Genomic DNA, 115343 nt, shown 5'->3' on the forward strand with positions numbered 1-115343 from the left:
AACTGCCAGGCATCAATTAAAGAAACCCCGTACCGCAAGGTACGGGGTTTTTTGCCGTATGCGCGAAAAAGCCGGGTGGCGGCTCCGCCTTACCCGGCCTACGATCTACCTTCCTTGAAACTTTCTCACCTTTCGTCTGCGTACTCGACATTTGCCTGATTCCTGGTTATTGTCAGCTATCTGGATGTCTAAACGTTTATACGTATGCTGTGAGGATATAAGGTTATGCCGATTCGGGTGCAGGACGAGCTACCAGCCGTCAATTTCTTGCGTGAAGAAAATGTCTTTGTCATGACGGCTTCGCGCGCTACAGGTCAGGAAATTCGTCCTCTGAAGGTGCTTATCCTTAACCTGATGCCAAAGAAGATCGAGACGGAAAATCAGTTCCTCCGCTTGCTGTCGAACTCTCCATTGCAGGTCGATATACAGCTGCTGCGTATTGATGCGCGCGAGTCCCGCAATACGCCCTCAGAGCATCTCAATAACTTCTACTGTAATTTTGACGACATCCGTAACGAGAACTTCGATGGACTGATCGTGACCGGCGCACCGCTTGGCCTGGTGGAATTCAATGACGTTGCCTACTGGCCGCAGATTAAGCAAGTGCTGGAGTGGGCTAAAGATCATGTCACCTCTACGCTGTTCGTCTGTTGGGCGGTCCAGGCGGCACTCAACATTCTGTACGGCATCCCTAAGCAAACCCGCACCGAAAAGCTCTCTGGCGTCTACGAGCACCATATTCTGCATCCTCATGCGCTGCTGACCCGGGGTTTTGATGACTCCTTCCTCGCGCCTCACTCGCGCTATGCCGATTTCCCGGCGGCATTGATTCGTGACTACACCGATCTGGAGATCCTGGCGGAAAGCGAGGAGGGCGACGCCTATCTGTTTGCCAGCAAAGACAAGCGCATTGCCTTCGTCACCGGCCATCCGGAATACGATCCTGATACCCTGGCGAGCGAATATTTCCGTGATGAAGAGGCGGGTTTAAATCCGGACATACCGTACAACTATTTCCCGCAAAACGATCCGCAGAACAAACCGCGTGCGACCTGGCGCAGCCATGGCAACCTGCTGTTTACTAACTGGCTCAACTACTACGTCTACCAGATCACACCATACGATCTGCGCCACATGAATCCAACGCTGGATTAATCCTCTGACGATCTTCGTCCTGTAGCGTTTCAGCTCTCCAGTTAAGGCACCTTCGGGTGCCTTTTTTATTTCCGAAATTCACTCCGTCTCAATAAATATTTTTAATTTCATTTATATCAATAGGTTAATTGCTATTTAAATTAAAAATGGAAATAGTTTTTGATTTTGACGCAAAGCAAGATAGTCTTAATTTTGCTGAACGAAAACTACACAACGATCTTTCGTTCGCGTGGGGGAAATGAATTCGGATCAACGACGAGGAGCAGTGCAATGAATCAACAGGCAACCATTATCGATGAACTGGCCTTTACTCAACCTCATGGCGAGCAGGAAAAGCAGATCCTGACCGCCGAAGCCGTTGAGTTCCTTACCGAGCTGGTGACCCGCTTCACGCCAAAACGTAATAAATTACTGGCGGCACGTATCCAGCAGCAGCAAGACATTGATAACGGAAAGCTGCCTGATTTTATTTCGGAAACCGCTTCCATTCGTGATGGTGACTGGACGATCCGTGGTATTCCGCAGGATCTGCAGGACCGACGCGTCGAGATCACCGGCCCGGTAGAGCGCAAAATGGTGATCAACGCCCTGAATGCCAATGTGAAGGTCTTTATGGCGGACTTTGAGGATTCACTGGCGCCAGACTGGAACAAAGTGATTGAAGGCCAGATCAACCTGCGTGATGCGGTTGACGGCACCATCAGCCACACCAATGAAGCCGGGAAAATCTATCAGCTTAAGCCCAACCCGGCGGTACTGGTTTGCCGCGTGCGTGGCCTGCATTTACCGGAAAAACATGTCACCTGGAACGGTGAAGCGATCCCCGGCAGCCTGTTCGACTTTGCGTTGTACTTCTTCCATAACCACAAAAACCTGCTGGCAAAAGGCAGCGGGCCTTACTTCTATCTGCCCAAAACGCAGTCCTGGCAGGAAGCGGCCTGGTGGAGTGAGGTGTTCAGTTATACCGAGGATCGTTTTGAACTGCCGCGCGGCACCATCAAGGCCACGCTGCTGATTGAAACCCTGCCGGCGGTTTTCCAGATGGACGAAATTCTGCATGCCCTGCGTGACCATATTGTGGGCCTGAACTGTGGTCGCTGGGATTACATTTTCAGCTATATCAAGACCCTGAAGAATCACCCGGATCGCGTTCTGCCGGATCGTCAGGTGGTAACGATGGACAAATCCTTCCTGAATGCCTACTCGCGTCTGCTGATTAAAACCTGCCACAAACGCGGCGCTTTTGCGATGGGGGGAATGGCGGCGTTTATTCCCAGCAAAGACAGCGAACGTAACGCCCAGGTGCTGAATAAAGTGAAGGCCGATAAAGAGCTGGAGGCCAATAACGGCCATGACGGTACCTGGGTGGCACACCCCGGGCTGGCAGATACCGCCATGGAGGTGTTCAACCGCATCCTGGGCGATAACAAAAACCAGCTCCACGTGACCCGCGAAGAGGACGCCCCCGTCACCGCAGCACAGCTCCTGGAGCCCTGCCAGGGCGAGCGCACCGAAGAGGGGATGCGCGCCAATATCCGCGTGGCCGTGCAGTACATCGAAGCGTGGATCTCCGGTAACGGCTGTGTGCCGATTTACGGTCTGATGGAAGATGCCGCTACCGCCGAGATTTCCCGTACCTCTATCTGGCAGTGGATCCATCATCAGAAAACGCTCAGCAACGGCAAGCCCGTTACCAAAGCCCTGTTCCGCCAGATGCTTTCGGAAGAGATGCTGAACATTCAGGAGGAGCTGGGCGAGCACCGCTTCAGCAGTGGTCGCTTCGACGCCGCCGCGCGCCTGATGGAACAGATAACCACTTCAGATGACTTAATCGACTTCCTGACGCTGCCTGGCTACCGCCTGCTGGCCTGATTTCACCACATAACAATATGGAGCATCTGCACATGAAAACCCGTACCCAACAAATCGAAGCATTACAAAACGAGTGGACTCAACCGCGCTGGGAGGGCATTGAACGTCCTTATAGCGCCGAGGACGTGGTGAAATTACGCGGTTCGGTTAATCCGGAATGCACCCTGGCCCAGCTGGGTGCCGCCAAAATGTGGCGTCTGCTGCACGGTGAGTCGAAGAAAGGCTACATCAACAGCCTCGGCGCGCTGACGGGCGGCCAGGCGCTGCAGCAGGCGAAAGCGGGGATTGAGGCGGTCTATCTGTCTGGCTGGCAGGTAGCGGCCGACGCTAACCTGGCTTCCAGCATGTACCCGGATCAGTCGCTCTATCCGGCAAATTCGGTCCCGGCAGTGGTGGAGCGGATCAACAACACCTTCCGCCGAGCGGATCAGATCCAGTGGGCATCCGGCATCGAGCCGCAGGATCCGCGCTTTGTGGACTACTTCCTGCCGATTGTGGCCGACGCCGAGGCGGGCTTTGGTGGGGTGCTGAATGCCTTTGAGCTGATGAAATCGATGATTGAAGCCGGTGCAGCGGCCGTACACTTCGAAGATCAGCTGGCATCTGTGAAGAAGTGCGGGCATATGGGCGGCAAAGTGCTGGTCCCGACGCAGGAAGCGATCCAGAAACTGGTGGCTGCGCGCCTGGCTGCTGACGTGATGGGTGTCCCGACGCTGGTGATTGCGCGTACCGACGCCGATGCCGCAGACCTGATCACCTCCGATTGCGATCCCTACGACAGCCAGTTCATTACCGGCGAACGCACCAGCGAAGGGTTCTATCGTACCCATGCCGGCATTGAGCAGGCGATCAGCCGCGGCCTCGCCTACGCTCCGTATGCTGATCTGGTGTGGTGTGAAACCTCCACCCCGGACCTGGCGCTGGCGAAACGCTTTGCTGATGCCATCCATGCCAAATACCCTGGCAAACTGCTGGCCTACAACTGCTCGCCATCCTTCAACTGGCAGAAAAATCTGGACGATAAAACCATCGCCAGCTTCCAGCAGGAGCTGTCGGACATGGGCTACAAGTATCAGTTCATCACCCTCGCGGGCATTCACAGCATGTGGTTCAACATGTTCGACCTGGCGCACGCCTACGCCCAGGGCGAGGGCATGAAGCACTACGTCGAGAAAGTCCAGCAGCCGGAGTTCTCGGCCAGCCAGAAGGGCTATACCTTCGCCTCACACCAGCAGGAAGTGGGAACGGGCTACTTTGATAAAGTGACCACCATCATCCAGGGCGGCGCTTCCTCTGTGACCGCCCTGACCGGGTCGACCGAAGAAGCGCAGTTTTAATCTTTTTCCCCTCTCCCCCAGGGGAGAGGGTCAGGGTGAGGGGAATCTATGTCGCGTGGTCTGGAATTACTGATTGCCCAAACCATCCTGCAGGGCTTCGACGCGCAGTATGGCCGTTTTCTGGAAGTGACGGGCGGGGCGCAGCAGCGCTTCGAGCAGGCGGACTGGCACGCCGTGCAGCAGGCCATGAAACAGCGTATTCACCTCTACGATCACCATGTGGGCCTCGTGGTGGAACAACTGCGCTGCATTACAGGCAGCATCACTATTGATGCTGCTTTTTTGCTGCGGGTGAAAACCCATTACACCCAGTTGCTGCCGGATTACCCGCGTTATGAGATTGCGGAAAGCTTTTTCAATTCCGTTTACTGTCGGCTGTTTGATCACCGCTCGCTGTCACCGGAGCGGCTCTTTATTTTCAGCTCTCAGCCCGGACAACGTTTTCGTACCCTGCCGCGTCCGCTGGCGAAAGACTTCTTTCCCGATCAGGGCTGGGAGGCGTTGTTAACCAAAGTGTTGGCCGATCTGCCCTTGCGTCTACCGTGGCAAAACCGTCCGCGTGATGTCGGGTATATCATCGCCCATCTGTCTGAAACGCTCGGTGCGGATAAGCTGCAAAATTGCCATCTGCAGGTCGCGAACGAGCTGTTTTACCGCAACAAAGCCGCCTGGCTGGTCGGGAAACTGATCACCCCGGACGCCACGCTGCCATTTTTACTGCCCATTCACCGCAGCGATGAAGGGGAACTGGCGTTAGATACCTGCCTGACCACCAGCGCCGAGGCCAGCATTGTTTTCGGCTTCGCCCGCTCCTATTTTATGGTTTATGCCCCGCTGCCGGGCGCGCTGGTGGAGTGGCTTCGGGAGATCCTGCCCGGTAAAACCACCGCCGAGTTGTATATGGCGATAGGGTGTCAGAAGCACGCCAAAACTGAGAGCTATCGGGAATACCTGCACTATATCGCCTATGCGGATGAGCAGTTTATCGAGGCACCAGGCATTCGCGGCATGGTGATGCTGGTCTTTACCCTGCCGGGTTTTGACCGGGTCTTTAAGGTGATTAAGGATAAATTCGCCCCGCAGAAAGAGATGTCTGCCGCCCACGTGCGCGCCTGCTATCAGCTGGTTAAGGAGCACGATCGCGTCGGGCGCATGGCGGATACCCAGGAGTTTGAAAACTTCGTTCTCGATAAGCGGCAGATCGCGCCAGAACTGATGGCGCTGCTGCTCCAGGAAGCGCCAGAAAAAATCAGCGATCTGGGGGACAAAATCGTCATCAGCCATCTCTACATTGAACGACGGATGGTGCCGCTCAACATCTGGCTGGAGCAGTCGGAAGGGCAGGCGCTGCACGATGCGATAGAAGAGTACGGCAACGCTATCCGTCAGCTGGCGGCAGCCAATATCTTCCCGGGGGACATGCTGTTCAAGAACTTCGGCGTCACCCGGCACGGGCGGGTCGTGTTCTACGATTACGACGAAATCTGCTACATGACGGAAGTGAATTTCCGCGAGATCCCGCCGCCGCGTTATCCCGAAGATGAACTCGCCAGCGAGCCGTGGTACAGCGTCTCGCCGGGGGATGTCTTTCCGGAGGAGTTTCGCCACTGGCTATGCGCTGACCCGCGCATTGGAAGGCTGTTTGAAGAGATGCACGCCGATCTGTTTCGCGCCGATTACTGGCGTGGCCTGCAGACGCGGATCAAGAACGGCCATGTGGAAGATGTCTACGCTTACCGGCGTAAGCAGCGGTTTAGCATCAGATTTGGCATTTAACGCCCGGTGGCGCTGCGCTTACCGGGCCTACGGTTCGAATGTAGTTGTAGGCCCGTGCAAGCTCAGCGCCGCCGGGCATTAAAGACTTAACGCAACCCACCATACGCCAGCGTCACCTCTTTCGCCGCCTTAATCACCAGCGCCCCCAGCTCTGTCACCCGGTCATCGGTCATCCGCGAGATGGGGCCGGAGATGGAGATAGCGGCAAACGGCTCGCGGTGCTCGTCAAAAATGCAGGCGGCAAGACAGCGCAGACCGAGCGCATGCTCTTCGTCATCAAAGGAGTAGCCGCGCTTACGCGTCAGGGCCAAATCCTCTTTCAGATGGACCGGGGAAACCAGCGTCGCGTGGGTGTAGGCGTGTAAACCTTTGCGGTGCAGCAGACCCGTGACCTGCTCTTCGCTGAGCTGGGACAGGAACGCTTTCCCCGCCCCGGAGGCGTGCATCGGCAGTTTGCCGCCAATCGGGGCAGACATGCGCATCAGCTGCGTGCACTGGACCTGGTCGATAATAATCGCCTGATGATCGCTCTGGTCGAGCACCGCCAGGTTAACCGTCTCGCCGGAGTCTTCCATCAGCTTACGCAGGATCGGGTGGACGATAGCGAGCAGATTTCGGCTCTGTAAAAAGCTGCTGCCGACGATAAATGCATGGGCACCTACGGACCAGTGGCCCAACTCGCCCACCTGACGGACAAAGCCCAACTGCTGCATGGTGGTCAGCAGGCGGTGGGTGGTGGAGTTCGGCAGGCCTGCCTGCTGGGCCAGCTCGGTCAGCGCCACGCTGCTGTGCGACTCGGCTATCCATTCAAGGAGCTTTAATCCCCGGGTCAGGGACTGAACTTGACCGCCCGCCTGGGCGGTCGCGGCGGCGGGTTTTCTGCCGCGTTTAGCGGGAACGGTGGCGACCATGGCGGGCTCCTTTTTTCTGTATCGTGGAAATCATTTTCGTTTTATTTGGCTGTTTTGCAACCGCTATCCGCACTGATCGGAGGAGTTATGGTGAACATGTCTCATGTTACCCTGGTGTGACTTTTCCCCTTTGCAAGATTATGCCAGTATGGTCTGCTGGCCTTTTGGCCTGGTTGAGCGTTGTCGGGAGCAAGTGTGAGCAGCAAAGTAGATCAACTGCGTGCGCAGTTAAATGAACGCATTCTGGTGCTGGATGGCGGTATGGGCACCATGATCCAGAGCTATCGTCTGAGTGAAGACGACTTTCGCGGCGACCGCTTCGCCGACTGGCCCTGCGATCTGAAAGGTAACAATGACCTGCTGGTGCTCAGCAAGCCAGAGATTATCGCCGCCATTCACTACGCCTACTTCGAGGCGGGGGCGGATATCGTTGAGACCAACACCTTTAACTCGACAACCATCGCCATGGCGGATTACGAGATGGAATCCCTCTCGGCGGAGATCAACTACGAGGCGGCCAGACTGGCGCGTGCCTGTGCCGATGAGTGGACGGCCCGCACGCCAGAGAAACCACGTTACGTGGCGGGCGTGCTCGGCCCGACCAACCGTACCGCCTCTATCTCACCGGACGTAAACGATCCGGCTTTTCGAAATATCACCTTTGACCAGCTGGTGGCCGCGTACCGCGAATCCACCAAAGCGCTGGTGGAAGGCGGTGCCGATCTGATCATGATTGAAACGGTCTTCGATACCCTCAATGCCAAAGCCGCCATCTATGCGGTGAAGGAAGAGTTCGAAGCCCTGGGTGTCGATCTGCCGATCATGATCTCCGGCACCATCACCGATGCCTCTGGCCGTACGCTATCCGGCCAGACGACCGAAGCGTTTTATAACTCCCTGCGCCACGCCGATGCCCTGACCTTTGGCCTGAACTGTGCCCTGGGGCCGGATGAACTGCGCCAGTACGTGCAGGAGCTGTCGCGCATTGCGGAGTGCTACGTCACCGCTCACCCGAACGCCGGCCTGCCGAACGCCTTTGGTGAGTACGATCTCGACGCCGCGACCATGGCGGCGCAGATCCGCGAGTGGGCCGAATCCGGCTTCCTGAATATCGTTGGCGGCTGCTGCGGCACCACGCCGGAGCACATCGCTGCCATGAGCAACGCGGTAGCGGGCCTGGCGCCACGCAAGCTGCCTGAGCTGCCGGTAGCCTGTCGACTGGCCGGTCTTGAGCCGCTGAACATCGGCGATGACAGCCTGTTTGTGAACGTCGGTGAACGTACCAACGTCACCGGCTCCGCGAAGTTCAAGCGCCTGATCAAAGAAGAGAAGTACAGCGAAGCGCTGGACGTTGCCCGCCAGCAGGTGGAGAGCGGCGCGCAGATCATTGATATCAACATGGACGAGGGGATGCTCGACGCCGAAGCGGCGATGGTGCGTTTCCTCAACCTGATTGCCGGTGAGCCGGACATTGCCCGCGTGCCGATTATGATCGACTCCTCGAAATGGGAAGTGATCGAAAAAGGGCTGAAGTGCATTCAGGGCAAGGGCATCGTTAACTCCATCTCGATGAAAGAGGGGGTTGAGCCTTTCATCCATCACGCGAAGATGGTGCGCCGCTACGGTGCCGCCGTGGTGGTAATGGCCTTTGACGAAGTCGGGCAGGCGGATACCCGCGAGCGCAAAATAGAGATTTGCCGCCGCGCGTACCAGATTCTGACCGAAGAGGTCGGCTTCCCGCCGGAAGACATTATCTTTGACCCGAACATCTTTGCTGTCGCCACCGGTATCGAGGAGCACAACAACTACGCCCAGGACTTTATCGGCGCCTGTGAAGACATCAAACGCGAACTGCCGCACGCGCTGATCTCCGGCGGGGTTTCCAACGTCTCGTTCTCGTTCCGCGGCAACGACCCGGTGCGTGAGGCGATCCACGCGGTGTTCCTCTATTACGCCATTCGTAACGGGATGGACATGGGGATCGTTAACGCCGGTCAGCTGGCGATTTATGACGACCTGCCGGCGGAGCTGCGCGACGCGGTGGAGGATGTGATCCTGAACCGCCGCGATGATGCTACCGAGCGCATGCTGGAGCTGGCCGAAAAATATCGCGGCAGCAAATCCGATGACAGTGCCAACGTGCAGCAGGCGGAGTGGCGCTCCTGGGACGTGAAAAAACGCCTCGAATACTCGCTGGTAAAAGGCATCACCGAGTTTATCGAACTGGATACCGAAGAGGCACGCCAGCAGGCCGCGCGTCCGATTGAAGTGATCGAAGGGCCGCTGATGGATGGCATGAACGTGGTCGGCGACCTGTTTGGCGAAGGCAAAATGTTCCTGCCGCAGGTGGTGAAATCCGCCCGCGTGATGAAGCAGGCGGTGGCCTATCTGGAACCCTATATTGAAGCCAGCAAAGAAAAAGGCTCCAGTAACGGCAAGATGGTGATCGCCACCGTGAAGGGCGACGTGCACGACATCGGTAAAAACATCGTCGGCGTGGTGCTGCAGTGTAATAACTACGAGATTATCGATCTTGGCGTGATGGTGCCGGCGGAGAAAATCCTCAAAACCGCGCGCGAAGTGAATGCCGACCTGATTGGCCTCTCGGGGCTCATCACCCCGTCGCTGGATGAGATGGTTAACGTGGCGAAAGAGATGGAGCGTCAGGGCTTTACCCTGCCGCTGCTGATTGGCGGCGCAACCACCTCGAAAGCGCATACGGCGGTGAAGATCGAGCAGAACTACAGCGGGCCGACGGTGTACGTGCAGAACGCCTCGCGCACGGTTGGCGTGGTCTCGGCGCTGCTGTCAGCGACCCAGCGCGACGACTTTGTCGCCAGAACCCGCAAAGAGTATGAAACGGTGCGCATTCAGCACGGGCGCAAAAAGCCGCGCACGCCACCGGTGACGCTGGCGGCGGCGCGGGATAACGATCTGGCCTTTGACTGGTCGAGCTATACGCCGCCGGTCGCCCATCGTCTGGGCGTTCAGGCGGTGACGGCCAGCATCGAAACCCTGCGTAACTACATCGACTGGACGCCGTTCTTTATGACCTGGTCGCTGGCCGGGAAATACCCGCGCATTCTGGAAGATGAAGTGGTAGGTGAAGAGGCGCAGCGCCTGTTCAAGGATGCCAACGATCTGCTCGACAAGCTCAGCGAGGAGAAGACCCTCAACCCGCGCGGCGTGGTGGGGCTGTTCCCGGCGAACCGGGTGGGCGATGACATCGAAATCTACCGGGATGAAACCCGCACCCACGTGCTGGCGGTCAGCCATCACTTGCGTCAGCAGACGGAAAAGATTGGTTTTGCTAACTACTGTCTGGCGGATTTCGTCGCGCCGAAGCTGAGCGGTAAAGCCGACTACATCGGCGCGTTTGCCGTGACCGGCGGGCTGGAGGAGGACGCGCTGGCGGACGCCTTCGAAGCGCAGCATGATGATTACAACAAAATCATGATCAAGGCGATTGCCGACCGTCTGGCAGAAGCCTTTGCTGAATACCTGCATGAGCGGGTGCGTAAGGTGCACTGGGGCTACGCGGCCAATGAGAACCTCAGCAATGAGGAGCTGATCCGCGAGAACTACCAGGGCATTCGCCCGGCACCAGGCTACCCGGCCTGCCCGGAGCATACCGAGAAAGGTACCATCTGGCAGCTTCTGGATGTCGAGGCCCATACCGGCATGAAGCTCACCGAGTCCTTCGCCATGTGGCCGGGCGCCTCGGTTTCCGGATGGTATTTCAGCCATCCAGACAGCAAGTACTACGCTGTGGCGCAGATCCAGCGCGATCAGGTGGAAGATTATGCCCTGCGTAAAGGGATGAGCGTGGCAGAAGTGGAGCGCTGGCTGGCGCCAAACCTCGGCTACGACGCAGACTGACCTGGCTTACTTGCCAGCTTGCATCAGGGCTGTCCTCACTCGGGTCACGTACTTTGTGTACGCTCCCCTCACTGCGGGCAGTCCGTGTGCAACCTGACTGCGCCGCCGACGGTCAGTATTTCGCTCACGTCACGTTTCCTTACAACAAACAGGGCACCCAATGGGTGCCCTGTCTCTTTATTACATTTAAGCCCTTATACTGGAAGAAGGTTCAGCAATCTGCGCTACAACCCAGGCCGGATAAGGCGTAGCCGCCATCCGGCAATACCGTGCGCAACGAACCTCAGGAAAACGTATGACGAAAAGGAGAACCTGTATCCGTGCTGACTCTGCTACATCTGCTTTCTGCCGTGGCGTTGCTGGTCTGGGGCACTCACATTGTCCGTACCGGCGTGATGCGCGTTTTTGGCGCCCGCTTACGTACCGTTCTCAGCCGCAGCGTTGAGAAAAAACCGCTCGCGTTCTGTTCCGGCATTGGCGTAACCGCGCTGGTTCAAAGCAGCAACGCCACGACTATGCTGGTCACCTCGTTTGTGGCCCAGGATCTGGTGGCGCTGACGCCTGCGCTGGTGATTGTTCTCGGTGCCGATGTAGGGACCGCGCTGATGGCGCGGGTGTTAACCTTCGATCTCTCCTGGCTGTCGCCGCTGCTAATCTTCATCGGCGTGATATTTTTCCTTGGCCGGAAACAGACCCGGGCCGGACAGCTCGGGCGCGTCGGGATCGGCCTGGGACTGATTCTGCTGGCGCTGGAGCTGATCGTCCAGGCCGTCACCCCCATTACGCAGGCGAGCGGTGTGCAGGTGATTTTCGCCTCGCTGACCGGCGACATCATGCTGGATGCGTTGATTGGTGCGGTGTTTGCGCTTATCAGCTACTCCAGCCTGGCGGCGGTGCTGTTAACCGCAACGCTGACCGCGGCGGGGATTATCTCCTTCCCGGTCGCCCTCTGTCTGGTGATTGGCGCGAACCTCGGCTCCGGCCTGCTGGCGATGCTCAATAACAGCGCCGCCAACGCCGCAGCCCGTCGCGTGGCGCTCGGCAGCCTGCTGTTTAAGCTGGTGGGGAGCCTGATCATTCTGCCGTTCGTTAACCCGCTGGCGAATCTGATGGATAACCTGTCGCTGCCGGAATCGGAGATGGTGATCTACTTCCACGTCTTCTACAACCTGGTGCGCTGCGTGGCGATGGTGCCTTTTGCCGGGCCGATGGCGCGCTTTTGTGAACGTATTATCCGCGACCAGCCTGAGCTGGATATGCGACTCAAGCCAAAACATCTGGACTCATCCGCCCTTGATACGCCGGCGCTGGCGCTGGCCAATGCCGCCCGCGAAACGCTGCGCATGGGCGATGCGATGGAGCTGATGCTGGAAGGGCTGAAAAAGGTGATGCATGGCGAGCCGCGGGAAGAGAAAGATCTGCGTAAGCTCGCCGACGATATCAACGTGCTTTATACCGCCATCAAACTCTATCTGGCGCGGATGCCGAAAGACGAGCTGGCGGAAGAGGAGTCCCGCCGCTGGGCGGAGATCATCGAGATGTCGCTCAACCTTGAGCAGGCCTCCGATATCGTCGAGCGCATGGGAAGTGAAATCGCCGACAAATCGCTGGCGGCCCGCCGGGCGTTCTCCCTTGAGGGCGTCAAAGAGCTGGATGCACTGCACGATCAGCTGCTTGCTAACCTGAAGCTGGCGATGTCGGTCTTTTTCTCCGGGGATGTGCCCAGCGCCCGCCGTCTGCGCCGCAACAAACACCGGTTCCGTATCCTCAACCGCCGCTATTCCCACGCGCACGTTGACCGACTGCACCAACAGAACGTGCAGAGCATCGAGACCAGTTCCCTGCACCTGGGGCTGCTGGGCGACATGAAACGCCTCAACTCCCTGTTCTGCGCGGTGGCGTACAGCGTGATGGAGCAGCCGGATGAGGACGACGATCGGGATGAGTATTAACTGTTCACATGTTTGATGGTTAAGCCAAGGCCCAGCGCTTTCATCACGGCGAGCGTGGTTTTAAGCGTTGGGTTGCCTTTTTCACTGAACGAGCGGTAGAGCTGCTCTCGTGATAATCCCGTTTGTTCTGCAATGGTCGACATGCCTTTAGCGCGAGCAACCACTCCCAGTGCCTCAGCGATAAAGGCAGGATCGCCAGTTTCGAGCGCGTCAGTTATAAAGATGGCGATCTGCTCATCGTCTATCAGAGCATTCGCGGGATCGTAGGAGGTTAATTTATTCATGGAGGATTACTCCTGCAGTTTTAAGGTTCTGGCAAGCACCCTGGCCAGAAGGATATCTTTGTCCTGACTACTTTTGTCGCCGCCGCATAACAGCAGAATGATGCGCTTGCCATGCTGTTTGAAGTAGATCCTGTAACCAGGACCGACGTGGATCCTAAGCTCGCTTACGCCTTCACCTACAGGTTTCACGTCACCCGGTAATCCGTTTGCCAGCCGGAACAGGCGGGCTGCTATCACTGTTTTCGCACGTCGGTCTTTTAAATTTTGCTCCCAGCAGCGAAAGGGTTCTGTCTGAACGAGCTCTTTCATACTACTCCCTGTTGTTTATAAACTACAAAACTATATGCACAGGGAATGAAAATAAAAGTGATAGGGTGAACCCGTAAAGCCTCAAACTTCAAATGCTGAAAGCGCTTCGCAAACAACTCAACCTCGCTTTTTCGCCAGCGGCTGATCTTTTTACCAGCCCAAACCTAAGGTATATTTCGCCTCTACAGGAGAAATTATGCTGCCAACTCAATCCACCCGATTAAACAAATATATTAGCGAGAGCGGGATCTGCTCGCGTCGCGAGGCTGACCGTTACATCGAACAGGGCAACGTGTTTATCAACGGTAAACGCGCCACCATTGGCGATCAGGTCGCCCCTGGCGACGTGGTTAAAGTGAATGGTCAGGCGATCGAGCCGCGTAACGCAGAAGACCTGGTATTTATCGCGCTGAATAAACCGGTTGGGATTGTCAGTACCACGGAAGATGGCGAGCGCGACAACATCGTTGATTTCGTTAACCACAGCAGCCGTATCTTCCCGATTGGCCGCCTGGACAAAGACTCTCAGGGGCTGATTTTCCTCACCAACCACGGCGATCTGGTGAACAAAATCCTGCGTGCCGGTAACGACCACGAGAAAGAGTACATCGTCACGGTCAACAAACCGGTAACTGACGAATTCATTCGCGGGATGGGGGCGGGCGTACCGATCCTCGGCACGGTCACGAAAAAGTGCAAGGTGAAGAAAGAGGCGCCGTTCGCGTTCCGCATCACCCTGGTTCAGGGGTTAAACCGCCAGATCCGCCGCATGTGCGAGCATTTCGGTTTTGAAGTGACGAAGCTGGAACGCACGCGCATCATGAACGTTAGTCTCACCGGCATCCCGCTGGGCGAGTGGCGCGATCTGACCGATGACGAACTGATTGAGCTGTTTAAGCTGATTGAGAACTCATCCTCGGAAGCGAAGCCAAAAGCCAAAGCGAAACCGAAAACCCAGGGCATCAAACGCCCGGTGGTTAAAGCGCCGCAATCAGAAGAGAAAAGCCGGGCGAAGCCTGCCGGAAACGGGAAGCGCTTTACTTCGCCAGGGCGCAAAAAGAAAGGGCGCTGATCAGCGCCTTCCACGGGTTGGAGTATTGGCCGACCAGGAAAACGTCGCCTCTTTATCCACCTTATAAGCCTGCTCTTTGCGAAGTTTGCGGGCTTTTTTAGCGTCCAGCTCACGCTGCGCCATCAGTTTGTCGATGTACTCTTTTTTGAGGTGATTGGTTTCGGCGTTGGTCAGCAGACGGCCATGGGCGATACGCGCGCGATCGAGCAGGGTTTTCAGTTCGCGCTGCTCGCTTTCCGTCATCTCTTTCTGGGTCAATCTTGGTGTGGACATACCTGAAGCCTCCTGTGAAAGAGGCTTCAGTGTAAAGCATGCCTTCGCTGCGGCGAAGCTGAATTAACCTTCCTTCACCACATCGCTTTTCTTTTGTTCATCGAGGGATTTACCCGACCAGTAACCCGCCAGCAGGGAGCCGGAAAGGTTATGCCATACCGAGAACAGCGCGCCAGGCAGAGCTGCCAGTGGTGAGAAGTAAATTTTGCCGAGCGCAGCGGCCAGACCCGAGTTCTGCATCCCGACCTCAATCGCCAGCGTGCGGCAGGTGGATTCGTCAAAGCCGAACAGCTTCCCGCCCCAGTAACCGCCCAGCAGACCGATTGTGTTATGCAGCACCACGGCGATAATCACCACGAAGCCCACAGAGGCGATATGCGCCGCAGAACCGGCCACCACCGCGCTGATGATTGCCAGAATACAGATCATGGAAAACGCTGGCAGGTACGGCTCAACGGCTTTCACTACCCGCGGGAACAGGTGATGGATAACCAGCCCCAGCGCAATCGGGATCACCACGATTTGCAGAATGCTCAGCAGCATCCCCATCACGTCCACCTGAATGTGGGCATCCACATACAGACGCGTCAGCAGCGGGGTGGCAACCACGCCCACCAGGGTGGAGACGGAGGAGATGGTCACCGACAGCGCCACATCCCCTTTTGCCAGATAGATCATCACGTTGGACGCCGTGCCGCTGGCCACGCTGCCCACCAGCACCATGCCTGCGGAAAGGTCCGGCGGCATCTTAAAGGCGATAGCCAGCGCCCATGCCGCCAGCGGCATCACCAGATAGTGCAGGAAAATACCTGCCGCCACCGGGGCCGGACGCGACAGCACGCGTTTGAAGTCGTCGATCTTGAGGTGCACGCCCATGCCGAACATGATCAGCATCAGCAGCGTGGTGACCCACGGACCGATAGCGGTAAAGGTGGTTGGGGTGTAATAGGCTAAAACAGAGAGCAGCAGCGCCCATAACGGGAACAGCCGGGTGATGGCGGATAACATACGGATTCCTTGCGATTTGTTGTGTCATGTAGTTATAAAAAAGCCGGGATCGAGCCCGGCTTAGAGATAGTGTTTATCCTGCTAATGAATTTTGTTCAACCAAATTTTCTTCATGATCCCGGATGGAGGCCTTCCCAGCTCAGGCCAAAACGGGTGAGATATTTGCGCAGCCTGTCGGCGTCGTTAGGCACGGCCTTTTTCATTCGGGAGACGGCGAAGAGTTCGCGTCCGGCCTCGGATAATGAGGCGCTACGGCGACACACCTCCAGCACGGTTTCCAGCTGTCGCTGGTCAAAGAGATCCAGCGCCATCGCCGCTAACGGTCTGGCGGTTTGCCAGCTCTCCTGCAGCCTGAGGATCTCTTCCTCAACAAGCGCTAAGGTGATGCGCCCCTGTTCGGCAAGCGTGGCCATTCGCGCCACGGAGGAACCCAGTTCACGAAAGTTACCGCGCCATAACGCCTGAGGCGAGTCAGCAAAACGCAGATAGCGCTCTCGTGCCTCTTTATCGAAGCGAACCTGAGATTGCGCTTCGGCCGCAAAGCGCTGCAGTTCGTACTCCACGTTCGGGGCGATATCTTCCCGGCGCTGCGCCAGGCCGGGCAGGGCAAAACTCCACATATTGATCCGGGCGTAGAGATCTTCGCGGAAGCGACCTTCCGCCACCCACTGGCGCATATCCCGGTGCGTGCCGGCAATTAGCTGAAAATCGCTCCTGACCTCTTTATCGGAGCCAAACGGAAAGAAGGTTTTTTCTTCGATAGCTTTCAACAGCATGGCTTGTTCGTCGAGGCCAAGCTCGGCTATTTCATCTAAAAATAGCACGCCGCCGTCCGCCTCGCGCAGCAGCCCGGCGCGGGCCGTGGCTGCCCCGGTAAATGCCCCTTTGACATGGCCGAAAAGTGTCGACATGGCGTTATCACCCCGCAGCGTGGCGCAGTTTACCGCGACCAGCCTGCCAGCCAGCTGATGGCGAGACTGCTTCAGCTGATAGATGCGGTTTGCGAGAAAGGATTTTCCGGCCCCCGTTGGGCCAGTCAGCAGAACCGGGGCGGTCGAGCGCAGCGCCACACGCTCAATCTGATCGATCAGGGCGTTGAAGGTGGCATTGCGGGTATCAATTCCGGCTTTCAGGAACGAAACGGATTCCTGCTGTTCGCGCTGAAAGCGGCTGGTCAATGTGGCGTAGCGGCTTAAATCCAGGTCGATGATTGAGTAACGTCCGACGGGGACGGCCTCTTCGGGCGCATCCCTGCTGGCGGGACCGGTCTGGATCAGGCTGGCGGGGAGATACCGCGCTTCGGTTAACAAAAACCAGCAGATCTGCGCCACGTGGGTGCCGGTGGTGATATGCACCAGGTACTCTTCATGTTCGGTGTCAAACTTGTAGTGTGTGGCGAAGTCGAGAAACGCGGCGTAGACCTCTTCAAAATCCCAGGGATCGGCAATAGTAACGGGATACGGGCGCACAGTGGTGTGGGGTGAAAGCAGCCTGATATCTTCCGTTATCTGTTCCGCCATTCCCCGATCCTGGGGCTGGTGGAGCAGCTCAAGCCGGTCGACAGGGAGATCGGGCTGCTGGCAAAGCCCGACTGTCGGGCGCCATTTGCGCAGGCGGTTGGCCCGCTTCCCGCGTTTGTCCATTACCGTGCCCAGTACCCCAATCACTACCCGCCGCTTTTTCATGTTTATCCTGCAAGATAAAGTTCGATACTAAAAGATAAAAATAATCTGTGGGTTAAGCAATCTCCGGCGAAAGAGATAAAATAAAGAGCAATATAATCATACGGATAGATTTTTTTTATGCAGTATGAAGATTCTGGCACGCTTCTGGCAATACTTACCGGTAACAGACTGCCCTGAGGATGAGCAAATGAAACCGAACGATTTTGACGTTTTAACGGCGCAGCACAGCGCACCGGTAAAAATGTGGACGCACGGGGTGCCCGTTGAGCCAGAGGCGCGTGAGCAACTGCTGAATACCGCAAAGATGCCCTTTATTTTTAAACATCTGGCGGTGATGCCGGATGTGCATCTCGGCAAAGGCTCCACCATTGGCAGCGTGATCCCCACCAAAGGGGCCATCATTCCCGCGGCGGTGGGTGTAGATATCGGTTGCGGGATGATCGCCGTGCGGACATCGCTAATGGCAGGCGATCTGCCGGACAACCTCCACGGATTGCGCAGCGCCATTGAACAGGCGGTGCCGCATGGGCGTACCAGTACCCGCTCCCGTCGCGATAAAGGGGCGTGGGAAAAGACGCCGGATGTTGTGGATAGCCACTGGGCGCAGCTGGCCCCGCGCTTTAAACGGCTGACGGATAAATATCCGCAGCTGCTGAAAACCAATAACCATCAGCATCTGGGAACGCTGGGGACCGGTAACCACTTTATTGAAATCTGTCTGGACGAAGCGGATCGCGTCTGGGTCATGTTGCACAGCGGCTCGCGTGGTGTGGGCAATGCGATCGGCAATGTATTTATTACCCTGGCGCAGCAGGATATGCAGCAGCACATCGCCAACCTGCCTGACAGAAATCTGGCCTATTTCCAGGAGGGAAGCCGGCACTACAACGACTACATCGAAGCCGTGGAGTGGGCGCAGGATTTTGCCCGCCATAACCGCGAGGTGATGATGTCCCGCGTGCTGGCCGCGCTTTCGCGCAGTGTGCCAAAGCCTTTCCTGACCCAGCAGGAGGCGGTGAATTGCCATCACAACTATGTGCAGAAAGAGCGTCATTTTGGTGAGGACGTGCTCGTCACGCGCAAAGGGGCGGTGTCGGCGCAGAAGGGCGAGATGGGGATCATCCCCGGCTCGATGGGGGCTAAGAGCTTTATCGTTCGCGGCCTGGGCAATGAAGAGAGCTTCTGCTCCTGCAGCCACGGCGCAGGGCGGGTGATGAGCCGCACGGCGGCCAAAAAACGCTTCACCGTTGCGGATCAGATCCGCGCCACGGCGCACGTCGAGTGCAGAAAAGACAGCGAGGTCATCGATGAGATCCCGATGGCCTATAAAGACATCGATGCCGTCATGGCGGCGCAAGCCTCACTGGTCGAAATCGTCCATACCTTGCGCCAGGTGGTCTGTGTAAAAGGATAAAAAGATGGCTAACAACGGTGTAGATGCCGCCATGCGCGAGCGCGTGCGGCAGCAGCTCAATGAAATAGAGCAACGATTCAATGTGACCGTGCTGTATGCCTGTGAATCGGGCAGCCGGGGCTGGGGCTTTGCGTCGCCGGACAGCGATTATGACGTGCGATTCCTGTATGTGCATAAACCGGACTGGTACTTGCGCGTGGAGCCGCAGCGGGACGTCATCGAACTGCCCATCGATGACGAACTGGACGTGAGCGGCTGGGAGTGGCGTAAGGCGCTTGGCTTGCTGAAAGCGGCCAACCCCACGCTTATCGAGTGGCTGGATTCGCCGGTTGTCTATCAGCAGAACGAAACGGTGGTAACGCAGTTACGCGCGCAGGTGCCCGCCTGGTTTTCCCCGGTGCGCGCGCGCTGGCACTACTACTCTATGGCGCGCAAAAACTTCCGTGGATACTTACAGGGGGAAGAGGTGAGGCTGAAGAAGTACTTTTACGTCTTACGTCCACTGTTAGCGGTGCGATGGGTCGAAGCCGGGAAAGGTGTGCCGCCGATGCGCTTTGCCGAACTGCTGGCGGGAAGTGGGCTTGATGCGCCGTTACGTCAGGAAATCGATGACTTAGTGGCGATAAAGCAGCGTGCCGGAGAAGCGCAATACGGCTCCAGACGCCCTTTGTTGCATGCTTTCATCACCCGGGAGCTGGCGCGAGGCGAAAACCCGCCGACGCTGCCTGACAGCCGCGACGGTGATATCAAATCGCTGGATTCGCTCCTGATGAGAACGGTTCTGGCAGAATAAAAAAATGGCCCGGATATCCGGGCCATTTTTCTGTTATTCAAACAGATTATGATGCAGTTTTTGCACAACCTGCTCCGCTTCGGCGCCCGGCACCAGGAAGCACAGGTTGTAGCTGGATGCGCCGTAGCAAATCATGCGGATGTTGAACGGCTCCAGCACGCCAAACACCTCTTTGCCCACGCCGCTGGCGCGGGACAGTTCGTTACCGATGATTGCCACCAGGGCGAGATCTTCTTCCACCTCAACGCGGCACAGCTCAGAGAGCTCCATCAGCAAGGACTGCGTAAGTAGGGTGTCGCCGGTGGAGGTTGAGCCGGTGGTATCCAGCGTCAGGGCGATATTCACCTCTGAGGTGGTCACCAGGTCCACGGAGATGCTGTGGCGCGCCAGAATGCTGAACACTTCGGCCAGGAAGCCGCGGGAGTGGAGCATGCTCAGGCTATGCAGGGTGAGCAGGGTCTGCTTGCGGCGCAGCGCCAGGGCGCGGAACAGCGGTGGGTTTTCGGTGGTATTGCACACCATGGTGCCGCCCGCTTTTGGATCTTTACTGGAGCCGACGAACACCGGAATGTCGCTGCGCACTGCCGGCAGCAACGTCGCCGGGTGGAGCACTTTCGCGCCAAAGGTCGCCATCTCGGCGGCTTCTTCAAAGGCGATCACGTCAATACGTTTTGCGGTAGGCACCACGCGCGGATCGGTGGTGTAGATGCCCGGCACGTCCGTCCAGATATCAACCCGGGAAGCCTGCAGCGCTTCGCCCAGCAGGGCGGCGGTGTAGTCGCTGCCGCCACGGCCCAGGGTGGTGGTACGGCCTTTCGCTTCGCTACCGATAAAGCCCTGGGTGATGACAATCCCTTCCGCCAGACGCGGTGCCAGCTGTTGGGTGGTCAGTTCGGCGATGGCGGCAACGTCCGGCTCGGCGCGACCAAAACGGTCGCTGGTGCGCAGCACTTTACGCGCGTCGAACCACAGCGACTGCACGTTACGCTCGCGCAGCACTTCAACAAACAGCAGGGTGGACATCAGCTCACCGTGGCTGACCAGCTCGTCGGTCAGGGCGGTGGAGGTGGCCAGAGAGGCGGCTTCGGCCAGGGTGATGATATTTTCCAGCAGGCGCTCAATCTCTTCGCTGATCACGCTCGGATCGCGCAGACGGCCAAGGATGTCGAACTGAATTTTGTGCAGGGCAGCCAGCTTCTCCTGGCGCTCGCTCGCTTCCAGCCCTTCTGCCAGGGCAACCAGCAGATTAGTGACGCCAGCCGAAGCGGACAACACCACCAGCCGGGTATCAGGATCGGCCAGCACCACATCGGCGCTGCGGTTCATGGCATCAAAATCGGCCACGCTGGTACCGCCAAATTTGGCGACAACAAAACTCGTCATAACAACCTCGTGTCAGGGAAGGAAAAGAGCGACCATGGCACAAGGACAAAATAGTTTTATCGGTGCAGGCGCAAATACCGTGTGTATAAATAAAATGTGTGAAGGATCCTGTCAACGCCGGGATTATGCGGATTTTTCATGCTGCATTCCATATGAGAAACAGGACTTATAACAGCTATACTTTTGGAGCTTTTGCGCTGCACTTGATGCAGGCCAGGCCAATGGCATAAAAACCATCACAATTTTTAGCGACAGAGGCTACAATCGACCGAGGTCACAATTCTCAATTCAGAAGAGTATTGCTATGAAAAATATCAATCCAACGCAGACTGCAGCCTGGCAGGCATTACAGAAACACTTTGATGAGATGAAAGACGTCACCATCGCGGAGCTGTTCGCGAAAGACGGCGATCGTTTCAATAAGTTCTCCGCGACCTTCGACGATCGGATGCTGGTGGATTTTTCCAAAAACCGCATCACCGAAGAGACGCTGGCAAAACTGCAGGATCTGGCGAAAGAGACCGATCTGAGCGGTGCCATCAAGTCCATGTTCTCCGGCGAGAAGATCAACCGCACCGAAGATCGTGCCGTGCTGCATGTGGCACTGCGTAACCGTAGCAATACTCCGATTATCGTTGACGGCAAAGACGTGATGCCGGAAGTCAACGCCGTGCTGGAAAAGATGAAAACCTTCTCTGAAGCAATCATCTCAGGCCAGTGGAAAGGCTACACCGGCAAACCGATCACCGACGTGGTGAATATCGGTATCGGCGGCTCCGACCTCGGCCCGTTCATGGTGACCGAAGCGCTGCGTCCTTACAAAAACCACCTCAACATGCACTTTGTCTCTAACGTCGATGGTACCCACATCGCCGAAGTGCTGAAAAAAGTGAACCCGGAAAGCACCCTGTTCCTGGTGGCGTCCAAAACCTTCACCACCCAGGAAACCATGACTAACGCCCACAGCGCGCGCGACTGGTTCCTGAAAACGGCCGGTGACGAGCAGCACGTGGCGAAACACTTCGCGGCGCTCTCCACCAACGCTAAAGCCGTAGGCGAGTTCGGGATCGACACCGCCAACATGTTTGAATTCTGGGACTGGGTTGGCGGTCGCTACTCCCTGTGGTCCGCAATCGGCCTGTCCATCATCCTCTCCGTGGGCTACGACAACTTTGTTGAGCTGCTCTCCGGCGCGCATGCGATGGATAAGCACTTCTCCACCACTGCCCCTGAGAAAAACCTGCCGGTGCTGCTGGCGCTGATCGGGATCTGGTACAACAACTTCTTTGGCGCGGAAACCGAAGCGATCCTGCCGTACGACCAGTACATGCACCGTTTCGCAGCCTACTTCCAGCAGGGCAACATGGAATCCAACGGCAAATACGTTGACCGTAACGGCAACGCCGTGGATTACCAGACTGGCCCAATCATCTGGGGTGAGCCGGGCACCAACGGCCAGCACGCGTTTTACCAGCTGATCCACCAGGGCACCAAAATGGTACCTTGCGATTTCATCGCGCCGGCCATCACCCATAACGCGCTGTCTGACCACCATCCGAAGCTGCTGTCGAACTTCTTCGCGCAAACTGAAGCGCTGGCGTTCGGGAAAGCGCGTGATGTGGTTGAGCAGGAGTATCGCGATCAGGGTAAAGATCCGGCAACCCTGGATCACGTGGTGCCGTTCAAAGTGTTCGAAGGCAACCGTCCGACCAACTCCATCCTGCTGCGTGAGATCACCCCGTTCAGCCTGGGCGCGCTGATTGCCCTGTATGAGCACAAAATCTTCACTCAGGGCGCAATCCTGAATATCTTCACCTTTGACCAGTGGGGCGTAGAGCTCGGCAAACAGCTGGCGAACCGCATTCTGCCGGAGCTGGGTGACGATAAGGACATCAATAGCCATGACAGCTCTACTAACGGCCTGATTAACCGTTATAAAGCCTGGCGCGCATAATTTTGCGGTTGTGAACAACGCCGGGCGGCACTCCGTTTGCCCGGCCTACAGGTCTTGTAGGCCCGGTAAGCGCAGCGCCACCGGGCTTTTTTGCACAAAATATAAACAAAAAATATAGATCCCCGTCACATTTTTGCGTTATACAGGAACCTCGCCCCGGAGAATGAGGTGCTGTATGACATCCCTGACTCGCCCGCGTGTTGAGTTCATCTCAACCATTCTGCAGACCGTGCTGAACCTGGGTCTGCTGAGCCTTGGCCTGATCCTGGTCGTCTTCCTCGGTAAAGAGACGGTGCATCTGGCTGATGTGCTTTTTGCCCCTGAGCAAACCAGCAAATACGAGCTGGTTGAAGGGCTGGTGGTCTACTTCCTCTACTTTGAATTTATCGCCTTGATCGTGAAGTACTTTCAGTCTGGCTTTCACTTCCCGCTGCGTTACTTTGTCTACATTGGCATTACCGCGATTGTGCGACTGATTATCGTCGATCATAAATCGCCCCTCGACGTGTTGCTCTATTCGGCGGCGATCCTGCTGCTGGTGATGACACTCTGGCTGTGCAACTCGAAGCGACTGAAACGGGAATAAAAAAGGGCGGCCCGAGGGCCGCCGAAAACAGTCACAAGTTTTGGATTAATACATCAAGGCAAAGTTGAGGGTTGCAGTGGAATAACAATGAAGCTTAACCTTTCACGCCCCCCGCGGTCAGGCCGTTCACCAGCCAGCGCTGGGCCAGCAGGAACACGACGGTGATCGGGATGGCAGAGAGCACGGCGGCTGCGGCAAAGTCGCCCCACAGGTAGTTTTGCGGGTTGAGGTATTGCTGCATCCCTACCGCCAGCGTGTAGCTGTTCACATCACGCAGCAGCAGCGAGGCCACCGGCACTTCGGTGATGGCGGCGATAAACGACAGAATAAACACCACCGCCAGAATCGGGACCGACAGCGGCAGCAGCACCAGGCGGAACGCCTGCCACGGCGTCGCGCCATCCAGCGAGGCCGCTTCTTCCAGCGAGTTGTCGATGGTTTCGAAATAGCCTTTGATGGTCCAGACGTGCAGTGCAATCCCGCCGAGATAGGCGAAGATCACCCCGCCGTGGGTGTTCAGACCGATAAACGGCACGTACTGGCCGAGGCGGTCAAACAACGCGTACAGGGCCACCAGCGACAGCACCGCAGGGAACATCTGGAAAATCAGCATCCCTTTCAGCAGCGTCGCTTTACCCGGGAAGCGCATACGGGCAAAGGCGTAGGCGCAGGTGGTGGAGAGCGTCACAATACCGATCGCGGTGATAGTGGCGACTTTCACCGAGTTCCACAGCCACAGCAGCACCGGGAACGGCGGCGGCGTGACGCGGCCGTCGGCGTGCTCAACGCTGAAGCCCAGCGCCAGCTTCCAGTGCTCCCAGGAGATTTCGTCCGGGATCAGGCTGCCGGTGGCGAAGTTCCCCGAACGCAGGGAGATGGCGATAACCATCAGCAGCGGGAACATGATCGCCGCGATAAAAATCAGCAGCCCTAAGTGCGTCACGAGGAGGCGCAGTTTCTGAGATTTGGGTTGTACCATAGCCATAATATGTGCCCTCCTTAGTCGAATTTCATGCGGGTGGCTTTCAGGTTCACGATAGCCAGCGCGCCTACCAGCAGGAAGATCAGGGTGGCGATGGCCGCCGCCAGACCGAAGTCCTGACCACCGCCGCCTTCGAAGGCGATACGGTAGGTGTAGCTGACGAGCAGGTCGGTGTAGCCTGCTGGCGTGGTGGTGCCGAGACGGTCCGGGCCACCGTTGGTCAACAGCTGAATCAGCACGAAGTTGTTAAAGTTAAAGGCGAAGCTGGCGATCATCAGCGGCGTCAGCGGCTTGATCAGCAGCGGAAGCGTAATCTTGAAGAAGTTCTGGAACGGGGTCGCACCGTCCATGGCCGAGGCCTCGTACAGGTCATCCGGGATCGCCTTCAGCAGCCCCATGCACAGGATCATCATGTACGGATAGCCGAGCCAGGTGTTAACGATGACGATCATGCTGCGGGCGGTGGTCGGGTCGCTGAACCACGCCGGTTTGATGCCAAACAGGCTGCTCAGCATCATGTTGATCTCACCAAAGCTCTGGTTGAACAGCCCTTTGAAAATCAGAATCGAGATGAACGACGGTACGGCGTACGGCAGAATCAGCAGGACGCGATAGATCGCTTTGCCTTTCAGGGATTCCCACTGCACCAGGCAGGCCAGCACCATGCCCACGGCCACGGTCAGGATCACGGTGAGCACCGAGAAGACCACGGTCCAGACAAAGATAGCGAAGAACGGTTTCTGGATGCCTTCGTCGGTAAAGACGCGGGTGAAGTTGTCCCAGCCGATGGTCACGGTGTAGCCCGGGCTGAGCTTATCGTCACCCCAGTTGCCGTCGGCATTCACGGACTGGTAGAAGCCGACGTCGTTATTCGGGCGGTACTTCACGCCGGTCTGGTTGTTGGTGAGCGTGCTGTCATCGCCCAGCGTATACAGCGGGCGGGTGCCGGAGAACTGGCGCAGCGAGCTCATAATGACTTTGCTTTCGTCCGGCAGCTCAGCGGTCAGCTGGGTCAGGGCCTGACGATTCTGGGTGATGATACGCAGGTTGGCGCGTTCGCCTTCCGGCAGCGCGTCGGCTTCTTTCAGCGCCAGTTTCTGCTCGCCGCCAAATTTAAAGGCGTCGGAGACGTAGTATTTGCCCGCGGCATCGTCGGTCAGCGCCAGCTTCCACTCGTCGCCAGCAGGGTAGAGACCAAAGTTAAAGGTCTTACCGGCCTGATAGGAGCGATCCATCAGCACCTGCTGGGCGCGCTCCTGAGCGAGCTGGTTGGTGCTGCTGTAGTTAGTGAAGGCGATGGCGATGGTGCAAATGAGGGGGAACAGGACAAACAGCCCCATCCCGGCCACACCCGGATAAACATAGCGCCAGGCATAGGCTTTGCGGTTAGCAAAAATATAGAGGCCGATTGAGCTTAAAATCAGCGTCATCGCGGCAAACAGGTACTCCCCCTGGGCGTACATCAAAACAACAAGGTAACCCACCAGCAAACCCAGCAGACCAATCACTGACCATTTCAGCGTGTCGCTTTGCCACCAGTGTTTCTTTTTAACGACATCCATGGGGTTCTTCCTCTACAACAAATTCTGTTCTCCCTCTCCCCTCAGGGGAGAGGGCCGGGGTGAGGGGGCTCATGCGACCCTCACCCTAACCCTCTCCCTAAAAGGGAGAGGGGATAACGGCATTACTTGGTAATACGGCCCTGTGCATCTTTCAGCGCGGCATCCACGGTCTGACGACCGCTTGCTGCGTTGATGACCGCAGTACGGGTGGCATACCAGAAGGCAGCCATCTGCGGGATGTTCGGCATGATTTCGCCTTTCTCGGCGTTGCTCATGGTTGCCGCGATACGTGGATCTTTCGCCAGGGTTTCCTGGAAGGATTTCAGCGCGACAGCGCCCAGCGGTTTGTCCTTGTTAACTTCTTCCAGACCCTGATCGGTCAGCAGGTAGTTTTCGAGGAACTCTTTCGCCAGCTCTTTGTTCGGGCTGGCGGCATTGATACCGGCACTCAGCACGCCAACGAACGGTTTAGACGGCTTGCCTTTGAAGGTTGGCAGCACCGCGACGCCGTAGTTGATTTTGCTCTTGTCGATGTTGGACCACGCCCACGGACCGTTGATGGTCATCGCGGTTTCGCCCTTGTTGAAGGCCGCTTCGGCGATGGAGTAGTCGGTATCCGCGTTCATCTGTTTGTTCTTGATCAGGTCAACCAGGAAGGTCAGACCCGCTTTCGCGCCTGCGCTGTCCACGCCGACGTCTTTCACGTCGTATTTGCCGTTTTCAAACTTGAACGCATAACCGCCGTCGGCAGCAATCAGCGGCCAGGTGAAGTACGGCTCTTGCAGGTTGAACATCAGCGCGCTCTTACCTTTCGCCTTCAGCTCTTTATCCAGCGCCGGGATCTCTTCCCAGGTTTTTGGCGGGTTCGGTACCAGGTCTTTGTTGTAGATCAGGGAGAGCGATTCAACCGCAACCGGGTAAGCAATCAGCTTGCCGTTGTAACGCACGGCGTCCCAGGTGAACGGGAACAGCTTGTCCTGGAAGGCTTTATCCGGAGACACTTCCGCCAGCAGGCCAGACTGTGCGTAGCCGCCGAAACGGTCATGCGCCCAGAAGATAATGTCCGGGCCGTCGCCGGTGGCCGCAACCTGCGGGAATTTCTCTTCCAGCTTGTCCGGGTGCTCAACGGTGACTTTGATGCCGGTATCTTTCTCGAATTTTTTACCCACTTCGGCCAGGCCGTTGTAGCCTTTGTCGCCGTTAATCCAGATTACCAGCTTACCTTCTTCAATTTTGGCGAGCGCCGGAGCGGAAATCATCATTGCTGCCAGGGCGGACAATGCGAAAACGCGTGCGCCAGTCTTGATATTCATATCTGCCATCCTTTTTGGTGATGTGCTGTGGATACATTAAGGTGGTTCAACGTCGCTCAGTCTCCTTATTTGACATCCTCTTTCCATCCTCCTGTCCCCTACGCCCCACCCCCTCTTTATGTGATCTGCGTTGCATAACTTTCAGTTATGTGTCCCAGCGCACATAAAACCGCGGTCAATTTTGCCAGTGACATCACGAATTTAGCCTCAGCCCCCTGGGCGCGCTGTCTGAGTCCACTCTCTCATCCTCCCGCCTCCTCCCCCATAAAAAAGGCTGGGGGTGGAGGATTCGCGAGGCGGCCCGATACCGCATAGTCAGCCCATATTGAATGTTTCTGTTGATGACAGGCTGTAACAAGGGAGTAGGGCATGGCGAGCGTAGAACTGCGTAACGTAACGAAAGCCTGGGGCGATGTGGTGGTATCGAAAGATATCAATCTCGATATCCAGGAAGGTGAATTCGTGGTTTTTGTTGGCCCGTCAGGCTGTGGTAAATCCACGCTGCTGCGCATGATTGCCGGTCTGGAGACCATCACCAGCGGCGATCTGATGATTGGCGATACCCGGATGAACGATATCCCGCCTGCGGAACGCGGCGTCGGGATGGTATTCCAGTCTTACGCACTTTATCCCCATCTCTCCGTTGCCGAGAACATGTCGTTCGGCCTCAAGCTGGCTGGCGCAAAAAAAGAGACCATTAACCAGCGCGTGACCCAGGTTGCCGAAGTGCTGCAGCTGGCGCACCTGCTGGAGCGTAAGCCGAAGGCGCTCTCCGGTGGTCAGCGTCAGCGTGTGGCGATTGGCCGTACGCTGGTGGCAGAGCCGCGCGTGTTCCTGCTCGATGAGCCGCTGTCGAACCTCGACGCCGCGCTGCGCGTGCAGATGCGTATTGAGATCTCCCGTCTGCACAAACGCCTTGGCCGCACCATGATTTACGTCACCCACGATCAGGTCGAAGCGATGACCCTGGCCGACAAGATTGTGGTGCTGGATGCCGGTCGCGTGGCGCAGGTCGGTAAACCGCTGGAGCTCTATCACTACCCGGCAGACCGCTTTGTTGCGGGCTTTATTGGCTCGCCAAAGATGAACTTCCTGCCGGTGAAAGTCACCGCGACCGCCATTGATCAGGTTCAGGTCGAGCTGCCTAACCGCCAGCAGGTGTGGTTACCGGTAGACAGCGCGAACGTCAACGTAGGGGCCAACATGTCCCTTGGTATCCGCCCTGAGCATCTGCTGCCAAGCCACATCGCCGATGTGACTCTTGAAGGCGAGGTTCAGGTGGTTGAGCAGTTAGGTCATGAAACACAGATTCATATCCAGATCCCCGCCATTCGTCAGAACCTGGTCTACCGCCAGAACGACGTGGTGTTGGTAAAAGAGGGTGCCACATTCGCTATCGGCTTGCCGCCAGAGCGCTGCCATCTGTTCCGTGAGGATGGCACCGCATGTCGTCGGCTGCATCAGGAGCCCGGCGTTTAAGCAATCCCAATAATAAGCACGAAACCATCAGGTGAAGTGTTCAAAGAAAAGCAATGATCTCAGGAGATAGAATAATGATTACTCTGCGCAAAGTCCCTCTGGCACTCGCCATTGCGGCAGGCATCATGTCTGCCCAGGCCGGCGCTGTAGACTTTAAAGGTTATGCTCGTTCCGGCATTGGCTGGACCGGGAGTGGTGGCGAACAGCAGTGTTTCCAGGCAACAGGTGCACAAAGTAAATACCGTCTCGGTAACGAATGTGAAACCTATGCTGAGATTAAACTGGGCCAGGAAGTGTGGAAAGAGGGCGACAAGAGCTTCTACTTCGACACCAACGTAGCCTACTCCGTTGCACAGCAGAATGACTGGGAAGCGACCAGCCCGGCATTCCGTGAAGCAAACGTGCAGGGTAAAAACCTGATCGAATGGCTGCCAGGCTCCACTATCTGGGCCGGTAAGCGCTTCTATCAGCGTCATGACGTTCACATGATCGACTTCTACTACTGGGATATCTCCGGTCCTGGTGCAGGTATCGAAAACATCGATCTGGGCTTCGGTAAACTGTCTCTGGCAGCGACCCGTTCTTCTGAGTCCGGCGGCTCTTCCGCGTTCTCAGACTTCGATACTGATGGCAACCGCGTTTACGACAATATCGTGCCAAACGACGTCTTTGACGTTCGTTTAGCGGGCATGGAAATCAACCCGGGCGGTACCCTGGAGCTGGGCGTTGACTACGGTCACACCAACATTCCTGACGACTACTACCTGCAGCCTGGCGCCTCTAAAGATGGCTGGATGTTCACCGCTGAACACACCCAGAGCATGCTGAAAGGCTTTAACAAGTTTGTGGTTCAGTACGCAACGGACTCTATGACCTCCAACGGTAAAGGTATCCCGCAGGGTGCGAGCCTGAACAACGACGGTTCTCTGATCCGCGTTCTCGACCACGGTGCGATCACCCTGGCTGACCAGTGGGATCTGATGTACGTCGGTATGTACCAGAACATCGACCGCGACAATAACAACGGTACCGAATGGTGGACCGTGGGTGTTCGTCCGATGTTCAAATGGACACCAATCATGTCCACCCTGCTGGAAGTTGGCTACGACAACGTCAAGTCTCAGAAAACTGACGACACCAACAGCCAGTACAAAATCACCCTGGCGCAACAGTGGCAGGCAGGCGACAGCATCTGGTCCCGTCCGGCTATCCGCGTCTTCGCAACCTACGCCAAGTGGGATGAGAAATGGGGTTACGCAGACAACGGTGACACTGGCTACACCTCTGGCGTAGCGTATAACGACACCTCTGCGAAAACCTTCAGCCGTGGCGACAACGATGAGTGGACCTTCGGTGCCCAGATGGAAATCTGGTGGTAATACGTAACTGACCTAAAAGAGGGGCGCAAGCCCCTCTCTTCTTAGGGTACTGCGCGCTATTGCCTGGCCAACGCAGTGCTAACGCAATCTGAGGTAATAACAATGAAAATGAAAAAAAGTCTCGTCGCGCTGTGCCTCTCTGCAGGGCTGCTGGCAAGCGTTCCAGCCGTTACCCTCGCCAGCGTCAATTTCGTACCGCAAAACACCAGCGCCGCGCCTGCTATTCCGGGAGCCGCGCTCCAGCAGCTGGTCTGGACGCCTGTTGATCAGTCCAAAGCCCAGACAACCCAACTTTCTACCGGTGGCCAGACCTTAAACGTGGCGGGGATCGCCGGTCCGGTGGCAGCCTACAGCGTGCCGGCTAACATCGGCGAAATCACCCTGACGCTGACAAGCGTTGTGGATAAACAGACCAGCGTATTTGCACCGAACGTGCTGATTCTGGACCAGAACCTGACGCCATCGGCCTACTTCCCGAGCGAATATTTCACCTATCAGGAGCCGGGCGTGATGAGCGCCGATCGCCTGGAAGGGGTGATGCGCCTGACGCCAGCGCTGGGCCAGCAGAAATTGTATGTGCTGGTGTTCACCACCGATAAAGATCTGCAGCAAACCACCAAACTTCTCGATCCGGCTAAAGCCTATGCCAAAGGCACCGGCAACGCCGTACCGGATATCCCGGACCCGATTGCCCGTCACGTGACGGATGGCCAGCTGAAGCTGAAAGTGTCTACCAATAACGCCTCCAGCGTGCTGGTTGGCCCACTGTTTGGCTCTTCCGGCCCGGGCCCGGTCACGGTAGGTAATACCGCCGCACCTGCACCTGTGTATGCCGCACCGGCCCCAGCGCAAGCCGCCGCCCCGGTTGCCGCGCCAGCCGTTGCCCCGACTCCGGCTCCGGCGAAGAAGAGCGAGCCGGTACTGAACGATACCGAAACCTACTTCAATCAGGCCATTAAACAGGCAGTCGCAAAAGGTGACGTCGATAAAGCGCTGAAACTGCTTGATGAAGCAGAGCGTTTAGGCTCAACCACTGCCCGTTCCACCTTTATCAGCAGTGTAAAAGGCAAGGGGTGACCGTCTCCCCACAGTGCTGATTTTGTCAGTAGTTTGGTGCGCCCTTCCGGGCGCACTTTTTTTGCGCGGGATGCTGCTGTTGCATCTCTGTTGCGATAATGATCGCTAACTTGCGTTTGCCCGCCCTCATTGCCCGTTTCTGCGATACAATAGCTTTACGTTATGTATCGGAGAGTCTGGCATGTCACACCCCGCGCTTTTGCTCCTGCGTGCGCTGCGCTATTTCGACGAAATCCCCGCGCTGGAACCGGAGCAGCTCGACTGGCTGCTGCTGGAAGATTCCATGACCAAACGTTTTGAGCAGCAGGGCAAGAAAGTCACCGTCACCCTCATTCAGGAGGGGTTCGTCACGCCTGACGCGGTTGCGGATGAACTGCCGTTACTGCCGAAAGAGGCGCGCTACTGGCTGCGGGAGATCCTGCTCTGTGCCGACGGCGAGCCGTGGCTGGCCGGGCGCACCGTGGTGCCAGAGTCCACCCTCACCGGGCCGGAGATGGCGCTGCAGCAGATGGGCAAAACCCCGCTGGGGCGTTATCTGTTCACCTCCTCCGAGCTGACCCGTGATTTTATTGAAATTGGGCGCGATGCCGGGCTGTGGGGACGCCGTTCCCGCCTGCGCTTAAGTGGTAAACCCTTGATGCTGACCGAGCTGTTTTTACCGGCGTCACCGTTGTATTAAGAGGAAGAGAAAATGGAGTGGAGTCTGAAGCAGAACAAGCTGCTGGCGTACCACCGCCTGATGCGAACGGATAAGCCGATCGGTGCCTTATTGCTGCTGTGGCCGACCCTGTGGGCGCTGTGGGTGGCTACCCCCGGGCTGCCGCCGCTGTGGATCCTGGCGGTATTCGTGGCGGGCGTCTGGCTGATGCGTGCCGCAGGCTGTGTGGTTAACGACTATGCCGATCGCAAATTTGACGGCCACGTGAAACGCACGGCCAACCGCCCGCTACCGAGCGGCGATGTCACCGAGAAAGAGGCGCGCACGCTGTTTGTGGTGCTGGTCCTGCTCTCGTTCCTGCTGGTGTTAACCCTGAACACCATGACTATTCTGCTCTCCGTGGCAGCGCTGGCTCTGGCCTGGGTCTATCCGTTTATGAAGCGCTACACCCACCTGCCGCAGGTGGTGCTGGGTGCCGCCTTTGGCTGGTCGATTCCGATGGCGTTTGCCGCCGTCAGCGAAAGCGTGCCGCTGAGCTGCTGGCTGATGTTCCTGGCTAACATCCTCTGGGCGGTGGCTTACGACACCCAGTACGCGATGGTGGACCGCGACGACGACCTGAAGATTGGCATCAAATCGACCGCCATTCTGTTCGGTCGTCAGGACAAACTGATTATCGGGATTTTGCAGGTGGCGGTGCTGGCGCTGATGGTGGCGATTGGCTACCTGAACCAGCTTGGCGGAGCGTTCTACGCGGCGGTTGCGGCGGCGGGCGTGCTGTTTATCTACCAGCAAAAGCTGATTGCCAACCGCGAGCGCGAAGCCTGTTTTAAAGCGTTTTTGAATAACAACTATGTGGGGCTGGTGTTATTCCTGGGCCTGGCGGCGAGTTACCTCGCCTGAAAAAATGCCCGGTGGCGCTAGCGCTTACCGGGCCTACAGGTTCTGTATCGTAGGCCGGGTAAGGCGAAGCCGCCACCCGGCATTTTTTATGCACTACTCGCCCTGCGTCGCGCTCTCAATCGTTAAGCGCACATCGGAGGTAATCAGGTCCGCCAGCATCTGGTAAACCTTCATTGTCTCTTCCGGCTCGGCATCGCCGCTGTCACTGATATAACCCTCGTCACGCAGCGTCAACACCAGTGAACTGAAGACCGCTTTGTCGAAGAACTCCGGCGCGTTGATGCCGTGCAGCATCGACAGGCGCTGTGCCAGCGTGCGGCTCTCTTTCTCCAGCGTCCCGCGGTTGATCGACGGGTTGGCGCTCAGCAGCCAGAAGGTAATGGCGTAGCGCTGGACGGTTTCGCGTGCACCCGCTGCCAGCAGCTGCAGCGTACGTGAATGGGCCGTATTGATCACCAGCACGTCATCTTTCAGCGTTATCAGCCCCTGGCGAACCAGCTCTTCGATATGCTTATCCAGCACCTCTGCCAGCTCGTCGCTGTTCCAGCGCAGGAACAGTTCGGCTTTCAGCATCGGGTAGAGCGTCGTGACATTATCCAGCAGCGCCTGACGGGTGATCTGGCGATGCTGGGTTACGATGGCCGCCATCAGCGATGGCACCATCAGCATATGGGCGATGTTATTGCGGTAGTAGGTCATCAGTACCGCCTGCTCGCGCGGCAGAATGATGATATCGCCGATGGTGTCTTTCTCAACCTCGAACTTGTTCATCTGCAGGGCGTGATCGATGAGCTCGCTGGCGCTGGCGGTCGGTACCGTGGCGTCTGAGGCATAGGGCACGTTGCGCATCAGGTTCAGGTAGCAGTCGATCTGCTCGGTCAGCTGCTCGCGGGTGAGCGAACGCTGGCGCGAGGCAAGCAGGGCGGTACAGCACAGGTTCATGGCGTTGGCCGCCCCGGCGTTGTTAATCCGCACCATCAGATCGGCAGCAATGGCGTTAACCGTCGGTGTCAGCCAGGCCGGGCGCACCGCTTCGATGGGATCGATAGACTCGCGCCACTCCGGTACCCGGTTGTTAAGGTAGGTCATCAGCGGCATCGGTTCGCCGAAGTTTACATATCCCTGGCCGAGGTTACGCAGCTTGCTTAAGCCGCGCAGCATCTGCAGCAGGCTCTCTTTCTCTTTGGTAGCACCGCGCAGCTCTTTGGCGTAAGTGCCCACTTCCATCACGTGCTCGTAACCGATGTAAATCGGCACCAGGGTGATAGGGCGCGTGCCGCCGCGCAGCATCGCCTGAATGGTCATCGACAGGGTGCCGGTCTTCGGATCGAGCAGACGCCCGGTACGGGAACGGCCGCCCTCCACGAAGTACTCGACGGAATAGCCGCGGCTGAACAGCTCACCAAGGTATTCACGGAACACGGTGGAGTAGAGCTTGTTGCCTTTGAAGGTACGACGAATAAAGAACGCACCCAGACGACGGAAGATCGGGCCTGCTGGCCAGAAGTTGAGGTTAATGCCCGCCGCAATGTGCGGTGGCACCAGCCCCTGATGGTAGAGCACGTACGAGAGCAGCAGATAGTCCATGTGGCTGCGGTGGCAGGGCACGTAGACGATCTCATGGCCGTCGTGGGCCAGCTGGCGCACGCGCTCGGCGTTGTGCACGTTGATGCCCTGATAGAGACGGTTCCAGGTGAAGCTCAGGATACGGTCGCTCAGGCGGATCATCTCGTAGGAGAAGTTGGCGGCAATCTCTTCCATCAGGGCGATGGCGTTTTGCTGCGCCTTCTCATGGGAGATCTTTTTGCTGCGCGCTTCGTCTTCGACGGCACGGGCGATGGCTTTTGACGCCAGCAGTTTGTTAAACAGATCCTGGCGAGCAGGCAGGCGCGGGCCTACCGCGGCAAGACGCTGACGGGCAAAGTGCATACGCGCCACGCGGGCCAGCTTCTGGGCGATGGTTTTATCCGTACCGTGCTCATCGGCCATGCGGCGCAGTGAAACCGACGGTGAAAAACGGACAAAGCTGTCGCGGCCCAGCCAGTTGACGGCGAAAAACTTCTGTACCCCGTTAAGCATGCGCAACGGCGGGTTCTCTTCGCCTTTGTCGCGCCCCGGGCGACGGCCAAACATCACCGATACCGGCACCATCTGCACGTCCAGCAGCGGATTGCTGCGGTGCAGGTCGAGGTAGTCATGGAACAGCTTGATCGACTCTTCTTTCGGCGTGTACCAGGTGAAAACGCGAGGACCGCCGTGGATAAAGATGTAGCGTGGCAGCAGGGTGCCGTCGATCTCCAGCGGCTCCAGCGGATCCGGGAGATCGTGCGCCAGGCACTGGGCGCGCAGCGTCAGCAAGTCGGCCTTCGAGTTGTAAGGCAAAACGTACATAATAGGACGCGAGGTATCGAGTCCTAATTCCAGGGTTGGAACCGCCGGAATAGACTTGCTTTTTACCAGGACGCTTAATGGTAAATTAAGTAATTTGTAGTAAATTCGTGGCCAGCCAGACATAAACGATGTAAAGCCTCTGGTTAAAAATGCAATTGCGGCGCAAGGATAACAGAAAGCGCGCAAAATTTCTGTTGTTACCCGTCATACTTCCGGTGGCTGCGCCAGGCGCTTAAACCACCGTTTCTGACGCTATTTTCGAAGAAAGGTTTCTTTTAATGGCCAACAATACCACTGGGTTAACCCGAATTATTAAAGCTGCCGGCTATTCATGGAAAGGCATTCGTGCTGCCTGGATCAATGAAGCCGCTTTTCGCCAGGAGGGGATTGCTGTCATCGCGGCGATTATTATTGCCTGCTGGCTGGACGTTGATCCCATCACCCGCGTACTGCTGATTGGCTCGGTGATGTTGGTGATGATAGTCGAAATTCTGAACAGCGCGATCGAGGCGGTGGTCGATCGTATTGGTAGTGACTACCACGAGCTGTCGGGGCGGGCGAAAGACATGGGCTCCGCCGCTGTGCTGATGGCGATTATCGTTGCCCTGTTTACCTGGGTCACGCTGCTTTGGGGACATTTGCGATAAGCCTTCAGAAACCGAACAAGTCTCTGGTTTTTTATGCGGTTTGTGGTTCCAAAATCACCTTTAGCTGTATATACTCACAGCATAACTGTATATACACCCAGGGGGCGGAATGAAAGCGTTAACGACCAGGCAGCAAGAGGTGTTTGATCTCATTCGGGATCATATCGGCCAGACGGGAATGCCGCCGACGCGTGCAGAAATTGCGCAGCGTCTGGGCTTCCGTTCTCCAAACGCCGCTGAAGAGCACCTTAAAGCCCTGGCGCGTAAGGGTGTGCTTGAGATTGTGTCCGGCGCTTCGCGTGGTATCCGTCTGCTGGTTGAAGCAGAAGAGGGCCTGCCGCTCGTCGGTCGCGTCGCTGCGGGGGAACCGCTGCTGGCGCAACAGCATATTGAAGGCCACTATCAGGTCGATCCTGGCATGTTCAAACCGAGCGCGGACTTCTTGCTGCGCGTCAGCGGGATGTCCATGAAGGATATCGGGATTCTGGACGGCGATCTGCTGGCGGTGCATAAAACGCAGGACGTGCGCAACGGCCAGGTCGTTGTGGCGCGCATCGATGACGAAGTCACCGTTAAGCGCCTGAAGAAACAGGGCAACACGGTGCAGCTCCTGCCGGAAAACAACGAGTTTTCCCCGATTGTCGTCGATTTGCGTGAACATAACTTCTCCATCGAAGGGCTGGCGGTAGGCGTCATCCGAAACGGTGAATGGTTATAACGTCTTCCTGACAGACTGCGGCAACGCTGCAGTCTGCTTTTCCCGTCTCTCCCGGTCATACACATGTCTCTGCTGACTGCTTCAGACAAGGCGTTATGGCGTCTTGCCCTCCCGATGATCGTCTCCAATATCAGCGTCCCTCTGCTGGGGCTGGTGGACACTGCCGTCATCGGTCATCTGGATTCTCCTGTCTATCTTGGCGGTGTCGCCATCGGTGCGACGGCGACCAGCTTCCTGTTTATGCTGCTGCTCTTTTTGCGCATGAGCACCACCGGCCTCACTGCTCAGGCGTATGGCGCCAAAGATCCGCTGCGTCTGGCCCGGGCGCTGGTGCAGCCGCTGATCCTGGCTCTCGGTGCCGGGCTGCTGATTGTGCTGCTGCGCACGCCGCTTATCGACCTGGCGCTGCATATCGTAGGCGGCAGCGAGGATGTACTGCATCAGGCGCGACGCTTCCTTGAGATCCGCTGGCTCAGCGCCCCGGCATCGCTGGCGAATCTGGTGCTGCTCGGCTGGCTGCTGGGCGTGCAGTATGCCCGCGCGCCGGTGATCCTGCTGGTGGTGGGGAACCTGCTCAATATCGTGCTGGATCTGTGGCTGGTAATGGGGCTACAGATGAACGTCCAGGGCGCTGCCCTGGCGACCGCTATCGCCGAATACGCCACTTTGCTCATAGGCCTGTGGATGGTCTGGCGGGTACTGGCCCTGCGCGGTATTTCGCTGGCGCTGCTGAAAGCGAGCTGGCGCGGGAATATCCGCAAGCTGCTGGCCCTCAATCGCGACATCATGCTGCGCTCGCTGCTGCTACAACTCTGCTTCGGGGCGCTGACGGTGCTGGGCGCACGGCTGGGGCCGGAGATTATCGCCGTCAACGCTGTTCTGATGACGCTGTTGACCTTTACCGCCTACGCGCTGGATGGCTTTGCCTATGCGGTTGAGGCGCACTCCGGGCAGGCCTATGGCGCACGCGAAAGCGGCCAGCTGCGCGAGGTGTGGCGGGCAGCCTGCCGTCAGTCTGGTATGGTGGCGCTGGCCTTCGCCCTTGTCTATGCTCTGGCTGGCAACCAAATCGTTGCGCTGCTGACCTCTTTGCCCGAGCTGCGGGCGCTGGCGAGCCATTACCTTATCTGGCAGGTGGTTCTGCCGGTGGTGGGCGTCTGGTGCTATCTGCTGGATGGCATGTTTATCGGCGCAACCCGGGGAGCCGAGATGCGCAACAGCATGGCCGTCGCGGCCGCCGGATTTGGCCTCACGCTCTTTACCCTGCCGTGGCTCGGCAACCACGGCCTGTGGTTGGCGTTGAGCGTCTTCCTGGCCCTGCGGGGCCTGTCTCTGGCCTGGATCTGGCGGCGTCACTGGCGCAACGGCACCTGGTTTCAGTAGCGGCTTCGTCTGACGAAATGGTAAAAGATTCCGAATAACAAACCCAACGCCGCAGGCTTATCTATAATTATTATCACGTCCAGCACGAAATGAACTTCAGGACGAACTTAACCTTAACGACCGAACGAAGAGGAATCGATGATGAATAAAGACCAAGTCGGCGGTAACTGGAAGCAATTCAAAGGTAAAGTAAAAGAACAGTGGGGTGACCTGACTGACGATGACATGACCGTCATCGAAGGTAAACGTGACCAGCTGGTGGGTAAAATTCAGGAACGCTATGGATACGAGAAAGACCAGGCGGAGAAAGAAGTTGGTGACTGGGAAACCCGTAACAACTACCGCTGGTAATTAACTACTACCCGCAGGTACATGGATGTGCGCCCAGGGCGACCTTAAGGTCGCCCGTTTTTTTGTGCTCAGCGCGGCTTCTTTTTCAGCTGGATAGAGTGATCGTGTTGACAATTTTCCTGATGGCGGCAGGCCTCGACTTCAACGCAGTTGCGGCACAGGCCGTGCGCTTCAATCACATTATGGCGCAGGGCAAAGCCCATCTTCGCCGCCAGAGTATGCATAATATCTTCCACCCCTTCGGCACCTTCTTCCTTCACGCTGCCGCAGCGATCGCAGATAAACATCGCTGAGGTGTGGGTCGGCTGATCGAACAGGTGACACAGCACATAGCTGTTGGTCGATTCCACCTTATGCACAAAGCCCTGCTCAAGTAAAAAATCGAGCGCCCGATAAACGGTTGGAGGCTTCGCCTGCGGCTCGCTTTCGCGCAGCAGGTCGAGCAGATCGTAGGCGCTGATGGCCCCGTTCTGCAGGCTCAACAGACGCAACACTTCAAGGCGCTGCGGAGTCAGGCGCACATTGCGTTGCGCGCAGAGCTTTTCGGCTTGCGCTAACAGTGCCTGCATTGTGGTCGTTTCCATTTTGCACCTCGAATAACGTGGAATGAGAAACCCTCACTTTATCATGTTCTGGTCCAAACGCCGAGATCCACCGGGTATGCTATACCTGACGAAAACCCGCAGGAGAATAAAACCATGAAAAGACCTGACTGCATTCGACACTGGCGCGATGTCGAAGGCCCGGACAACTCCACCTATCCCGACAGTACAGAGCTTTTTTCCATTGGCGCGCCGCTGGCCCGCGCGCTGGGGCTCAGCCGTCTCGGTATCCACCACGAACGTCTGCCGCCGGGACGTCGCACCTCTTATCCGCATGCCGAAAGCGATGAAGAAGAATTTATCTTTGTACTGGAGGGTTATCCTGAAGCCTGGATCAACGGTTATTTATGGAAACTTGAACCGGGAGACAGCGTGGGATTTCCGGCCGGAACGGGCGTCTGCCACACCTTTATTAATAACACCACGGAAGAAGTGCGGTTATTAGTCGTGGGCGAAGCGAATAAAAAATATAACCGAATTTATTATCCGCTGAATGCGGTATATGCCGCTACCCGGGAAGATCGCTGGATAGATCATCCGCCACAATTTTTTGGTCCTCATGATGGAAAACCAGGGCGAAATTAATTTCTTGTTCTATAACTACTTAAAGCCATAAGGAAATCAACAGCTTAATCTAATACGAAAGTTTAAGATATATTCGGCTCCTAATACTTTTTTCACAGAGGACGTATTCCCCTGCGCGGCATATAGCCGCGGGGGTTAATTCACCCAAAATAAGTCAGGTGTCCTGTGAAAATAAAATTCAAACTTTCTGTGGCTGGAATTGCCACCACCTTTCTATTGGCTAATCAGGCTGGAGCAGCCAATACCTGGACGGAAGCACGTGGTGATGCAATGGGCGGGACAGGCGTTGCGTCGGCGCATTATAGCAGCGGGGTATTAATTAATCCGGCCCTGCTGGCAAAGTCGAAAGATGAGGATGATATTGCGGTTATTTTCCCCTCGGTGGGGGCGCAAATAAGCGATAAAGATAATTTGCAGGATAAGATCGACGAAATCAGCGATGAGATCAGCGACGATCGGCAGATGATCGACGATCTCACCGTGGCGGGGATCTTAGCCGATCCACAGGGAACGCTCAGGGAGCTGCAGGGGGCTGCAGGCAACCTGGCCGACCAGCTGGAGTTTCTCGAAGGTAAAACCGCCCACGCCAACGCAGGGGGTGGGATAGCCGTCAGTATACCGGGCTCGGGACTGTCGATGGCGTTTGTCGCCAAGGCCAATGCCCACGGGCGTGTCAGCTCGGAGATCGATCGGCAGGATATCGATTTTTTGCGCCGACTGCAGGGTAGCCCGGTGATGACTAACCAGATGGCGCTCGGGGCGGCGCGAAACGGCAGTGACGTGATTACCCGCAATCTTAACTCTGTCGCCATGGGCCGGGGGGCTATCGTCTCCGACTACGGTGTGGCAATCGCCCGTCAGTTTGAATTCAACGACCTGCCGGTTTCGGTGGGCGTGACGCCAAAGCTGCAGCAAACCTGGCTCTGGAACTACACCACCTCCATTTATACCTACGACAGCAGCGACTTTAGCAGCAGCCGCTACCGTAATGACGATACCAGCTTTAACGTCGATGTCGGCGTCGCGGTGGACTTCGGTGAAAACTGGACGGTGGGCCTGAGCGGGCAAAACCTCTTCTCGCGTGATATCGATACCAAAGACATCCGCATTCTCAACGGTCGTACCGGGCAAGAGGTGAGCTATCAGGACACCTACCAGATCCGCCCTCTGGTTACGGCTGGCGTGGCCTGGCACACCGGGCTGCTCACCCTCAGCGCCGATGGCGATCTGACCGAAACCAAAGGCTTCAAAAGTGAAGATAATGCCCAGTACGTCGGCGTGGGGGTGGAAATCACCCCGCTGGGCTGGCTGGCGGTGCGCGGCGGCTTTCGCGCTGACGTGAGGGGCAACGACAGTAACGTCTTTACCGGCGGTTTAGGCTTTGCGCCCTTTAATACGGTCCATATCGATCTGACCGGCATTTACGGCGAAGACGAAACCTGGGGCGCCGGGGCGCAGTTCAGCATGACTTTCTGATGGGATCCGGAGGCGCTCTGCCTCCGGCGAATATGTGCTATAGTAGCGCCCCATTTTCACCAGATGCTTAAAACTTCGCCATGTCGTCAGAAAACTCGTCCATCTACCCAGCCCACCGTTTTTCCATCGCGCCGATGCTCGACTGGACAGACAGACATTGCCGCTACTTCCTGCGCCAGCTGTCGCGCCACACCCTGCTCTATACCGAGATGGTGACCACCGGGGCAATTATTCATGGCAAGGGCGACTATCTCGCCTACAGCGAAGAGGAGCATCCGGTGGCGTTGCAGCTGGGCGGCAGCGATCCGGCCGCGCTGGCGCACTGCGCGAAGCTGGCAGAGGAGCGGGGTTACGACGAGATCAACCTCAACGTCGGCTGTCCTTCCGACCGCGTGCAGAACGGCATGTTTGGCGCCTGCCTGATGGGCAATGCGCAGCTGGTGGCCGACTGCGTGAAAGCGATGCGCGACGTGGTCTCCATTCCGGTGACGGTCAAAACCCGTATCGGTATCGACGACCAGGACAGCTACGAGTTTCTCTGTGATTTCATCGGCACGGTGGCCGGCAAGGGCGAGTGCGAGATGTTTATCATTCATGCCCGTAAAGCCTGGCTCTCTGGCCTGAGCCCGAAAGAGAACCGTGAGATCCCGCCTCTGGACTACCCCCGCGTCTATCAGCTGAAGCGTGATTTCCCGCAGCTGACGATGTCCATCAACGGCGGCATCAAGTCGCTGGAAGAGGCAAAAGCGCACCTGCAGCATATGGATGGCGTGATGGTGGGCCGTGAGGCGTACCAGAATCCGGGCGTGCTGGCGGCGGTGGACCGTGAAATCTTTGGTATGGATGTTGCCGATCGCGATCCGGTGGCGGTGGTACGGGCGATGTACCCTTACATCGAGCGCGAGCTGAGCAACGGAACCTATCTGGGCCATATCACCCGCCATATGCTGGGCCTGTTCCAGGGTATACCGGGCGCGCGCCAGTGGCGACGTTACCTGAGTGAAAATGCCCATAAAGCGGGTGCCGATATCGAGGTGCTGGAGCAGGCGCTGCGTCTGGTGGCAGACAAGCGATAATTTTCACTAAAACCTGGTCAAATTCACCACGCCCGGCGCCGCATCGCCGGGCGTTTTGCTTTCATATCAATATCTTATTTTTGGCATGGATCTTGTAATGGCCATAGCAGCGTAACGTTGTGATGCATTTGGGGAGAGAGCCATGCTGGAACTACTTTTTGTGATTGGATTTTTTGTCATGCTGTTGGCAACCGGCGTCTCGCTGTTAGGGATCATTGCCGCACTGGTGGTCGCCACCGTGGTGATGTTTATCGGGGGATTGTTTGCCCTGATGCTGAAACTGTTGCCGTGGTTGCTGCTGGCAGTGGCGGTAGTGTGGGCGATACGGGCGATTAAATCGCCAAAACTCCCACGCTATCAGCGCAATAACCGTTTTCGTTACTAAGGTATTGAGCGGTTCGTCACATCCTTGCAACTTTTACGGCAGCATTCCTTAGAACAGAATAGGATTTAGTTATCGAATCTGTCACTATGACCGCCGTTAAAGAATTCATCGAGCTGTACCCTACATACAGCCGAACAAAAAAAGAAAAGAAAAAGAAAAGGGCTTCCCACGGGAAGCCCAATTTCTTATTAGGGGATCAGTAAACTCGACCCCTGCGTCGCCCGGCTCTCCAGCACTTCATGCGCGCGTTGCGCATCACTCAGCGGATACTTCTGCGCCTCTGCCACATCCACCTTAATTACCCCGCTGGCAATCAGCGAGAACAGCTCGTTGCTGGCCTCAACCAGTTCGTCGTGGTTGGTGATGTAGCCCTGCAGCGAAGGGCGGGTGGCGAACAGCGAACCCTTCTGGTTCAGAATGCCCAGGTTCACCCCGGTCACCGGGCCGGAGGCGTTGCCGAAGCTGACCATCAGCCCGCGGCGTTGCAGACAGTCCAGCGAGGCTTCCCAGGTGTCTTTCCCCACCGAGTCATACACCACGCGCACCTTCTTGCCGCCGGTGATCTCTTTCACGCGTTCGACAATGCTCTCTTCGCGGTAGTTAATCACCTGCCAGGCACCCGCCTGCAGCGCCCGCTGGGCCTTTTGCGCATTGCCGACCGTACCGATCAGTTTTGCCCCCAGCGCTTTTGCCCACTGGCAGGCGATGAGGCCCACACCACCGGCGGCGGCGTGGAACAGGAACTGTTCGTCAGGTTTGATCTCATAGGTTTTGCGCAGCAGGTAGAAGACCGTCAGCCCCTTCAGGAAGGAGGCAGCAGCCTGCTCATACGAGATGGCGCCGGGGAGGATCGCGGCTTTGTCTGCCGGGACGTTGTGAACGGAGCTGTAGGCCCCGAGAGCCGATTGCGCATACACCACGCGATCGCCCTCTTTAATATGTTTTACCGCGCTGCCGACTTTAACCACCACGCCCGCCGCCTCGGTGCCCAGACCGCTTGGCAGAGCAGGGGGCGGATAGAGCCCGCTGCGGATGTAGGTGTCGATATAGTTAATACCAATGGCTTTGTTTTCGACCTGGATTTCGTTCTCACCAGGCGCGGCAGGCGTGAACTCTACTGCCCTGAGAACGTCCGGGCCGCCGTGCTTATGAAATTCAATACGCGTTGCCATGCTCCCTCCATTAGAATTAGAAAATATGGTAATCTTTCGACCCACTCTCTATCTCGGTAACTCCATTCACTATGGCAGGAAACAAACCCTTCAACAAACAGACTGAACCCCGCGAACGCGATCCGCAGTTAGCCGGGTTAAAGGTCCCGCCGCACTCGATTGAAGCGGAACAGTCGGTGTTGGGCGGTTTAATGCTGGATAATGAGCGCTGGGACGACGTCGCCGAGCGCGTGGTCACCGACGATTTCTATACCCGTCCGCACCGCCATATCTTTACCGAAATGGCGCGACTGCAGGAATCCGGCAGCCCCATCGACCTGATCACGCTCGCGGAATCGCTGGAGCGTCAGGGACAGCTTGAATCAGTCGGCGGTTTTGCCTATCTGGCTGAGCTGTCGAAAAACACGCCAAGTGCGGCGAACATCAGCGCCTATGCCGATATCGTGCGCGAACGTGCGGTCGTGCGCGACATGATCTCCGTTGCCAACGAAATCGCCGAAGCCGGTTTCGATCCCCAGGGCCGAAACAGCGATGAACTGCTCGACCTGGCCGAGTCCCGGGTGTTTAAAATCGCCGAAAGCCGTGCCAATAAGGACGAAGGGCCGAAAAACATCGCCGAAGTGCTGGACGCCACCGTCTCGCGTATTGAGCAGCTTTTCCAGCAACCGCACGACGGCGTGACCGGGGTTAACACCGGCTATGACGATCTGAATAAAAAGACCGCCGGCTTGCAGCCGTCGGACCTGATTATCGTCGCCGCGCGTCCGTCGATGGGTAAAACGACATTTGCGATGAACCTCGTCGAAAACGCGGCGATGTTGCAGGATAAACCGGTTCTCATCTTTAGTCTGGAGATGCCCTCCGAGCAGATCATGATGCGTTCTCTGGCCTCGCTGTCGCGCGTGGACCAGACCCGGATCCGTACCGGCCAGCTGGACGACGAAGACTGGGCGCGGATCTCCGGCACCATGGGCATTCTGCTGGAAAAACGGAACATCTATATCGATGACTCCTCCGGCCTGACGCCAACGGAAGTGCGCTCCCGCGCGCGCCGTATTGCCCGTGAACATGGCGGCATTGGCCTTATCATGATCGACTACCTTCAGCTGATGCGCGTCCCGTCACTCTCTGACAACCGTACGCTGGAGATCGCCGAAATCTCCCGCTCGCTGAAAGCGCTGGCGAAAGAGCTGCAGGTACCGGTCGTGGCACTGTCGCAGCTTAACCGCTCCCTGGAACAGCGCGCCGACAAGCGTCCGGTCAACTCCGACCTGCGTGAATCCGGCTCCATCGAGCAGGATGCCGACTTGATCATGTTCATCTACCGTGACGAGGTTTATCACGAGAACAGCGACCTGAAAGGTATCGCGGAAATTATTATCGGTAAGCAGCGTAACGGCCCAATCGGTACGGTGCGTCTGACCTTTAACGGACAGTGGTCGCGCTTTGATAATTATGCGGGCCCGCAGTACGACGACGAATAACTCTCTGACATTCTTTTAACAAGGAATTGCAATGCAAGCGGCAACTGTAGTCATTAACCGCCGCGCTCTGCGTCACAACCTGCAACGCCTGCGTGAACTGGCTCCCGCCAGCAAACTGGTTGCAGTCGTGAAAGCGAACGCTTACGGACACGGTCTCATCGAGACCGCGCGAACGCTCCCCGATGCCGACGCCTTTGGCGTCGCCCGTCTCGAAGAAGCCCTGCGCCTGCGCGAAGGGGGAATCACCCAGCCGATCCTGCTGCTCGAAGGCTTCTTTAATGCCGCCGATCTGCCGACCATTGCAGCGCAACAGCTGCATACCGCCGTGCACAATATGGAGCAGCTCGAGGCGCTGGAAAACGCCGCGCTCAGCGAGCCCGTTACCGTGTGGATGAAGCTCGACACCGGCATGCACCGTCTGGGCGTGCGCCCGGAGCAGGCTGAGGCGTTTTATCAGCGCTTGAGCCAGTGCAAAAACGTTCGCCAGCCGGTCAATATCGTCAGCCATTTTGCCCGCGCCGATGAGCCCGAATGCGGGGCCACCGAGCAGCAGCTCGATATCTTCAACACCTTCTGCGAAGGCAAGCCGGGGATGCGCTCTATCGCGGCATCCGGCGGCATTTTGCTCTGGCCGCAGTCCCATTTCGACTGGGCGCGTCCGGGCATTATTCTCTATGGCGTCTCGCCGCTGGAGGGGAAACCCTGGGGGCCTGATTTCGGTTTTCAGCCAGTGATGTCGCTCACCTCCAGCCTGATTGCGGTGCGCGAGCATAAAGCCGGGGAACCGGTCGGCTACGGCGGAACCTGGAGCAGCGAGCGCGACACCCGTCTGGGCGTGGTGGCGATGGGCTACGGCGACGGCTACCCGCGCGCGGCGCCATCCGGTACCCCGGTACTGGTGAATGGCCGTGAAGTTACCATCGTTGGGCGCGTGGCGATGGACATGATCTGCGTTGACCTCGGGCCAGAGGCGCAGGAGAAAGCGGGCGATCCGGTGACCCTGTGGGGCGAAGGTTTACCCGTCGAGCGGATCGCAGAAATCACAAAAGTAAGTGCTTACGAACTTATCACGCGACTGACGTCGCGGGTCGCGATGCACTATCTCGACTGATGGCTATGTTCCCTCTCCCCTGTGGGGGGAGGGTCAGGGTGAGGGGAAACAGACCGCACCGCAGGTTCTGTCGCCCACACCCCATCTTCCTTAACATCCTCTCGATCTTCTGCCGCTTCCGGTTTATTGTTGAATTCCCTGCCTCATTATTATCCGGAGAACCATCGCGTGTTCCAGAAAGTCGACGCCTATGCTGGCGACCCCATCCTCTCCTTAATGGAGCGTTTCAAAGAAGATCCGCGCAGCGATAAAGTTAACCTCAGCATCGGTCTTTACTACAACGAAGCGGGCATTATTCCGCAGCTGCAGGCGGTGGCCAAAGCCGAAGCGCGTCTGAACGCCACGCCGCACGGCGCGTCGCTCTATCTGCCGATGGAAGGGCTTAACAGCTACCGTCACACCATTGCCCCGCTGCTGTTTGGTGCAGACCATCCGGTGCTGGCACAGAAGCGTGTCGCCACTATCCAGACCCTGGGCGGTTCCGGTGCGCTGAAAGTCGGTGCCGACTTCCTGCACAAGTATTTTCCGGAATCCGGCGTCTGGGTAAGCGATCCGACCTGGGAAAACCATGTTGCCATCTTTGAAGGCGCAGGTTTTACGGTGAACACCTATCCGTGGTTCGACGACCAGACCAACGGCGTGCGCGTGGCCGCGCTGCTGGAAAAACTGAACACCCTGCCGGAGCGCAGCATTGTGCTGCTGCACCCGTGCTGCCATAACCCGACCGGGGCCGATCTGACTAACGATCAGTGGGATGCGGTTATCGAGGTGCTGAAAGCCCGCAACCTGATCCCGTTCCTCGACATCGCCTATCAGGGCTTTGGCGCCGGGATGGAAGAGGATGCCTACGCCATTCGCGCCATCGCCAGCGCAGGCCTGCCGGCGCTGGTCAGCAACTCCTTCTCCAAAATTTTCTCGCTGTACGGCGAACGTGTCGGTGGCCTGTCCGTGGTCTGTGAAGATCAGGAAGCCGCCGGGCGCGTGCTGGGCCAGCTGAAAGCCACCGTCCGCCGCATCTACTCCAGCCCGCCAAACTTTGGTGCGCAGGTGGTGGCGACCGTACTGGGCGATGACGAACTCAAAGCCGAGTGGCTGGCAGAGGTGGAAGCGATGCGTACCCGCATTCTGGCCATGCGTCAGACGCTGGTGGATGTGCTGAAGGACGCCGTTCCGGGGCACAATTTCGACTACCTGCTGCAGCAGCGCGGCATGTTCAGCTATACCGGCTTCAGCGCGCAGCAGGTGGATCGCCTGCGCGAGGAGTTTGGCGTCTATCTGATAGCCAGCGGGCGTATGTGCGTTGCCGGCCTGAACAGCAGCAACGTTCAGCGCGTGGCGAAGGCCTTTGCTGCTGTAATGTAAGCACTTACTCACGGCCTCCTTCCTTCAGTGAAGGAGGCTGTAATGGGTCAAACCGCGCGTTGTTATACTCCTCTTTTATTGCAGCTTAGATAAAAATTCTTCTTTCATTCCCCTCCCTCAGCGGTTATTTTCGATGAGGTTTTGACCATCCATTCAAAATAAAATAACGGTTTGAATATTCAGGGGAAAATATGCGCAAGATCACACTGGCGCTCAGCGCTGCCTGCTTATTGCTCTCGCTCAGTCATCCGGTCGCGGCTCGTCCCTCTTCACCTCCACCGTTATATCCCGGCACGACCGTTGCCCGACTGGCTGAGCAGGCCCCCATTCATTGGGTTTCCATCGCGCAAATTGAGAACAGCCTGACGGGCCGCCCGCCCATGTCGGTGGGGTTTGATATTGATGACACCGTGTTGTTCTCCAGCCCCGGCTTCTGGCGGGGTAAAAAAACCTGGTCACCGGATAGCGAGGATTACCTGAAAAACCCGGCCTTCTGGCAGCAGATGAACAACGGCTGGGATGAGTTCAGCATTCCCAAAGAGGTTGCCCGGGCGCTGATTGCCCTTCATCTGAAGCGCGGCGACAACATCTGGTTTATTACCGGGCGTCATCCCACTAAAACCGAAACCCTCACCAAAACCCTGCAGCAGGCTTTTCTGATCCCTGCGGCGCAGATGAATCCGGTGATTTTTGCCGGGGAGAAGTCCGGCAAGAATAACAAAACCCCGTGGATCGAACAGAAACAGATCAAGATTTACTACGGCGATGCGGATAGCGACATTACTGCCGCCCGCGAAGCCGGGGCCAGAGGTATTCGGGTGCTGCGCGCCTCCAACTCAACGTATAAACCGCTGCCGCAGGCGGGGGCGTTTGGGGAAGAGGTGATCGTTAATTCAGAATACTGAATGCCTGTTTGGTGCAGGAAAGAACACTTTTTAAGCAGATTTACCCGCTACGGGTTTTACCTTTCGTCGTATTGCTGCACACTTAGAAGGATTATCCTGCAAAACGGAGCAGCACATGTGGTATCAGCAAACCCTGACCCTGCGCGCCAGGTCTCGCGGTTTTCATCTGGTGACGGACGAGGTTATTGGACAGATCCGCGATCTTCCCCGCATCAACGTCGGTTTACTGCATCTGTTGCTGCAACACACGTCAGCCTCTCTCACGCTTAACGAGAATTGCGATCCTACCGTCCGTTCCGATATGGAACAGCATTTTCTCAAATCCGTTCCCGATAATGCCCGCTGGGAACATGATGACGAGGGGCCAGACGACATGCCTTCCCACATTAAATCCTCCATGCTGGGCGTCTCTTTGCTGCTGCCGGTGAATCACGGGCGCGTGCAGCTCGGCACCTGGCAGGGGATCTGGCTGGGAGAACATCGTATCCACGGCGGGTCGCGCAAAATCATCGCCACGCTACAAGGGGAATAATGATGACAATTTCGGAGATACTTCAGTACTGCATGAACAAGCCAGGTGCGGAGCAAAGCGTGCACAGCGACTGGAAGGCCACCCAGATTAAGGTCGCAGATGTGCTGTTTGCGATGGTGAAAGATGTGGAGGGGCGTCCGGCGGCCTCGCTAAAAACCAGCCCTGAACTGGCGGATCTGCTGCGCCAGCAGCACAACGACGTGCGTCCCAGCAAGCACCTGAATAAAGCGCACTGGAGCACGGTCTATCTGGACGGGTCGATTCCGGATTCGCAGATTTATTATCTGGTGGATGCGTCTTACAAGCAGGCGGTGGAACTGCTGCCGGAGATGACCCGGCAGCAGCTGTCAGTGTAACTACTTCAGAAGGGGTTTAAGGAAGCGGGCGGTGTGCGAGGCTTCGCACTCCGCGACGGTTTCCGGGGTGCCGGAAACCAGGATTTCGCCGCCACCGCTGCCGCCTTCCGGGCCGAGATCGACAATCCAGTCCGCGGTTTTAATCACGTCCAGGTTATGCTCAATCACCACGATGGTGTTGCCCTGATCGCGCAGCTGGTGCAGTACGTCAAGCAGCTGCTGGATATCGGCAAAGTGCAGACCGGTGGTCGGTTCATCGAGAATGTACAGCGTCTGACCGGTGCCGCGTTTGGAGAGCTCACGCGCCAGCTTCACACGCTGCGCCTCCCCGCCCGACAGCGTGGTCGCCGACTGACCCAGACGAATGTAGGTCAGACCGACATCCATCAGGGTCTGGAGCTTACGCGCCAGCGCCGGGACGGCATCAAAGAACTCGCGTGCTTCTTCGATGGTCATATCCAGCACTTCGTGAATGGTCTTGCCTTTGTACTTAATCTCCAGCGTTTCGCGGTTATAGCGCTTGCCTTTGCACTGGTCGCACGGCACGTAGATATCCGGCAGGAAGTGCATCTCAACTTTGATCACCCCATCGCCCTGACAGGCTTCACAGCGTCCGCCGCGCACGTTAAAGCTGAAGCGGCCCGGCGTATAGCCGCGTGAACGCGATTCCGGCACGCCGGCGAAGAGTTCACGTACTGGCGTAAACACGCCGGTATAGGTGGCCGGGTTGGAGCGCGGGGTGCGACCAATCGGGCTCTGATCGATATCGATCACCTTGTCGAAATGCTCCAGGCCGTGGATCTCGCGATACGGCGCCGGTTCAGCCAGGGTTGCGCCGTTCAACTGAGTCTGCGCAATCGGGAACAGGGTGTCGTTAATCAGCGTTGATTTACCGGAACCCGACACCCCGGTAATGCAGGTGAACAGGCCGACCGGCAGGGTGAGCGTGACGTCTTTCAGGTTGTTGCCGCGCGCGCCGGTCAGTTTCAGCACTTTTTCCGGATCGGCAGGGACACGCTGTTTCGGCACTTCAATCTTGCGCTTGCCGCTCATGTACTGGCCGGTCAGGGATTCCGGTACCGCCATAATGGCGTCCAGAGGCCCTTCCGCCACCACCTCACCACCATGGACGCCAGCGCCCGGACCGATGTCGATCACGTGGTCTGCCGCGCGGATGGCGTCTTCATCGTGCTCAACCACAATCACGGTGTTGCCGAGGTTACGCAGGTGGATCAGCGTCCCGAGCAGGCGCTCGTTGTCGCGCTGGTGCAGACCGATAGAGGGTTCATCCAGCACGTACATGACGCCCACCAGACCCGCACCAATCTGGCTCGCCAGACGGATACGCTGGGCTTCGCCGCCGGAGAGCGTTTCTGCGGAGCGGGAAAGCGTCAGGTAGTTCAGGCCAACGTTGACCAGGAACTTGAGGCGATCGCCGATCTCTTTCAGCACTTTCTCGGCGATTTTCGCCCGCTGGCCGGAGAGCTTCAGGTTGTTGAAGAAATCCATCGCGTGGCCGATGCTCATGTCTGAGATGGTCGGCAGCGGCGTGTTTTCAACATACACGTGACGCGCTTCGCGACGCAGGCGGGTGCCGTCACAGGTGGCGCAGGAGCGGTTGCTGATGAACTTCGCCAGCTCTTCACGCACCGCGCTGGATTCCGTCTCTTTGTAACGACGCTCCATGTTGTGCAGCACGCCTTCGAACGGATGACGGCGCACCGACGTATCGCCGCGATCGTTCATGTATTTGAACTCGATGTTCTCTTTGCCGGAACCGGACAGGATCACTTTGTGCACGGTTGGGCTCAGGCTGCCCCACGGCGCTTCGACGTCGAACTTATAGTGTTCCGCCAGCGACTTCAGCATCTGGAAATAGTAGAAGTTACGCTTATCCCAGCCGCGGATCGCGCCGCCAGCCAGAGACAGTTCCGGGTTCTGGATCACCCGGTCAGGATCGAAGTACTGCTGCACGCCCAGGCCATCACAGGTCGGGCAGGCGCCCGCCGGGTTGTTGAACGAGAACAGACGTGGTTCCAGCTCGCGCATGCTGTAGCCGCAAATCGGGCAGGCGAAGTTGGCGGAGAAGAGCAGCTCTTCCGCTTTCGGGTCGTCCATATCGGCGACTACCGCCGTACCGCCGGAGAGATCCAGCGCGGTTTCGAAAGACTCCGCCAGGCGCTGGGTCATGTCGTCACGCACCTTGAAGCGGTCGATCACCACCTCGATAGTGTGTTTCTTTTGCAGCTCCAGCTTCGGCGGATCGGAGAGATCGCACACTTCGCCGTCGATACGGGCGCGGATATAACCCTGGCTTGCCAGGTTCTCCAGCGTTTTGGTGTGCTCGCCCTTACGCTCTTTAATGATTGGCGCCAGCAGCATCAGGCGTCGGCCTTCCGGCTGCGCCAGCACGTTATCCACCATCTGGCTGACGGTCTGCGCCGCCAGCGGGACGTCGTGGTCCGGGCAGCGCGGCTCACCTACGCGGGCATAGAGCAGACGCAGGTAGTCATGGATTTCGGTGATGGTACCGACGGTGGAGCGCGGGTTATGGGAGGTCGACTTCTGCTCAATAGAGATAGCCGGCGACAACCCTTCGATATGGTCGACGTCCGGTTTTTCCATCAGCGACAGGAACTGACGCGCATAAGCAGAGAGCGATTCAACGTAACGACGCTGTCCTTCGGCATACAGCGTGTCGAAAGCCAGAGAAGATTTGCCTGAGCCTGACAGCCCGGTCACGACGATCAGTTTGTCGCGAGGGATGACGAGGTTGATATTCTTGAGATTGTGGGTGCGGGCGCCCCGAACTTCGATCTTATCCATTCACCTTTCCCGGTAGGTAGATACACGGAATGCCTGGTTTGTTTGAAGGACAACCGGCAGAAACGGCTAATTATGACACAAATTGAACTGGCTGGATATACAGTATTGGAATGCAAACTCTGATTAAGTGTGCAACAATGTACAGTTCGTGAGAACTCTGGAAGATGCTCCGCAACTATCGGAAGACCACGTGGAAATGGTACACTCGCGCGCTTACACTATTCAGAAATGTTTTCAGGAGACACGATCATGGCCAGCAGAGGCGTAAACAAGGTGATTCTCGTCGGTAATCTGGGCCAGGACCCGGAAGTGCGCTATATGCCGAGTGGTGGTGCAGTGGCCAACATTACGCTGGCTACTTCCGAATCCTGGCGTGATAAAGCGACCGGTGAGATGAAAGAGCAGACCGAATGGCACCGCGTTGTGCTGTTTGGCAAACTGGCCGAGGTGGCCGGTGAGTATCTGCGTAAAGGTTCTCAGGTCTATATCGAAGGCCAGCTGCGTACCCGTAAATGGACCGATCAGTCCGGCGCAGAAAAATACACCACCGAAGTGGTGGTCAACGTCGGCGGCACCATGCAGATGCTGGGTGGCCGTCAGGGCGGCGGCGCACCGGCAGGTGGCGGCCAGCAGCAGCAGGGCGGTTGGGGTCAGCCTCAGCAGCCACAGGGCGGCAACCAGTTCAGCGGCGGCGCGCAGTCTCGTCCGCAGCAGCCGTCTGCGCCAGCGCAGTCCAACGAACCGCCAATGGATTTCGACGACGATATCCCGTTCTGATCGCCAGAACCTGCGATTCGCAAAAACAAAAAACCCAGACAAGCGTCTGGGTTTTTTATATTCAGCGTAAATGCCCGCAGGCATCAGGTGTACATCATCGGCCAGTCCGGCGGGGTGTGGCTCATCGCCTCTACCATGATCGTTTTGACGTTATTCCAGACCGCAGCCATATCCAGCAGGGTAATGCCCAGCAGGCCGGTGGCAAACCAGCATGCCGCCGCCAGCCCCAGACAGGTGCTGATCACCGCCAGCGCCGCGTAATCTGATTTTTTAAACTGAATGTTCAGCGTGCTGGCCAGAAACATCAGCACCGCGCTCAACAACTCCCAGCGTGCCAGGACAACACCGGTGGTAATAGCTGCCATAAAACGATCCTCAAAGATAACCGCCGCCGGGTATAGCGCGACGTTGCCCGGACATGGCAAACTGGCTATCGGCAAGCTCAGATTCATCAAAATGAAACGATGTTTTGTGTTACATAGGAATGTGTGAACTATATCACACTTGTTCTTTTATTCGCCAGTGGGCAAACGCACGAAAAAAGCGTTTTTTAACCACTCGATAATTGTGGATATATCGCCGAAGAATATATCTTTAGTCTGCTAAGTGCCGCAGTCGCGATAACTTCATTGATAATTCATTGAGATAAGAAAACATGTACAGGCCACGGGGCGATGTACAATATTTACAGCCTCAGGGCTATAGATTATGCTTCATCCGGTTACTTAATTTGCCCGTAATAAATAAATCAGGTTTTAACTGGTTATTATTTTTCTGTACTTTTAATTTTACACACGCGTTCTTATTCGACAGGCCTACAGCCGCATTAATTGATGCTGACTGAATTACCCTGCACCCCTGATTTATTCGTTGCGACATTTTTTATCTCGTTAACGAGCTACGAATAAAACGATGAAGCAAGCAAATCGAGAGAATATAAATGACAGTGCACGGGCCCTGCACGCATTAGCTAAATTAATGCCAAAACTATCGTCGCAGCGGACCTTAATGGATCTCCTGCAGACGATTAATCATACCTTTGGCGCCCAGCTCAGTTGGGTAATGATGGAGGATGAAGCAGGCCAGCAGCAGTTTGTCAGTACTGGTGAATTAACCTGTTATCCAACGGAAATTAAAGCCTTTCTCGCCAGCACGTTATTGCAGCGTCATCACCAGGCGTGGCGGGTAATCTGCTGGAAAGAAAATTCAGGCACGCTGATATTCCCTCCCTCGCATCCGGGACATACGCAATTACAGTGCGGCGTGCTGTATAAATTGTCCCCGCAACATGACCCGTGCAATGGCTACTTCTTCCTGGGTTTTACGCAACCGCAAGAGAGCATCACCGTGCTGAAAGAGGTGGTGGTAATTCTGGTTGAAAAGCTGAAGGACTATCTGACCGGTCTCGTTGCCCGCGAGCGCACGGCCAAAGAGATGCAGCGAGTGATCACCCAGTATAAAACGCTGTTTGAACGGGCACCGGTGCTGATGAACTCGTTTGACCGGCACAGCCGCTGCGTATTATGGAATGCCGAGTGCGAAAAGGTATTTGGCTGGACGATGGCGGAAATCAACGCCCATACCGATCCGCTGGCGCTCTTTTATCCTGACCCTGAGGTGCGCCGCCGGGTGCGCGAGTCGGTCAATACCACGCCCCTGAACGACATGTACGAATGGCACCCGGTGCGAAGGGACGGCGTGCAGCTGACGATCCTCTGGTCGAACATCTCCCTGCCGGACGGCTCCATCCTTAATATCGGGCTCGATATTACCGCGCGTAAGAAAGCGGAGCAGCAGCTGCATATGAAGGCCACCACCGACGATCTGACGCGCTGCCTGAACCGCTTTGCCATCCTGCAGCAGATTGGCGCGGCGCTGGAGGCCTGCCGACGCGAGGAGGCCGACAGCCACTTCTCCGTTATGATGCTCGACCTGGATTTCTTCAAACAGATTAACGACAAGTGGGGCCATCTGGTGGGCGATGCCGCGCTGGTCCATTTTTGCGACTGCCTGCGGGCGCTGATGCCGCCGGGCTCGGCGTTGGGTCGGGTTGGCGGCGAGGAGTTTCTACTGCTGCTGCCCAAAACCCGCAGCGACGCGGCGGTGCAGCTCTCAATAGCGCTGCGCAAGGCGCTCTCGCTTACGCCGCTTAAAGTCGGCAGCCGATCCTTAACCCTCTCTTTCAGCGCCGGCGTGGTGGAGGTGTGCGGAAAACCTCGCGATACCTCATCGCTACTCATTAGCGCAGATAAGGCACTTTACGATGCCAAGCGCGGCGGAAGAGGAAAAACTATCGTCGCGGTTGATTATTTATAAATCACTTTAATGAGGCTCACGGGATAAATAGCACAAAATTTCATGATGAAGTTGCGCTTCTTTCACTCTCCCGGTAGTTTGCCTTAATCAACAACGTTCTGTTGAGTAATCCGGGAGCCTGGCTTTGTCGTCCGATAATTATTTTCCTGAATAAAGACGAAACGAATACTTTCAGTTTGGCTTACGGACAAATATTATCGGCATAACTAAATATTAGGTTATTGGCGTTAAAAGTCAGTTGCTAACTTCGCATGATTCATGCAACGTAATCACCTGTTTAGCAAAGCATCCGGCCTTCATGACTACAGGCACATAAAAAGCAGGGATAATAGGGCGGAAATGAATCGTAACGCACGGGACAAGGTGCTGAAGATAGTCGGGGTTATCATGGTAGTTTTGCTACCTGTGATGCTTGCGCTATGGTTTGCTCAGCAACGCGCGGTCAACGAAACAAGCAGTCAACTTCGCTCATTTGCTGCCCTTGCTTTAGACAAAACTGAACTGGTTATTCAGCAGGTTGAACTGGCCCGTCATGAGGCGGAAAAATACTCGGGTGATATTTGCACACCGGAACACCGGCAATATATGTTAAATGTTGTCCGTGGACGACTCTACATTGCCGACCTGCTGTATGCCCAGGGTAAAGAGTTTCTCTGTTCAACGACCAGCACCCCTGAAAACCCCTATATAATTTCTGCTGCCAATTACCAACGCGCGCCTGACGTCTCTATCTATTATTATCGCGATACGCCGTTTTACGCGGGATATAAAATGACCTATATGCAGGTCGGTAATTATGTGGTGGTGGTTAATCCCCTGACCTATAGCGAAGTGATGTCATCAGACCGTTCCCTGGCATGGGGCGTATTTGACACGGTGAATAACGATTTTTTCTCTATCAGCGAACAGGCCAATGAAAATGAATTAAAAAAGCTGACTGGTGATAATGACGCTATTTTCCAGAACGAAGGCCGCTTTTACACCATCGTTCGCTCGGACAAACGTCCGATTGCCGCGATTGTTTCCACCACCAGTCAGCGCTTTTATGAAGTGCTTTATCATCAGGCAACATTAACTCTGCCGCTGGGGATGATCAGCAGCATTATTATTTTACTGATGTGGTCGCGAACGCGACGCGAATTTAATTCGCCGGGTCGCTTATTGCATCGGGCACTAAATAAGAGACAGCTTTGTCTGCATTACCAGCCGATTATCGACATCAAAACCAATGAGTGTGTAGGGGCAGAAGCGCTGTTACGCTGGCCGGGGTTTAACGGCCCGGTAATGAGTCCGGTAGAGTTTATTCCGCTGGCAGAGAAAGAGGGGATGAGTGAACGCATCACCGACTACGTCGTAGAAGAAGTGTTCAACGACCTGGGCCATTTCCTGGCCTGTAACCCGCATCTCTATATCTCCATTAACCTCTCGGCGACGGACTTCCACTCTTCACGCCTGATTGCGATGATCACCGATAAGGCCCGGCACTACAACGTGCGGGCGCAGCAGATTAAGATCGAAGTAACGGAGCGCGGTTTTATCGACGTCCCCAAAACCACGCCGGTGATTCAGGCCTTCCGCCAGGCGGGATATGAAGTGGCGATTGACGATTTTGGTACCGGCTATTCCAACCTGCACAACCTCTATTCGCTGAACGTGGACATCCTGAAGATCGACAAGACCTTTATCGATACGCTGACTACCAACAGCACCAGCCATCTCATCGTCGAGCACATTATCGAAATGGCCCAGAGCCTGCGCCTGAAAACCATCGCGGAAGGGGTGGAAACCGTTGAGCAGGTAATGTGGCTGAACAAGCGCGGCGTGCAGTATTGCCAGGGCTGGCACTTTGCCAGGGCGATGTCACCGCAGGATTTCATGACCTGGCAACATCAGCCCGTCGCGGCAGCCCTTGCCCATAGCCACTAGTTGAGCTGATGGCGATAGTCGCTGGGGGTGCGATCAAACTCGCGGCGGAAGACGCGGGAGAAGGTCTGCTGGGAGACATAGCCTAAATCCATCGCGATATCAAAAATGGGCCGCTGGGTGGTGCGTAGCGCCTGGGCAGCCAGCAATAATCTGCGCTGACGAATGTACTCGCCCAGCGTCTGGTGCATGACCGCGCGGAACATTCTCTGTAAATACCACTTCGAGTAACCCGACTTCTTAGCCACCACATCGATACTCAAAGGTTGATCGATATGGTCATCCATCCATTCAATAAGTGTCTGAATAATTTGTTGATGCGACATAGAGTAGCCTCTCTCTGGATACACCTGTATCGGTTGATTCGTGGTTTTGTCTGCGGGCGAGTATAATTCCTCAAGTTAACTTGAGGTAAAGAGGTTTTATGGAAAAGAAATTACCGCGGATTAAACCGCTGCTGTCCCCGGGCGAGGTGGCAAGGCGTAGCGGCGTGGCGGTCTCCGCACTGCATTTCTATGAAAGCAAAGGGTTAATTAAGAGCATCCGCAACACCGGCAACCAGCGGCGCTATACCCGCGACGTGCTGCGCTATGTCGCCATCATTAAGATCGCCCAGCGCATTGGCATTCCGCTGGCGACCATCGGCGAGGCGTTCGGCATTTTGCCGGAGGGACATACCCTGAGTGCGAAGGAGTGGAAAGCCTTGTCCTCCCAGTGGCGCGATGAACTGGACCGGCGCATTCATACCCTGGTGGCGCTGCGTGATGAACTTGACGGCTGCATCGGCTGCGGATGCCTGTCGCGCAGCGACTGCCCGCTGCGTAACCCGGGGGATAAGCTGGGCGAGCAGGGAACCGGCGCGCGACTGCTGGAAGAGGATTAGCCCGGCGCATAAAAAACTAAAGCGCCACAACAGGGCGCTTTAGTTTATTCCCGGTCTTTGTCTTTCTCTCTATCCCGCTGCTTCACAGGAGGGTTTCCCCCGACATCAACACCCCTCAGTCGAGCATCTGGTGGAGGTTCCGGTTTGTGCTGACAATTTAAGTCTAGGCCGCAGCATCAGGTTTTCCAGCTTCATCGCGCAAAATCTCGGCAAAATTTTTTCGCCTGGTTGTGCAATTTTCTATAGTTAGTGAGTACATCTAACTGGAGATAACGATGATCACGGTCCACCACCTCAATCAGTCCCGATCGCAGCGCGTGCTCTGGGCGCTGGAAGAGCTCTCTCTGCCTTACCAGATCGTTCGTTATCAGCGCGATAAAACCATGATGGCCCCCGCCACGCTGCGCAAAGTCCATCCGCTGGGGAAATCCCCGGTGCTGGAGGACAACGGCCTGATCCTGGCGGAATCGGGCGCTATCCTCGAATATTTGCAGGAGACTTACGACCACGGTTCTCAGTTAAAGCCGCAGGATCGCGAGCTGAAGCTGCAATACCGTTTCTGGCTCCATTACGCGGAAGGCTCGCTGATGCCGCTGCTGCTGATGAAGCTGGTCTTTGCCAGCCTCGGTAAACCGCCCATCCCGTTTGGCCTGCGTTCGCTTGGCAAGGTGCTGGGGCAGGGGGTGCAGAAGGCGTATCTCAACCGTCAGCTGGAAACCCACGCCCGTTTTCTGGAGTCCTCACTTGCGGATCACCGCTGGTTCGCCGGGGAGCATCTCAGCATGGCGGACGTGCAGATGAGCTTTCCCGTTTTCGCCCTGCTTGAACGTGGCGGTATAGAGGATCTGCCTCGCCTGCAAGCCTGGAAGAAAAACGTCGAAATGCGTCCCGCCTGGCAGCGGGCGATCCAGCAGGGCGGTCCGTTCGAAATCCCTGGCGAACCATGAAAATGTTATCAAATTGCGCATTCACGATAACGTTTGCGCATACTCTGCTCACTTCTTCACCGCCTCGCACGTAATTTGGCGAAAAACGTCAAAGTTAAGTTGAAAAGGCCCGTGTTTAGACTGGATAATCGTTTGCCTTCATTTCGACACCCGTTTTGTCAGCGCAAAGCTAAACGTTTGCTTTTTTTATGACGCCCCTATTTGTCATAAACGCAGCACATGGATATGACGTTTTGCTGGTCGTGGAGTGTCCGTCACGCTGACAGACGACAATTATAATTTTCAGGGGATGTTTTCTATGTCTACGCCATCTGCGCGTACCGGCGGTTCACTCGACGCCTTCTTTAAAATTTCTGCCCGCGGCAGTACCCCACGTCAGGAGATCGTTGCCGGTCTGACGACCTTCCTGGCCATGGTCTACTCGGTGATCGTCGTGCCGGGCATGCTGGGCAAAGCCGGTTTCCCACCGGCGGCAGTCTTTGTCGCTACCTGTCTGGTTGCCGGTGTCGGCTCTATCGTGATGGGTCTGTGGGCTAACCTGCCGCTGGCGATCGGCTGTGCTATCTCGCTGACTGCCTTCACCGCTTTCAGCCTGGTGCTGGGCCAGCAGATCAGCGTCCCGGTTGCGCTGGGCGCCGTGTTCCTGATGGGTGTGCTCTTTACCATCATCTCTGCCACCGGTATCCGCAGCTGGATCCTCCGCAATCTGCCGCAGGGCGTTGCGCACGGAACGGGGATCGGTATCGGCCTGTTCCTGCTGCTGATTGCCGCTAACGGCGTGGGCCTGGTTATCAAAAACCCGCTGGACGGTCTGCCGGTTGCGCTGGGTAATTTCGCCAGCTTCCCGGTGATCATGTCGCTGATTGGCCTCGCGGTGATCATCGGTCTGGAAAAACTGAAAGTGCCGGGCGGCATCCTGCTGACCATCATTGGCGTCTCCATTGTTGGCCTGATTTTCGATCCTGCCGTGCACTTCTCCGGCGTGTTCGCGATGCCTTCCCTGAGTGATGAAAACGGCAAATCGCTGATCGGCAGCCTGGATATCATGGGCGCGCTGAATCCGGTGGTGCTGCCAAGCGTGCTGGCGCTGGTGATGACTGCGGTCTTCGATGCCACCGGCACCATCCGCGCGGTAGCCGGTCAGGCTAACCTGCTGGATAAAGACGGTCAGATTATCGATGGCGGCAAAGCGCTGACCACCGACTCCCTGAGCAGCGTCTTCTCGGGCCTGGTGGGTGCAGCCCCGGCGGCGGTATATATCGAATCGGCGGCGGGTACAGCGGCAGGCGGTAAAACCGGTCTGACGGCTGTCACCATTGGCGTGCTGTTCCTGCTGATCCTGTTCCTTGCCCCGCTTTCGTATCTGGTTCCGGCCTACGCCACCGCCCCTGCGCTGATGTACGTTGGCCTGCTGATGCTGAGCAACGTGGCGAAAATTGATTTTGCCGACTTCGTTGATGCGATGGCTGGCCTGATCACGGCGGTCTTCATCGTGCTGACCTGTAACATCGTTACCGGCATCATGATCGGTTTCGCCTCCCTGGTGATTGGCCGTGTGGTTTCAGGTGAATGGCGCAAGCTGAACATCGGTACGGTGGTGATTGCCGTCGCGCTGGTGGCGTTCTACGCGGGCGGCTGGGCGATCTAAGCTGTCAACTGCATAAAAAGACGGGTGGCTCAGGCCGCCCGTTTTTATTTTCAGAACACATCTCGTTGTCTTATGCGTTACTCTGGGAAAGGTACATTAAGGCAAGATGCCCATGGCCTAAACGAACCGAATCATCGCAAACAGGGAACGCATGGAAATTTTCTTCACAATACTCATCATGACCCTTGTGGTCTCACTTTCCGGGGTAGTCACCCGCGTACTGCCCTTTCAGCTACCGCTGCCGCTCATGCAGATTGCCATCGGTGCTCTGCTGGCGTGGCCGACGTTCGGATTGCATGTCGAGTTTGATCCGGAACTGTTTCTGGTGCTGTTTATTCCTCCTTTGCTGTTTGCCGACGGCTGGAAAACGCCCACGCGCGAGTTTCTCGAACACGGGCGCGAGATCTTCGGCCTGGCGCTGGCGCTGGTGGTTGTCACCGTGGTGGGGATCGGTTTTCTCATCTACTGGGTGGTGCCGGGTATCCCGCTGATACCTGCCTTTGCGCTGGCGGCGGTGCTGTCGCCAACCGATGCCGTGGCGCTGTCCGGCATCGTCGGTGAAGGACGGATGCCGAAAAAAATCATGGGGATTTTGCAGGGCGAGGCGCTGATGAACGACGCCTCCGGCCTGGTGGCCCTGAAGTTTGCCGTCGCCGTGGCGATGGGCACGATGATCTTTACCGTCGGCGGCGCCACCGTCGAGTTCTTCAAAGTAGCAATCGGTGGCATCCTCGCCGGGTTTGTGGTGAGCTGGCTGTACGGCCGTTCGCTGCGCTTCCTCAGCCGCTGGGGCGGCGATGAACCCGCTACGCAGATTGTCCTGCTGTTCCTGCTGCCGTTCGCCTCTTATCTGATTGCGGAACATATTGGCGTGTCGGGCATTCTGGCCGCGGTGGCGGCAGGGATGACCATCACCCGTTCCGGCGTGATGCGTACCGCGCCGCTGGCGATGCGCCTGCGCGCCAACAGCACCTGGGCGATGCTGGAGTTTGTCTTTAACGGCATGGTGTTCCTGCTGTTGGGCCTGCAGCTGCCGGGCATTCTCGAATCCTCGCTGGTGGCGGCAGAGGCCGACCCGAACGTCGAAACCTGGATGCTGTTTGCCGACATCGTGCTGATTTACGCTGCGCTGATGCTGGTGCGCTTCGGCTGGCTGTGGACGATGAAAAACTTCAGCGTGCGTTTCCTGAAAAAGAAACCGATGGAGTTTGGCTCCTGGACCACGCGCGAGCTGTTGATCTCGACCTTTGCGGGTGTGCGTGGGGCGATCACCCTGGCGGGTGTGCTCTCCATTCCGCTGCTGCTGCCGACCGGCGACGTCTTCCCGGCGCGCTACGAGCTGGTGTTCCTGGCGGCGGGGGTGATCCTGTTCTCGCTGTTTGTCGGCGTGGTGATGCTGCCGATCCTGATGCAACACATGGAGGTGGCCGACCACGTCCAGCAGCACAAAGAGGCGCGCATTGCCCGGGCAGCGACCGCTGAGGTGGCGATTGTCACCATTCAGAAGATGGAGGAGCGTCTGGCGGCCGATACCGAAGAGAACATCGATACCCAGTTGCTGAAAGAGGTGAGCTCGCGGGTGATTGGTAACCTGCGCCGCCGTGCGGATGGCCGCAATGACGTTGAGAGCTCGCTGCAGGAGGAGAACCTCGAACGCCGCTTCCGCCTGGCCGCGCTGCGCGCTGAACGCGCGGAGCTGTACCACCTGCGCGCCACCCGGGAGATCAGCAACGAGACGCTGCAAAAACTGCTGCACGATCTCGATTTGATGGAAGCGCTGCTGATAGAGAAGCAGTAGCCGCGAATACCCCTCACCCTGACCCTCTCCCCATAGGGGAGAGGGGATAATCGGGCACGGTGCGGCTTTTTTCCCTCTCCCCTATGGGGAGAGGGCTAGGGTGAGGGGGCCCAAAACCCCTCACAACATTTCAACCATGCCTGGGCGCTGTGCGACAGGTACACCCCTTCCCGCCAGATCATCCCCAGCTGCCAGTGCAGATCGCTCTGCAGCGGGATCCAGCGCAGCGTGTTTTTATCCAGCCGCTCGCAGATGGGCTGGGGCAATATCGCGATCCCGACTCCCGCCTGCACCATCGCCGCCAGAAAATCCCACTGCCCGCTGCGCACCGCGATGCGCGGCTTGACGCCGTGCTGGTTGAACAGCTGCATCAGCTGGCGGCTGAGGGCAAAATCTTCGTTGTAGATCAGCAAAGGATGCTCGGCCAGCAGTTCTGGATTGATGGCATCAAGCTTCAGCCAGCTGCCGGAGCGCGACACCAGCACGCACAGCGGATGGCTGAACAGCGGCAGGGCGGTCAGGCCGCTGTCCTCCTCCACCGGCAGGGCGGTCATCGCCAGATCCAGCTCGCCGTTGATCACCGCCTGCTGGACGGTTAAGCCGCCAAATTCAGAAATTTTCAGCTCCACGCCGGGATAGCGCTGGCGAAACAGGCTGATGGGCCCGGCCATCATCATGCCCACCATCGGCGGGATGCCGAGGCGCAGGACGCCTTTGTTCAGATGGTTGATGTCACCAAGCTCCGCCTCCAGCTGGCGAAACTCCGCCAGGATCGCCAGCCCGCGCTCAAACACCACGCGCCCGGTGTCGGTTAAGAGCAGCTTGCGGCCGTCGCGGATCAGCAGGGTACAGTTCAGTTCATCTTCGAGGTTTTTTAGCATTTTGCTGATGGTGGGCTGGGTGACAAAGAGCTTCTCCGCGGCGCGGGTAAAACTCTGCTGGCGGACCACTTCGACAAAGTAACGCAACGTGCGTATGTCCATGACTATTCCTCGAAACTATACCTTTGATGATTTTAATTCATTTCAGTGAATTACGGGCGCTGACTATACTGGCGCTTCATCTCATTTTGAGGAAATCTCCCATGACCGTGGCGCTAAGTCGCGTTACGCCTGCCGTCGTGCAACGACTCCAGGTACCGGTTCAGGTACTGCTTTATGCGGGTCTGTTTGTCTTCGCTGAATATCTTGTGAGCTGGCTGCACCTGCCGCTGCCGGCCAATCTGGTCGGGATGGTGCTGATGTTCAGCCTGATCCTCTGTCGCGTTATTCCTCTCAACTGGGTGCGGGCGGGCTCGCGCTGGCTGCTGGCCGAGATGCTGCTGTTTTTCGTTCCGGCGGTGGTGGCGGTGGTCAATTACGTTCAGCTGCTGATGGTGGATGGCTGGCGCATCTTTGCGGTGATCGCCCTGAGCACCCTGATGGTGCTGGGTGCGACCGCGTGGGTGGTGGATAAAGTGTACCGCTTCGAAATCAGCAGGCAGAAACATGACTAACTTTCAGGTCAGCGTTCTCTGCCTGGTGGTGACGCTGGCGATCTACTTCGCCAACAAACGCCTCTATCGCCGCTTTCGCAAACTGCCCCTGATGCCGCTGGTTTTCACGCCGATTTTGCTGGTGATGATGCTGGTGTGGGGCCATATCTCCTGGCAGAACTATATCGGTGAAGCGCACTGGCTGCTGTGGCTGCTGGGCCCGGCGACCATCGCCTTTGCGGTGCCGGTGTACGACAATCTCGCGGTGATCAAACGCCACTGGATGTCGCTCTCCGCCGGGGTGATCACCGCCACGGTGGTGGCCGTCACCAGCTCCGTCTGGCTGGCGCGGTTATTTACCCTGTCGGATGAGATCCAGCGCAGCCTGGCGGTACGCTCCGTCACCACGCCCTTTGCCCTGGCGGCGGCAAAACCGCTCGGCGGACAGCCGGATCTGGTGGCGCTGTTCGTGGTGGTGACCGGGGTGTTTGGCATGGCGGTAGGGGACATGCTTTTTCTGCGCCTCTCCATCCGCGAAGGGATGGCGAAAGGGGCCGGATTTGGCGCGGCATCCCACGGCGCAGGCACCGCCCGCTCTTACGAGCTGGGCCAGCAGGAGGGCGTTGTCGCCAGCCTGGTGATGATGCTCTCCGGCGTGGTGATGGTGCTGGTGGCGCCATTGGTGGGCTGGTTGATGTTCTGAGACTTTTATTGCCGGGTGGCGCTGCGCTTACCCGGCCTACAGAACCGTAGGCCCGTGCAAGCGCAGCGCCGCCGGGCAATACGCTAACGGTTAAGTCTGCGCACAATCCGCTCCACCTTCTGGCGGAAATCCGCCGCGACCTGGGCGGGCGGCTGACCCTGCTCCAGCTTTTCCCGCGCCGAGGTGAACTGGTCGATCACCTGCAAATCTTCGATGTAGGGCGTGGCGACGACCGTGGTGTGCAGCGACTGTGCCTGACGCAGCCCCGCAATCACCGGATCGCCCGGGTCAATCACCCCTTTCTCCGTTAGCTGCGTTTTTGCCGCCTTGTTGAGCGGAATGCCGCGCTCCAGCCCCAGAGCCTGCACCGACTGCGGATCGTTGAGCAGGTAGTTCACCAGAATGGCCGCCTCTTTCGGGTGTTTAGTGGATTTCGCCACCGACAGCATCTGCGCCGTTTTGAAGTACACCCCGGACTCCTGCGTGCCGGGCTGCATCACGTAGTCGCCCAGCACCAGCTTCGCCGGTGGCGTCATGTTGTTAGCAAACATGCGGATGGTGATGTTCCAGGTGAACAGGCCGCCCCACTCGCCGTTGATCCACGGCTTCATTTCATAGAGGTTGCCTTTGCCGTAGGAGGAGAGGGTTTTTGGCGACGGCAGAATGTGGTCGTCGCTCAGGCGCTTCACAAAGCCGAAGGCCTCGACCCACTGGGCGTCGTTCCAGGCGAAGGTGCCGTCGCTGTTGAACATCGGCTTCTGATGGGTCTGCATCATGTACGCATTGAGCAGCAGAATGACATCCTGATCGACCATGGCGTAGGGGTAGTAGCTGTTGCCCAGCTTCTGCCGGAAAATCTTCCCGGCGGCAAAGAAGTCGTCCCAGGTTTTAGGATACGCCAGCCCGGCTTTCTGCCAGGTAACGTCGTTATAATAAAAGACCGGAGCGTTGACCGAAATCGGCAGGCCGTTGAGCTTGCCTTTCACCGTGGTCGACTGCAGATCCTGCGCCTGGTACTGACTTAAATCGAGCTCCGCTTTCAGCTTATCCAGGTCGTAATAGCCTTCGCCGTTTTTGGAAAAGATAATCAGCCACGGCCAGTTGGTCTGCATCACATCCGGCTCGGTGCCGCTCGCCAACTGGGTGGTCAGGCGCGAAAGATGTCCGTCCCAGCCGGTGTATTCGGCCTTCACTTTGATCTCCGGATGGGCTTTCTCAAAGGCTTCCAGCGCCTTTAATGTGGCCTGGTGACGGCTGTTGCCACCCCACCACGACATGCGTAATTCAACGGGCGACTGCGCCCAGACAGAGGTACAGGAAAATAACAGCGATGCGATGACACCTGACAGGAGTTTATTCATTATTTTTCTCCGGGACTTTTATTCGTAAACAGGTGAGTAACGGCGCAGCCTTCTGCCGCGCCTTTGTCATGCTTTTAACGTTTCGTCAGACGGAAAACCAGCTCAAACTCCTTAAAGTTCACCGGACGCTGCTGCTGCATGGAGATGTTGCCCGCAATCCCGGTGAGGATGGACATGGCGCCGGCGCGATGGTCGGCCGCGCGCTGGAGCGGATCCTCTCCCGGCGTGCCAAACAGGTCGGCCAGCATGGCATTGTCGCCGCCGCCGTGGCCCCCTTCACCGAGGCTGAACTCCGCTTTCCACGGTTCGGCGAACATCGGGAAGACGGTGAGATCGCACTGCTCGAGGCTGCCCTCGTTTTCCCGTTCGCCCCCGGCGTTGACGTAGGACTTCTCAACGATTTTCATCTCCAGTCGCCCTTCGGTGCCGTTAAAGACCACGTTCAGCCCTTCCCACGGCAGATAGGCGTTGAGGGAGTAGGTGAGCTGGACCTGGTTCTGGTATTTCACCAGCACCGATAGGGTGTCTTCGATGGTGATCCCGTCGCTGAACACGCTCTGGTCGCGGAAGTAGTTATCTTCATGCTCGGCATCCAGATAGAGCGCCTTAAGCTGGGCGTTCTCTGCCATATGCAGCGCAAAAGGATCGTCTTTGGCTTCGGCAAAGCCGTGGGCGCGCGGGTAGAACTGCGTCACGCCGCGCTGCTCAGCATTCTCCCTGCCGTAGAACTGCAGGCTGCCCTCGGCGTAAACCCGCTCCGGGAAGCTGCCCAGCCAGAAGTTCATCAGGTCGAAGTGGTGGGTGGATTTATGCACCAGCAGGCCGCCGCTGTTGCGTTTTTCCCGGTGCCAGCGGCGGAAGTAGTCCGCGCCGTGTTCGGTGTTGAGCAGCCACTCAAAGTGAACGGAGGTCACCTTGCCAATCACCCCCTGCATCAGCAGTTCGCGCACTTTGCTGTGGTGCGGGGCGTAGCGGTAGTTGAAGGCCACGCGCACGGTGCGGCCGGTCTCTTCGATGGCGTCGAGAATGCGCAGGGCGCGCTGCTCGTCGATGGTCATCGGCTTTTCAGTGATCACATCGCATCCGGCGTGCAGCGCGCGCACGATGTAATCATCGTGGGTGCGGTCCATGGTGGTGACAATAACCACATCGGGACGCGTCTCGCGGATCATCTCTTCAAACTGGGTTGCCTGCCAGGTGGAAACCGGCGCCGCCCCTTCGTTTTTTAATAACTGGTTGGCGTAGTGCATGCGCGTCTTGTTAGTATCACAGAACGCGACCAGTCTGGCATTTTCCCGCCAGGCGCCACCGATGGCGGAAATATATAAACCCGCGCGACCGCCGGTTCCGACCAGAGCATATTTTTTCATGGCATCCTCGATTGAATAGCGAAATAAATATCAGCAAGGTGACGCAATGAAACGTATTCCCCATCAACTGATGGAGCTGAACAGCACTTTTATCTGGCACTGGCCCTGGTTTATTCAGGGCGTAAAAAGCGCGAAACAGCACGGCTTCACCGGCATCATCCTGCACCAACAGGAACTGCTTTCAGTACTTGCGACGCCCTCGCCGTTAAGCCAGAAACTCAACGTCGAGAACCTTATTCATCAGCAACATTACGCCCTGCACTATTTAAAGCGGGTCGACAGTTATCTGGCGGAAAATAATTTATCGTTCTGGCTTCAGGGTGAGGCCGCGCCCAATGACGACATTATTAAGCGTAAATTTCCTGAACTGACCTTCGACGAAAAAAGCGCGCCCGATTTCTGGCAGCATTTTTATGCCGCGATATTGCATCCGTTATTACCTGCGCTGCCCCATCTCGGCGGAATTATTCTCAGCCTGACGACGCCGGACTTTCAGACCAGCCGCTGGCAGCAAAGCCTGCATGATGTCTGGAGCCTGCTGCGCGCCCGGGGCAAGAAGCTCATCCTGCGCGACTTCATCGATAACAGCTGGCCGCGGCAGCAGCTCTCAAACATGCTGGCGACGCTCCCGGACGACGTGCGCGCATCGGTAAAAGCCACCGAGCTGGATTACCATCCCGGCTTTGCCAACCACCCGCACATCGCCACCCTGCCGGGGCATAAAAAGTGGATCGAGTACGATCTCTTCGGCACCGGCTACGGCTGGACCGCGCTGCCGTGCTATCTGGCCGATGAGATCGGCGGCCGCTTAAGCTGGGCGCTCAGCGCCGCAGAGAACGAAATCGAAGCCATCACCTCCCGGGTGAGCTGGCAGTGGCTGCCCGACAGCCGGGTGATGGACTCCGTCAACGCCATCAACCTCTTCGGCCTCTCTGCCGCCAACCAGGCCGCCGATGCGGCGCTGCCCGGTACTTTCACGCGCTGGGCCGAGCATCATCAGCTGGGCTTTCGCTCCCTGCAGGACAAACATCAGCTCGCGACTATCGTCCACGCCAGCTACGACTGGCTGTGTAAAACGCCAAACTTTCTTGGCCGACGGCTGCACTACCAGAGCCAGATCCCGGAGAGCATTGCCCAGGCGCAGCAGCTGCTGCATATGGATACCCGCAGCGCCAACTGGCTGCACGCCTGGCAGCCGCTGATGCCCGCTGACGATCCTGCGGCTGGCAAAGAGCAGCGTGAGCGGGTGGCGCTGGAAAAAGAGGCCGCCTGCTTTCTCGCATCACGCACGCTGCAAAACCTGCGGGAGCTGATGCCGCGCATGACCTGCCCGGACGACACCCTGGAGATCCTGCTGGCCGCCTGGCGCAGCGCGGAGATCTACAGCCAGATGTTTTCCCATGTGGCCGCCGCCGTTACCGACGTGCTGTGGCTTGACCACTACGGCGCAAGCAGCCTGCCCGCTGATACCCTGCAGAAGCATCAGCAGCGCCTGCTGCACTACGCCGATACCCTGGAACGCTGGCTGGCGAACCCGCCCGTCAGCGGGCCTTTGTTCCTGCCGCTGCTGCTGAGCCCGGAGCGCCTGCAGCGCTTTGCCAGAAGCCTCAGCGAGTCGCGGTAACTAAAGCATAAAAACTGCGGCCAGGGTTGTCTGTATTGCGCGCGGAGGGAAAGCGGAGGATCGGCGTGAAATCGGGAAAAGTGTGATGGTCTTAGCGGATTGCAGATAAAGCCTGTGATGCGCGTCGGCTTTTTCTGTTTTGGTGACGTGATTAACGTCACCTGAAGGGGGAAAAAATGTGATCCCCGACCAGCGGCCGGGGAGGGGATTTTAGTGCGCGCGGCCCTGCTCAACGCCGAGGCCAGTCTGGGAACGGATAAACTGGGCGCGGAACTTCTCACGCTCCAGATTTCCTTCCGCCGAGTTATCCGTGGCGGAGAAGATCCAGATCCCAATGAACGCCACCGCGATGGAGAACAGCGCCGGGTATTCGTAAGGGAAGATGGCTTTTTCGTGACCGAGGATCTGCACCCAGATGGTCGGGCCGAGGATCATCAGGATCACCGCCGTCAGCAGGCCCAGCCAGCCACCAACCATCGCACCACGGGTGGTCAGTTTTGACCAGTACATGGAGAGCAGAATGATCGGGAAGTTACAGCTCGCCGCAATCGAGAAGGCCAGTCCCACCATAAAGGCGATGTTCTGGTTTTCGAACAGGATACCCAGCAGGATCGCCACCACACCCAGCACCAGGACGGTGATTTTGGAGACTTTCAGCTCATCGCGCTCGGAAGCGCCTTTACGCCAGACGTTGGCATAGAGGTCGTGGGAGACCGCAGAGGCTCCGGCCAGGGTCAGGCCCGCTACCACCGCCAGGATGGTGGCGAAGGCCACGGCGGAGATAAAGCCGAGGAACAGGTTGCCGCCCACCGCGTCAGCCAGGTGCACCGCCGCCATGTTGTTGCCGCCAATCAGCGCGCCTGCCGCATCCTTGAAGGCCGGGTTTGCACCCACCAGCATGATGGCACCGAAGCCGATGATAAAGGTCAGGATATAGAAGTAACCCATAAAGCCGGTGGCGTAGAGCACGCTCTTACGCGCTTCACGCGCATCTGACACGGTGAAGAAACGCATCAGAATGTGCGGCAGGCCCGCAGTACCAAACATCAGGCCGAGGCCTAACGACAGCGCCGAGATCGGATCTTTCACCAGCCCGCCCGGGCTCATGATCGCTTCGCCTTTCGGGTGAACCGCCATTGCTTCGCTGAACAGGTTATTGAAGCTGAAGCCGACGTGCTTCATCACCATAAAGGCCATAAAGCTGGCACCGAACAGCAGCAGCACGGCTTTGATGATCTGCACCCAGGTGGTGGCGAGCATGCCGCCAAACAGGACGTACATCACCATCAGCACGCCCACCAGCACTACCGCGACATGGTAGTTCAGGCCGAACAGCAGCTGGATCAGCTTACCGGCACCTACCATCTGGGCGATCAGGTACAGGGCCACCACCACCAGCGAGCCGCAGGCGGAAAGGGTACGGATCGGCCCCTGCTTCAGGCGATAGGAGGCCACGTCGGCAAAGGTGTAACGCCCGAGGTTACGCAGACGTTCGGCGATCAGGAACAGAATAATCGGCCAGCCGACGAGGAAGCCGAGGGAGTAAATCAGCCCGTCGTAGCCGGAGGTGTAGACCAGCGCGGAGATGCCAAGGAACGAGGCCGCCGACATAAAGTCACCGGCAATCGCCAGCCCGTTCTGGAAACCGGTAATGTTGCCGCCCGCGGTATAGTAATCGTTGCGGGAGCGCACACGTTTTGACGCCCAGTAAGTAATGTACAGCGTCAGCACCACGAAGATCAGGAACATCACAATCGCCTGCCAGTTGGTTGGCTGGCGTTCCACCGCGCCGCCAATGGCATCGGCGGCATTTGCCGCAAAGGGGAGGGTGGCGGCAAGCGCCGTCAGGACTCTCTTCATGATGCTTTTACCTCACGCAGAACCGCTTTATTCAGACGGTCGAACTCACCGTTAGCACGAATGACATACACCGCGGTCAGCACGAACGAAATCACGATCACGCCGATACCGATAGGGATGCCGCGGGTCACGCTGGTACCCGCATGTAATGGGGTACCGAGCCAGTGTGGGGCGAAGGCAATAAGCAGAATAAAGCCAACGTAAATGATTAACATGATGATAGATAACATGAAGGCAAACCGTTGCCGTTTATCCACGAGCTCCCTGTAGTGCGCACTGTTCTCTATCTGCTGACAAATATTTTCATTCATCACAGAATCTCCAAAGGTAAGGTTGGTTTTTTTTAGTCCCCTCTCCCCTTTGGGGAGAGGGTTAGGGTGAGGGGAGAGGGAGAAAACAAATTACGATGGCATTGCGATGGCCTGCTTCTCTTCGAGCAGCTTGTCCACCACGCCAGGATCGGCGAGCGTTGAGGTGTCGCCTAAATTGCTGGTATCGCCCGCCGCAATCTTGCGCAGAATACGGCGCATGATCTTGCCGGAGCGGGTTTTCGGCAGCGAGTCGGTCCAGTGCAGCACGTCCGGGGTGGCAAGCGGGCCAATCTCTTTACGCACCCAGTTACGCACTTCGGTGTACAGCTCCGGCGACGGCTCTTCGCCGTGGTTCAGCGTGACGTAGGCGTAGATCGCCTGGCCTTTGATGTTGTGCGGAATACCGACCACGGCCGCTTCGGCAATCTTCGGATGCGACACCAGCGCCGATTCAATCTCTGCGGTACCCAGACGGTGGCCGGAGACGTTGAGCACGTCGTCCACGCGACCGGTGATCCAGTAGTAGCCATCTTCATCACGACGCGCGCCGTCGCCGCTGAAGTACATGTTTTTGAAGGTGGAGAAGTAGGTCTGCTCAAAGCGATCGTGATCGCCAAACAGGGTACGCGCCTGGCCAGGCCAGGAGTCGACGATCACCAGGTTGCCCTCGGTGGCACCTTCCAGCGGTGTGCCTTCGTTATCCACCAGCGCAGGCTGCACGCCAAAGAACGGACGGGTCGCAGAGCCGGCTTTCAGCTGGGTCGCGCCCGGCAGCGGGGTGATCATGAACCCGCCGGTTTCGGTCTGCCACCAGGTGTCGACCACCGGGCACTTCTCATTACCGATCTTCTTCCAGTACCACTCCCAGGCTTCCGGGTTGATCGGCTCGCCCACGGACCCGAGGATGCGCAGGGAGGAGCGGTCGGTGCCTTCGATCGCCTTGTCGCCTTCCGCCATCAGGGCGCGAATAGCGGTCGGGGCGGTGTAGAGAATATTGACCTGATGTTTGTCCACCACCTGGCTCATACGCGCCGGGGTCGGCCAGTTTGGTACGCCTTCGAACATCAGGGTGGTAGCGCCACACGCCAGCGGGCCGTAGAGCAGGTAGCTGTGACCGGTGACCCAGCCCACGTCGGCGGTGCACCAGTAGATATCGCCCTGATGATAATCAAAGACATACTTAAAGGTGGTGGCCGCATAGACCAGATAGCCGCCGGTGGTGTGCAGCACGCCCTTCGGCTTGCCGGTAGAGCCGGAGGTATAAAGGATAAACAGCGGATCTTCGGCGTTCATCGCTTCCGGCTGGTGCTGGTCGCTGGCCTGCTCAATCAGGTCGCTCCACCACAGGTCGCGGCCTTCATGCCATTCAATGGCATTGCCGGTGCGCTTCAGCACAATCACGCTGTTAACGCTGTTCACATTCGGGTTTTTCAGCGCGTCATCGACGTTCTTTTTCAGCGGAACGGCACGGCCTGCACGCACGCCTTCGTCGGCGGTGATCACCAGTTTTGAACTGGAGTCGATAATACGTCCGGCCACCGCTTCCGGTGAAAAGCCGCCAAAGATTACGGAATGCACCGCACCGATGCGGGCGCAGGCCAGCATCGCCACGGCCGCTTCCGGCACCATCGGCATATAGATAGCCACCACGTCGCCTTTCCGGATGCCCTGGGCCAACAGCACGTTGGCAAAGCGGCAGACGTCGCGGTGCAGTTCGCGGTAGGTGATATTTTTGCTCTGGGTGGCGTCGTCGCCTTCCCAGATGATTGCCGTCTGGTCCCCGCGCTCGGCAAGATGGCGATCCAGGCAGTTAGCGGCCAGGTTCAGGGTGCCGTCTTCATACCATTTAATCGAGACGTTGCCTGGGGCAAAAGAGGTGTTCTTGACCGTCTGGTACGGGGTGATCCAGTCAAGGATTTTGCCCTGCTCGCCCCAGAAGGCGTCAGGGTTGGTGATGGACTGCTGATACTTCTCCTGGTACTGCTCCGGGTTAATCAGGCAGCGGTCCGCAATATTTGCGGGAATGTCGTGTTTATGGACTTGGCTCATGGTTTTTGTTCTCCTTGTAGGATGTTAATAATATGTCGCAAAAACGTTAATTGTAGGGGCTTTGCCAGCTTTGTTTACTTTTTGGGCGACAGATCACGCAAATGTTACAGAGTACAAAAAACGAGCAAATGACACTTTGAAGAAAAATAATTGCTCTTAAGGATTATTTGCTTTTATGGATAAAAAAGTTTTTTTATAACAAAAGGTTATTTTTCATCATCAACACAAATTAGCGTAACAACCTCTTTTGTCAGTCAAATGCCTTGTTCTGAAAGGCTTGCGCAGCATGCCGTGCAAGTGGTACTGATACCGCGCGTTAAAAAACCCCATAAATGAACGCAACACAATTCATACCCTTTCAGTATGTGTCGTCCCCTTCGTTTTACGAGTACGAACACTTCATTGAGGAAGTTTCTTGTCATGAAAAATTTGAAAGTCAGCCTGGCCTGGCAAATTTTGCTGGCCCTTGTGCTGGGTATCTTGCTGGGTAGTTATCTGCATTATCACAGTGACAGCCGCGAATGGCTGATCGCCAACCTCCTGTCGCCTGCCGGTGATATCTTTATTCATCTGATCAAGATGATTGTGGTGCCGATTGTCATCTCGACGCTGGTAGTAGGGATTGCCGGGGTCGGTGACGCGAAGCAGCTGGGCCGCATCGGCGCAAAAACCATCCTTTATTTCGAAGTGATCACTACGGTGGCCATCATTCTTGGTATCACGCTGGCGAATGTGTTCCAGCCTGGTGCCGGCATTGATATGTCGCAGCTGGCGACGGTGGATATTTCGAAATACCAAAGCACGACCGCCGATGTGCAAAGCCATGCTCATGGCCTGATGGGCACTATCCTGTCGCTGGTGCCGACCAATATCGTGGCGTCGATGGCGAAGGGCGAAATGCTGCCTATCATCTTCTTCTCGGTGCTGTTCGGTCTGGGGCTGGCGTCGCTGCCGTCCACCCACCGCGAGCCGCTGGTGACCGTGTTCCGCTCCATCTCTGAAACCATGTTCAAAGTGACCCACATGGTGATGCGCTATGCCCCGGTCGGCGTCTTTGCGCTGATCTCGGTGACGGTGGCGAACTTCGGTTTTGCCTCCCTGTGGCCGCTGGCGAAGCTGGTGATCCTGGTTCACTTCGCGATTATCTTCTTCGCCCTGGTGGTGCTGGGGCTGGTGGCGCGCATGTGCGGGCTGAGCATCTGGATTTTGATCCGCATCCTGAAAGACGAGCTGATTCTGGCGTACTCCACCGCCAGCTCCGAAAGCGTACTGCCGCGCATAATCGAGAAGATGGAAGCCTACGGGGCACCGGCGTCGATCACCAGCTTCGTGGTACCGACCGGGTACTCCTTTAACCTCGACGGTTCGACGCTGTACCAGAGTATCGCCGCCATCTTTATCGCCCAGCTGTACGGGATCGACCTCTCCCTGTGGCAGGAGATCGTACTGGTGCTGACCCTGATGGTGACCTCAAAAGGGATTGCCGGCGTGCCGGGCGTATCCTTTGTGGTACTGCTGGCGACCCTGGGAAGCGTGGGTATTCCGCTGGAAGGCCTGGCGTTTATTGCCGGTGTTGACCGTATCCTCGACATGGCGCGTACCGCGCTGAACGTGGTGGGTAATGCCCTGGCAGTGCTGGTGATTGCCAAGTGGGAACACAAATTCGACCGTAAGAAAGCGCTGGCGTACGAGCGCGAAGTGCTGGGTCGTTTTGATAAGACCGCTGACCAGTAAATAAGAAAGCCGGGTGGCGCTAGCGCTAACCCGGCCTACGGTCCTGTAGGCCGGGCAAGCGAAGCGCCCCCGGCAGACAGACCGCACGGTTACTCCCCGCTTAACGCATCAAACTCCTCGCATCCGGTATCAAACCCTTCGCTACAGCTCAGATTTAACCAGTACAGCGCCTTCTGTTTATTCGGGGTGATAAACCCGGCCTCGCCCTGCTGAAACACCTTGCCCGCCCAGTATTCGGCGTAACCGGTGCGCGAGAGGGTAGAGCTCTGCTTAAACCACTGCGCGGCCTGCACGTCATCCTGCGCCACCTCCACGCCGTTGGCGTAGATCAGCCCCAGCAGCAACCGGGCATCGACGGCGGCGTCATCTTCGGTATTCTCTGCGACTTTATGCAGCAAGCTCAGCGCCTGCGGATAGTCGGTTTTCCCCGCCCGGGTATTCACCAGCAGCCGCGCCAGCATCACCGCCCCCGGCGAACTGTCCGCCACGGTGGCCTGCTGCGCCAGCCCTTTCGCCTGCGCCAGATCGCCGTGCTTAAACTTAATCTGTGACAGCAGCGCCATGGCGTCCACGTCGCCGCCTTTGGCCGCTTTTTCGGCCCACATTTCGGCCTGCTTATCATCGCCCGAACTGTAATACGTTTCGGCAAGATAATACTGGGCACGGCTGTCGCCCGCCTCGGCCTGCTTCAGGTACTGACCGCCAATCTCCTCGGCGTTCGCAAGTGAAGTAAAAAGTATCAACAACAGATAAAGGTGTTTCATGCGTTATTTTCTTAGGGGTACATAGCGGGCAGTATAAGCGCGCTATGTGAAGAAAAAAATGGGTGCATTAAGACCTCAACCTCCCACAAGCCGGGCGGGTTTCCCCGCCCACTAACGTTAACCCGCTGCGCAGGCTAATTAGACGCCACTTCATATTGTTCACTCTTTATACCCGTCATACTTCAAGTTGCCTGTGCGTTGGCTTTCCTCGCTCACCCCAGTCACTTACCAGAGTAAGCTCCTGGGGATTCGCTGCGTCGCCGCCTTCATGCAACTCGAATTATTTAGGGTATATTTTAAGGTCGCATAACGTGCCGCGATTAATAAAGGCGAATAGTATTATGGTCAGGCAAATAATAAGTATTATGCCTAACACAGTTTTAAATGGCGTCATGCCCTTTACTCCTTGCTAAGAAAAGAATAAGGGGCTATCCTCAACTTGTTGGGAGTTGAGGGATAGCCCCCGGTTAATGGAAACATTGCCGGGGTTTTTCACTTTCTGTCCCTCAATACGGCTTAAGACAGAAAGTCTTAAGCACCCGCCGCTAATCTTATCCTCATGAAGTAAAAAGAAAAGATGTAATTCTCTTTGTGCGAAATTACATTTCTCTGGAATCATGCTCGCGAAATAATATTCGTTTTTCAAATTCTAAAATCCCCAAATAAAAAGGGAGTGAATATTTCACCCCCTTTTATTCGTGGTTCCATTAATTAAATTAACCCATTGCGGTTTCCCGTAACCGTTTTTTCAGCAAATTATATTCATCAATAACATACTGCTCGGCGGCAGCCTGATCCGCTATCGGCTCGACACGTACGGCACAATATTTATATTCAGGTGTTTTGGTTATCGGGCTCAGGTTTTCCGTCACCAGCTCGTTGCAGGCGCCAATCCACCACTGGTAGGTCATGTAGACCGCACCTTTGTTGGGACGATCGCTCACCTGCGCCCGGGTGATCACCCGGCCCTTGCGGGAGTTGACCCACACCAGCGCCTCATCCTCAATGCCCAGCTGTTTGGCATCGTCAGTGTTGATTTGCACATAGCCGGGCTCATCGGCCAGCGCCGACAGCGCAGCACAGTTGCCGGTCATGGAGCGGCAGGAGTAATGGCCCACTTCGCGCACGGTGGAGAGCACCATCGGATACTCCGGCGAGAGCTTGTCCATCGGCGCCATCCAGTCGCAGGTGAAGAACTGCGCCAGCCCGTTCGGAGTATCGAATTTCTCCGCGAACAGGTACGAGGTGCCCTGGTCCTCCGGGGACTCGTCCCGGCACGGCCACTGGATATAACCCAGCTCGCCCATCTTCTCGTAGGTCGCGCCTTTAAAGCCCGGACAGAGCTGGCGCAGCTCATCCCAGATCTGCTGCGTGTTGTCGTAGTGCATCGGATAACCCATCCGGGTCGCGATCTCGCTGATAATCTGCCAGTCGGTTTTCAGATCCCACTTCGGCTCCACCGCTTTGAAGAAGCGCTGGAAGCCGCGATCGGCTGCGGTGTAGACCCCTTCATGCTCGCCCCAGGAGGTGGACGGCAGGACAACATCCGCCGCCGCCGCGGTTTTGGTCATAAAGATATCCTGGACAATCACCAGCTCCAGATCGTCAAAGGCCTTACGCACCGCCGACAGTTCGGCATCCGTCTGGAGCGGATCTTCACCCATGATGTACGCCGCCCGCACCTCTTTGTGGGCCGCGCGGTGCGGTAGCTCGCTGATACGGTAGCCGGTGTGCGCTGGCAGGCTCTCGACGCCCCAGGCTTTGGCGAATTTCTCGCGGTTTTCCGGAAACTTAACGTACTGATAGCCCGGATAGGTATCCGGCAGGGCTCCCATATCGCAGGCCCCCTGAACGTTATTCTGCCCGCGCACCGGGTTGACCCCGACATGGGCTTTCCCGAGATTGCCGGTCAGCATGGCGAGGCTGGTCAGCGCCCGTACCGTTTCCACCCCCTGCCAGAACTGGGTGACGCCCATTCCCCACAGCAGGGTGGCCGTTTCCGCCCCGGCATACAGGCGCGCGGCCTGACGGATCTCCCGGGCGCTTACGCCGGTAATGGCTTCCACCGACTCCGGCGTATAGCTTTCGACGATTTTTCTGTATTCCTCAAAGCCTTCCGTGCGGGTGGCAACGAAAGCCCGATCGTAGAGATCCTCTGCAATAATCACCTGCCCGATGGCATTGAGCAGGGCGATATTCGAGCCGTTTCGCAACGCGATATGCATATCGGCAATGCGCGCGGTTTCAATGCGCCGCGGATCGCAGACGATAATTTTCGCCCCGTTCTGCTTCGCGCGCAGAATGTGATTCGCAACGATGGGGTGCGAATCCGCCGGGTTATAGCCGAAAATAAACACTAACGCAGTATTATCAATCTCGTTGATGGCATTGCTCATGGCGCCATTACCGACCGACTGGTGCAGACCTGCAACCGAGGGGCCGTGTCAGACGCGCGCGCAGCAGTCGACGTTGTTGGTGCCGATAACGGCGCGGGCAAACTTCTGCATCAGGTAGTTGGTTTCATTTCCGGTACCGCGTGAGGAGCCGGTGGTCTGGATCGCGTCGGGGCCGTGCTTTGCTTTGATAGCGCTGAGACGGCTGGCGACATAATCCAGCGCGTCATCCCAGGAGACGGCTTCCAGCTTGCCGCCGCGTTCTCTGCGGATCATCGGGGTTTTCAGGCGCGGGGTCAGGATTTGGGTATCGTTGATAAAATCCCAGCCAAAGTAGCCCTTCAGGCACAGCTTGCCCTGGTTGGTTTTGCCGTCGGCGGCCTCCGCCCGGACAATATTGCCGTTATCGACCACCAGGTTGATCTTGCAACCTGATGCGCAATAGGGGCAAACCGTGATGACGTTTTTCATCGCTCTCGCTCCATATCAAATGATGCTGATGTGTCGGTGTAGTATGCAGCTTCTATGCCACATCCTTGTTGTGGTTTTTCCCAGACTTTACGGGCGAATCCTGGTCAAAACCCTGACCAGAAGCAGGCGAGCTGCAAAAAATGTCGCAGCGGAAGTGACGGGGATGTGACGGCGGTTGAAGATCCGAGACGGAAAGGGCGTTTGGGCTGGAGCCTTGCACAGAATGGGCCAGAATGATTGTTATCTTCTCTATGGGATCCCGTGATGAAACCAGCAATTCTGGTGGTCGATGACGACACCGCGGTCTGCGAACTGTTGCAGGACGTCCTCAACGAGCACGTCTTTACCGTCCATGTGTGCCACAACGGTCAGGATGCCCTGCGTCTGGCCCGGCAGCCGGATATTGCCCTGGTGCTGCTGGATATGATGCTGCCGGATATCAACGGCCTGCAGGTGTTGCAGCAGCTGCAAAAGCAGCGTCCTGAGCTGCCGGTGATCATGCTCACGGGCCTCGGCAGCGAGTCGGATGTGGTGGTGGGCCTTGAGATGGGGGCCGACGATTATATCGGTAAACCCTTCAACCCCCGGGTGGTGGTGGCCCGCGTCAAAGCCGTGCTGCGCCGCACCGGCGCGCTGGCGGCGGAACCTGCGGCCGTCGCCCGGGCGGGTGGAATTAGCTTTAACGGCTGGACGCTGGATACCGCCCGCTGTGAGCTGATTGACGCCGCGGGCAGCGTGGTCCCCCTGACCCAGGGTGAATACGGTCTGCTGCTGGCGCTGACGCAAAACGCCCGTCGGGTGCTGAGCCGGGAACAGCTTCTGGAGCTGACCCACAGCGAAAGCGCGGAGGTGTTTGACCGCACCATTGATGTGTTGATCATGCGCCTGCGCCGCAAAATCGAAATCAACCCCCACCAGCCGCTGCTGATTAAAACCATCCGCGGGCTGGGTTACGTGTTTGCCGCCGACGTCCAGCATGGCGACAGGGCGGCCTAAACCAGACGGTTTTCGGCGATAAACAGCTGTAATTCCTGCAACGTTTTCGCCCCGTCGATGGCGTTGGCCGCCAAAAGGCTCGCCCGCGCGCAGGCGTGCGCCAGCTGAATACTCTCCGTCAGCGACATCGACTCGTGGCAGCCATACAAAAAACCGGCGCAGAAGGCATCGCCCGCGCCGACGCTGCCGACAATCTCAGCCTGCGTCAGCCGCCACGAGGGGATCCAGCTCCCTTCCTGGCCCGGCTCCTGACCCCATGCCCCTTCCGGACAGTGGATCACCACCCTGGCGTTGACCCCCGCCTTCAGCAATTGCTCTGCGGCAGTGGCGATGTGGGCGATCGCCGGGGCATCGTTATCGTCACGCATGTGCAGGCCGCTGAATTCGCCCGCCTCCAGCTCGTTGATCACCAGATAGTCGAGATGACGCAGGGCAGGGAGCACCAGCGGCTGATAGCGCGGATCGCCCTTGCGCGACACCAGGTCTAGAGAGGTCTTAAACCCCGCAGCGCGCATCTGGGCCAGCAGCCGCGCGCTGCGGGTGCCGAACTCCTCGTCCGGCATATCCAGGCTGTCGAGCAGCAGCAGATAGCCCAGATGGAAAATCTTCATGCTGAGATCGAGCCGGTCAAAGGCGGGCAGATCCAGCAGGCGGTTGGCCCCCGGCGAGTGGAAAAAGGTGCGCTGGCCGCTGGGGTCGGTCATCACCTGCGACATGGAGGTCGGGGCGAAGGTGGTGCGCTGCACCCGCTGGCGGTTGACGTGATACTGGTCGAGCATGGCGAGAATATAATCCCCGTCGTGATCGTCTCCTACCAGCCCGACCGCCTGCAGCGGCATCCCGGCGTGCATTTTCGCCAGGGTTAACAGCACGTTGAGCGGTGCGCCGCCGGTGGCGCGCTCGCTGTGGGTGATCTCCGCCAGCCAGCCGCGCTCCGGCCACTGCACAATCTGGTGGACGTGATCCACCAGCATATTCCCCGCCGCGATAATTCCCCGGCGTTCCATCAGGCAAACCCCGCGCTGCCAAAGGTCCGCATCTGCGCGGCGACGGTGTCGGTAATGGCCTCTTCGATGCCCAGCAGCAGTTCGGCAAACTCATCGTACAGCGGCTGTCGGTTAGCCATGCGCTGCTCCACCGCCGCCAGCGCCGCCTGAGACATGCCGGTGTAGAAGTTGATTTTGTGGATCCCGAGCTCAATGGCGCGGCGGAAATCGGCGTCGCTGATCCCGGACCCGCCGTGCAGCACCAGCGGCAGGCCGGTTTGCTGGCGGATGGCGTCAAGACGCGCAAAATCGAGCTTTGGCTCGCCCTTGTACTTGCCGTGGGCATTGCCGATGGCCACCGCCAGGGCGTCGATGCCGGTCTGGTCGACATATTCCCGCGCCAGGGCAGGGTCGGTGAAAAAGGCTTCGTCGGCGTGGCCGTACAGGGCACCGCCCTCATCGCCACCCACCGCGCCCAGCTCCGCCTCCACCGACACGCCAACCGCGTGGCACATCTTCACCACCTCCCGCGTCTGGCGAATATTCTCCTCGTAGCTGAGGGCTGAGCCATCGAACATCACCGAGCTGAACCCTAAGCGCAGCGCCCGTACCACCGCCTCGAAATGCAGGCCGTGATCGAGATTCAGCACCACCGGAATGTCATGCCGGGCGGCTTCGAACTTTACCGCCTCCACCAGGGAGTCGAGCGATACGTACTTAAAATGCACTTCGGCAATGTTGATGATAAAAGGCGAGTTCTCCTGGCGGGCCGCGGCAAACAGCGCGCGCAGGAAGTGAGAGTCGAGGACGTTAAAGGCCCCCAGCGCGTAACGGTGTTCCCGGGCGTGCGCCAGCCCTTCAGCGAGAGAGATAAGCGGCATCAGTGACTCCTTACGGGCGAAACAGGCTGTACTCGTTACACAACACCAGCACGGCCGGTTCGTCTTCATCAATGTGGTTATAGCGGGCGGTGGGTTGCAGGAAGTGGTTGTCGGTGTCGTCGTCATTCACTGAAGAGACTTCCCCGACCAGCACATCCCCAAAGCCCGCTTCACCCCAGAAGCTGTGATACAAACCGGGCGGCAGGCAGATGCTCTCTCCCGGCGTGAGACGGATATGGCTGCCCGCGACGTGGGTCTGCTGGCATCCGTCGATGGAGACGATGATATCGCCATCCTCTTTCTGCTCATCCTCATCGGCGTTCCACAACTCCACAATCAGATTGCCGCCGCCGCGGTTGATGATGTCCTCGCGCTTGCGCCAGTGGAAGTGCAGGGGCGTTACCTGGCCGTCGCGCACGTGCATGATCTTTTCCGCATAGCATCTGGCCCACGGCTTGCCGCCGGGCGAACCGTTACGCAGGGTAAACAGGGTCAGCCCCTGCGCCGCAAAATTGTCCCCGCCGAAGGCGGTCACGTCCCAGCCGAGACGTAGCTCGAACACTTCGCGCCAGGCGTCAGCCTCAAGCTGCTGCCAGCGGGCAGGGGGAAAGCTGGCAAAAGGGGGCAGATGCACATCGTGCATGGAGAAAAACTGCCGCGTGTGGCCGAGGATTTCGTTGATTTCGGAGCGTTTCATAAAGACCCCTCACCCTGACCCTCTCCCCACAGGGGAGAGGGAACGTGAACATTTACTTCACCGTCCAGCCCTTATAGGTGCCGACGCTGTTCTTATCGATCATCGTCACCGGGATCAGAACCGGCTCTTTCGGCGCAGGTTTGCCCTGCAGAATGTCATAGCCGATCTCCACCGCTTTCGCCGCCATCACCTGCGGATCCTGGGCAGGGGTCGCGATGAACAGAGAGTTTTCACGCTTCAGGGCCTCTTCGGCATCCGGTGAGCCATCCACGCCAACGATAAAGAACTCGCTACGTTGCGCCTGTTTGGCTGCCAGATCGGCACCGATCGCCGTTGGATCGTTGATCGCAAACACGCCGTCGATCTTCGGATTGGCCGCCAGCAGGGAGGTCATGACTTCCAGCCCGCCTTCGCGGCTGCCTTTGGCGTTCTGGTTATCCGAGAGCACCTTGATATCCGGATGCTTTTTGAACTCATTCTGGCACCCTTCCACACGGTTCTGTACCGCAGAGACCGGCGGTCCGTTGATGATCACCACGTTGCCTTTGCCTTTCAGACGGTCGGTAATCAGCTTACAGGCTAGTTCACCGGCCTGGGTGTTGTTGGAGGTGATAGTGGCATCGGCACCTTCTGCCGCCACGTCAACCGCCACCACCACAATCCCGGCATCTTTAGCGCGCTTTACCGCCGGGCCGATCCCTTTCGAGTCAGCGGCGTTGAGAATTATCATATCGACCTTCGCCGCGATAAAATTATCAATCTGAGAAACCTGCTGGCCGAGATCGTAGCCGCTGGAAACCAGGGTTACTTTCACGTTATCACCCGCCAGCTTGCGCGCTTCCAACTCCGCCCCCTTGGTGATCTGCACAAAGAACGGGTTCGCCAGATCGCCCACCGTCACGCCGATGGATTTCAGCTCTTTGGCCTGGACAAACGGGCTTGCTGCAAGCAGTGCGCCAGCACAGAGCGCGGTAACTAAGGGCTTCAATTTCATGCTGTATTCCTCACGTAGGGTTTCCCGTCATCCTTCTGACCGCAGATGCGTTGGTTGCGCTCATTCACCCGAATCACTTACTACAGTAAGCTCATCGGGATTCACTCACTTGCCGCCTTCCTGCGACCAGAATGATTTAGGGAAATATTGTTGTTATGCACTTTGATGGTGTCGGGTACGGTATTTGTCGATCAGTACCGCAATGATGATCACCGCCCCTTTGATCACCAGTTGCCAGAAGTAGGAGACGCCCATCAGCGTCATGCCGTTGTTGAGGGTAGCGATAATTAGCGCCCCCACCAGCGTGCCGGTGATGGTGCCGATGCCGCCGACGAAGCTGGTACCGCCGAGGATCACCGCCGCGATGGCGTCCAGCTCATAGCCGGTGCCCAGGTTGCCGTTGGCGCTGTAGAGCCTGGAGGCGCTCATCACCCCGCCGAGGCCCGACAACAGGCCGCTCATGCCGTAGACAAACAGCAGCACCAGCCAGACCTTAATCCCCGTTAAGCGTGCGGCCTGCATGTTGCCGCCCACCGCGTAGATGTGTACCCCAAGGGTGGTGCGGCGCAGGATGAACCAGCAGACGGCAATCACCGCCAGGGCAATCACCACCAGCCACGGCACCGGCCCGAGGTAGTTATTGCCGATCCACTCAAAGCTGATGCTGGAGTTGATAACCGTCGTGCCGTCGGCCAGCAGGTAGGCCGCCCCGCGCAGCGCCGTATAGGTGCCGAGCGTGACGATAAAGGGCGGTAGCCCGGCAAAGGCCACCAGCGCCCCGTTGAACAGCCCCAGCACCATGCCGAGCATCAATGCCGCCGGGACCGAGAGCATGGACAGCTCCGGCATCAGCGATACCACCATCGCCGCCACCGCCGTGGTGCCCAGAATCGACCCCACCGAGAGGTCGATGCCGCCGGTCAGAATGATGAAGGTCATCCCCGCCGCCAGCACGATGTTGATCGACGCCTGACGGGTGATGTTCAGCAGGTTGCTTTCGGTAAAGAAGTTAGGCGCGATAAAGCCAAATACCGCGACAATCAGGATCAATATCGGCAGGATACCGATGGTTTGCATCAGATCGCCCATCAGCATTTTTTTGGCGGAGGCCGCTTTGGCCACCTGTTGCGGACTGTTTTGTTGGCTCATGATTTTACCGCCTGGTGATGAGAGTCGTTCACGCCGGTTGCAAGCGTCATTATATTTTCCTGAGAGATATCGCTCCGGTGCAGCTCCCCGGCAATGCTCCCTTCGCGCATCACATACACGCGATCGCTCATGCCGACCACTTCCGGCAGTTCGCTGGAGATCATCAGGATCGCCACCCCTTTGCGCGCCATCTGGTTCATGATCCGGTAGATCTCGCTTTTGGCGCCGACGTCCACGCCGCGGGTCGGTTCATCGAGGATCAGAATGCGCGGGCCAATCGCCACCCAGCGGGAGATAAGCAGCTTTTGCTGATTGCCACCGGAAAGTCCGCCCGCCCGCACCTGGGAATGCGGCACGCGAATATTGAGCAGGGCGATGGCGTCATCGGAGATCGACTGCGCTTTTTTGCGGTTGAGCCAGCCGAAAGTGGCGTCGCGCTCCAGCGTCGCCATGGTGATGTTCTCCTGCGCCGCCAGCTCGAGAAACAGCCCCTGCTCCTTGCGGTTCTCGGTTAAAAAGCCGATCCCGTGGTCGATGGCGGCGCGCGGGGAGTGGATCACCACCGGCTCGCCGTCCACCTCTATCATGCCGCCCGTCGCTTTGCGCACGCCGAAAATCAGCTGGGCCAGCTCCGAACGCCCGGCCCCCACCAGCCCGGCGAGGCCGACGATTTCGCCGGAGCGCACCAGCAGGCTGCAGGGCTGTACTTTGCTGCCGTCGGTGAGGTGATGGACGTTAAGACGCGGGCTGCCGAGCGGGATATCGCGCTCCTTGTTAAACAGATCGCTTAAGGGCCGCCCGACCATCATCCGCACCAGCTCGGAGGCGTTGAGCTTGTCGCGGGTCAGGCTGCCGACGTACTGGCCGTCACGCAGCACGCTGACGCGGTCCGACAGTTCATAGACCTCCGCCATACGGTGGCTGATATAGATAATCGCCATCCCCTCATCGCGCAGACGCATAATCAGCTCAAACAGACGGTGGGTTTCCCGCGACGAGAGGGCGGCGGTAGGTTCATCCATCACCAGAATGCGGCTGTTGCGGTGCAGCGCCCGGGCAATCTCCACCTGCTGCTGCTCGGCGATGGTCAGTTTCATCACCAGGTCGGTGGCCTTAAAGTGAGCGCCGAGGCGGTCAATCACCGCCTGGGCCTGGGCCGCCATCTCTCTGCGCTGCACCAGCCCGCCGCGCGACAGCTCGCTGCCGAGGAAGATGTTTTCGGCCACGGTGAGGTTCGGTGCCAGCTGCATCTCCTGATAAATCAGGGTGATGCCCGCGGCCAGCGCGTCCTTCGGGCCTTTGATGTGAAACGGCTTGCCGTCGATCAGGATCTCGCCGCTGGTGGCGATGTAAGCCCCGGCGAGAATTTTCATCAGCGTGCTTTTTCCGGCGCCGTTTTCACCCATTAAAGCGTGGATCTCACCGGGAAAGACCGTCAGATCCACACCCTTCAGCGCGTGGAAACTGCCAAAGGTTTTGGCAATGTTGCGCATCTCTAAAACCGGGGTCCTGCTCATGGCGGATCTCCTGTGACGTTCGATATCCGCACTTCATCACAGCCCGGTAAATGCAAAATGTCAGAAGTCGTTCATATTTGTCATAGTTCTGAATAGTTAACCGCCGTCACAATTCCCCGCTTTTTCCCCCTCTCCCTGTGGGAGAGGGTGTTCAAGTTCCCTCTCCCCTATGGGGAGAGGGTTAGGGTGAGGGGTGAGGGGAAAATACATGCTTACAGCGGAGCTAAAATTAATGCCCTCACGCCGTCCCCCCTTCTTCGCCAGCGCCCGTGGCCGCCTGCTGATCTTTAATCTGCTGGTGGTGGCGGTGACGTTAATGGTCAGCGGCGTGGCAGTGCTGGGCTTTCGCCACGCCAGCCATATTCAGGAGGAGGTGCAGCGCCAGACCCTGGACGACATGAACGGCAGCATGAACCTGGCGCGGGAAACCGCCAACGTGGCGACGGCGGCGGTGCGGCTGTCGCAGGTGGTGGGGGCGCTGGAGTATAAAGACGAAGCCAACCGGCTCAAGCAGACCCAGACCGCGCTGGGCCATTCGCTGGAGCAGCTTGCCTGGGCTCCTCTGGCGCAGCAGGAGCCGGCGCTGGTGGCGCGGATCATCCGGCGCAGCAACGAGCTGCAGCGAAGCGTAACCGGGATGCTGGAGCGCGGGCAGCGTCGCCATCTGGAGCGTAACGCTCTGCTGAGCTCGCTCTACCAGAGCCAGAGCTATCTCCGTCATCTGCAGGACATCAACCGTCGCTTCGCCAGTAACGTCCCCGACGCCCGGTTGCTCAGCGAGATGGACCGCCTTATCGTCGCCGCCATCGAAACCCCCTCGCCGCGGGCGACCATTCAGCAGCTGGACAGGGTGACGGCGATGTTGCCTCAGGGGGTCACGCAGCCGGTGGTGAGCCTCGTCCTGCCTGATTTTAACGCCGAGCTGAACAAGCTCGGCCCGCTCTCCAGGCAGCTGGAGGAGAGCGATCTCTCCATCAGCTGGTATATGTTCCACATCAAAGCGCTGGTGGCGATCCTCAACAGCGACATCAATCAGTACGTGGAGCAGGTGGCGCAGGCCTCGCAGCTGCGCACCGCCGAGAGCCATCAGGAGCTGCGCTCCATCAGCGTCTTTATCACTATTTTTGCCGTGCTGGCGCTGATCATCACCGCCTTTGCCTGCTGGTACATCTACCGCAACCTGGGCACCAACCTGACCGCCATCTCCCGGGCGATGTCGCGGCTGGCCCACGGCGAGCAGGATGTCTCGGTGCCTGCGCTGCAGCGCCGGGATGAGCTGGGCGAGCTGGCGAGGGCGTTCAACGTCTTTGCCCGCAATACCGCGTCGCTGGAGCACACCACCCGGCTGTTAAAAGAGAAGACTTCGCAGATGGAGGTGGATCGCATTGAACGTCAGGGGCTGGAAGAGGCGCTGCTGCACAGCCAGAAGATGAAGGCGGTGGGCCAGCTGACGGGCGGGCTGGCGCATGATTTCAACAATCTGCTGGCGGTGATCATCGGCAGCCTGGAGCTTGCCGATCCCCATTCGCCGGACGCGCCGCGCATCAGCCGGGCGCTGAAGGCCGCCGAGCGCGGGGCGCTGTTGACCCAGCGTCTGCTGGCCTTCTCCCGCAAACAGTCCCTGAACCCGCACGCGGTGGAGATGAAGCCCCTGCTGGAGAACCTGGCCGAGCTGATGCGCCACTCTCTGCCCGCCACTATCGCCCTGGAGATCGAAGCGCAAACCCCGGCGTGGCCGGCGTGGATTGACGTCAGCCAGCTCGAGAACGCCATCATCAACCTGGTGATGAACGCCCGCGATGCGATGGAAGGGCACGCCGGCGCCATCAAAATTCGCACCTGGAACCAGCGCGTCACCCGCAGCGACGGACGCAGGCAGGATATGGTGGCGCTGGAGGTGATCGACCACGGCAGCGGCATGTCGCAGGCCATCAAATCCCAGGTCTTTGAACCCTTCTTCACCACCAAGCAGACCGGGAGCGGCAGCGGGCTGGGGCTGTCGATGGTGTATGGTTTCGTGCGCCAGTCCGGCGGGCGGGTGGAGATCGAAAGCGCCCCCGGACAGGGCACCACCGTGCGGCTGCATCTGCCGCGCGCCACGCAGCAGGCGCTTCCCCAGCCGGAAACGCTGGCAGCTGCCGCAGCGGCGCAAAGCGACCGGCTGGTACTGGTGCTGGACGATCAGAGCGATGTCCGCCAGACCCTGTGCGAACAGCTGCACCAGCTGGGCTATCTGACGCTGGAGGCCGAAACCGGCGAGCAGGCATTACAGATGCTGAGCGCCTCGGCGGATATCGAGATGTTTATCAGCGACTTAATGCTTCCCGGCACGCTGAGCGGCGCGGAGGTGATCCAGCAGGTCCGCCAGCAGTTCCCGCATCTGCCGGTGCTGTTGATGAGCGGCCAGGATCTGCGTCCGGCTCACAACCCGCAGCTCCCGGACGTGGAGCTGCTGCGCAAACCCTTTACCCGGGCGCAGCTGGCGCAGGCGCTACAAAAAGCGATGAGAATTTGAGATTCCTCCGCTACTCGCCCCACCCGCCGTTTATTACCGTAAAGCTAGCCCACCTGCGAGACTGGCTTTATGAAACGTTACTCTACCGCTCTGTTATTTGGTCTGCTCTCTTTAACCAGCCATCTGGCTCATGCCGATATCGTTGACGATACGATCGGCAATATTCAGCAGGCCATCAACGACGCTTACAACCCCAACAGCGATCGCAGCAACGATGACGACGATCGTTACGATCAGAATCGCCGCAGCGATAACCGGCAGTATGAAGAACGCCAGCGCCAGCTGGACGATCGCCGTCGTCGGCTGGATGAACGTCAGCGCCAGCTGGATGAGGACCGTCGTCGTTTAGAAGATGACGAGCGCAGGCTGGAAGAGGATTACGATCGGCGGTAATGCCATTGTCCGGCGGCGCTTCGCTTGCACGGGCCTACGGTTTGTAGGCCGGGTAAGGCGCAGCCGCCACCCGGCAGAAGGCCGCACCAGACCTCAATCCAGCACCAGCACCATCCCGTCATACCCCGCCTCAAACCCCTCCGGCAGCGGGTTGTCCATCATCCACACGTCAAACTCATGGCTGATATGGGTCAGGATCACCTGCGGACAGCCAATCACCTGATTGAGCGCAATAACAGTATTCAGATCGCAATGGTTGCGCGGGGTCTCTTCCCGCGGCGGGTGGCTACAGTCAATCACGATGGCCTGCGGCTGGTTGTTGAGTAAAAACTTCACCGTTTTATCCGGCAGCCCGGCGGTATCGGACAGCCAGGCCACCCGGCTGTGGGCGCTCTCCAGCAGATAGCCAAAGGTCAGCTTCGAATGGTTGAGCGGCAGCGGCGTTACCCGCAGACCCTGCAGTTCAAACACCACAAAGGGCTCCAGGGTGTGGCTAAAGTCGAGGATGCCGGGATGCTTAAACAGATCGTCGCAGCCGCTTTCATCCGGCGGGCCGTACACCGGAATGGTCGCTCCCACGCCCCAGCGCAGCGGGAACAGCCCCTGAACATGGTCCATGTGGTAATGGGTGAGCAAAATCTGCTGAAAACTGCCCGCCGGCCAGTCGTCCATCAGGTGGGGGATCCCCGCATCGAGCAGCGTCACCGCATCATTGAATTTGACCACCGCGCTACAGGGGCGACGGCGATGATCCTCCTGCAAACGCGCCCGGCGACAGGCCGGACAGTCGCAGCCAAAGGCGGGCACCAGCTGGGCGCCACCGGTTCCCGTTAACGTAATGGTCAGACTCATAGCGCCCCCTTACAGCGGTTTGGTAAAGCGGAAATGGCTCTGTGTGTACCCTTCACGAAGATAAAAACGGTGCGCGTCGAGGCGCCTGACGCTGGTGGAAAGCTCGGTCATCTCCGCCCCGGCATGGCGGGCCTCCTCTTCCGCCCAGGCCAGCAGCTGGCTGCCAACCTTCAGGCCGCGCGCCTGGGGCATCACCACCAGCTCCTGGATTTCACCGATCCAGTTGGCGTGATGGAGATGAAACTGCATGTGCAGGCCGATCATCCCGATGATGTGTCCATCCCGTTCGGCCAGCTGGTAACGCATATTGTGATCCTGCAGATTGGCCGCGAACCCGGCATGAAACGCCGACCGATCAAGCTCCGCCTGTTTTAATTCGCAGATCAGGCCATAGACCGCATCGACGTCCTCCGGGGTGGCGGGACGCAACTCACACTCAGGCATGGTTTTTCTCCTTCTGGCTAATGAGTGACAGGAAGTTATCGACAGACTGATGCAAACTTCCGTCGTTATTCAGAACAGGGCAGTGGGAAGGCGTATAGCGGGCGGCGCGCTCCAGCCGCTGGTCGATCTCTTTTGCGCTCTCCCGACCCCGGTCCTGCAGGCGTTGACGCAGGATCTCCGGCGACACCTGCAGGCAGATCGGCAGCAATGCCTGCGCATACCGCGCCTGCGCCTGGGGCAGATGGGCGCGCGAGCCGTTTACCACCACGTCAAACCCGGCGTGCAGCCACAGGTCGATCTCCAGGCCCACCCCATAATAATAGCCGTTGGCGTGCCAGCTCAGGGCAAACAGCTGCTGCCCGGCGCGGGTAAAAAACTCGGGCTCGCTGAGGGCGATATGGTTTTCGCTCCCGGCGCTGGCAGGGCGGGTAATGTAGCGATGCGCCACCAGCATCTGCGGCTGTGACTGCTGGCGCAACGCCGCCAGCAGGCTGTCCTTTCCGGAGCCGGACGGCCCCATTAACCAGATCACTCTTCCCATCAGAACACCCGTTTTCCCTGACGCCAGACGTGGTCGATATGAATGTGCTCGCCTTTACGGTGCGCCAGCACCAGGTCGGCCCGCTTGCCTTCGCCAATCACCCCGCGATCGTGCAGGTTCAGCGCCTGCGCCGGGTTTCGGGTCACCAGGCGGATCGCCTGCGGCAGGGTAAATCCGTTGCCTTCGTCATCCGCCACGCGGAACGCGGCATCCAGCAGGCTGGCGGGGTAGTAATCGGACGACAGGATATCCAGCAGGCCGAGGGACGCCAGCCTGCTTGCCGCCACGTTGCCGGAGTGCGATCCGCCGCGCACGATGTTCGGGGCGCCCATCAGCACGTTCATTCCGTGCTGGCGCGAAGCCTCTGCGGCCTCGAACGTGGTGGGAAATTCGGCGATAACGCTGCCAAGCTGGTGGGATTCCCGGACATGATCCGCCGTGGCGTCGTCATGGCTGGCAAGAGCGATATTGCGCTCCCGGCACAGCGCGGCAATGGCCTGGCGATTGGGCTGCGACCAGCGGGCGGCAAGCGCCAGCTGCTCCTCTTCATAGCGCGCCATCTGCGCGTCGTTGAGGGAGTATTTGCCCTGATAGTATTCGCGATACTTTTCGATGTTGGCGAACTGGCGCTGACCCGGGGAGTGGTCCATCAGCGATACCAGGGTCACCGGCTCGCGGCCCGCCAGCTTTTCGAACAGCGGCAGGGTGGTGTGATGGGGCAGTTCGCAGCGCAGGTGCAGACGGTGCTCGGCGCGGTTGAGGCCGCGCTTCTGCGTCTCTTCCACGGCGTTGATCATCTTCTCCAGATTCTCCAGACGGTCGCCGCCGTCGCGCACGTCGCCAATCGCCACCGCGTCCAGCACGGTGGTGATGCCGCTGGCGACCATCATCCCGTCGTGGCTGCTCATCGCCGAATGGGCGGGCCAGTCAACTTTGGGGCGCGGGGTGAAGAACTTGTCCATGTTGTCTGTGTGCAGCTCGATCAGCCCCGGCAGCAGCCAGCCGCCTTCGCCGTCCATCGCCTCGGGCAGGCGGCTCTGGGTTTCGGCAAAGGCGCGAATGACGCCGTCCTGAACGTCGATGGAGCCGTCAACGACCTCGTTTTCCAGCACCAGTTTTACGTTGTTTACGATCATGCTGTGATCCCCATCGGGTGCAGACGATCCGCCACGCGATCCCGCACGGCGTCGTCGTGGAAGATCCCGACGATCGCCGCGCCGCGCGCTTTGGCTTCTTCGATCAGTTCCATGACCGCGGCGCTGTTTTTCGCATCCAGCGAGGCTGTCGGTTCATCGAGCAGTAAAATCGGGTAATCGACGATAAAGCCGCGGGCGATGTTCACCCGCTGCTGCTCCCCGCCGGAGAAGGTGGAGGGGGCGAGATGCCACAGGCGCTCCGGCACGTTCAGGCGCGTCAACAGGCTGGCGGCCTTGGCGGCGCAGGTGTCGCGCGGCACGCCGAGATCCAGCAGGGGCTGCATCACCACTTCCAGGGCCGGAACGCGCGGGATCACCCGTAAAAACTGGCTGACCCAGCCGATGGTGGTACGGCGCACATCGCGCACCTTGCGCGCCGGGGCCTGCACCAGATCCACCCATTCGTCGCCGTGGCGGATATGGATGTGGCCTTCGTCCGGCAGATAGTTGGCGTACAGCGAGCGCAGCAGGGTCGATTTGCCGCTGCCGGAGTGGCCGTGCAGCACCACGCATTCGCCATTTTTTACCTCAAGGGAGGCGTTTTGCAGCACCGGCAGGCGGACGCCGTTTTGCTGGTGGAGTACAAAGGTTTTACTGACGTTTTCAACGCGGATCATGTTGGCCTCGTGGTTCGGGATGCCGGGTGGCGCTTCGCTTACCCGGCCTACAAGGAGCTGGATTCATTGCCGGGTGGCGGCTGCGCCTTACCCGGCCTACAAGGTGCTGGATTTATTGCCGGGTGGCGGCTGCGCCTTACCCGGCCTACAAAATCGTAGGCCCGTGCAAGCGAAGCGCCGCCGGGCAACAGCAATCTCAATTCTGCAAAACGGACGACACCAGCAGCTGGGTGTAGGGGTGATGCGGGTCGTCGAGCACCCGGTCGGTCAGCCCACTTTCCACCACCTCGCCGCTCTTCATCACCAGCAGACGGTCCGCCAGCAGGCGGGCCACGCCCAGATCGTGGGTGACAATCACCACCGCCAGGTTCAGCTCCACCACCAGACCACGCAGCAGATCCAGCAGACGGGCCTGCACCGAGACGTCGAGCCCGCCGGTGGGTTCGTCCATAAACACCAGCTTCGGATGGGTGACCAGGTTGCGGGCGATCTGCAGACGCTGCTGCATGCCGCCGGAGAAGGTGGTGGGCAGGTCGTCGATGCGCGAGGACGGGATCTCCACCTCCTCGAGCCAGTGTTTCGCCGTCGCGCGGATCTCGCCGTAATGGCGCGCGCCGGTGGCCATCAGCCGTTCGCCGATATTGCCCCCCGCCGACACCTGGCGGCGCAGGCCGTCCATCGGGTGCTGGTGCACCACGCCCCATTCGGTGCGCAGCAGGCGGCGGCGCTCCGCCTCGCTCATGCCGTACAGCGAATCGCCGTCATAGAGAATGTCGCCGTTCTGCGGGGCCAGACGGGCGGAGATGGACTTCAGCAGGGTGGTTTTGCCGGAACCGGACTCGCCGACAATCCCCAGCACTTCGCCCGGCCACAGGTCGAACGACACGTCGCTGAAGCCTTTGCCCGGCGCATAAAGGTGGGTCAGGTTATTGACCGAAAGCAGCGGTTTCATTGGCTGTTGGCCTCGCTCTGTTGGCGGCAAAAATCGGTGTCGGAGCAGACAAACATCCGCTTGCCGGTGTCATCCAGCACCACTTCATCCAGATAGCTGTGTTTCGATCCGCAGATGGCGCAGGGCTCGTCCCACTCCTGCACGGTAAACGGGTGGTCGTCGAAATCCAGGCTTTCGACACGCGTGTAGGGCGGCACAGCGTAGATGCGTTTCTCGCGCCCGGCACCGAACAGCTGCAGGGCAGGCATCATGTCCATCTTCGGGTTATCGAATTTCGGGATCGGCGACGGGTCCATGACGTAGCGGCCGTTGACCTTCACCGGGTAGGCGTAGGTGGTGGCGATATGGCCGAAGCGGGCGATGTCCTCGTACAGCTTCACCTGCATCACGCCGTACTCTTCCAGGGCGTGCATGGTGCGGGTTTCGGTCTCGCGCGGCTCGATAAAGCGCAGCGGCTCCGGGATCGGCACCTGGAAAATCAAAATCTGATCTTCGGTGAGCGGGGTTTCCGGGATGCGGTGGCGGGTCTGGATCAGGGTGGCGTCTTCGGTGCGCTCGGTGGTGTTCACCCCGGTCACGCGCTGAAAGAACTGGCGGATCGACACGGCGTTGGTGGTGTCGTCGGCCCCCTGGTCGATGACCTTCAGCACGTCCGCCTCGCCAATCACGCTGGCGGTGATTTGAATGCCGCCGGTGCCCCAGCCGTAAGGCATGGGCATTTCACGGCCACCAAACGGCACCTGATAGCCGGGGATGGCTACCGCTTTTAAAATGGCGCGGCGGATCATGCGTTTGGTTTGCTCATCCAGATAAGCAAAGTTGTAGCCGCTGAGGTTAGCCATTTTTGTGCTCCTGTTGCAGACGTTTAAGCAGCTCCAGTTCAGCCTGGAAATCGACGTAGTGCGGCAGCTTGAGGTGCGAGACGAACCCGGCAGCCTCGACGTTATCCGCGTGGGCCAGCACGAACTCCTCGTCCTGCGCGGGGCCTGCGAGGTTCTCGTCGTAGTCCGGTGCCTGGAGCGCGCGGTCAACCAGCGCCATCGCCATCGCCTTGCGCTCGCCCATGCCGAACACCAGCCCGTAGCCGCGGGTGAAGTGCGGCGCGTCGTTGTCCGGGGTGACGAAGCCGTTAACCATTTCGCACTCCGTCACCAACAGTTCGCCGACGTTCACCGCAAAACCCAGCTCTTCCGGCACAATGTTGATATCGATGTAGCCGCTGCGAATTTCACCGGCGAAGGGGTGATTGCGTCCGTAGCCGCGCTGGGTGGAGTAGGCCAGTGCCAGCAGGTAGCCCTCGTCGCCGCGCATCAGCTGCTGCAGGCGCGAGGCGCGGGAGCAGGGGTAGACCGGCGGGGTGCGGGTGATGTCGTCCGGCTCCTCGCCGCTGTCCTCTTCCGCCTTCGCCAGCCCCTGGCTGGCCAGCAGGCTAAAGACGTGCGGGGCGGCGTCCTGCTGCGGCTCTGCCGTGTTCAGTTCCGGCGTTTCACCGTTTGCCAGCAGGGTGAAATCGAGCAGGCGATGGGTGTAGTCGTAGGTCGGGCCGAGCAGCTGGCCGCCGGGGATGTCTTTATAGACGGCAGAAATCCGGCGCTCGAGGCGCATCTCTGCGGTATTCACCGGCTCGCTCACCGCCAGCTTTGCCAGGGTGGTGCGGTAGGCGCGCAGCAGGAAGATGGCCTCGACGTTATCGCCGCTGGCCTGCTTCAGCGCCAGCGCCGCCAGCTCGCGGTCGGCAATGCCGCCTTCGGTCATCACCCGGTCGACGGCGAGGTTCAACTGCTGTTCAATCTGGGCCACGCTCAGCTCGGGAAGCTGGTCATCGCCCCGGCGTCGGTGCTCCTGCAGCGCGTGGGCGGCGGCGATCGCCTTCTCGCCCCCTTTGACGGCAACGTACATCAGCACACCTCCACATGAGTGGTACGCGGGATCGCCAGCAGGCGCTCGCCGCAGGTCAGCAGCAGGTCGATCCCCAGCGGGAACGGGTGCGGGCGCTCGGTCAGCTCATGAATGATGCACTCCGGCAGCTGCGGGGCGACCATTCGCTCCTCGGCGATCCCGGCGCCGGTCAGGCGCAGCATACGTCCGCCGCTCAGGCTGGAGACCTGCAAAATCAGGGTGGCGCTGGTCTCGGGGGCCACGGCGGTGCCTTCGCTCAGGGCGTTGAGCTGCTCGTGGCTGATGTGTTCGTCGGCCACGGCGAACACCGCCTGCTGGGGCTGATCCACCAGCGGGGCGCTGGTATGAAAACGCAGGTTGCTGCTGACGATATCGTTGCTGACGGCGCCCGACAGCCACACCGGGGTGTCGTTATCGGCCAGGGTCAGCAGCACGCTGGTGGTGGCAAGGTTCAGCGGCTGCCAGCCATGCTTGAGCTGATGCAGCGAGACGATGACGCCCGGTTCGCTCATGGCTTTCAGCAGACGACGAAAACTGTGCTGGGCATCCTGCACGGCGAGGGTAAAAGCGGGATGAAGGGTCATGCGTTGTCTCCGCGAACGAGCGTAAAGAAGTCGACCCGGCTGGTGTTCACTTCGGCCTGACGGGCAGCAAGGCGTGCGGCGCGATCGGCTTCCAGCGGGGCAATAACGGTTTCCATTAAGGTCTGAAAGTGCGGCGCTTCCTGCAGCAGGGCGTCCACGACGGCGCACTGCTCGGCGTGGGTTTTGTTGCGCCCGAGCAGGTAGCTGTAGCCGAGCGTGCCGCTGGCGAGGCGCACCACGGCGCGGGTCAGGGTGGCATCGCCGGCAAAGTAGCGTGCGCCGGTGCCGCCCATCCGGGCCTGGATCTGCACCAGCCCGCTCTGTGGGGCGCGGATCAGCTCATAAACCGGGGTCAGGCTCAGGGCCGACATCCGCGCCGCAAGTGCCGCAGGCTGGCTGTGGGCGAGCACGGCCATCCAGTGCTGACGGGTGGAGGTATCGAAGTGCATTCAGTGCTCCATGGTGAATTCAATCATGTCGGCGCGGGTCAGGCTGACGGAGTACTCCGTCGCGTTCACCTCGTCGTCACGGTGGTTAAGGGTGCGCACGCAGAGCAGGGGCGCCATGTTGGGGATCTCCAGCACCTTGCTCTCTTTGGCCTGGGCGCGGCGGGCGCTGATCCGCGTCTGGGTACGCTTCAGGGCGATCCCGGTGGCGTCGAACAGAAAGTCGTGCAGCGAGCCGCTGGTGAAATTTTGCAGCACCGGCCAGAGGGCCAGGTCCGCGAAGTAGTGGTCGATCTGGCAGACCGCCACGCCGTTGACCCGGCGCAGGGTGCGCAGGTGAACGACGTTGTCGCCCTCCGAAATCCCCAGCGCGTCGGCGACGTGGCTGGAGGCCGGACGCAGCACCGAGAGCAGTTTTTCGCTGGTGGGGTGGCTGCCCTGATCGAGCAGGTTCTGGCTGAAGCGCGCCTGGGCGTTGAGCGGGTAGTCGAACGGACGCATCAGCACCAGCACGCCGATGCCCTGACGGCGCTGGACCCAGCCGCGCTCCACCAGCTGGTCAATGGCGCGGCGCAGGGTGTGGCGGTTGACCTCATAGCGGTCGGCAAGCTGCTGTTCGGGAGGCAGGTAGTCGCCGCAGCGGTAGTGGGTTCGTAGCTCCACTTCGAGCTTCGCGGCGATCTCTTGCCAGCGGGTCGGGTAACTGGTCGGATGTCTGGATAAGTGCATATAAAACAATGCCTCGCTACTCAGATGAAGTGCTTACGCAAACGTTGAGAGAGGAAGTCCAGCAGGCTGACGGTGATGATGATGAGCACCATCAGGGCGCAGGTTTGCTGGAACTGGAAGCCGCGAATCGCTTCCCACAGGGTGACGCCAATTCCGCCCGCGCCCACCATGCCGACCACCGTCGCCGAGCGGACGTTGGACTCAAAGCGGTAGAGGGAGTAGGAGATGAGCAGCGGCATCACCTGCGGCAGGACGCCGTAGAGGATCTCTTCCAGCTTGTTGGCGCCGGTGGCGCGAATGCCTTCGACCGGGCCGGGCTCGATGGCTTCCACCGCTTCCGAAAGCAGTTTGGAGAGCACGCCGGTGGTGTGAATAAAAAGCGCCAGCACCCCGGCGAAGGGACCGAGACCGACGGCGACCACGAACAGCATCGCAAAGACCATTTCGTTGATGGCGCGGCAGGCGTCCATCAGGCGACGCACCGGCTGGTAAATCCACCACGGCACGATGTTATCGGCGCTCATCAGACCAAACGGAATGGAGAGCACCACGGCCAGGGCGGTGCCCCAGACGGCGATTTGCAGGGTGACGGCCATTTCGCTGAGGTAGTCCTGCCACTGGCTGAAGTCCGGCGGGAAGAAGTCGGCGGCGAAGGTCGCCATGTTGCCGGAGTCACGTACCAGCGTCAGCGGGTCCATTTCCGCGCCTTTCCAGGAGACGACGAGCACCGCCAGCAGAACGGCCCAGCCGATCAGCGAGAACCAGCCGCGCTTTGGCGGGGGGAGAGTGATGGTTTGCATGTTAACTCCGTTGGTTTATGTTCCCCTCACCCTAACCCTCTCCCCATAGGGGAGAGGGAACCTGAACACCCTCTCCCCTATGGGGAGAGGGCTGGGGTGAGGGGTATAGGGTTATTGCACCGCTTTACTCACGCTGGTCATGGTGCCCAGCGCGGCGGTCAGGCGGTCGAGATCGTCCAGCTGGGCCTGAATTTCAGACATCTTGCTGCTCTTCTCTTCCTCTTTCAGACCCTTGTTGTCCTTCACGCCCTGGATCTGTTTGAACAGCGCCAGCTGGCGGATAGGTACCAGCTGCAGGTCGCTGGAGGCGCGGAACGGTGCCCAGCCCAGACGTTCCAGCACGGTTTTCTCTTCCGCCGTTTTGCCGTAGTTCATAAAGAAGTCGTACACCTTGTCCTTGGTGCTTTCGGAGAGGTTTTTACGCCACACAATCGGGTCGCCCGGGATCAGCGGAGATTTCCAGATCACCTTCAGTTCTTTCAGCTTGTCCGGAGCGGACGTCTTCAGCTTGTCGAGGTTTTCGGTGTTGTTGGTGGCCACATCCACCTGCTTGTTGGCGACGGCCAGGGCATTGGTTTCATGCCCGGCGTTGACCGTGCGTTTGAATTCGCTGGTGGAGACGTTGTTTTTGGCGAAGACGTAGTAGCCAGGGACCAGGAAGCCCGAGGTGGAGTTCGGGTCGCCGTTGCCAAAGGTGAGCTCTTTACGTTTAGCGAGCATGTCCTGAAGGTTGTTGATAGGGCTGTCTTTGTTGACGATCAGCACGCTCCAGTAACCCGGGGAGCCGTCGGCGGCGACGGTTTGCGCAAAGACCTGACCATTGGCGCGATCCACCGCTTCCATGGCGGAGAGATTGCCGTACCAGGCGATGTCCACTTTGTTAAAGCGCATCCCCTGGATGATGCCCGCGTAGTCCGGGGCGAAGAAGGCGTTCACTTTGATCCCCAGTTTGGTTTCCATATCCTTCAGGAAGGGTTCCCACTGTGGCTTCAGGTTCTGCTGTGATTCCGTCGAAATGATGCCGAAGTTCAGCGCTTTTTCCTGCTCCTCAGCGAACGCCGGGCTTAACAGGGTGCTGATGCTGAACATGCTGGTGAAGGCCAGCGCGGCAACCGTTTTATAGCTCATTTCCATTCCTCATTGTGGGGACGTTAAGCAGCCTGCGCGCTCTCTTCGACGCGATTTATGCTGCGGTAGAGATGGTCAAAACGTTCGTTATCAAACTGATGGCTGGCGCCATCGAAGAAGACGTGGCCCTGACGCAGGGCGACGATGCGCTCGCAGTAGCGCAGGGCGTAATCCACCTGATGCAGCGTCACCACGATGGTGATGCCGTCTTTCTGGTTGATGTCGCGCAGGGTCTCCATGACGATGCGCGCCGACTCCGGATCCAGCGAGGCAATCGGCTCATCGGCGAGAATGATTTTGGCTTTCTGCATCAGCGCCCGGGCGATCGCCACGCGCTGCTGTTGTCCACCGGACAGGGTGGAGACGCGCTGGTGGGCGAAATGGGCCATGCCGACGCGGGCCAGCGCCTGCAGCGCCTCCTGCTTCTGGGCTGGGGAGAACCAGCGCAGGCAGGTGCGCCAGAACGGGGTGCTGCCGAGGGCGCCGATCAGCACGTTCTCCAGCACCGTCAGGCGATTCACCAGGTTGAACTGCTGGAAGATGTAGCCGGTCTGGGCGCGGCTTTTACGGATGTCACTCGCCAGACGGCCCGCGCGCTGCACGGTGTTGCCCAGCAGCTCTACAAAGCTTTCCGACGTTTTATCGCAGGTGATAAGGCCGCTTAGGTGGCGCAGAAGGGTGGATTTACCGGAACCGGACGGCCCGAGCAGCGCTACCATTTCGCCCTGATGGACGGTCAGATCAACGGCATGCAGAGCCTTGTTATGATGGAAGGTCTTGCTCAGTTTCTCGACGCGGATGACAGTGTGCATGGGTGAGGCCTCGATTCGAATGTGGCCTCATGCTGGCGGATCAATGTGACATTTAGGTTAAGTGTTAGTTGCGGGAGTTTGAAGAGTTGAGGTGAAAGCGATGACAGGCGGAGGCATGGCCCCCGCCGACGGGATCACGGTTGTTTAACGACGTTGATCATCCAGGGAACGCCGAACTTATCGGTCACTTTACCGAAACCGTGCGCCCAGAAGGTCTCCTGCCAGGCCATATCAACCGTGCCGCCTGCGGCCAGGCTATCGAACCAGCGTTTGCCCTCGGCCACGTCCTGGGTATCAAGTACCAGGGTAAACCCGGCGTAGGTGCCATTACCGCTGAGCGTGCCGTCGCTCATCATGATGTCGCTGCCGGCGATGCGCACGTTGGAGTGGGCGATAGCGGAGTCGGGGAACTGCATGCCGGACGGACAGCCCTCTTCGCTGTTGTCGTCTTTGGGCATGTCACCGAAGGTCATTTTATAGAGGAGTTCTGCGCCAACGGCCTGCTGGTAGTAGGCGATGGCCTCTTCGCAGTTGCCGGCGAAAGAGATGTAGGGACTTAACGGCATAATAGTTACCTCAGGTAAGAGAAGCCCGTTAAGTTTAGTTCGCTTTTTGTAGGCCGGATAAGCGGAGCGCATCCGGCAAAAGCGCCCGGCGGCGCTTCGCTTGCCGGGCCTACAAAACAAATCAGTTCTTTTTCACGAACTCGGATTTGAGCTTCATCGGGCCGAAGCCGTCAATTTTGCAGTCGATGTTGTGGTCGCCCTCGACCAGACGAATGCCTTTCACTTTGGTGCCGATCTTCAGCATTGACGAGCTGCCTTTTACCTTCAGATCTTTAATGACGGTGACGTTATCGCCATCCGCCAGCAGATTGCCGTTGGCATCTTTGACGATCAGTTCGTCGCTCTCTGCTGCGGGCTCTGCGTTATTCCATTCGTAAGCGCATTCCGGGCAGATAAACATACCGTTATCTTCGTAGGTGTATTCAGAGTTGCATTTTGGACAGTGTGGAAGCTGCATGGTGTTCTCCTCAAAATAGTGCGAACCGGCGGCAATAAGGCCCGCCAAAAATCGACAGGTTGTCGAAAAAGGCGGCAAGTATAGCGCATGTCCTTACTGTTGTCGGTGATATTATTTTTCGCTTTTGTCCAAAAAAGCGTTTTCAGTGACATTGTTTGTCAGTGACTCAGGTAATGATAAGTCTCAGGCACAGGAGGAGAAACTCTTATGAATGAAAGCAATAATATTTATTGCGGCAAATTGATACGCCGTACTATTTCAGATAAGGTTAAGGTGCTAATGATATTCACCGTAAATGTTTTTAAAGCCATCCCCGATCCACAAAGGGGTGAATTACCCCTCATTTTTGGTGGGCGATTAAAGATGGTTTATCCTGAAATTTCGTCAATTTGAGCTACGCTCTTTATCTTTCGGTTTCCCTGACCGAAGGAGCGTGCTCCGCTGCTTTACGCGCCGAAAGAATATATTTTATTGCCATCAAGCAATTATATTGCGTCGAACATATTTGCTACACGGAATCATATAAGCCGATCCTTCATTCTTAAAATAATTCGGTTATATAAAATTTGTGTTAAGGGAAGGCTTTTACCATGCACACACAAACAATATTTGAGTTAAGCCAGGAAGCAGAAAGGCTGCTGCAACTCTCCTTGCAGAATCTCGATGCGCTGAGCGCCATGCCTGTTGCGATGCTGGACAACGCGACGTCGGCCCTTACCGGCGAAACCAGTAACATATTACCTCTGCACTTTAGTGCCCGTGGCTTAGAAGCGCAGCAGTCGATGCTGAATAATGAGCTGCGCAAAATTACCCGTCTGGAGATGGTGCTGGCGATCGTGGGCACCATGAAAGCCGGGAAGTCCACCACCATCAACGCCATCGTGGGCACCGAGGTGTTGCCCAACCGCAACCGCCCGATGACCGCGTTGCCGACGCTGATCCGCCATACCCCGGGCCAGAAAGAGCCGGTGCTGCATTTTTCTCACGTGGCGCCGATCGATACATTAATAAAACAGATGCAAAAGAAGCTCGCCAATTTCGATCGTGGCAAGCTGGCCCAGCAACTTGAAATTGATAAAGATATGAATGCGCTGCTGGGGCGCATTGAATCCGGCGAAGCATTTGAAAAACATTATTTGGGTGCGCAGCCAATATTTAACTGTTTAAAAAACCTTAACGATTTAGTGCGCCTTTCCCAGGCGCTGGGAACCGATTTTCCGTTTTCGGCCTATGCCGCAATTGAAAATATCCCGGTTATTGAAGTGGAATTTGTTCATCTGGCCGGGCTGGACGCGCATCTGGGGCAATTAACCCTGCTGGACACCCCGGGGCCGAACGAGGCCGGGCAGCCTCATCTGCAAAAAATGCTCACCGAGCAGCTCTCACGTGCCTCGGCGGTGCTGGCGGTAATGGACTATACGCAGCTGAAGTCGATTTCGGATGCCGAAGTGCGGCTGGCTATTTCTGCCGTCAGCAAATCGGTCCCGCTGTATGCGCTGGTCAATAAATTCGATCAGAAAGACCGTAACAGCGACGATGAAGAGCAGGTGCGGGCGATGATATCCGGCACCCTGATGAAAGGCCACATCTCTCCGGGCCAGATCTTCCCGGTGTCGTCGATGTGGGGATACCTGGCGAACCGCGCCCGTCATGAGCTGACGCAGCACGGTAAGCTGCCGGATCACCAGGAGCAGCGCTGGGTGCAGGATTTTGCCGAAGCCGCGCTGGGCCGCCGCTGGCGGACTGCCGATCTGGACGATATTGAACATGTTCGCCACTCCGCCGATCTGCTGTGGGAGGACTCCCTCTTCGAGCAGCCGATCCGCAAGCTGATTCACGCCGCCTACGCTAACGCCTCGCTCTACGCGCTACGCTCGGCGTCGCATAAGCTGCTGAACTATGCCCAGAACGCCCGCGAATATCTGGATTTCCGCTATCAGGGGCTGACGGTGGCCTTTGAGGAGCTGGAGCTAAATATCGCCCGGCTGGAAGAGGATATGGCGCTGCTGCAGTCCCGCCAGGCGTCGGTGAGCGATGAGGTGAGGCATGAGGTTAGCCAGGCGCTGACGGCAACCGATCTGTTTATCAGCACCCAGCAGAGCGATATCAAACTTGCGGTAGAACACATCTTCAACCCGGACAATTTGCTGGATCTGGCCGGGTTTAATCCGCATACGCTGCATGCCGATGCGTTAGCGACGCCCGGCCAGCTGGTGCTTGAGGATGAAGGCCAGGCGCAGATCCTGCTGAGCAAAATCCGCTCCTCCTGCGAAATGATCATGCTGGATGCGCAGGCCAAAATCGGCCGCGAGCTGGCGCTGCGGTTTGACCAGCTGGAAACCACTCTGGCCCGCTCGCTGAACGACGCCATGCGTCCGATTGAGACGCGCATTAAAGAGGAGTTAAGCCACGCCGGTTTCCGCGCGCGGATCAGCTTCCCGGCGTTCCAGGCGAACCAGCTTAACTTCAACACCCGGAGCCTGTTCAGCGACGCTATCGCCCAGGAGAGTCAGCCAGCCAGCCAGGCGCAGGGAGCCAGCAGCGCGTTGCGCGAGACGGTCTCCCGCTGGTTGAACAATCCGGGCTGGGGCTGGGAAGATTACGTGATGACGCGGACGCGATACGTTATCAACGTGTCACAGCTTCATGAAAAATTTAAACAGCATATAGATCACTTTTGTGAACAAATTCGTAAAGCTTTGGCGGCGCAGGTCGATGTCTCTGTTACAGCAGGTATGGCAACATTCTTTGCGGAATTCTCGTTATGCCTTGCTGGGTTACAGGAAAGCTTGCGTGATAGCCTCGCAGTGCGCCAGCAAAATGAGCATGCCACACGGGCGCTCAGCCAGCTGCTGCAGCAATGTATTACCACTGCGACGTGGATTCAGGAAGATACCCGACTGTTACGCGATGATATTCAAACGCTATTCGCGGCAGAGCAACCATGACAAAACACTTACTGGACGGTCCCGGACGGACGCTGGAATGTATCCATCCTAAATTTATGGTCGACCTGGTACAGGGGGCTGACGCGCAGCGTCATACCTCTGTGGCGTCGCAACAGCAGCACTTTCGTGAACGTTTAACCCAGGAGATCATGGCGCAGACTCAGCTTCGCCAGTGGGCCATGGGGGGAATGTTCAGCGAAAATGCTGTGCTGCGGCTCGGGCTGGCAGAGAAGCTGGCGGGGATGTTTGACCCCGGCCATCTGGCATTGACCCGGATGACGCAAATCCTCACCACCCTGCGCCAGCAGGCCAGCCTGCGTAATCAGCCAGCCATCGGGCTGGTGCATCAGTACGAGACCCTCGCTGCCCATTTCCAGCAACGTGCACAGTTTAAAGAGAAAGCCTTAACCCAGCGCGGATTAACGGTGCAGGCCGGCGTTCACAGCGAGCAGATTTTTACCCGCTGGCGGGCCGGACACTATGACGGCTGGTCGCTGGCCGGGCGCGGTTATGTGGCGCTGGAGGAGCTGCGCTGGGGAGCGTTTGGTGACGCCTGCCGGCTGGCGAATGCGGACGTCAGCGCCATGCTGAAAGATAACCTGTGCAGCATGGTGGCGAACTATCTGGCGCAGGGGATCAACGCCGCGCCCAACACTCGTCATTTCTATCATCAGTGGCTGACCACGCCCGGTACGCCGGGGATTATCGATCATAAAGACATGCTGGGCTGGCTGGGGGACTGGTGTGATACCGACAGGCATCCGGTGTGCTGGTCGGTGACGCAGAGCTGGCAGAACGTGGCATTGGGGATGCCGAGGCTGTGTTCGGCGGCCAGGCTGGCAAAAGCGATGGTGGGTGAGGTGTTTGGGGAGTAAGGGTTGGCACGGTTAGTCCCCTCTCCCTTGAGGGAGAGGGTTGGGGTGAGGGGGAATATGCGGCACCGATGGTTTTTCCGTTCACTTCCAGAGCAGCGCTCCTTTGTAAACAACGTCAACTGTGAACGTGTTAAGGGGGCTATCGCGCCCCCTTAACAATCCCGGCTCCCGGCAAGAAAATCGCCGCTTCGCGGATTGTTCGCCCCATCCCTGGGGCTCACCCCTTCGGGGCCAGCGCAAGCGCTGTCCAAAATTGCTCCCGGCAATTTTGTCCTCAGCTTATTCCCGCAGGCTTAGGGTCGGGCGTGATCCTACATCCCTGTAGGTCACGCCCTCTCGGCGCATCCATGCGCCTCGCCCCGGCCTGCGGTCAACGCTTCGGCGATTTTCAGCCGGACCAGGGCGCCGCTGTAAGTCATTTATTATCCTGTAATGACTTCCTTGCTATAAATACAAAGCCCCCTCCCTGTAGGGGAGAGGGCTAACGTTTAGGGTTTACCTGTTAGTGGTGCAGTGACTCCACCGCTTGCGGTTCTTCGGCTTTTGCCGGGACCTGACCAAAGCGTTTGGCATACAGCGCGGTAATAATCGGAACCAGAATCGCGGTGACGATGACGCTTGCGGCAACCAGTGCGGTAGCGGAAGCGGCAACCGGTTCGAACGCCGGGTTAATCTGGGCGATAATCACCGGGTTTGCCACCGCAGCGCCTGCTGCTGAAGAGGCGGCCACACCCGCAGTACCATTCCCCCCACCGATAACACGGTCGGCAATAATCAGCGGAATACCGGTGATAACGATAACCGCCACACCCAGAACAATACCCAGCAGGCCAGTGTCGAGGATCACGTTCAGGTTGATGGTGTTACCCAGCGCGAAGCCGAAGAACGGGATCAGAACCGGTGTTGCTTTGCTGAAGAAGTCGCGCAGATCGTGGTCGAGGTTGCCGAGGGCAAAACCGATCAGGAACGGCAGGACGGCGCCAACAAAGTGGTGTGGTTCAAAGGACGCCAGACCTGCGGAGCCGAGGATCAGCATGGTCATCAGCGGGCCGGACTCCAGAGACATCAGAACGAAAGCACCGGACTCTTCTTTGGTGCCGTACTGGTTCATCAGGCTGGCGTACAGACCGCCGTTGGTCATGTCCATTGCAGAGACAATCGCCAGCACCGAGAGGCCCGCGAAGAAGCCGGTCTGAATGCCGTTTTCCGGGATAAACATGGCGCAAACCATCGCCACAATCCACGCCACGGCAATTTTGGTAATAACCAGCGTACCGGATTTACGTAATACCGTGCCCGTTGCACGTAAATTAATGGAGGCGCCGATACAGAAGAACCATACCGCAAGAATTGGAACTGTGCCGGTAATCATACCTTTGGTGAACCCACCAAAATAGGCTCCGGTATTTGGTGCTAAGGTATTTAAAATTGCGCCCAGAACCAGCGGAACCAGCATCATCCCACCGGGGATGCGTTCAATCGCGGCTTTAATCTTCATCATCAACACTCACATCTCATCGCGCATCGCCGGCGGACAAGTCATAATTAATAATCTAATGAATACAACGAATTGCTGCGCATTGACGTCAGGCGATTCGTTATTCATACAGCAGATATAAAACAGTTCGGCTCATTAAACCTTCATTTGAAGGAGGCCTGACTCGTTCTGACGGACTTATGATGCGATCGTTGGAATGATGATTCAATCAAAATAAAACACCGTTTTAGTTATCTTCATCACATATTTTAAGGAAACAGGATATTTGCCTCTTGATTATTAAAGCGGCTGTGAATGTCTTGTAAAAAAAAGTCGTTCTTTTTTAATTTCACCGCAAATAATAACGCCCGGAAGGGTATTTACAGAGGCAGACATAAGAAACAACTAATGGTCATGGTTTTACAGTTTTTACACTTCTGGTGATAAACTGAAAAATATATGTGAAGTTGATCACACATATAAACGCTGGTAGGGTATTGAGGTCATCAACAAGCCCAGACAGGCGTCAACAGGTTCGGTTGTACCGGTCAAAAAAGGTCAGTGTAAGTAAACCTGCTACGCTTGAGTGAGGAGAATGCGCATGAGGCGCTTCCCGGGTTCCACAGAGTGCTTTTTTTGAGCGCTGTGGGGAGAGCTGGGCTCAGTCTACGAGGATAGCAATGCTTAAAAGGAAAAAAGTTAAACCGATCACCCTGCGCGACGTCACCATTATTGATGACGGCAAACTGCGCAAAGCGATCACCGCCGCCTCGCTCGGTAATGCGATGGAGTGGTTCGATTTTGGCGTGTATGGCTTTGTGGCCTATGCGCTGGGTAAAGTCTTCTTCCCCGGTGCCGATCCCAGCGTGCAGATGATTGCCGCCCTCGGGACCTTCTCTGTGCCTTTCCTTATTCGTCCGCTCGGCGGCCTGTTCTTCGGGATGCTGGGGGACAAGTACGGACGTCAGAAAATCCTCGCGATAACCATTGTGATCATGTCGGTCAGTACCTTCTGTATCGGCCTGATCCCGTCGTATGAGAGCATTGGTATCTGGGCGCCGATCCTGCTGCTGCTGTGTAAGATGGCTCAGGGCTTCTCGGTTGGGGGCGAGTACACCGGTGCGTCGATCTTCGTCGCCGAGTACTCTCCGGACCGTAAGCGCGGCTTTATGGGCAGCTGGCTCGACTTTGGCTCCATTGCCGGGTTCGTGCTCGGCGCGGGCGTGGTGGTGTTGCTCTCCACCGTGGTGGGCGAAGAGAACTTCCTCTCCTGGGGCTGGCGTATTCCGTTCTTCCTGGCGCTGCCGTTAGGCATCATCGGCCTCTATCTGCGCCACGCGTTAGAAGAGACTCCGGCGTTCCAGCAGCACGTTGATAAGCTGGAGCAGGGCGATCGCGAAGGTCTGCAGGAAGGGCCTAAAGTCTCGTTCAAAGAGATTGCCACCCGTCACTGGCGCAGCCTGCTGACCTGTATCGGTCTGGTGATCTCCACCAACGTGACCTATTACATGCTGCTCACCTACATGCCGAGCTACCTGTCGCATAACCTGCACTACTCAGAAGATCACGGCGTGCTGATCATCATCGCTATCATGGTCGGGATGCTGTTTGTGCAGCCGATTATGGGCCTGCTGAGCGACCGCTTCGGCCGTCGTCCCTTCATTATTTTCGGCAGTGTCGCGCTGTTCGTGCTGGCTATCCCGGCCTTCATTATGATCAACAGTAATGTGATCGGCCTGATTTTTGCCGGTCTGCTGATGCTGGCGGTGATCCTCAACTGCTTTATCGGCGTGATGGCCTCGACCCTGCCAGCGATGTTCCCGACGCACATTCGCTACAGCGCGCTGGCAGCGGCGTTTAATATCTCGGTGCTGATTGCCGGTATTACCCCTACGCTGGCGGCATCGCTGGTAGAGAGTACCCAGAACCTGATGATGCCCGCGTACTACCTGATGGTGATTGCGGTCATCGGCCTGGTTACCGGCATTTATATGAAAGAGACGGCGAACCTGCCGCTGAAAGGGGCGACGCCTGCTGCGTCTGACCTCCAGGAAGCGAAGGAGATCCTGCGTGAGCATCACGACAACATCGAGCAGAAGATTGAAGATATCGATGCTGAAATCGCGGAGCTGCAGGCGAAGCGGTCCCGGCTGGTGGACCAACACCCCCGCATAAACGAGTAAATTAAAAACCCGGCCTCGGCCGGGTTTTTTTATGCCTTTAGTTTGCGTAATCGCTTTTTTCATTCCTGAACGGAATACAACTAAAGTTTGTTGGCGGTTTTATTGAATAGTGCTTACGCTGTATATAAACAGATGTCTCTATAAAACCGACGCTTCAGCGCTATAAGGGATGTGTATGCCGAGTCTTACACCGACATAGCAGTGAACCCAGCCAGACCCTAAAATGCTGACTCATTTAGGTTGCGCCTCCCTGCGCGGACCCGTGTTTTATTTTTACTACGCTTACCGGTGCAATTAGCACAACAAAAAAATAATACCGATGCTTAATTATAAGTAGGTCAGGACATGCTGAGAAATTCGCAAAAGATCACCCATGGAGGTTACTCAGTATTCATTAAATTAATTGATTTCTTCTCAATTAATTTAATTCTGATGCTCAGTGGTTGGTGGTTGAAAATGGAGTCTTTCGACACTGTAATTTTGATCAGCCTATTATACTCCACCGCATTTTTACTGTTTGGCGAGTACACGCAGTGTTATTTGTATCGACCTAAAAACAACAAGTTACGCAACCAACGGCGGCTTTTCCTGACGGCTTTTTTCGCCATTCTGTTTATCGGCATAGTACGCATTCTCGTTGCCAAATTATATTCGTTGGGCTACTTAACCTTTATCGACGTGCGCAATATTCCCGCGATGCCGTTATGGTATGCCTCGCCGATCCCTTTTCTTTATGTCGTCCGCCTGATTATTTTCAAACTTTCCGCTAAAAAGCGCATCAGAGTTGCCATTATCGGGATTACCGATAACGGCCTGGCCGCGGAAAAGGCGTTGCGTCTGGAATATGCGGACGTGAAGCTGGAGCTGGCCTTCTACGATGAACGCGGCCCGGAGCGACTGGGCGAACTGGCGAAAAGAATTACCAGTCCTTATAACGGGCCCGTAATTAAACTGGTCGAAGAAGCCAAGGCTGGCAGGGTCGACGAAATCTACATTGCCCTGCCGATGGTGGCGCTGGAGCGCATACGCCATTTCCTGGCCATGATGTCCGATACCACGGTAAATACCTGGATCGTGCCGGACTTTTACGCCTACAGCACCAATACCTCGCAGATACGCTCCATCCATAACTTACAAACCATCGGTATTTTCACCTCGCCTCTGGATGGCGGAGGGGCGTTTATAAAACGCGCAGAAGATCTGGTGCTCGGCAGCGCGATTATGGTAATGATTGTCTCGTTAATGATCGTCATTGCCATTGGTATCAAGCTCACCTCTCGCGGGCCGGTTTTCTTTAAACAGGATCGCTACGGTCTGAGCGGGCAGAAGATCAAAGTCTGGAAGTTCCGGACCATGAAAGTTATGGAAAATACCGACACGGTGAAACAGGCGACACGAGATGACCCCCGGGTCACGCGCTTTGGAGCATTCTTACGTCGGACATCTCTGGATGAGCTACCGCAGTTCATCAATGTTATTCAGGGAAATATGTCGATTGTCGGCCCACGGCCCCATGCCGTGGCGCACAACGAGCTTTACCGTAAGCAGGTCGAGAACTACATGATTCGCCATAAAGTGAAGCCTGGGATCACAGGTTTAGCGCAAATTAATGGCTATCGTGGCGAAATTGATGCGCTATATAAAATGGAAAAGCGAGTCCAGTACGACATTGAATATATTCAGAACTGGTCCTTTTGGTTAGATATAAAAATCATCATTAAAACCATTTTTAAGGGATTTGTCGGTAAGAATGCATACTAAAATTATTATTATCGCTGGGATTATGGCGTCTCCGGTCGCGTTAGCAGAATTAACGCCAAAATCACACATTGGCTGGGCAGGTATCGACTTTCAAAGCAATGTCGGGGTGAACTATGGGCATAACGATAATGTGACCTTCCAGCCTCAGGATAGCGACGCGAAAGGCTCCGACTTTCAGAGCCTCAAGCCGGTCTTGTCCCTGAATGGGGAACGCGGCCAGGACAAGTATTTGCTGATGTACACGGGGGATTATCGTCACTACTCCAGCGATTCTGCGGATGATTATGACGATCACTTTTTCCGCTTCAAGGGCGACTGGCGTTATGGTCTGATGCATGGCCTGAGCCTGACGCTGGAAGATTCCCTCGGCCATGAAGAGCGCGGGCGTGGCGTGACGGAAGGGTTCCTGCCGGAACAGTTCCGTGAATTTGGCGTAACGTCGCCGTTAACCACCAATTTGTTCAACAGCGAGCTGCGCTATAGTTATGGTGCACCCGACGGACGGGGAAGGGCTGACCTGGCGTTAATGCACCGCAGATGGTCTTTTGGTAATACCGGCCAGGTTGAAAGCAAGGATGAGGACTTTGCACAATATATCCGCGAGCAGGAGTGGACCGAAAATACCCTGATTGCAGAAATTTTCGATCAGTACACATCTAAGACGCGTTTTCGCTATAGTTTTATTACTAACCAGTTTCATTACGATCATGACTCACAAAAAGACAGTAATGAATATTATTTGCGTTACGGCATTCAGTCCCAGCTTACGGGCAAAACGAATGTTGATATGAACGTGTCGTGGCTCTATAAAACTTTTGAGAATAACCCCGGTTCAAAGGATTTCAACGGGATTAACTGGGATATATTGGGCGAGTGGAGACCGCTTCAGCAGTCGCTGTTTACGTTAAGAACATCACAAAGTATTAAGGATCCTTCCGAAGCGGGCGGATATAATTTACTTACTGAGTACGGCATTTCCTACAAACATTTATGGATGAACGACCGGTTAACGACGTTGCTTGATTACGCATATATTACAGAGGATTACAAAGATCAGGACAAGGACCGCCACGACAAAAATAGCGTGTTTTCAATTATCGTAGGTTATGACTTCACCACATCGTTTAACGTTGGTGTGGAATATCATTTTGATACGCTTAAGTCTAATAAAGATACAGATACGTTTACCATCGGCCCCAACGACGATCGCATCGTGACTGAAACGTTGGGCTATGATCAATCTTTGATTATGCTTACAGCTAAGGTTCAGATTTAAAATGAAAATAATGAAACTGTGCGCATTTTTACTCCTCAGCCTTGTTTTCGCTGGCTGCAAATCACCGCAGCCGACGTTAATGGACAATAGCGTAGTGGATTCAGGAAATTATTTACTGGGCTCGGGTGATATCGTCAACATTAACGTTGCCGGGCAGCCTGACCTGACCATGAAAGTAGTACTTGATAACAGTGGGGCTATTAATTACCCCTATATTGGCAAGCTGGAATTAAAGGGCAAAACCGCCAGCCAGGTGGATGCGGAAATTACGCAACGCCTGCGCAAAGGTTTTGTGCTTAATCCCATGGTGACGGTCAATATCGCTGAATTCCGTAAGTTTTATATCTCTGGTGAAGTTGAGAACCCGAATGGCTATTCCTACGAGCCAGGTATGACCGTGGAGAAATCCATCGCCCTTGCTGGGGGTTATACCGATCGTGCAGACCGTACGGATCTCAAAATTCGTCAATCATCCACCGGTGAGTTACTCGAAAATGTTGATGTTACGCACTCCGTTCTCCCGGGCGATCTCGTCATTATTGGCACAGGATTCTTCTGACCATGAAACTATCAATAGTGGAAAATGGCAAAAAGCGAGAAAGCGCTATCGATATCGCAAGATTTGCCAGAGAAATTAAAAAGAACTCCTGGAAAATCCTTCTCTCCGGCATCGTTGCCGGAGCGATTGCCTGGCCACTAATGAGTTTGATGTCATCGAAGTACGTTTCCACCGCCACGGTACTGATCAAAGCTCAGCCGGACAATGTTTCACCATTCCAGAAAGTGGAAGGCTATGACTCCACCCGTAACGGATATTACGAAACGCAAACCGCGCTGATGCAGTCGCGCGTGGTGCTTGAGCAGGCCATTCGCACGCTGAAACTCGATCAGAACCCCGCGTTTAACGGCGAGGGGGCGGGCATTGGCGCAACCCCTGAGAACGAACAGCAGCGGGTAGATCATGCCCTGAAAACGCTGATGAAAGATCTCACCATCAGCAACGTGCGCACCACCCATCTGTCCACCGTCTCCTATGAATCCACGTCGCCGCAACTGGCGGCGGATGTGGCTAACGGCGTCGCCGAGTCGTTTATCAATTACACCCTGGCCCTCAAGCAGCAAAAAACGGCGAAGGCGAGGGATGATAACCAGCAGAAGCTTCAGGAACTTCAGCAGCAGATGGCGCAACAAAAGTCCGCTCTGGATGGCTATCTGGCGAAAGAGGGGTTATTGACCTTCCGCGGCGTGGATGGTTTTGAGACGGAACAGATGGGCATTATCACCAACCGACTGGCGAATGCGACCGAGCGCCGGGTGGCGGCTGAATCTGTCTATAACGAGATTCGTTCCGGCGGGGGGAGAGCCATCTCGCTGCCGTCGATTTCAAACCATGCCCAGATCCAGGATTTACGCATCGCCCTGATCCAGGCCAACAGCGAGCTTTCGCAACTGGAAAAAACCTACGGGCCACAGTACGACAAAGTGATCCAGGCCCGGGCCCGTATCAGCGCGATCCAGGCGCAAACGGCGATGACGCTCAGGGAGCAGGAAGCCGGATTACGCCAGAACTACGAGGCGGCGCTGGCGGACGAAAGAAATTATCAGAAGCAGCTGGAAGAACAGAAAGCGAACTTCCAGAAGTTGTCTATGAAACGTGATGGATACAACGACCTGAAGCTGGCGCTGGATAAAACGGAAGAGATGTACAAGATGGCCTATCAGCGCACGCAGGAGCTGGCGTTACCCGGCTCTTATTCCGATGCCGATGCGGAGATCTACGATCCGGCTGTACCCGCTGCGCTTCCGGCCAAACCGAATAAGCCGCTGCTGATGTTGATGATTGTGCTGCTGGTGATGCTTTTCTACACGATGTACATCATGGTGAAAACCGCCACGGACAAATCGGTGAATACCCTCAGCCAGATGCAGAAACGACTGAATCTGCTGCCGCTGGGTGAGATCCGCCGCTTTAAAGGGGTGGGCGGGCGCAGCAAAATCCGCGATCTGATCGCCAGCGATCCGCTGAATGCCGACATCATTCACAGCATGCGCACGCAGATCATGCTGAACAGCCATCCGCTGCAGGTCATTGCCGTGACGTCGGCGGAAGGCGGAGAGGGGCGGACGCTGCTGGCGAACCTGCTGGCCAACTCCTTTAGCTTTGACCAGAAAACGCTGCTTATCGATATGGATTTCTTCAACAGCGACGGTCTGTCGGGCGAACTGGGCTCACCGAAGGCGCCGGGCGTGGCAGAAGTGCTGCGCGGCGACAGTGCGACCGACAACGTGCTGGTGAAGATGAGCGAGAATCTCGACTTCCTGCCGCGCGGCAATACCCCGGTCTCCGCGCTGCTGCTGCTGTCGCCTGAACGGCTGAAACCGCTGATCGATTCGCTGCGTGGCCGCTACCAGCGCATTATCGTCGATGTGGCGGCGGTGAATCAGAGCCAGGAAGTCCAGCTGGTGAGCCAGGTGACGGATGGCCTGATCTTTGTCCTGAAAGCGGGTCTGAACGCGGCCGACACGATTGGGCCAGCCATTGAGAAAGCGGCCAACGACCACAACGTGATTATCGGCGGGGTGCTGAATCAGGTGGTGGATAAAAATCTGGAGAGCAAAGAGGGGCTGCGTTCGCTGAATTACCATACCCACGAACTGATGAATAACACAGGCCAGGCATGAGTCTCCTTAAGAGCGCCTCCACGATCGCGGGGTCATCAGTCATATCACAACTGATTGGTGCCCTGTCGATCTGGCTCATTTCGCATAAGTACGATCTTGGCGAGGTGGGGCTCTACGCGCTCAACTACAGCATTGCCCTGATCGGGGCGCAGGTCTGTACCTTTGCCTCGCAGCTGTTGATCCCCAGGCAACAGGATGACGAGCTGGCCCAGAACGTGGTGTTCTGTCTGCTGCAAAGCCTGACCATCGCCATTCCGTATGCCGTACTGACGGGCTGGCTGTTTCATCAGAATGTCCTTTTCCTCTACCTGCTCACGCTCTCGAATACCTGGGTGCTGATAGCCGAGAACCTGTCGCTGCGCACGGCAAACTTTCGCTTTCTGGTGGTGCAACGCATCTCCGTCTCGGTGGTGGTGGTGGTGTCCGTGCTGCTCACCCACCAGGTGATGGCGTTTTACTGGATGTGGGCGATCCTGATGATGGCGCTGACCAGCGCCTGCATCCTGCGGGCATTTGATATTCGCACCGTCGCGCTGCATCACCTGTCGCCCTCCAGTAACCTGGCGTTCCTGCAAAAAAATATCCACCACATCACCAAAGTGGGCAGTGCCGAAGTGCTGGCGATGGCTAACAACAACCTGCCGATCATGCTGATCAACTTCTGGTTCTCAGCCTTAACGGCGGGCTACTTCTCGGTGGTCAGCCGCTTCTGCCTGGCCCCGGTGGTGATTGTCGGCAATGCGGTGCGCAATACCATTTTCTCGAAATGGTCGATTGATTTCAGAAACAACGTCTTCAACTACGAAGAGTACACAAAGGTCCGCCTGCTGCTGTTGGTGCTGGGCGTGATCTGCACCCTGGGCGTCTTTATCTTCTATCCGATTGTGATGAATCTCGGTTTCAGCGAGGAGTGGATCGCCTCCGTACCCACCTCGCGCTACATGCTGCCGTACCTGTTCCCGGCGCTGGCGGTCTGTCCGCTGACGGTAATCGAGCTGATTTTCGGCTCGCACCGCTACTTCCTGCGGATCCAGCTCGAACAACTGGCGATCGTGGGGATCGCGTTTGTCGTTGTCCCGTACTTCTACAATGACTATGCGACCTCCATCATCATATTTTCGATTCTGACGTTCATTCGCTACGCCTTCATCTATCTGAAGGTGAATAAGCGCGCCGATATTCTGAAAAACGGGTCAGTGGCATCATGAATCTTAATACCGGACATT

At 57.5% G+C, this 115343-nt stretch carries 102 protein-coding genes (1 of these 102 running past the window's edge); 54 read left to right on the forward strand and 48 right to left on the reverse strand.

Going from position 1 to position 115343, the window contains the following annotated elements; translation table 11 throughout:
• Positions 1–225 precede the first annotated feature (225 nt).
• From metA to aceK, 4 genes are all read left to right on the forward strand, one after another.
• On the forward strand, positions 226–1155 hold the full coding sequence (gene metA, locus FFB58_RS12130) for a homoserine O-succinyltransferase (protein WP_039031905.1): 930 nt from the start codon (positions 226–228) through the stop codon (positions 1153–1155).
• A gap of 270 nt (positions 1156–1425) precedes the next feature.
• Positions 1426–3027, forward strand: a complete 1602-nt coding sequence (gene aceB / locus FFB58_RS12135) for a malate synthase A (RefSeq protein WP_138370010.1) — start codon at positions 1426–1428, stop codon at positions 3025–3027.
• A gap of 32 nt (positions 3028–3059) precedes the next feature.
• On the forward strand, positions 3060–4364 hold the full coding sequence (aceA, locus tag FFB58_RS12140) for an isocitrate lyase (RefSeq protein WP_039031907.1): 1305 nt from the start codon (positions 3060–3062) through the stop codon (positions 4362–4364).
• 48 nt (positions 4365–4412) lie between these two features.
• Positions 4413–6140 carry a bifunctional isocitrate dehydrogenase kinase/phosphatase gene (aceK, locus tag FFB58_RS12145; RefSeq protein ID WP_138370011.1) on the forward strand — a complete coding sequence of 576 codons (1728 nt, stop codon included), beginning with the start codon at positions 4413–4415 and terminating at the stop codon, positions 6138–6140.
• Between the two features lie 86 nt (positions 6141–6226).
• Here the strand turns inward: aceK and iclR are convergent, their stop codons facing one another.
• A complete protein-coding gene (iclR, locus tag FFB58_RS12150; protein ID WP_039031909.1) occupies positions 6227–7051 on the reverse strand; it encodes a glyoxylate bypass operon transcriptional repressor IclR in 825 nt (274 codons plus the stop codon).
• Between the two features lie 195 nt (positions 7052–7246).
• On the opposite strand from iclR, the gene metH reads away from it, so the two are divergent.
• The gene (gene metH / locus FFB58_RS12160) at positions 7247–10930 is read left to right on the forward strand and encodes a methionine synthase (RefSeq protein ID WP_138370013.1); all 3684 of its coding nucleotides are present in this window, start codon (positions 7247–7249) and stop codon (positions 10928–10930) included.
• Between the two features lie 320 nt (positions 10931–11250).
• On the forward strand, positions 11251–12882 hold the full coding sequence (locus tag FFB58_RS12165; protein WP_039031911.1) for a Na/Pi cotransporter family protein: 1632 nt from the start codon (positions 11251–11253) through the stop codon (positions 12880–12882).
• On the opposite strand, the gene FFB58_RS12170 is transcribed toward FFB58_RS12165, so the two are convergent.
• Both FFB58_RS12170 and FFB58_RS12175 read right to left on the reverse strand, forming a co-directional pair.
• Positions 12879–13166 (reverse strand): addiction module antidote protein, encoded by a 288-nt coding sequence (locus FFB58_RS12170; protein WP_039031912.1) that lies wholly within the window; start codon positions 13164–13166, stop codon positions 12879–12881. The genes FFB58_RS12165 and FFB58_RS12170 overlap by 4 nt on opposite strands.
• A gap of 6 nt (positions 13167–13172) precedes the next feature.
• A complete protein-coding gene (locus FFB58_RS12175; RefSeq protein WP_039031913.1) occupies positions 13173–13475 on the reverse strand; it encodes a type II toxin-antitoxin system RelE/ParE family toxin in 303 nt (100 codons plus the stop codon).
• Between the two features lie 196 nt (positions 13476–13671).
• Between FFB58_RS12175 and rluF the strand changes: the two genes are divergently transcribed.
• Positions 13672–14547 carry a 23S rRNA pseudouridine(2604) synthase RluF gene (gene rluF / locus FFB58_RS12180; protein WP_039031914.1) on the forward strand — a complete coding sequence of 292 codons (876 nt, stop codon included), beginning with the start codon at positions 13672–13674 and terminating at the stop codon, positions 14545–14547.
• On the opposite strand, the gene FFB58_RS12185 is transcribed toward rluF, so the two are convergent.
• From FFB58_RS12185 to rtcR, 3 genes are all read right to left on the reverse strand, one after another.
• Positions 14548–14820 carry a DUF3811 domain-containing protein gene (locus FFB58_RS12185; protein WP_103177828.1) on the reverse strand — a complete coding sequence of 91 codons (273 nt, stop codon included), beginning with the start codon at positions 14818–14820 and terminating at the stop codon, positions 14548–14550.
• Positions 14821–14883: 63 nt separating this feature from the next.
• Positions 14884–15828, reverse strand: coding sequence for a ketopantoate/pantoate/pantothenate transporter PanS (gene panS, locus FFB58_RS12190; RefSeq protein ID WP_138370014.1), 945 nt, complete (start codon positions 15826–15828; stop codon positions 14884–14886).
• A 110-nt stretch (positions 15829–15938) separates the two neighbouring features.
• Positions 15939–17513, reverse strand: a complete 1575-nt coding sequence (rtcR, locus tag FFB58_RS12195) for an RNA repair transcriptional activator RtcR (protein WP_138370015.1) — start codon at positions 17511–17513, stop codon at positions 15939–15941.
• A gap of 187 nt (positions 17514–17700) precedes the next feature.
• Between rtcR and FFB58_RS12200 the strand changes: the two genes are divergently transcribed.
• Together FFB58_RS12200 and FFB58_RS12205 are read left to right on the forward strand one after the other, a co-directional pair.
• Complete coding sequence (locus FFB58_RS12200; protein ID WP_138370016.1) at positions 17701–18927, forward strand: RtcB family protein; 1227 nt, start codon at positions 17701–17703, stop codon at positions 18925–18927.
• Between the two features lie 4 nt (positions 18928–18931).
• A complete protein-coding gene (locus FFB58_RS12205; protein ID WP_138370017.1) occupies positions 18932–19720 on the forward strand; it encodes a nucleotidyltransferase domain-containing protein in 789 nt (262 codons plus the stop codon).
• A gap of 33 nt (positions 19721–19753) precedes the next feature.
• Here the strand turns inward: FFB58_RS12205 and lysC are convergent, their stop codons facing one another.
• Positions 19754–21103: a lysine-sensitive aspartokinase 3 gene (gene lysC, locus FFB58_RS12210; protein ID WP_039031920.1), complete on the reverse strand. Its 1350-nt coding sequence runs from the start codon at positions 21101–21103 to the stop codon at positions 19754–19756.
• 304 nt (positions 21104–21407) lie between these two features.
• On the opposite strand from lysC, the gene pgi reads away from it, so the two are divergent.
• On the forward strand, positions 21408–23057 hold the full coding sequence (gene pgi / locus FFB58_RS12215; RefSeq protein WP_138370018.1) for a glucose-6-phosphate isomerase: 1650 nt from the start codon (positions 21408–21410) through the stop codon (positions 23055–23057).
• Between the two features lie 175 nt (positions 23058–23232).
• The gene (gene psiE / locus FFB58_RS12220; RefSeq protein ID WP_039031922.1) at positions 23233–23643 is read left to right on the forward strand and encodes a phosphate-starvation-inducible protein PsiE; all 411 of its coding nucleotides are present in this window, start codon (positions 23233–23235) and stop codon (positions 23641–23643) included.
• A gap of 94 nt (positions 23644–23737) precedes the next feature.
• On the opposite strand, the gene malG is transcribed toward psiE, so the two are convergent.
• From malG to malE, 3 genes are all read right to left on the reverse strand, one after another.
• Positions 23738–24628, reverse strand: coding sequence for a maltose ABC transporter permease MalG (malG, locus tag FFB58_RS12225; protein ID WP_039031923.1), 891 nt, complete (start codon positions 24626–24628; stop codon positions 23738–23740).
• Positions 24629–24642: 14 nt separating this feature from the next.
• Complete coding sequence (malF, locus tag FFB58_RS12230) at positions 24643–26187, reverse strand: maltose ABC transporter permease MalF (RefSeq protein WP_138370019.1); 1545 nt, start codon at positions 26185–26187, stop codon at positions 24643–24645.
• Positions 26188–26309: 122 nt separating this feature from the next.
• Positions 26310–27500, reverse strand: a complete 1191-nt coding sequence (malE, locus tag FFB58_RS12235) for a maltose/maltodextrin ABC transporter substrate-binding protein MalE (RefSeq protein WP_039031925.1) — start codon at positions 27498–27500, stop codon at positions 26310–26312.
• 369 nt (positions 27501–27869) lie between these two features.
• On the opposite strand from malE, the gene malK reads away from it, so the two are divergent.
• The 5 genes from malK (at position 27870) to ubiA (ending at position 32996) form a co-directional block, all read left to right on the forward strand.
• Positions 27870–28979: a maltose/maltodextrin ABC transporter ATP-binding protein MalK gene (gene malK / locus FFB58_RS12240; protein WP_039031926.1), complete on the forward strand. Its 1110-nt coding sequence runs from the start codon at positions 27870–27872 to the stop codon at positions 28977–28979.
• Between the two features lie 71 nt (positions 28980–29050).
• Positions 29051–30358: a maltoporin gene (locus FFB58_RS12245; protein ID WP_138370158.1), complete on the forward strand. Its 1308-nt coding sequence runs from the start codon at positions 29051–29053 to the stop codon at positions 30356–30358.
• Between the two features lie 102 nt (positions 30359–30460).
• The gene (gene malM, locus FFB58_RS12250) at positions 30461–31435 is read left to right on the forward strand and encodes a maltose operon protein MalM (RefSeq protein ID WP_138370020.1); all 975 of its coding nucleotides are present in this window, start codon (positions 30461–30463) and stop codon (positions 31433–31435) included.
• A 181-nt stretch (positions 31436–31616) separates the two neighbouring features.
• Positions 31617–32114 (forward strand): chorismate lyase, encoded by a 498-nt coding sequence (gene ubiC / locus FFB58_RS12255; RefSeq protein WP_039031929.1) that lies wholly within the window; start codon positions 31617–31619, stop codon positions 32112–32114.
• Between the two features lie 12 nt (positions 32115–32126).
• The gene (gene ubiA / locus FFB58_RS12260) at positions 32127–32996 is read left to right on the forward strand and encodes a 4-hydroxybenzoate octaprenyltransferase (protein WP_138370021.1); all 870 of its coding nucleotides are present in this window, start codon (positions 32127–32129) and stop codon (positions 32994–32996) included.
• Positions 32997–33089: 93 nt separating this feature from the next.
• On the opposite strand, the gene plsB is transcribed toward ubiA, so the two are convergent.
• On the reverse strand, positions 33090–35510 hold the full coding sequence (gene plsB / locus FFB58_RS12265) for a glycerol-3-phosphate 1-O-acyltransferase PlsB (RefSeq protein WP_138370022.1): 2421 nt from the start codon (positions 35508–35510) through the stop codon (positions 33090–33092).
• Between the two features lie 155 nt (positions 35511–35665).
• Here plsB and FFB58_RS12270 point away from each other — a divergent pair, with 155 nt between their 5' ends.
• The 4 genes from FFB58_RS12270 (at position 35666) to FFB58_RS12285 (ending at position 38486) form a co-directional block, all read left to right on the forward strand.
• Positions 35666–36034, forward strand: coding sequence for a diacylglycerol kinase (locus FFB58_RS12270; RefSeq protein ID WP_138370023.1), 369 nt, complete (start codon positions 35666–35668; stop codon positions 36032–36034).
• Positions 36035–36143: 109 nt separating this feature from the next.
• Positions 36144–36752, forward strand: coding sequence for a transcriptional repressor LexA (gene lexA / locus FFB58_RS12275; RefSeq protein WP_039031933.1), 609 nt, complete (start codon positions 36144–36146; stop codon positions 36750–36752).
• A 63-nt stretch (positions 36753–36815) separates the two neighbouring features.
• Positions 36816–38135, forward strand: coding sequence for an MATE family efflux transporter DinF (dinF, locus tag FFB58_RS12280; RefSeq protein WP_138370024.1), 1320 nt, complete (start codon positions 36816–36818; stop codon positions 38133–38135).
• Between the two features lie 141 nt (positions 38136–38276).
• On the forward strand, positions 38277–38486 hold the full coding sequence (locus FFB58_RS12285; RefSeq protein WP_032615972.1) for a CsbD family protein: 210 nt from the start codon (positions 38277–38279) through the stop codon (positions 38484–38486).
• 68 nt (positions 38487–38554) lie between these two features.
• Here the strand turns inward: FFB58_RS12285 and zur are convergent, their stop codons facing one another.
• A complete protein-coding gene (zur, locus tag FFB58_RS12290; RefSeq protein ID WP_039031935.1) occupies positions 38555–39070 on the reverse strand; it encodes a zinc uptake transcriptional repressor Zur in 516 nt (171 codons plus the stop codon).
• 114 nt (positions 39071–39184) lie between these two features.
• Between zur and FFB58_RS12295 the strand changes: the two genes are divergently transcribed.
• The 4 genes from FFB58_RS12295 (at position 39185) to pspG (ending at position 42610) form a co-directional block, all read left to right on the forward strand.
• Positions 39185–39673, forward strand: a complete 489-nt coding sequence (locus FFB58_RS12295) for a cupin domain-containing protein (RefSeq protein ID WP_138370025.1) — start codon at positions 39185–39187, stop codon at positions 39671–39673.
• Positions 39674–39838: 165 nt separating this feature from the next.
• A complete protein-coding gene (locus tag FFB58_RS12300; RefSeq protein WP_286172700.1) occupies positions 39839–41149 on the forward strand; it encodes a conjugal transfer protein TraF in 1311 nt (436 codons plus the stop codon).
• 80 nt (positions 41150–41229) lie between these two features.
• On the forward strand, positions 41230–42225 hold the full coding sequence (gene dusA / locus FFB58_RS12305) for a tRNA dihydrouridine(20/20a) synthase DusA (RefSeq protein WP_039031938.1): 996 nt from the start codon (positions 41230–41232) through the stop codon (positions 42223–42225).
• A gap of 142 nt (positions 42226–42367) precedes the next feature.
• Positions 42368–42610, forward strand: coding sequence for an envelope stress response protein PspG (pspG, locus tag FFB58_RS12310; RefSeq protein ID WP_039031939.1), 243 nt, complete (start codon positions 42368–42370; stop codon positions 42608–42610).
• Between the two features lie 188 nt (positions 42611–42798).
• On the opposite strand, the gene FFB58_RS12315 is transcribed toward pspG, so the two are convergent.
• Complete coding sequence (locus FFB58_RS12315; protein ID WP_138370026.1) at positions 42799–43782, reverse strand: quinone oxidoreductase; 984 nt, start codon at positions 43780–43782, stop codon at positions 42799–42801.
• Positions 43783–43853: 71 nt separating this feature from the next.
• Between FFB58_RS12315 and dnaB the strand changes: the two genes are divergently transcribed.
• From dnaB to FFB58_RS12345, 6 genes are all read left to right on the forward strand, one after another.
• Complete coding sequence (gene dnaB / locus FFB58_RS12320) at positions 43854–45266, forward strand: replicative DNA helicase (RefSeq protein WP_032615986.1); 1413 nt, start codon at positions 43854–43856, stop codon at positions 45264–45266.
• Positions 45267–45297: 31 nt separating this feature from the next.
• Positions 45298–46377 (forward strand): alanine racemase, encoded by a 1080-nt coding sequence (gene alr / locus FFB58_RS12325; protein ID WP_138370027.1) that lies wholly within the window; start codon positions 45298–45300, stop codon positions 46375–46377.
• A 168-nt stretch (positions 46378–46545) separates the two neighbouring features.
• Positions 46546–47739, forward strand: coding sequence for an aromatic amino acid transaminase (tyrB, locus tag FFB58_RS12330; protein WP_138370028.1), 1194 nt, complete (start codon positions 46546–46548; stop codon positions 47737–47739).
• 191 nt (positions 47740–47930) lie between these two features.
• Positions 47931–48644 (forward strand): acid phosphatase AphA, encoded by a 714-nt coding sequence (gene aphA / locus FFB58_RS12335; RefSeq protein WP_039031943.1) that lies wholly within the window; start codon positions 47931–47933, stop codon positions 48642–48644.
• A gap of 115 nt (positions 48645–48759) precedes the next feature.
• Positions 48760–49176 (forward strand): secondary thiamine-phosphate synthase enzyme YjbQ, encoded by a 417-nt coding sequence (locus FFB58_RS12340; RefSeq protein WP_138370029.1) that lies wholly within the window; start codon positions 48760–48762, stop codon positions 49174–49176.
• Between the two features lie 2 nt (positions 49177–49178).
• Positions 49179–49532 carry an MmcQ/YjbR family DNA-binding protein gene (locus tag FFB58_RS12345; protein WP_039031945.1) on the forward strand — a complete coding sequence of 118 codons (354 nt, stop codon included), beginning with the start codon at positions 49179–49181 and terminating at the stop codon, positions 49530–49532.
• On the opposite strand, the gene uvrA is transcribed toward FFB58_RS12345, so the two are convergent.
• The gene (gene uvrA / locus FFB58_RS12350; RefSeq protein WP_138370030.1) at positions 49533–52358 is read right to left on the reverse strand and encodes an excinuclease ABC subunit UvrA; all 2826 of its coding nucleotides are present in this window, start codon (positions 52356–52358) and stop codon (positions 49533–49535) included.
• Between the two features lie 249 nt (positions 52359–52607).
• Here uvrA and ssb1 point away from each other — a divergent pair, with 249 nt between their 5' ends.
• Positions 52608–53135 (forward strand): single-stranded DNA-binding protein SSB1, encoded by a 528-nt coding sequence (gene ssb1, locus FFB58_RS12355; RefSeq protein WP_039031947.1) that lies wholly within the window; start codon positions 52608–52610, stop codon positions 53133–53135.
• An 83-nt stretch (positions 53136–53218) separates the two neighbouring features.
• Here ssb1 and FFB58_RS12360 read toward each other — a convergent pair whose 3' ends face one another.
• A complete protein-coding gene (locus FFB58_RS12360) occupies positions 53219–53500 on the reverse strand; it encodes a YjcB family protein (protein WP_039031948.1) in 282 nt (93 codons plus the stop codon).
• A gap of 547 nt (positions 53501–54047) precedes the next feature.
• On the opposite strand from FFB58_RS12360, the gene FFB58_RS12365 reads away from it, so the two are divergent.
• Positions 54048–55451, forward strand: a complete 1404-nt coding sequence (locus FFB58_RS12365) for a sensor domain-containing diguanylate cyclase (protein ID WP_039031949.1) — start codon at positions 54048–54050, stop codon at positions 55449–55451.
• Positions 55452–55790: 339 nt separating this feature from the next.
• On the forward strand, positions 55791–57377 hold the full coding sequence (locus FFB58_RS12370; protein WP_039031950.1) for an EAL domain-containing protein: 1587 nt from the start codon (positions 55791–55793) through the stop codon (positions 57375–57377).
• Here the strand turns inward: FFB58_RS12370 and soxS are convergent.
• The gene (gene soxS, locus FFB58_RS12375) at positions 57374–57700 is read right to left on the reverse strand and encodes a superoxide response transcriptional regulator SoxS (RefSeq protein ID WP_039031951.1); all 327 of its coding nucleotides are present in this window, start codon (positions 57698–57700) and stop codon (positions 57374–57376) included. The two genes, FFB58_RS12370 and soxS, sit on opposite strands and share 4 nt — an antisense overlap.
• Before the next feature lie 98 nt (positions 57701–57798).
• Here soxS and soxR point away from each other — a divergent pair, with 98 nt between their 5' ends.
• The 4 genes from soxR (at position 57799) to FFB58_RS12395 (ending at position 62650) form a co-directional block, all read left to right on the forward strand.
• Positions 57799–58257 carry a redox-sensitive transcriptional activator SoxR gene (gene soxR / locus FFB58_RS12380; RefSeq protein ID WP_039031952.1) on the forward strand — a complete coding sequence of 153 codons (459 nt, stop codon included), beginning with the start codon at positions 57799–57801 and terminating at the stop codon, positions 58255–58257.
• Positions 58258–58532: 275 nt separating this feature from the next.
• Entirely contained in the window at positions 58533–59204 is a 672-nt protein-coding gene (locus tag FFB58_RS12385; protein ID WP_138370031.1) for a glutathione S-transferase, read from the forward strand.
• Between the two features lie 298 nt (positions 59205–59502).
• Positions 59503–60852, forward strand: coding sequence for a guanine/hypoxanthine transporter GhxP (gene ghxP / locus FFB58_RS12390; RefSeq protein ID WP_039031954.1), 1350 nt, complete (start codon positions 59503–59505; stop codon positions 60850–60852).
• A gap of 151 nt (positions 60853–61003) precedes the next feature.
• Positions 61004–62650, forward strand: a complete 1647-nt coding sequence (locus FFB58_RS12395; RefSeq protein WP_039031955.1) for a Na+/H+ antiporter — start codon at positions 61004–61006, stop codon at positions 62648–62650.
• A 95-nt stretch (positions 62651–62745) separates the two neighbouring features.
• Here the strand turns inward: FFB58_RS12395 and FFB58_RS12400 are convergent, their stop codons facing one another.
• Positions 62746–63633 carry a LysR family transcriptional regulator gene (locus FFB58_RS12400; RefSeq protein WP_138370032.1) on the reverse strand — a complete coding sequence of 296 codons (888 nt, stop codon included), beginning with the start codon at positions 63631–63633 and terminating at the stop codon, positions 62746–62748.
• A gap of 101 nt (positions 63634–63734) precedes the next feature.
• Here FFB58_RS12400 and FFB58_RS12405 point away from each other — a divergent pair, with 101 nt between their 5' ends.
• Both FFB58_RS12405 and FFB58_RS12410 read left to right on the forward strand, forming a co-directional pair.
• On the forward strand, positions 63735–64145 hold the full coding sequence (locus FFB58_RS12405) for a CidA/LrgA family protein (protein ID WP_138370033.1): 411 nt from the start codon (positions 63735–63737) through the stop codon (positions 64143–64145).
• Complete coding sequence (locus FFB58_RS12410) at positions 64138–64827, forward strand: LrgB family protein (RefSeq protein ID WP_039031958.1); 690 nt, start codon at positions 64138–64140, stop codon at positions 64825–64827. The genes FFB58_RS12405 and FFB58_RS12410 overlap by 8 nt, the downstream gene beginning before the upstream one ends.
• 83 nt (positions 64828–64910) lie before the next feature.
• On the opposite strand, the gene FFB58_RS12415 is transcribed toward FFB58_RS12410, so the two are convergent.
• Positions 64911–66191, reverse strand: coding sequence for an ABC transporter substrate-binding protein (locus FFB58_RS12415; RefSeq protein ID WP_286172735.1), 1281 nt, complete (start codon positions 66189–66191; stop codon positions 64911–64913).
• Between the two features lie 71 nt (positions 66192–66262).
• Positions 66263–67558: a Gfo/Idh/MocA family oxidoreductase gene (locus FFB58_RS12420; RefSeq protein WP_138370035.1), complete on the reverse strand. Its 1296-nt coding sequence runs from the start codon at positions 67556–67558 to the stop codon at positions 66263–66265.
• 46 nt (positions 67559–67604) lie between these two features.
• Here FFB58_RS12420 and FFB58_RS12425 point away from each other — a divergent pair, with 46 nt between their 5' ends.
• On the forward strand, positions 67605–69182 hold the full coding sequence (locus FFB58_RS12425; RefSeq protein ID WP_138370036.1) for a hypothetical protein: 1578 nt from the start codon (positions 67605–67607) through the stop codon (positions 69180–69182).
• A gap of 210 nt (positions 69183–69392) precedes the next feature.
• Here FFB58_RS12425 and actP read toward each other — a convergent pair whose 3' ends face one another.
• The 3 genes from actP to acs form a co-directional block, all read right to left on the reverse strand.
• Positions 69393–71042, reverse strand: a complete 1650-nt coding sequence (actP, locus tag FFB58_RS12430; protein ID WP_039031962.1) for a cation/acetate symporter ActP — start codon at positions 71040–71042, stop codon at positions 69393–69395.
• Positions 71039–71353, reverse strand: a complete 315-nt coding sequence (locus tag FFB58_RS12435; RefSeq protein WP_138370037.1) for a DUF485 domain-containing protein — start codon at positions 71351–71353, stop codon at positions 71039–71041. The genes actP and FFB58_RS12435 overlap by 4 nt, the downstream gene beginning before the upstream one ends.
• Before the next feature lie 90 nt (positions 71354–71443).
• Positions 71444–73402, reverse strand: a complete 1959-nt coding sequence (gene acs, locus FFB58_RS12440; RefSeq protein WP_138370038.1) for an acetate--CoA ligase — start codon at positions 73400–73402, stop codon at positions 71444–71446.
• Positions 73403–73822: 420 nt separating this feature from the next.
• Between acs and gltP the strand changes: the two genes are divergently transcribed.
• On the forward strand, positions 73823–75136 hold the full coding sequence (gltP, locus tag FFB58_RS12445) for a glutamate/aspartate:proton symporter GltP (protein ID WP_039031964.1): 1314 nt from the start codon (positions 73823–73825) through the stop codon (positions 75134–75136).
• 89 nt (positions 75137–75225) lie between these two features.
• On the opposite strand, the gene FFB58_RS12450 is transcribed toward gltP, so the two are convergent.
• From FFB58_RS12450 to fdhF, 3 genes are all read right to left on the reverse strand, one after another.
• Complete coding sequence (locus FFB58_RS12450) at positions 75226–75900, reverse strand: tetratricopeptide repeat protein (protein ID WP_138370039.1); 675 nt, start codon at positions 75898–75900, stop codon at positions 75226–75228.
• A gap of 280 nt (positions 75901–76180) precedes the next feature.
• Positions 76181–76294, reverse strand: coding sequence for a Hok/Gef family protein (locus FFB58_RS12455; protein ID WP_138370040.1), 114 nt, complete (start codon positions 76292–76294; stop codon positions 76181–76183).
• Positions 76295–76616: 322 nt separating this feature from the next.
• Positions 76617–78764, reverse strand: a complete 2148-nt coding sequence (fdhF, locus tag FFB58_RS12460; RefSeq protein WP_138370041.1) for a formate dehydrogenase subunit alpha — start codon at positions 78762–78764, stop codon at positions 76617–76619.
• 264 nt (positions 78765–79028) lie between these two features.
• Between fdhF and FFB58_RS12465 the strand changes: the two genes are divergently transcribed.
• Positions 79029–79760 (forward strand): response regulator transcription factor, encoded by a 732-nt coding sequence (locus tag FFB58_RS12465; RefSeq protein ID WP_138370042.1) that lies wholly within the window; start codon positions 79029–79031, stop codon positions 79758–79760.
• On the opposite strand, the gene FFB58_RS12470 is transcribed toward FFB58_RS12465, so the two are convergent.
• The 6 genes from FFB58_RS12470 to FFB58_RS12495 all read right to left on the reverse strand — a co-directional run bounded on the left by FFB58_RS12470 (position 79757) and on the right by FFB58_RS12495 (position 85984).
• A complete protein-coding gene (locus tag FFB58_RS12470) occupies positions 79757–80770 on the reverse strand; it encodes a carbohydrate kinase family protein (protein WP_138370043.1) in 1014 nt (337 codons plus the stop codon). The two genes, FFB58_RS12465 and FFB58_RS12470, sit on opposite strands and share 4 nt — an antisense overlap.
• The gene (locus tag FFB58_RS12475) at positions 80767–81627 is read right to left on the reverse strand and encodes a ketose 1,6-bisphosphate aldolase (protein WP_039031971.1); all 861 of its coding nucleotides are present in this window, start codon (positions 81625–81627) and stop codon (positions 80767–80769) included. The genes FFB58_RS12470 and FFB58_RS12475 overlap by 4 nt, the downstream gene beginning before the upstream one ends.
• A 10-nt stretch (positions 81628–81637) precedes the next feature.
• A complete protein-coding gene (locus FFB58_RS12480; RefSeq protein WP_138370044.1) occupies positions 81638–82324 on the reverse strand; it encodes a D-lyxose/D-mannose family sugar isomerase in 687 nt (228 codons plus the stop codon).
• Positions 82325–82376: 52 nt separating this feature from the next.
• Entirely contained in the window at positions 82377–83318 is a 942-nt protein-coding gene (locus FFB58_RS12485) for an ABC transporter substrate-binding protein (protein ID WP_138370045.1), read from the reverse strand.
• Positions 83319–83471: 153 nt separating this feature from the next.
• A complete protein-coding gene (locus tag FFB58_RS12490) occupies positions 83472–84467 on the reverse strand; it encodes a ribose ABC transporter permease (protein ID WP_039031974.1) in 996 nt (331 codons plus the stop codon).
• A complete protein-coding gene (locus tag FFB58_RS12495; RefSeq protein WP_039031975.1) occupies positions 84464–85984 on the reverse strand; it encodes a sugar ABC transporter ATP-binding protein in 1521 nt (506 codons plus the stop codon). Before FFB58_RS12495 ends, FFB58_RS12490 begins: the two co-directional genes overlap by 4 nt.
• 232 nt (positions 85985–86216) lie before the next feature.
• On the opposite strand from FFB58_RS12495, the gene FFB58_RS12500 reads away from it, so the two are divergent.
• Together FFB58_RS12500 and yjdP are read left to right on the forward strand one after the other, a co-directional pair.
• A complete protein-coding gene (locus FFB58_RS12500) occupies positions 86217–88499 on the forward strand; it encodes a hybrid sensor histidine kinase/response regulator (RefSeq protein ID WP_138370046.1) in 2283 nt (760 codons plus the stop codon).
• Between the two features lie 69 nt (positions 88500–88568).
• Entirely contained in the window at positions 88569–88892 is a 324-nt protein-coding gene (yjdP, locus tag FFB58_RS12505) for a DDRRRQL repeat protein YjdP (RefSeq protein ID WP_138370047.1), read from the forward strand.
• A 93-nt stretch (positions 88893–88985) separates the two neighbouring features.
• Here the strand turns inward: yjdP and phnP are convergent, their stop codons facing one another.
• From phnP to FFB58_RS12585, 16 genes are all read right to left on the reverse strand, one after another.
• Positions 88986–89744 carry a phosphonate metabolism protein PhnP gene (gene phnP / locus FFB58_RS12510; protein ID WP_138370048.1) on the reverse strand — a complete coding sequence of 253 codons (759 nt, stop codon included), beginning with the start codon at positions 89742–89744 and terminating at the stop codon, positions 88986–88988.
• Positions 89745–89753: 9 nt separating this feature from the next.
• The gene (gene phnO, locus FFB58_RS12515; RefSeq protein ID WP_039028371.1) at positions 89754–90188 is read right to left on the reverse strand and encodes an aminoalkylphosphonate N-acetyltransferase; all 435 of its coding nucleotides are present in this window, start codon (positions 90186–90188) and stop codon (positions 89754–89756) included.
• The gene (gene phnN, locus FFB58_RS12520) at positions 90181–90732 is read right to left on the reverse strand and encodes a ribose 1,5-bisphosphokinase (RefSeq protein ID WP_138370049.1); all 552 of its coding nucleotides are present in this window, start codon (positions 90730–90732) and stop codon (positions 90181–90183) included. The genes phnO and phnN overlap by 8 nt, the downstream gene beginning before the upstream one ends.
• Positions 90729–91865, reverse strand: a complete 1137-nt coding sequence (phnM, locus tag FFB58_RS12525; RefSeq protein ID WP_138370050.1) for an alpha-D-ribose 1-methylphosphonate 5-triphosphate diphosphatase — start codon at positions 91863–91865, stop codon at positions 90729–90731. Before phnM ends, phnN begins: the two co-directional genes overlap by 4 nt.
• Entirely contained in the window at positions 91862–92542 is a 681-nt protein-coding gene (gene phnL, locus FFB58_RS12530) for a phosphonate C-P lyase system protein PhnL (RefSeq protein WP_138370051.1), read from the reverse strand. The genes phnM and phnL overlap by 4 nt, the downstream gene beginning before the upstream one ends.
• Positions 92543–92738: 196 nt before the next feature.
• Positions 92739–93494 (reverse strand): phosphonate C-P lyase system protein PhnK, encoded by a 756-nt coding sequence (phnK, locus tag FFB58_RS12535; protein ID WP_039028375.1) that lies wholly within the window; start codon positions 93492–93494, stop codon positions 92739–92741.
• Positions 93491–94336: an alpha-D-ribose 1-methylphosphonate 5-phosphate C-P-lyase PhnJ gene (gene phnJ, locus FFB58_RS12540; protein WP_039028376.1), complete on the reverse strand. Its 846-nt coding sequence runs from the start codon at positions 94334–94336 to the stop codon at positions 93491–93493. Before phnJ ends, phnK begins: the two co-directional genes overlap by 4 nt.
• Entirely contained in the window at positions 94329–95393 is a 1065-nt protein-coding gene (locus FFB58_RS12545; protein ID WP_138370052.1) for a carbon-phosphorus lyase complex subunit PhnI, read from the reverse strand. The genes phnJ and FFB58_RS12545 overlap by 8 nt, the downstream gene beginning before the upstream one ends.
• Positions 95393–95977 (reverse strand): phosphonate C-P lyase system protein PhnH, encoded by a 585-nt coding sequence (gene phnH / locus FFB58_RS12550; protein WP_039028378.1) that lies wholly within the window; start codon positions 95975–95977, stop codon positions 95393–95395. Before phnH ends, FFB58_RS12545 begins: the two co-directional genes overlap by 1 nt.
• The gene (gene phnG, locus FFB58_RS12555) at positions 95974–96426 is read right to left on the reverse strand and encodes a phosphonate C-P lyase system protein PhnG (RefSeq protein ID WP_138370053.1); all 453 of its coding nucleotides are present in this window, start codon (positions 96424–96426) and stop codon (positions 95974–95976) included. The genes phnH and phnG overlap by 4 nt, the downstream gene beginning before the upstream one ends.
• Entirely contained in the window at positions 96427–97152 is a 726-nt protein-coding gene (gene phnF / locus FFB58_RS12560) for a phosphonate metabolism transcriptional regulator PhnF (protein WP_138370054.1), read from the reverse strand.
• Positions 97153–97172: 20 nt separating this feature from the next.
• On the reverse strand, positions 97173–97952 hold the full coding sequence (phnE, locus tag FFB58_RS12565) for a phosphonate ABC transporter, permease protein PhnE (protein WP_039028381.1): 780 nt from the start codon (positions 97950–97952) through the stop codon (positions 97173–97175).
• A 111-nt stretch (positions 97953–98063) separates the two neighbouring features.
• A complete protein-coding gene (gene phnD, locus FFB58_RS12570) occupies positions 98064–99080 on the reverse strand; it encodes a phosphonate ABC transporter substrate-binding protein (protein ID WP_138370055.1) in 1017 nt (338 codons plus the stop codon).
• A gap of 23 nt (positions 99081–99103) precedes the next feature.
• Positions 99104–99892: a phosphonate ABC transporter ATP-binding protein gene (gene phnC / locus FFB58_RS12575; RefSeq protein WP_039028383.1), complete on the reverse strand. Its 789-nt coding sequence runs from the start codon at positions 99890–99892 to the stop codon at positions 99104–99106.
• 134 nt (positions 99893–100026) lie between these two features.
• Positions 100027–100458, reverse strand: coding sequence for a VOC family metalloprotein YjdN (gene yjdN / locus FFB58_RS12580; RefSeq protein WP_138370056.1), 432 nt, complete (start codon positions 100456–100458; stop codon positions 100027–100029).
• Between the two features lie 121 nt (positions 100459–100579).
• Positions 100580–100915 carry a zinc ribbon domain-containing protein YjdM gene (locus FFB58_RS12585; RefSeq protein WP_039028385.1) on the reverse strand — a complete coding sequence of 112 codons (336 nt, stop codon included), beginning with the start codon at positions 100913–100915 and terminating at the stop codon, positions 100580–100582.
• 207 nt (positions 100916–101122) lie between these two features.
• On the opposite strand from FFB58_RS12585, the gene FFB58_RS12590 reads away from it, so the two are divergent.
• The 3 genes from FFB58_RS12590 (at position 101123) to FFB58_RS12600 (ending at position 104738) form a co-directional block, all read left to right on the forward strand.
• Complete coding sequence (locus FFB58_RS12590) at positions 101123–101308, forward strand: hypothetical protein (protein WP_039028386.1); 186 nt, start codon at positions 101123–101125, stop codon at positions 101306–101308.
• 197 nt (positions 101309–101505) lie between these two features.
• Positions 101506–103863 (forward strand): clamp-binding protein CrfC, encoded by a 2358-nt coding sequence (gene crfC / locus FFB58_RS12595; protein ID WP_039028387.1) that lies wholly within the window; start codon positions 101506–101508, stop codon positions 103861–103863.
• Entirely contained in the window at positions 103860–104738 is an 879-nt protein-coding gene (locus tag FFB58_RS12600) for a diguanylate cyclase regulator RdcB family protein (protein WP_039028388.1), read from the forward strand. Before crfC ends, FFB58_RS12600 begins: the two co-directional genes overlap by 4 nt.
• A gap of 502 nt (positions 104739–105240) precedes the next feature.
• Here the strand turns inward: FFB58_RS12600 and kdgT are convergent.
• Positions 105241–106236, reverse strand: coding sequence for a 2-keto-3-deoxygluconate transporter (kdgT, locus tag FFB58_RS12610; protein ID WP_039028389.1), 996 nt, complete (start codon positions 106234–106236; stop codon positions 105241–105243).
• 659 nt (positions 106237–106895) lie between these two features.
• Here kdgT and proP point away from each other — a divergent pair.
• The 7 genes from proP to FFB58_RS12645 form a co-directional block, all read left to right on the forward strand.
• Complete coding sequence (proP, locus tag FFB58_RS12615; RefSeq protein WP_039028390.1) at positions 106896–108398, forward strand: glycine betaine/L-proline transporter ProP; 1503 nt, start codon at positions 106896–106898, stop codon at positions 108396–108398.
• 345 nt (positions 108399–108743) lie between these two features.
• The gene (locus tag FFB58_RS12620; RefSeq protein ID WP_138370058.1) at positions 108744–110159 is read left to right on the forward strand and encodes an undecaprenyl-phosphate glucose phosphotransferase; all 1416 of its coding nucleotides are present in this window, start codon (positions 108744–108746) and stop codon (positions 110157–110159) included.
• Positions 110149–111435, forward strand: a complete 1287-nt coding sequence (locus tag FFB58_RS12625) for an outer membrane beta-barrel protein (RefSeq protein ID WP_138370059.1) — start codon at positions 110149–110151, stop codon at positions 111433–111435. Before FFB58_RS12620 ends, FFB58_RS12625 begins: the two co-directional genes overlap by 11 nt.
• 1 nt (position 111436) lies before the next feature.
• A complete protein-coding gene (locus FFB58_RS12630; protein WP_039028393.1) occupies positions 111437–111994 on the forward strand; it encodes a polysaccharide biosynthesis/export family protein in 558 nt (185 codons plus the stop codon).
• 2 nt (positions 111995–111996) lie between these two features.
• Positions 111997–114117, forward strand: a complete 2121-nt coding sequence (locus FFB58_RS12635) for a polysaccharide biosynthesis tyrosine autokinase (protein ID WP_138370060.1) — start codon at positions 111997–111999, stop codon at positions 114115–114117.
• A complete protein-coding gene (locus tag FFB58_RS12640; RefSeq protein ID WP_039028395.1) occupies positions 114114–115325 on the forward strand; it encodes a capsular biosynthesis protein in 1212 nt (403 codons plus the stop codon). The genes FFB58_RS12635 and FFB58_RS12640 overlap by 4 nt, the downstream gene beginning before the upstream one ends.
• Positions 115322–115343: the 5' end (the start) of a hypothetical protein gene (locus tag FFB58_RS12645; RefSeq protein ID WP_039028396.1), read on the forward strand. It continues 1355 nt past the right edge of the window; only the first 22 of its 1377 coding nucleotides appear in the window; the start codon lies at positions 115322–115324; the stop codon falls past the right edge of the window. The genes FFB58_RS12640 and FFB58_RS12645 overlap by 4 nt, the downstream gene beginning before the upstream one ends.

The organism is Enterobacter sp. MF024 (genome assembly GCF_005843915.1).
GTDB lineage: Bacteria > Pseudomonadota > Gammaproteobacteria > Enterobacterales > Enterobacteriaceae > Enterobacter > Enterobacter barmai.

Excerpts from the sequence above, each read along its gene's own strand:
- FFB58_RS12370 (WP_039031950.1), top strand. The coding sequence starts at position 55,791 with ATGAATCGTAACGCACGGGACAAGGTGCTGAAGATAGTCGGGGTTATC.
- ubiA (WP_138370021.1), top strand. The coding sequence starts at position 32,127 with ATGGAGTGGAGTCTGAAGCAGAACAAGCTGCTGGCGTACCACCGCCTG.
- plsB (WP_138370022.1), bottom strand. The coding sequence starts at position 35,510 with ATGTCTGGCTGGCCACGAATTTACTACAAATTACTTAATTTACCATTA.
- lexA (WP_039031933.1), top strand. The coding sequence starts at position 36,144 with ATGAAAGCGTTAACGACCAGGCAGCAAGAGGTGTTTGATCTCATTCGG.
- FFB58_RS12500 (WP_138370046.1), top strand. The coding sequence starts at position 86,217 with ATGCCCTCACGCCGTCCCCCCTTCTTCGCCAGCGCCCGTGGCCGCCTG.
- FFB58_RS12365 (WP_039031949.1), top strand. The coding sequence starts at position 54,048 with ATGAAGCAAGCAAATCGAGAGAATATAAATGACAGTGCACGGGCCCTG.
- FFB58_RS12405 (WP_138370033.1), top strand. The coding sequence starts at position 63,735 with ATGACCGTGGCGCTAAGTCGCGTTACGCCTGCCGTCGTGCAACGACTC.
- malE (WP_039031925.1), bottom strand. The coding sequence starts at position 27,500 with ATGAATATCAAGACTGGCGCACGCGTTTTCGCATTGTCCGCCCTGGCA.
- FFB58_RS12345 (WP_039031945.1), top strand. The coding sequence starts at position 49,179 with ATGACAATTTCGGAGATACTTCAGTACTGCATGAACAAGCCAGGTGCG.
- phnP (WP_138370048.1), bottom strand. The coding sequence starts at position 89,744 with ATGAGTCTGACCATTACGTTAACGGGAACCGGTGGCGCCCAGCTGGTG.
- rtcR (WP_138370015.1), bottom strand. The coding sequence starts at position 17,513 with ATGAAAAAGCGGCGGGTAGTGATTGGGGTACTGGGCACGGTAATGGAC.
- pspG (WP_039031939.1), top strand. The coding sequence starts at position 42,368 with ATGCTGGAACTACTTTTTGTGATTGGATTTTTTGTCATGCTGTTGGCA.
- soxS (WP_039031951.1), bottom strand. The coding sequence starts at position 57,700 with ATGTCGCATCAACAAATTATTCAGACACTTATTGAATGGATGGATGAC.
- crfC (WP_039028387.1), top strand. The coding sequence starts at position 101,506 with ATGCACACACAAACAATATTTGAGTTAAGCCAGGAAGCAGAAAGGCTG.
- dinF (WP_138370024.1), top strand. The coding sequence starts at position 36,816 with ATGTCTCTGCTGACTGCTTCAGACAAGGCGTTATGGCGTCTTGCCCTC.
- metA (WP_039031905.1), top strand. The coding sequence starts at position 226 with ATGCCGATTCGGGTGCAGGACGAGCTACCAGCCGTCAATTTCTTGCGT.
- rluF (WP_039031914.1), top strand. The coding sequence starts at position 13,672 with ATGCTGCCAACTCAATCCACCCGATTAAACAAATATATTAGCGAGAGC.
- FFB58_RS12410 (WP_039031958.1), top strand. The coding sequence starts at position 64,138 with ATGACTAACTTTCAGGTCAGCGTTCTCTGCCTGGTGGTGACGCTGGCG.
- aceK (WP_138370011.1), top strand. The coding sequence starts at position 4,413 with ATGTCGCGTGGTCTGGAATTACTGATTGCCCAAACCATCCTGCAGGGC.
- kdgT (WP_039028389.1), bottom strand. The coding sequence starts at position 106,236 with ATGAAGATTAAAGCCGCGATTGAACGCATCCCCGGTGGGATGATGCTG.
- FFB58_RS12495 (WP_039031975.1), bottom strand. The coding sequence starts at position 85,984 with ATGAGCAGGACCCCGGTTTTAGAGATGCGCAACATTGCCAAAACCTTT.
- proP (WP_039028390.1), top strand. The coding sequence starts at position 106,896 with ATGCTTAAAAGGAAAAAAGTTAAACCGATCACCCTGCGCGACGTCACC.
- FFB58_RS12420 (WP_138370035.1), bottom strand. The coding sequence starts at position 67,558 with ATGAAAAAATATGCTCTGGTCGGAACCGGCGGTCGCGCGGGTTTATAT.
- FFB58_RS12425 (WP_138370036.1), top strand. The coding sequence starts at position 67,605 with ATGAAACGTATTCCCCATCAACTGATGGAGCTGAACAGCACTTTTATC.
- FFB58_RS12315 (WP_138370026.1), bottom strand. The coding sequence starts at position 43,782 with ATGGCAACGCGTATTGAATTTCATAAGCACGGCGGCCCGGACGTTCTC.
- FFB58_RS12585 (WP_039028385.1), bottom strand. The coding sequence starts at position 100,915 with ATGCAGCTTCCACACTGTCCAAAATGCAACTCTGAATACACCTACGAA.
- yjdN (WP_138370056.1), bottom strand. The coding sequence starts at position 100,458 with ATGCCGTTAAGTCCCTACATCTCTTTCGCCGGCAACTGCGAAGAGGCC.
- FFB58_RS12455 (WP_138370040.1), bottom strand. The coding sequence starts at position 76,294 with ATGACGCCATTTAAAACTGTGTTAGGCATAATACTTATTATTTGCCTG.
- FFB58_RS12490 (WP_039031974.1), bottom strand. The coding sequence starts at position 84,467 with ATGAGCCAACAAAACAGTCCGCAACAGGTGGCCAAAGCGGCCTCCGCC.
- FFB58_RS12640 (WP_039028395.1), top strand. The coding sequence starts at position 114,114 with ATGAGTCTCCTTAAGAGCGCCTCCACGATCGCGGGGTCATCAGTCATA.
- phnD (WP_138370055.1), bottom strand. The coding sequence starts at position 99,080 with ATGAGCTATAAAACGGTTGCCGCGCTGGCCTTCACCAGCATGTTCAGC.
- malM (WP_138370020.1), top strand. The coding sequence starts at position 30,461 with ATGAAAATGAAAAAAAGTCTCGTCGCGCTGTGCCTCTCTGCAGGGCTG.
- lysC (WP_039031920.1), bottom strand. The coding sequence starts at position 21,103 with ATGACGAGTTTTGTTGTCGCCAAATTTGGCGGTACCAGCGTGGCCGAT.
- FFB58_RS12360 (WP_039031948.1), bottom strand. The coding sequence starts at position 53,500 with ATGGCAGCTATTACCACCGGTGTTGTCCTGGCACGCTGGGAGTTGTTG.
- pgi (WP_138370018.1), top strand. The coding sequence starts at position 21,408 with ATGAAAAATATCAATCCAACGCAGACTGCAGCCTGGCAGGCATTACAG.
- FFB58_RS12185 (WP_103177828.1), bottom strand. The coding sequence starts at position 14,820 with ATGTCCACACCAAGATTGACCCAGAAAGAGATGACGGAAAGCGAGCAG.
- actP (WP_039031962.1), bottom strand. The coding sequence starts at position 71,042 with ATGAAGAGAGTCCTGACGGCGCTTGCCGCCACCCTCCCCTTTGCGGCA.
- FFB58_RS12285 (WP_032615972.1), top strand. The coding sequence starts at position 38,277 with ATGAATAAAGACCAAGTCGGCGGTAACTGGAAGCAATTCAAAGGTAAA.
- zur (WP_039031935.1), bottom strand. The coding sequence starts at position 39,070 with ATGGAAACGACCACAATGCAGGCACTGTTAGCGCAAGCCGAAAAGCTC.
- uvrA (WP_138370030.1), bottom strand. The coding sequence starts at position 52,358 with ATGGATAAGATCGAAGTTCGGGGCGCCCGCACCCACAATCTCAAGAAT.
- ubiC (WP_039031929.1), top strand. The coding sequence starts at position 31,617 with ATGTCACACCCCGCGCTTTTGCTCCTGCGTGCGCTGCGCTATTTCGAC.
- iclR (WP_039031909.1), bottom strand. The coding sequence starts at position 7,051 with ATGGTCGCCACCGTTCCCGCTAAACGCGGCAGAAAACCCGCCGCCGCG.
- FFB58_RS12395 (WP_039031955.1), top strand. The coding sequence starts at position 61,004 with ATGGAAATTTTCTTCACAATACTCATCATGACCCTTGTGGTCTCACTT.
- phnK (WP_039028375.1), bottom strand. The coding sequence starts at position 93,494 with ATGAAACCGCTGCTTTCGGTCAATAACCTGACCCACCTTTATGCGCCG.
- phnF (WP_138370054.1), bottom strand. The coding sequence starts at position 97,152 with ATGCACTTATCCAGACATCCGACCAGTTACCCGACCCGCTGGCAAGAG.
- FFB58_RS12600 (WP_039028388.1), top strand. The coding sequence starts at position 103,860 with ATGACAAAACACTTACTGGACGGTCCCGGACGGACGCTGGAATGTATC.
- aphA (WP_039031943.1), top strand. The coding sequence starts at position 47,931 with ATGCGCAAGATCACACTGGCGCTCAGCGCTGCCTGCTTATTGCTCTCG.
- FFB58_RS12170 (WP_039031912.1), bottom strand. The coding sequence starts at position 13,166 with ATGAATAAATTAACCTCCTACGATCCCGCGAATGCTCTGATAGACGAT.
- FFB58_RS12625 (WP_138370059.1), top strand. The coding sequence starts at position 110,149 with ATGCATACTAAAATTATTATTATCGCTGGGATTATGGCGTCTCCGGTC.
- FFB58_RS12205 (WP_138370017.1), top strand. The coding sequence starts at position 18,932 with ATGGCTAACAACGGTGTAGATGCCGCCATGCGCGAGCGCGTGCGGCAG.
- phnE (WP_039028381.1), bottom strand. The coding sequence starts at position 97,952 with ATGCAAACCATCACTCTCCCCCCGCCAAAGCGCGGCTGGTTCTCGCTG.
- FFB58_RS12340 (WP_138370029.1), top strand. The coding sequence starts at position 48,760 with ATGTGGTATCAGCAAACCCTGACCCTGCGCGCCAGGTCTCGCGGTTTT.
- malF (WP_138370019.1), bottom strand. The coding sequence starts at position 26,187 with ATGGATGTCGTTAAAAAGAAACACTGGTGGCAAAGCGACACGCTGAAA.
- acs (WP_138370038.1), bottom strand. The coding sequence starts at position 73,402 with ATGAGCCAAGTCCATAAACACGACATTCCCGCAAATATTGCGGACCGC.
- phnL (WP_138370051.1), bottom strand. The coding sequence starts at position 92,542 with ATGATCCGCGTTGAAAACGTCAGTAAAACCTTTGTACTCCACCAGCAA.
- FFB58_RS12385 (WP_138370031.1), top strand. The coding sequence starts at position 58,533 with ATGATCACGGTCCACCACCTCAATCAGTCCCGATCGCAGCGCGTGCTC.
- FFB58_RS12635 (WP_138370060.1), top strand. The coding sequence starts at position 111,997 with ATGAAACTATCAATAGTGGAAAATGGCAAAAAGCGAGAAAGCGCTATC.
- phnC (WP_039028383.1), bottom strand. The coding sequence starts at position 99,892 with ATGCACACTGTCATCCGCGTCGAGAAACTGAGCAAGACCTTCCATCAT.
- phnJ (WP_039028376.1), bottom strand. The coding sequence starts at position 94,336 with ATGGCTAACCTCAGCGGCTACAACTTTGCTTATCTGGATGAGCAAACC.
- aceA (WP_039031907.1), top strand. The coding sequence starts at position 3,060 with ATGAAAACCCGTACCCAACAAATCGAAGCATTACAAAACGAGTGGACT.
- ghxP (WP_039031954.1), top strand. The coding sequence starts at position 59,503 with ATGTCTACGCCATCTGCGCGTACCGGCGGTTCACTCGACGCCTTCTTT.
- FFB58_RS12200 (WP_138370016.1), top strand. The coding sequence starts at position 17,701 with ATGAAACCGAACGATTTTGACGTTTTAACGGCGCAGCACAGCGCACCG.
- dusA (WP_039031938.1), top strand. The coding sequence starts at position 41,230 with ATGTCGTCAGAAAACTCGTCCATCTACCCAGCCCACCGTTTTTCCATC.
- aceB (WP_138370010.1), top strand. The coding sequence starts at position 1,426 with ATGAATCAACAGGCAACCATTATCGATGAACTGGCCTTTACTCAACCT.
- phnO (WP_039028371.1), bottom strand. The coding sequence starts at position 90,188 with ATGCCTGAGTGTGAGTTGCGTCCCGCCACCCCGGAGGACGTCGATGCG.
- FFB58_RS12400 (WP_138370032.1), bottom strand. The coding sequence starts at position 63,633 with ATGGACATACGCACGTTGCGTTACTTTGTCGAAGTGGTCCGCCAGCAG.
- FFB58_RS12435 (WP_138370037.1), bottom strand. The coding sequence starts at position 71,353 with ATGAATGAAAATATTTGTCAGCAGATAGAGAACAGTGCGCACTACAGG.
- FFB58_RS12480 (WP_138370044.1), bottom strand. The coding sequence starts at position 82,324 with ATGAAACGCTCCGAAATCAACGAAATCCTCGGCCACACGCGGCAGTTT.
- psiE (WP_039031922.1), top strand. The coding sequence starts at position 23,233 with ATGACATCCCTGACTCGCCCGCGTGTTGAGTTCATCTCAACCATTCTG.
- FFB58_RS12630 (WP_039028393.1), top strand. The coding sequence starts at position 111,437 with ATGAAAATAATGAAACTGTGCGCATTTTTACTCCTCAGCCTTGTTTTC.
- dnaB (WP_032615986.1), top strand. The coding sequence starts at position 43,854 with ATGGCAGGAAACAAACCCTTCAACAAACAGACTGAACCCCGCGAACGC.
- alr (WP_138370027.1), top strand. The coding sequence starts at position 45,298 with ATGCAAGCGGCAACTGTAGTCATTAACCGCCGCGCTCTGCGTCACAAC.
- FFB58_RS12465 (WP_138370042.1), top strand. The coding sequence starts at position 79,029 with ATGAAACCAGCAATTCTGGTGGTCGATGACGACACCGCGGTCTGCGAA.
- FFB58_RS12475 (WP_039031971.1), bottom strand. The coding sequence starts at position 81,627 with ATGCCGCTTATCTCTCTCGCTGAAGGGCTGGCGCACGCCCGGGAACAC.
- malK (WP_039031926.1), top strand. The coding sequence starts at position 27,870 with ATGGCGAGCGTAGAACTGCGTAACGTAACGAAAGCCTGGGGCGATGTG.
- soxR (WP_039031952.1), top strand. The coding sequence starts at position 57,799 with ATGGAAAAGAAATTACCGCGGATTAAACCGCTGCTGTCCCCGGGCGAG.
- FFB58_RS12270 (WP_138370023.1), top strand. The coding sequence starts at position 35,666 with ATGGCCAACAATACCACTGGGTTAACCCGAATTATTAAAGCTGCCGGC.
- FFB58_RS12545 (WP_138370052.1), bottom strand. The coding sequence starts at position 95,393 with ATGTACGTTGCCGTCAAAGGGGGCGAGAAGGCGATCGCCGCCGCCCAC.
- yjdP (WP_138370047.1), top strand. The coding sequence starts at position 88,569 with ATGAAACGTTACTCTACCGCTCTGTTATTTGGTCTGCTCTCTTTAACC.
- FFB58_RS12295 (WP_138370025.1), top strand. The coding sequence starts at position 39,185 with ATGAAAAGACCTGACTGCATTCGACACTGGCGCGATGTCGAAGGCCCG.
- FFB58_RS12590 (WP_039028386.1), top strand. The coding sequence starts at position 101,123 with ATGAATGAAAGCAATAATATTTATTGCGGCAAATTGATACGCCGTACT.
- gltP (WP_039031964.1), top strand. The coding sequence starts at position 73,823 with ATGAAAAATTTGAAAGTCAGCCTGGCCTGGCAAATTTTGCTGGCCCTT.
- phnG (WP_138370053.1), bottom strand. The coding sequence starts at position 96,426 with ATGCACTTCGATACCTCCACCCGTCAGCACTGGATGGCCGTGCTCGCC.
- FFB58_RS12450 (WP_138370039.1), bottom strand. The coding sequence starts at position 75,900 with ATGAAACACCTTTATCTGTTGTTGATACTTTTTACTTCACTTGCGAAC.
- phnM (WP_138370050.1), bottom strand. The coding sequence starts at position 91,865 with ATGATCGTAAACAACGTAAAACTGGTGCTGGAAAACGAGGTCGTTGAC.
- FFB58_RS12485 (WP_138370045.1), bottom strand. The coding sequence starts at position 83,318 with ATGAAATTGAAGCCCTTAGTTACCGCGCTCTGTGCTGGCGCACTGCTT.
- ssb1 (WP_039031947.1), top strand. The coding sequence starts at position 52,608 with ATGGCCAGCAGAGGCGTAAACAAGGTGATTCTCGTCGGTAATCTGGGC.
- malG (WP_039031923.1), bottom strand. The coding sequence starts at position 24,628 with ATGGCTATGGTACAACCCAAATCTCAGAAACTGCGCCTCCTCGTGACG.
- phnH (WP_039028378.1), bottom strand. The coding sequence starts at position 95,977 with ATGACCCTTCATCCCGCTTTTACCCTCGCCGTGCAGGATGCCCAGCAC.
- FFB58_RS12620 (WP_138370058.1), top strand. The coding sequence starts at position 108,744 with ATGCTGAGAAATTCGCAAAAGATCACCCATGGAGGTTACTCAGTATTC.
- FFB58_RS12175 (WP_039031913.1), bottom strand. The coding sequence starts at position 13,475 with ATGAAAGAGCTCGTTCAGACAGAACCCTTTCGCTGCTGGGAGCAAAAT.
- panS (WP_138370014.1), bottom strand. The coding sequence starts at position 15,828 with ATGTTATCCGCCATCACCCGGCTGTTCCCGTTATGGGCGCTGCTGCTC.